At 39.9% G+C, this 115,343-nt stretch carries 96 protein-coding genes (1 of these 96 running past the window's edge); 34 read left to right on the plus strand and 62 right to left on the minus strand.

Features of this window, described 5'->3' with window-relative positions:
* Positions 1-234 precede the first annotated feature (234 nt).
* The gene (locus L3V38_RS06250; RefSeq protein ID WP_130152007.1) at positions 235-1,836 is read right to left on the minus strand and encodes an isocitrate lyase; all 1,602 of its coding nucleotides are present in this window, start codon (positions 1,834-1,836) and stop codon (positions 235-237) included.
* 226 nt (positions 1,837-2,062) lie between these two features.
* Here L3V38_RS06250 and L3V38_RS06255 point away from each other — a divergent pair, with 226 nt between their 5' ends.
* A complete protein-coding gene (locus L3V38_RS06255; protein ID WP_237119318.1) occupies positions 2,063-4,240 on the plus strand; it encodes a malate synthase G in 2,178 nt (725 codons plus the stop codon).
* Between the two features lie 175 nt (positions 4,241-4,415).
* On the opposite strand, the gene L3V38_RS06260 is transcribed toward L3V38_RS06255, so the two are convergent.
* The 4 genes from L3V38_RS06260 to L3V38_RS06275 all read right to left on the minus strand — a co-directional run bounded on the left by L3V38_RS06260 (position 4,416) and on the right by L3V38_RS06275 (position 8,955).
* Positions 4,416-5,141 (minus strand): YebC/PmpR family DNA-binding transcriptional regulator, encoded by a 726-nt coding sequence (locus tag L3V38_RS06260; RefSeq protein ID WP_054553380.1) that lies wholly within the window; start codon positions 5,139-5,141, stop codon positions 4,416-4,418.
* Between the two features lie 132 nt (positions 5,142-5,273).
* Entirely contained in the window at positions 5,274-5,891 is a 618-nt protein-coding gene (locus tag L3V38_RS06265) for an HAD family hydrolase (RefSeq protein ID WP_237118775.1), read from the minus strand.
* A 122-nt stretch (positions 5,892-6,013) separates the two neighbouring features.
* A complete protein-coding gene (locus tag L3V38_RS06270) occupies positions 6,014-6,517 on the minus strand; it encodes a DUF6702 family protein (protein ID WP_130152011.1) in 504 nt (167 codons plus the stop codon).
* A complete protein-coding gene (locus L3V38_RS06275; RefSeq protein WP_237118776.1) occupies positions 6,517-8,955 on the minus strand; it encodes a M1 family metallopeptidase in 2,439 nt (812 codons plus the stop codon). The genes L3V38_RS06270 and L3V38_RS06275 overlap by 1 nt, the downstream gene beginning before the upstream one ends.
* A gap of 272 nt (positions 8,956-9,227) precedes the next feature.
* On the opposite strand from L3V38_RS06275, the gene L3V38_RS06280 reads away from it, so the two are divergent.
* The 5 genes from L3V38_RS06280 to L3V38_RS06300 all read left to right on the plus strand — a co-directional run bounded on the left by L3V38_RS06280 (position 9,228) and on the right by L3V38_RS06300 (position 15,459).
* On the plus strand, positions 9,228-9,464 hold the full coding sequence (locus L3V38_RS06280; protein ID WP_130152013.1) for a hypothetical protein: 237 nt from the start codon (positions 9,228-9,230) through the stop codon (positions 9,462-9,464).
* Between the two features lie 134 nt (positions 9,465-9,598).
* Positions 9,599-9,835 carry a hypothetical protein gene (locus L3V38_RS06285; protein ID WP_062567824.1) on the plus strand — a complete coding sequence of 79 codons (237 nt, stop codon included), beginning with the start codon at positions 9,599-9,601 and terminating at the stop codon, positions 9,833-9,835.
* Between the two features lie 69 nt (positions 9,836-9,904).
* Positions 9,905-11,137: an exonuclease SbcCD subunit D C-terminal domain-containing protein gene (locus L3V38_RS06290; RefSeq protein ID WP_237118777.1), complete on the plus strand. Its 1,233-nt coding sequence runs from the start codon at positions 9,905-9,907 to the stop codon at positions 11,135-11,137.
* The gene (locus tag L3V38_RS06295) at positions 11,134-14,787 is read left to right on the plus strand and encodes an AAA family ATPase (RefSeq protein ID WP_237118778.1); all 3,654 of its coding nucleotides are present in this window, start codon (positions 11,134-11,136) and stop codon (positions 14,785-14,787) included. Before L3V38_RS06290 ends, L3V38_RS06295 begins: the two co-directional genes overlap by 4 nt.
* 9 nt (positions 14,788-14,796) lie before the next feature.
* The gene (locus tag L3V38_RS06300; protein WP_237118779.1) at positions 14,797-15,459 is read left to right on the plus strand and encodes a class I SAM-dependent methyltransferase; all 663 of its coding nucleotides are present in this window, start codon (positions 14,797-14,799) and stop codon (positions 15,457-15,459) included.
* Positions 15,460-15,851: 392 nt separating this feature from the next.
* Here the strand turns inward: L3V38_RS06300 and L3V38_RS06305 are convergent, their stop codons facing one another.
* The 9 genes from L3V38_RS06305 to L3V38_RS06345 all read right to left on the minus strand — a co-directional run bounded on the left by L3V38_RS06305 (position 15,852) and on the right by L3V38_RS06345 (position 22,634).
* On the minus strand, positions 15,852-16,607 hold the full coding sequence (locus L3V38_RS06305; RefSeq protein WP_237118780.1) for a hypothetical protein: 756 nt from the start codon (positions 16,605-16,607) through the stop codon (positions 15,852-15,854).
* A 128-nt stretch (positions 16,608-16,735) separates the two neighbouring features.
* On the minus strand, positions 16,736-17,086 hold the full coding sequence (locus tag L3V38_RS06310) for a hypothetical protein (RefSeq protein WP_237118781.1): 351 nt from the start codon (positions 17,084-17,086) through the stop codon (positions 16,736-16,738).
* Positions 17,087-17,197: 111 nt separating this feature from the next.
* Complete coding sequence (locus L3V38_RS06315; RefSeq protein ID WP_237118782.1) at positions 17,198-17,539, minus strand: hypothetical protein; 342 nt, start codon at positions 17,537-17,539, stop codon at positions 17,198-17,200.
* 112 nt (positions 17,540-17,651) lie between these two features.
* Positions 17,652-17,996, minus strand: a complete 345-nt coding sequence (locus L3V38_RS06320) for a hypothetical protein (RefSeq protein WP_237118783.1) — start codon at positions 17,994-17,996, stop codon at positions 17,652-17,654.
* A gap of 542 nt (positions 17,997-18,538) precedes the next feature.
* A complete protein-coding gene (ggt, locus tag L3V38_RS06325) occupies positions 18,539-20,236 on the minus strand; it encodes a gamma-glutamyltransferase (RefSeq protein WP_237118784.1) in 1,698 nt (565 codons plus the stop codon).
* A 134-nt stretch (positions 20,237-20,370) separates the two neighbouring features.
* The gene (locus L3V38_RS06330) at positions 20,371-21,186 is read right to left on the minus strand and encodes a transporter substrate-binding domain-containing protein (protein WP_237118785.1); all 816 of its coding nucleotides are present in this window, start codon (positions 21,184-21,186) and stop codon (positions 20,371-20,373) included.
* A gap of 27 nt (positions 21,187-21,213) precedes the next feature.
* Complete coding sequence (locus tag L3V38_RS06335) at positions 21,214-21,582, minus strand: response regulator (RefSeq protein WP_237118786.1); 369 nt, start codon at positions 21,580-21,582, stop codon at positions 21,214-21,216.
* Positions 21,583-21,648: 66 nt separating this feature from the next.
* On the minus strand, positions 21,649-22,185 hold the full coding sequence (locus tag L3V38_RS06340; RefSeq protein ID WP_237119319.1) for a hypothetical protein: 537 nt from the start codon (positions 22,183-22,185) through the stop codon (positions 21,649-21,651).
* Positions 22,185-22,634 carry a YaiI/YqxD family protein gene (locus tag L3V38_RS06345; RefSeq protein ID WP_130152019.1) on the minus strand — a complete coding sequence of 150 codons (450 nt, stop codon included), beginning with the start codon at positions 22,632-22,634 and terminating at the stop codon, positions 22,185-22,187. Before L3V38_RS06345 ends, L3V38_RS06340 begins: the two co-directional genes overlap by 1 nt.
* A 102-nt stretch (positions 22,635-22,736) precedes the next feature.
* Here L3V38_RS06345 and L3V38_RS06350 point away from each other — a divergent pair, with 102 nt between their 5' ends.
* Positions 22,737-23,270 (plus strand): lipocalin family protein, encoded by a 534-nt coding sequence (locus tag L3V38_RS06350; RefSeq protein WP_237118787.1) that lies wholly within the window; start codon positions 22,737-22,739, stop codon positions 23,268-23,270.
* Between the two features lie 174 nt (positions 23,271-23,444).
* Here L3V38_RS06350 and L3V38_RS06355 read toward each other — a convergent pair whose 3' ends face one another.
* Genes L3V38_RS06355 through L3V38_RS06365 form a run of 3 tightly spaced genes read right to left on the minus strand, consistent with a single transcriptional unit; the run spans position 23,445 to position 25,719 of the window.
* On the minus strand, positions 23,445-23,780 hold the full coding sequence (locus L3V38_RS06355; RefSeq protein WP_237118788.1) for a DUF3325 domain-containing protein: 336 nt from the start codon (positions 23,778-23,780) through the stop codon (positions 23,445-23,447).
* Positions 23,777-25,378 (minus strand): PepSY-associated TM helix domain-containing protein, encoded by a 1,602-nt coding sequence (locus tag L3V38_RS06360; RefSeq protein ID WP_237118789.1) that lies wholly within the window; start codon positions 25,376-25,378, stop codon positions 23,777-23,779. The genes L3V38_RS06355 and L3V38_RS06360 overlap by 4 nt, the downstream gene beginning before the upstream one ends.
* Positions 25,375-25,719: a hypothetical protein gene (locus L3V38_RS06365; protein ID WP_237118790.1), complete on the minus strand. Its 345-nt coding sequence runs from the start codon at positions 25,717-25,719 to the stop codon at positions 25,375-25,377. The genes L3V38_RS06360 and L3V38_RS06365 overlap by 4 nt, the downstream gene beginning before the upstream one ends.
* 197 nt (positions 25,720-25,916) lie before the next feature.
* Between L3V38_RS06365 and L3V38_RS06370 the strand changes: the two genes are divergently transcribed.
* From L3V38_RS06370 to L3V38_RS06385, 4 genes are read left to right on the plus strand one after another with little or no spacing between them, the layout of a single operon-like run.
* Positions 25,917-26,615, plus strand: a complete 699-nt coding sequence (locus L3V38_RS06370) for an aspartate/glutamate racemase family protein (RefSeq protein ID WP_237118791.1) — start codon at positions 25,917-25,919, stop codon at positions 26,613-26,615.
* Positions 26,616-26,618: 3 nt separating this feature from the next.
* The gene (locus tag L3V38_RS06375) at positions 26,619-26,981 is read left to right on the plus strand and encodes a VOC family protein (protein ID WP_237118792.1); all 363 of its coding nucleotides are present in this window, start codon (positions 26,619-26,621) and stop codon (positions 26,979-26,981) included.
* Positions 26,982-27,000: 19 nt separating this feature from the next.
* A complete protein-coding gene (locus L3V38_RS06380; protein ID WP_237118793.1) occupies positions 27,001-27,582 on the plus strand; it encodes a uracil-DNA glycosylase family protein in 582 nt (193 codons plus the stop codon).
* A gap of 2 nt (positions 27,583-27,584) precedes the next feature.
* Positions 27,585-28,337: a phytanoyl-CoA dioxygenase family protein gene (locus L3V38_RS06385; RefSeq protein WP_130152025.1), complete on the plus strand. Its 753-nt coding sequence runs from the start codon at positions 27,585-27,587 to the stop codon at positions 28,335-28,337.
* Positions 28,338-28,364: 27 nt separating this feature from the next.
* On the opposite strand, the gene L3V38_RS06390 is transcribed toward L3V38_RS06385, so the two are convergent.
* Positions 28,365-28,913, minus strand: a complete 549-nt coding sequence (locus tag L3V38_RS06390; RefSeq protein ID WP_237118794.1) for a short-chain dehydrogenase — start codon at positions 28,911-28,913, stop codon at positions 28,365-28,367.
* 110 nt (positions 28,914-29,023) lie between these two features.
* Between L3V38_RS06390 and arfB the strand changes: the two genes are divergently transcribed.
* Complete coding sequence (gene arfB / locus L3V38_RS06395) at positions 29,024-29,437, plus strand: alternative ribosome rescue aminoacyl-tRNA hydrolase ArfB (RefSeq protein ID WP_237118795.1); 414 nt, start codon at positions 29,024-29,026, stop codon at positions 29,435-29,437.
* A gap of 132 nt (positions 29,438-29,569) precedes the next feature.
* A complete protein-coding gene (locus L3V38_RS06400; protein ID WP_130152028.1) occupies positions 29,570-29,887 on the plus strand; it encodes a hypothetical protein in 318 nt (105 codons plus the stop codon).
* A gap of 12 nt (positions 29,888-29,899) precedes the next feature.
* Here the strand turns inward: L3V38_RS06400 and L3V38_RS06405 are convergent, their stop codons facing one another.
* From L3V38_RS06405 to L3V38_RS06425, 5 genes are all read right to left on the minus strand, one after another.
* Positions 29,900-30,934, minus strand: a complete 1,035-nt coding sequence (locus L3V38_RS06405) for a DUF2955 domain-containing protein (protein ID WP_237118796.1) — start codon at positions 30,932-30,934, stop codon at positions 29,900-29,902.
* Positions 30,935-30,947: 13 nt separating this feature from the next.
* A complete protein-coding gene (locus tag L3V38_RS06410) occupies positions 30,948-32,009 on the minus strand; it encodes an HlyD family secretion protein (RefSeq protein ID WP_237118797.1) in 1,062 nt (353 codons plus the stop codon).
* A 4-nt stretch (positions 32,010-32,013) separates the two neighbouring features.
* Entirely contained in the window at positions 32,014-32,490 is a 477-nt protein-coding gene (locus L3V38_RS06415) for a MarR family transcriptional regulator (RefSeq protein WP_237118798.1), read from the minus strand.
* A 265-nt stretch (positions 32,491-32,755) separates the two neighbouring features.
* Positions 32,756-33,646 carry a fused MFS/spermidine synthase gene (locus L3V38_RS06420; protein ID WP_237118799.1) on the minus strand — a complete coding sequence of 297 codons (891 nt, stop codon included), beginning with the start codon at positions 33,644-33,646 and terminating at the stop codon, positions 32,756-32,758.
* Positions 33,631-34,257, minus strand: a complete 627-nt coding sequence (locus L3V38_RS06425) for a fused MFS/spermidine synthase (RefSeq protein WP_130152033.1) — start codon at positions 34,255-34,257, stop codon at positions 33,631-33,633. The genes L3V38_RS06420 and L3V38_RS06425 overlap by 16 nt, the downstream gene beginning before the upstream one ends.
* Positions 34,258-34,445: 188 nt before the next feature.
* Here L3V38_RS06425 and L3V38_RS06430 point away from each other — a divergent pair, with 188 nt between their 5' ends.
* Positions 34,446-34,904, plus strand: a complete 459-nt coding sequence (locus tag L3V38_RS06430; RefSeq protein WP_237118800.1) for a GyrI-like domain-containing protein — start codon at positions 34,446-34,448, stop codon at positions 34,902-34,904.
* Positions 34,905-34,957: 53 nt separating this feature from the next.
* On the opposite strand, the gene dgcA is transcribed toward L3V38_RS06430, so the two are convergent.
* The 8 genes from dgcA to L3V38_RS06470 all read right to left on the minus strand — a co-directional run bounded on the left by dgcA (position 34,958) and on the right by L3V38_RS06470 (position 47,988).
* A complete protein-coding gene (gene dgcA / locus L3V38_RS06435; protein ID WP_237118801.1) occupies positions 34,958-36,037 on the minus strand; it encodes an L-Ala-D/L-Glu epimerase DgcA in 1,080 nt (359 codons plus the stop codon).
* Positions 36,031-37,029, minus strand: coding sequence for an N-acetyltransferase DgcN (gene dgcN, locus L3V38_RS06440; RefSeq protein ID WP_237118802.1), 999 nt, complete (start codon positions 37,027-37,029; stop codon positions 36,031-36,033). Before dgcN ends, dgcA begins: the two co-directional genes overlap by 7 nt.
* Positions 37,030-37,150: 121 nt before the next feature.
* Complete coding sequence (gene dgcR, locus L3V38_RS06445; RefSeq protein WP_062567850.1) at positions 37,151-38,026, minus strand: LysR family transcriptional regulator DgcR; 876 nt, start codon at positions 38,024-38,026, stop codon at positions 37,151-37,153.
* 16 nt (positions 38,027-38,042) lie between these two features.
* Complete coding sequence (locus tag L3V38_RS06450; RefSeq protein ID WP_237118803.1) at positions 38,043-39,767, minus strand: Na+/H+ antiporter NhaC family protein; 1,725 nt, start codon at positions 39,765-39,767, stop codon at positions 38,043-38,045.
* A gap of 78 nt (positions 39,768-39,845) precedes the next feature.
* Complete coding sequence (locus tag L3V38_RS06455) at positions 39,846-42,395, minus strand: M14 family zinc carboxypeptidase (protein ID WP_237118804.1); 2,550 nt, start codon at positions 42,393-42,395, stop codon at positions 39,846-39,848.
* A gap of 5 nt (positions 42,396-42,400) precedes the next feature.
* Positions 42,401-43,972, minus strand: a complete 1,572-nt coding sequence (locus L3V38_RS06460) for an amidohydrolase family protein (RefSeq protein WP_237118805.1) — start codon at positions 43,970-43,972, stop codon at positions 42,401-42,403.
* A gap of 58 nt (positions 43,973-44,030) precedes the next feature.
* A complete protein-coding gene (locus tag L3V38_RS06465) occupies positions 44,031-47,000 on the minus strand; it encodes a TonB-dependent receptor (protein WP_237118806.1) in 2,970 nt (989 codons plus the stop codon).
* Positions 47,001-47,325: 325 nt separating this feature from the next.
* A complete protein-coding gene (locus L3V38_RS06470) occupies positions 47,326-47,988 on the minus strand; it encodes an NAD(P)H-dependent oxidoreductase (RefSeq protein WP_237118807.1) in 663 nt (220 codons plus the stop codon).
* A 119-nt stretch (positions 47,989-48,107) separates the two neighbouring features.
* On the opposite strand from L3V38_RS06470, the gene L3V38_RS06475 reads away from it, so the two are divergent.
* Positions 48,108-48,956, plus strand: a complete 849-nt coding sequence (locus L3V38_RS06475) for a LysR family transcriptional regulator (RefSeq protein ID WP_237118808.1) — start codon at positions 48,108-48,110, stop codon at positions 48,954-48,956.
* A gap of 183 nt (positions 48,957-49,139) precedes the next feature.
* On the opposite strand, the gene L3V38_RS06480 is transcribed toward L3V38_RS06475, so the two are convergent.
* The 4 genes from L3V38_RS06480 to L3V38_RS06495 all read right to left on the minus strand — a co-directional run bounded on the left by L3V38_RS06480 (position 49,140) and on the right by L3V38_RS06495 (position 53,609).
* The gene (locus tag L3V38_RS06480) at positions 49,140-51,470 is read right to left on the minus strand and encodes a DPP IV N-terminal domain-containing protein (protein ID WP_237118809.1); all 2,331 of its coding nucleotides are present in this window, start codon (positions 51,468-51,470) and stop codon (positions 49,140-49,142) included.
* Positions 51,471-51,565: 95 nt separating this feature from the next.
* On the minus strand, positions 51,566-52,366 hold the full coding sequence (locus L3V38_RS06485) for a class III extradiol ring-cleavage dioxygenase (RefSeq protein ID WP_130152044.1): 801 nt from the start codon (positions 52,364-52,366) through the stop codon (positions 51,566-51,568).
* Positions 52,367-52,478: 112 nt separating this feature from the next.
* Entirely contained in the window at positions 52,479-53,111 is a 633-nt protein-coding gene (tmpT, locus tag L3V38_RS06490) for a thiopurine S-methyltransferase (RefSeq protein ID WP_237118810.1), read from the minus strand.
* Between the two features lie 9 nt (positions 53,112-53,120).
* Positions 53,121-53,609, minus strand: coding sequence for a DUF2938 domain-containing protein (locus tag L3V38_RS06495; RefSeq protein ID WP_237118811.1), 489 nt, complete (start codon positions 53,607-53,609; stop codon positions 53,121-53,123).
* Positions 53,610-53,709: 100 nt separating this feature from the next.
* On the opposite strand from L3V38_RS06495, the gene L3V38_RS06500 reads away from it, so the two are divergent.
* On the plus strand, positions 53,710-54,591 hold the full coding sequence (locus L3V38_RS06500) for a LysR family transcriptional regulator (RefSeq protein WP_237118812.1): 882 nt from the start codon (positions 53,710-53,712) through the stop codon (positions 54,589-54,591).
* Here L3V38_RS06500 and L3V38_RS06505 read toward each other — a convergent pair.
* Positions 54,586-55,161, minus strand: a complete 576-nt coding sequence (locus L3V38_RS06505; RefSeq protein ID WP_237118813.1) for a DJ-1/PfpI family protein — start codon at positions 55,159-55,161, stop codon at positions 54,586-54,588. The two genes, L3V38_RS06500 and L3V38_RS06505, sit on opposite strands and share 6 nt — an antisense overlap.
* 126 nt (positions 55,162-55,287) lie before the next feature.
* Here L3V38_RS06505 and L3V38_RS06510 point away from each other — a divergent pair, with 126 nt between their 5' ends.
* Positions 55,288-55,992 carry a hypothetical protein gene (locus L3V38_RS06510; protein ID WP_237118814.1) on the plus strand — a complete coding sequence of 235 codons (705 nt, stop codon included), beginning with the start codon at positions 55,288-55,290 and terminating at the stop codon, positions 55,990-55,992.
* 35 nt (positions 55,993-56,027) lie between these two features.
* On the opposite strand, the gene rmuC is transcribed toward L3V38_RS06510, so the two are convergent.
* The 4 genes from rmuC to L3V38_RS06530 form a co-directional block, all read right to left on the minus strand.
* A complete protein-coding gene (gene rmuC / locus L3V38_RS06515) occupies positions 56,028-57,494 on the minus strand; it encodes a DNA recombination protein RmuC (RefSeq protein ID WP_237118815.1) in 1,467 nt (488 codons plus the stop codon).
* Between the two features lie 229 nt (positions 57,495-57,723).
* A complete protein-coding gene (locus tag L3V38_RS06520; RefSeq protein ID WP_237118816.1) occupies positions 57,724-60,867 on the minus strand; it encodes a DEAD/DEAH box helicase in 3,144 nt (1,047 codons plus the stop codon).
* Between the two features lie 415 nt (positions 60,868-61,282).
* Positions 61,283-62,245 (minus strand): transcriptional regulator, encoded by a 963-nt coding sequence (locus L3V38_RS06525; protein ID WP_130152052.1) that lies wholly within the window; start codon positions 62,243-62,245, stop codon positions 61,283-61,285.
* A gap of 14 nt (positions 62,246-62,259) precedes the next feature.
* Positions 62,260-63,498 carry an AAA family ATPase gene (locus L3V38_RS06530; protein ID WP_130152053.1) on the minus strand — a complete coding sequence of 413 codons (1,239 nt, stop codon included), beginning with the start codon at positions 63,496-63,498 and terminating at the stop codon, positions 62,260-62,262.
* A gap of 769 nt (positions 63,499-64,267) precedes the next feature.
* Between L3V38_RS06530 and L3V38_RS06535 the strand changes: the two genes are divergently transcribed.
* Complete coding sequence (locus L3V38_RS06535) at positions 64,268-65,482, plus strand: hypothetical protein (protein ID WP_054553336.1); 1,215 nt, start codon at positions 64,268-64,270, stop codon at positions 65,480-65,482.
* Between the two features lie 58 nt (positions 65,483-65,540).
* Here the strand turns inward: L3V38_RS06535 and L3V38_RS06540 are convergent, their stop codons facing one another.
* Positions 65,541-66,416, minus strand: a complete 876-nt coding sequence (locus L3V38_RS06540) for a DNA replication terminus site-binding protein (protein WP_237118817.1) — start codon at positions 66,414-66,416, stop codon at positions 65,541-65,543.
* Positions 66,417-66,852: 436 nt separating this feature from the next.
* Between L3V38_RS06540 and L3V38_RS06545 the strand changes: the two genes are divergently transcribed.
* Complete coding sequence (locus L3V38_RS06545) at positions 66,853-68,202, plus strand: 3-deoxy-7-phosphoheptulonate synthase class II (RefSeq protein WP_054563102.1); 1,350 nt, start codon at positions 66,853-66,855, stop codon at positions 68,200-68,202.
* A 64-nt stretch (positions 68,203-68,266) separates the two neighbouring features.
* On the opposite strand, the gene L3V38_RS06550 is transcribed toward L3V38_RS06545, so the two are convergent.
* The gene (locus L3V38_RS06550) at positions 68,267-69,076 is read right to left on the minus strand and encodes a pyruvate, water dikinase regulatory protein (RefSeq protein ID WP_237118818.1); all 810 of its coding nucleotides are present in this window, start codon (positions 69,074-69,076) and stop codon (positions 68,267-68,269) included.
* Between the two features lie 153 nt (positions 69,077-69,229).
* On the opposite strand from L3V38_RS06550, the gene ppsA reads away from it, so the two are divergent.
* Positions 69,230-71,605: a phosphoenolpyruvate synthase gene (ppsA, locus tag L3V38_RS06555; RefSeq protein ID WP_237118819.1), complete on the plus strand. Its 2,376-nt coding sequence runs from the start codon at positions 69,230-69,232 to the stop codon at positions 71,603-71,605.
* 93 nt (positions 71,606-71,698) lie between these two features.
* Here ppsA and L3V38_RS06560 read toward each other — a convergent pair whose 3' ends face one another.
* The gene (locus L3V38_RS06560; RefSeq protein ID WP_054553331.1) at positions 71,699-71,908 is read right to left on the minus strand and encodes a PGPGW domain-containing protein; all 210 of its coding nucleotides are present in this window, start codon (positions 71,906-71,908) and stop codon (positions 71,699-71,701) included.
* Positions 71,909-72,055: 147 nt separating this feature from the next.
* On the opposite strand from L3V38_RS06560, the gene L3V38_RS06565 reads away from it, so the two are divergent.
* The gene (locus L3V38_RS06565) at positions 72,056-75,100 is read left to right on the plus strand and encodes an FAD-binding and (Fe-S)-binding domain-containing protein (protein ID WP_237118820.1); all 3,045 of its coding nucleotides are present in this window, start codon (positions 72,056-72,058) and stop codon (positions 75,098-75,100) included.
* A gap of 32 nt (positions 75,101-75,132) precedes the next feature.
* On the opposite strand, the gene L3V38_RS06570 is transcribed toward L3V38_RS06565, so the two are convergent.
* Both L3V38_RS06570 and L3V38_RS06575 read right to left on the minus strand, forming a co-directional pair.
* Complete coding sequence (locus L3V38_RS06570) at positions 75,133-76,323, minus strand: cation:proton antiporter (RefSeq protein ID WP_237118821.1); 1,191 nt, start codon at positions 76,321-76,323, stop codon at positions 75,133-75,135.
* A complete protein-coding gene (locus L3V38_RS06575) occupies positions 76,323-77,534 on the minus strand; it encodes a tyrosine-type recombinase/integrase (RefSeq protein WP_237118822.1) in 1,212 nt (403 codons plus the stop codon). The genes L3V38_RS06570 and L3V38_RS06575 overlap by 1 nt, the downstream gene beginning before the upstream one ends.
* Before the next feature lie 138 nt (positions 77,535-77,672).
* On the opposite strand from L3V38_RS06575, the gene L3V38_RS06580 reads away from it, so the two are divergent.
* Positions 77,673-78,236, plus strand: coding sequence for a YSC84-related protein (locus tag L3V38_RS06580; RefSeq protein ID WP_130152062.1), 564 nt, complete (start codon positions 77,673-77,675; stop codon positions 78,234-78,236).
* A 358-nt stretch (positions 78,237-78,594) separates the two neighbouring features.
* Here L3V38_RS06580 and L3V38_RS06585 read toward each other — a convergent pair whose 3' ends face one another.
* The 5 genes from L3V38_RS06585 to L3V38_RS06605 all read right to left on the minus strand — a co-directional run bounded on the left by L3V38_RS06585 (position 78,595) and on the right by L3V38_RS06605 (position 84,344).
* The gene (locus L3V38_RS06585; RefSeq protein ID WP_237118823.1) at positions 78,595-79,656 is read right to left on the minus strand and encodes a patatin-like phospholipase family protein; all 1,062 of its coding nucleotides are present in this window, start codon (positions 79,654-79,656) and stop codon (positions 78,595-78,597) included.
* A gap of 27 nt (positions 79,657-79,683) precedes the next feature.
* Entirely contained in the window at positions 79,684-81,093 is a 1,410-nt protein-coding gene (locus L3V38_RS06590; RefSeq protein WP_237118824.1) for an alanine/glycine:cation symporter family protein, read from the minus strand.
* Positions 81,094-81,376: 283 nt separating this feature from the next.
* Positions 81,377-82,333, minus strand: coding sequence for a patatin family protein (locus tag L3V38_RS06595; protein WP_237118825.1), 957 nt, complete (start codon positions 82,331-82,333; stop codon positions 81,377-81,379).
* 174 nt (positions 82,334-82,507) lie between these two features.
* Positions 82,508-83,503 carry an LLM class flavin-dependent oxidoreductase gene (locus L3V38_RS06600; protein WP_237118826.1) on the minus strand — a complete coding sequence of 332 codons (996 nt, stop codon included), beginning with the start codon at positions 83,501-83,503 and terminating at the stop codon, positions 82,508-82,510.
* A gap of 67 nt (positions 83,504-83,570) precedes the next feature.
* The gene (locus tag L3V38_RS06605) at positions 83,571-84,344 is read right to left on the minus strand and encodes a siderophore-interacting protein (RefSeq protein ID WP_237118827.1); all 774 of its coding nucleotides are present in this window, start codon (positions 84,342-84,344) and stop codon (positions 83,571-83,573) included.
* Positions 84,345-84,446: 102 nt separating this feature from the next.
* On the opposite strand from L3V38_RS06605, the gene L3V38_RS06610 reads away from it, so the two are divergent.
* Complete coding sequence (locus L3V38_RS06610) at positions 84,447-84,872, plus strand: MarR family winged helix-turn-helix transcriptional regulator (protein ID WP_237118828.1); 426 nt, start codon at positions 84,447-84,449, stop codon at positions 84,870-84,872.
* 13 nt (positions 84,873-84,885) lie between these two features.
* Here L3V38_RS06610 and ybaK read toward each other — a convergent pair whose 3' ends face one another.
* The 3 genes from ybaK to dnaK form a co-directional block, all read right to left on the minus strand.
* Positions 84,886-85,347 (minus strand): Cys-tRNA(Pro) deacylase, encoded by a 462-nt coding sequence (ybaK, locus tag L3V38_RS06615; protein WP_237118829.1) that lies wholly within the window; start codon positions 85,345-85,347, stop codon positions 84,886-84,888.
* 452 nt (positions 85,348-85,799) lie between these two features.
* The gene (gene dnaJ / locus L3V38_RS06620; protein ID WP_237118830.1) at positions 85,800-86,936 is read right to left on the minus strand and encodes a molecular chaperone DnaJ; all 1,137 of its coding nucleotides are present in this window, start codon (positions 86,934-86,936) and stop codon (positions 85,800-85,802) included.
* Positions 86,937-87,116: 180 nt separating this feature from the next.
* Complete coding sequence (dnaK, locus tag L3V38_RS06625; RefSeq protein ID WP_237118831.1) at positions 87,117-89,036, minus strand: molecular chaperone DnaK; 1,920 nt, start codon at positions 89,034-89,036, stop codon at positions 87,117-87,119.
* 239 nt (positions 89,037-89,275) lie between these two features.
* Between dnaK and L3V38_RS06630 the strand changes: the two genes are divergently transcribed.
* On the plus strand, positions 89,276-90,076 hold the full coding sequence (locus L3V38_RS06630; RefSeq protein ID WP_237118832.1) for a thioesterase family protein: 801 nt from the start codon (positions 89,276-89,278) through the stop codon (positions 90,074-90,076).
* On the opposite strand, the gene L3V38_RS06635 is transcribed toward L3V38_RS06630, so the two are convergent.
* Positions 90,065-90,787, minus strand: a complete 723-nt coding sequence (locus L3V38_RS06635) for a transporter substrate-binding domain-containing protein (RefSeq protein WP_237118833.1) — start codon at positions 90,785-90,787, stop codon at positions 90,065-90,067. The two genes, L3V38_RS06630 and L3V38_RS06635, sit on opposite strands and share 12 nt — an antisense overlap.
* Before the next feature lie 193 nt (positions 90,788-90,980).
* On the opposite strand from L3V38_RS06635, the gene L3V38_RS06640 reads away from it, so the two are divergent.
* The 3 genes from L3V38_RS06640 to L3V38_RS06650 are packed head-to-tail and all read left to right on the plus strand — an operon-like array spanning position 90,981 to position 94,482.
* Complete coding sequence (locus L3V38_RS06640; protein ID WP_130152073.1) at positions 90,981-92,219, plus strand: PqiA/YebS family transporter subunit; 1,239 nt, start codon at positions 90,981-90,983, stop codon at positions 92,217-92,219.
* Positions 92,216-93,871, plus strand: a complete 1,656-nt coding sequence (gene pqiB, locus L3V38_RS06645) for an intermembrane transport protein PqiB (RefSeq protein WP_237118834.1) — start codon at positions 92,216-92,218, stop codon at positions 93,869-93,871. The genes L3V38_RS06640 and pqiB overlap by 4 nt, the downstream gene beginning before the upstream one ends.
* On the plus strand, positions 93,871-94,482 hold the full coding sequence (locus L3V38_RS06650; protein WP_237118835.1) for a PqiC family protein: 612 nt from the start codon (positions 93,871-93,873) through the stop codon (positions 94,480-94,482). Before pqiB ends, L3V38_RS06650 begins: the two co-directional genes overlap by 1 nt.
* Here L3V38_RS06650 and L3V38_RS06655 read toward each other — a convergent pair.
* Positions 94,465-94,956 (minus strand): GNAT family N-acetyltransferase, encoded by a 492-nt coding sequence (locus L3V38_RS06655; protein WP_237118836.1) that lies wholly within the window; start codon positions 94,954-94,956, stop codon positions 94,465-94,467. The two genes, L3V38_RS06650 and L3V38_RS06655, sit on opposite strands and share 18 nt — an antisense overlap.
* A 9-nt stretch (positions 94,957-94,965) precedes the next feature.
* Positions 94,966-95,370, minus strand: coding sequence for an NUDIX domain-containing protein (locus tag L3V38_RS06660; RefSeq protein ID WP_237118837.1), 405 nt, complete (start codon positions 95,368-95,370; stop codon positions 94,966-94,968).
* A 287-nt stretch (positions 95,371-95,657) separates the two neighbouring features.
* On the opposite strand from L3V38_RS06660, the gene L3V38_RS06665 reads away from it, so the two are divergent.
* Positions 95,658-97,040 (plus strand): Na+/H+ antiporter NhaC family protein, encoded by a 1,383-nt coding sequence (locus tag L3V38_RS06665; RefSeq protein ID WP_237118838.1) that lies wholly within the window; start codon positions 95,658-95,660, stop codon positions 97,038-97,040.
* 51 nt (positions 97,041-97,091) lie between these two features.
* Here the strand turns inward: L3V38_RS06665 and L3V38_RS06670 are convergent, their stop codons facing one another.
* Positions 97,092-99,968 (minus strand): insulinase family protein, encoded by a 2,877-nt coding sequence (locus L3V38_RS06670; protein WP_237118839.1) that lies wholly within the window; start codon positions 99,966-99,968, stop codon positions 97,092-97,094.
* Positions 99,969-100,135: 167 nt separating this feature from the next.
* Between L3V38_RS06670 and L3V38_RS06675 the strand changes: the two genes are divergently transcribed.
* Positions 100,136-100,549 (plus strand): MAPEG family protein, encoded by a 414-nt coding sequence (locus L3V38_RS06675; protein WP_237118840.1) that lies wholly within the window; start codon positions 100,136-100,138, stop codon positions 100,547-100,549.
* A gap of 43 nt (positions 100,550-100,592) precedes the next feature.
* Here L3V38_RS06675 and L3V38_RS06680 read toward each other — a convergent pair whose 3' ends face one another.
* Positions 100,593-101,336: a peptidylprolyl isomerase gene (locus tag L3V38_RS06680; protein WP_237118841.1), complete on the minus strand. Its 744-nt coding sequence runs from the start codon at positions 101,334-101,336 to the stop codon at positions 100,593-100,595.
* Positions 101,337-101,577: 241 nt separating this feature from the next.
* On the opposite strand from L3V38_RS06680, the gene L3V38_RS06685 reads away from it, so the two are divergent.
* Together L3V38_RS06685 and ushA are read left to right on the plus strand one after the other, a co-directional pair.
* Entirely contained in the window at positions 101,578-101,775 is a 198-nt protein-coding gene (locus tag L3V38_RS06685) for a hypothetical protein (protein WP_237118842.1), read from the plus strand.
* A gap of 75 nt (positions 101,776-101,850) precedes the next feature.
* Positions 101,851-103,458 carry a bifunctional UDP-sugar hydrolase/5'-nucleotidase UshA gene (gene ushA / locus L3V38_RS06690; protein ID WP_237118843.1) on the plus strand — a complete coding sequence of 536 codons (1,608 nt, stop codon included), beginning with the start codon at positions 101,851-101,853 and terminating at the stop codon, positions 103,456-103,458.
* A 22-nt stretch (positions 103,459-103,480) separates the two neighbouring features.
* On the opposite strand, the gene L3V38_RS06695 is transcribed toward ushA, so the two are convergent.
* The gene (locus tag L3V38_RS06695) at positions 103,481-104,275 is read right to left on the minus strand and encodes a hypothetical protein (protein WP_237118844.1); all 795 of its coding nucleotides are present in this window, start codon (positions 104,273-104,275) and stop codon (positions 103,481-103,483) included.
* A gap of 139 nt (positions 104,276-104,414) precedes the next feature.
* Positions 104,415-105,317 (minus strand): hypothetical protein, encoded by a 903-nt coding sequence (locus L3V38_RS06700; protein ID WP_237118845.1) that lies wholly within the window; start codon positions 105,315-105,317, stop codon positions 104,415-104,417.
* A 217-nt stretch (positions 105,318-105,534) separates the two neighbouring features.
* On the opposite strand from L3V38_RS06700, the gene L3V38_RS06705 reads away from it, so the two are divergent.
* The 3 genes from L3V38_RS06705 (at position 105,535) to L3V38_RS06715 (ending at position 112,856) form a co-directional block, all read left to right on the plus strand.
* Positions 105,535-106,398: a S1/P1 nuclease gene (locus L3V38_RS06705; RefSeq protein WP_237118846.1), complete on the plus strand. Its 864-nt coding sequence runs from the start codon at positions 105,535-105,537 to the stop codon at positions 106,396-106,398.
* A gap of 32 nt (positions 106,399-106,430) precedes the next feature.
* Positions 106,431-109,637, plus strand: coding sequence for a TonB-dependent receptor (locus L3V38_RS06710; RefSeq protein ID WP_235377378.1), 3,207 nt, complete (start codon positions 106,431-106,433; stop codon positions 109,635-109,637).
* A gap of 129 nt (positions 109,638-109,766) precedes the next feature.
* Positions 109,767-112,856 (plus strand): TonB-dependent receptor, encoded by a 3,090-nt coding sequence (locus L3V38_RS06715; RefSeq protein ID WP_237118847.1) that lies wholly within the window; start codon positions 109,767-109,769, stop codon positions 112,854-112,856.
* A 50-nt stretch (positions 112,857-112,906) separates the two neighbouring features.
* Here the strand turns inward: L3V38_RS06715 and L3V38_RS06720 are convergent, their stop codons facing one another.
* Both L3V38_RS06720 and L3V38_RS06725 read right to left on the minus strand, forming a co-directional pair.
* Complete coding sequence (locus L3V38_RS06720; protein WP_237118848.1) at positions 112,907-113,917, minus strand: ABC transporter ATP-binding protein; 1,011 nt, start codon at positions 113,915-113,917, stop codon at positions 112,907-112,909.
* 12 nt (positions 113,918-113,929) lie between these two features.
* On the minus strand, positions 113,930-115,343 hold the 3' portion of the coding sequence (locus tag L3V38_RS06725) for an iron ABC transporter permease (RefSeq protein WP_130152090.1). 86 nt of this gene lie beyond the right edge of the window; the window shows 1,414 of its 1,500 coding nt (coding positions 87-1,500); its start codon lies off the right edge, out of view; the stop codon is at positions 113,930-113,932.

The following is a 115,343-nucleotide window of genomic DNA, read 5'->3' on the forward strand; positions in this document are numbered from 1 at the left end:
TGCTAAATCAATAGCAATTAAATTAGACTGTGTCATGTATGGGCTCCTTAATTGGTAAAAGATTTTCTGCAATTTCTTTATACCGCACTCTCCCGTTTATGGGGAGGAGTCCATACATCTGCTACAAATAGGCGTGAAACGAGTCTGAAAGCTGATAGCTAAAAAGCGAAAAAGGGCCCGAAGGCCCCTAACAACATTATTGAATAGCTATAAAGGTATTACATCATTACTTGGTTAGAACTGGTTCATGGTATTTGCTTCACCACCGGCTTTAAGCGCATTTTCACCAGAGAAGTACTCTTTATGAGTATCACCAATGTTTGAACCTGCTAGGTCTTGGTGTTTCACTGATGCTTGCTCACGGCGAATTTCTTGACGTTGTACGTCACGAACATACGCCAGCATACCTAGGTCGCCGAAATAGCCTTCTGATAGAATATCAGTGCTTAGCGCCGCTGTATGGTAAGTTGGTAGCGTGATTAGGTGGTGGAAGATACCCGCTTCACGTGCACCATCTTTTTGGAAATTTTGCACAAGTACGTCTGCTGCCGCTGCAAGCTCTGTGTCATCCATTTCTGGAGCCATTAATGCCTTGTTGTCATCGATGCTTGGGTAAGCAGATAGGTCTTTACCTTGTTCTTGCCACTCAGCATATACTTGCTCACGGAATTTAAGTGTCCAGTTGAACGACGGTGAGTTGTTATATACCAGCTTAGCATTGGGTACTTGCTCTTTAACGCGGTTAACAAGCTCAGCGATTTGTTTAACGTTTGGCTTTTCTGTTTCAATCCACAGTAAGTCTGCGCCTGATTGTAAGCTAGTTACACAGTCTAGAACTACGCGGTCTTTCTCTGTGCCTTCGCGGAACTGGTATAAACCATTGTCTAAACGTGTTGGCTTGCAAAGCTGACCATTAAGCTTCATCGCTGTGTCGCCTTCGTTTAAGTCATCCACACTGTTTACTGGTGTTGTTTCAAGGAACGATGTGTATTGGCTAGCAAGGTCGCCAGGTGTTTTAGATACCGGCACTTTTTGAGTAAGGCTTGCACCTAATGAGTCAGTACGCGCAACGATAATACCGTTATCAATACCAAGCTCTAAGAATGCGTAACGAACTGCGTTAATTTTTGCTAAGAAATCTTCATGCGGTACAGTTACTTTACCAGCTTGGTGACCACATTGTTTTGCGTCAGATACTTGGTTCTCGATTTGGATAGCACATGCCCCCGCTTCAATCATCTTTTTAGCAAGTAGGTAAGTTGCTTCTTCGTTACCGAAACCCGCATCGATATCAGCAATAATTGGCACAACATGGCTTTCGAAGTTATCGATTTTATTTAGCACGGCTTGAACATCACCGCCGTTTGCTTTCGCTGCGTCTAGGTCTTTGTAAAGGTGGTCAAGTTCACGTGCATCAGCTTGCTTTAAGAAAGTGTAGATTTCTTCGATTAGCGCTGGAACAGACGTTTTTTCATGCATACTTTGGTCGGGTAATGGACCAAACTCAGAGCGAAGTGCCGCAACCATCCAGCCACTTAGGTATACATAGCTGCGTTTAGTTGTTTTGTTATGACGTTTAATTGCCATCATCATTTGCTGTGCAGTGAAACCATGCCAACAACCTAATGATTGTGTATATTGGCTGTGGTCGGCATCGTAGGCAGCCATGTCAGCACGCATAATGTCTGCAGTGTATTGAGCAATGTCTAGACCCGTACGAAAACGGTTTTGTAAGCGCATACGGCTTGCGTATTCTGGGTTGATTGACTGCCACGTTTTGCCTTGTGCTTGACATAAAGTAGCTAGGTTATCGGTTTCGCGTTGATATGTTGTCATAATAAAATCCTTCGAACGGGTTATCTATTTTTTGTTAGTGAGAGTGGCTACTTGGCGTTTGCTTCATAGCGCTTAATTCAACATTAGGCGGATTTTTTGGATTTAGTAAATTTATAGTTGTTATTGCCACTATATTTTTAGTGAATGGCAAATAGCCTGCTTATTAGCCTTTTTTACGATATGGTTGAACCATGAATGATCAAATTAAGCTCGTTTAAAGGACATTATTATGACCACTCTCTCACTTAACGGTTTAAGCGTTGATCAACAACTTGCACAGTTTGTTGAGCAGCAACTTTTACCAGGAACAGGCATCAGCACAGACACCTTTTGGCAAGGTTTTGCTGATATCGTCAACGAATTAACGCCAATCAATCGTGCGCTTTTAGAAAAACGCGAACAACTGCAAGCTAAGATTGATGGCTACCATAAGCAGCAACCAGTGTGGGATGCAGCGAATTATCAAGCATTCCTTGAAGAGATTGGCTACCTCGTTCCTGAACCCGCTAGTTTCAGCATAGAAACAGAGCAAGTTGAGCCTGAAATCGCAAGCACAGCGGGGCCGCAGCTTGTTGTGCCAGTGAGCAATGCACGCTTTGCCTTAAACGCTGCGAATGCTCGCTGGGGCTCTTTGTATGATGCGCTATACGGCACTGATGTATTAAGCGATGATGACGGTGCTGAGAAAGGCTCTACATACAACCCTGTACGTGGCTTTAAAGTGATGGCTTATGCCCGCCAGTTCCTTGATAAAGCATTGCCTTTAGCAAATGGCTCGCACATCGAAAGCACCAGCTATTCAGTGGTTAACAATGAGCTTTTAATCACATTACGTGACAGCAGCCAGGTTCGCCTAGCTAACCCTGAACAACTTATTGGTTACCAAGGTGAAGCGCAAAATCCAAGCGCTATCTTATTGAAAAATAATGGCTTACATATTGAATTGCAAATCGACCATCACCACCCTATAGGCCAAGCAGATAAAGCTGGCCTTAAAGATGTACTACTAGAAGCAGCCCTTACAACAATTATGGACTGTGAAGATTCCGTTGCTGCCGTTGATGCCGAAGACAAAGTAAACGTCTATCAAAACTGGCTTGGCTTAATGCAAGGAAACCTTGTAGAAGCATTTAATAAAGGCGGCAAAACCGTTGAACGTCGTTTAGCACAAGACCGCCAATACCAAGCTTTAAGTGGTGAAACACTAACGCTAAAAGGCCGTAGCATGATGTTTGTACGTAATGTTGGCCACTTAATGACAAACCCGGCTATCCAAGATAGTGAAGGCAATGACGTGTTTGAAGGCATTATGGATGCCATTATCACTAGCACTGCAGCACTTCATGACTTAAAAGGCACAGGCAGCCTTAAAAATTCAACGGCCAATAGCATTAATATTGTTAAACCCAAAATGCATGGTCCAGAAGAAGTGGCCTTCACTAATACCCTATTTACTCGTGTTGAGCAGCTATTAGGCTTACCAGCAAACACCATTAAAATGGGGATTATGGATGAAGAACGCCGCACTTCAGCTAACTTAAAAGCGTGTATTTTCGAGGCTAAAAAGCGTGTTGTATTCATTAATACAGGTTTCTTAGACCGTACCGGTGACGAAATTCATACTTCAATGCAAGCAGGTGTAGTACTGCCAAAAGGCGCAATTAAACTTGAACCTTGGATCAGCGCATACGAAGACCGCAACGTAGATATTGGTCTTGCAACTGGCCTCAGTGGTAAAGCACAGATTGGTAAAGGTATGTGGCCAATGCCAGATAAAATGGCGTTAATGATGGAACAAAAAAGTGGTCACCCAAAAAGTGGGGCAAATACCGCGTGGGTGCCCTCTCCTACTGCTGCAACTCTGCATGCAATGCATTATCACGATATTGATGTATTTGCTTGTCAAAAAGCGCTTATGGACCGCAAAGAAGCAAGCCTTACCAGCTTACTCACTCCGCCGCTTATGAAAGATGCCAGCAGCTTAAGCAAAGAAGATATTCAAGCCGAACTTGATAACAATGCACAGGGTATTTTAGGTTATGTTGTGCGTTGGATAGACCAAGGTATTGGTTGCTCAAAAGTACCAGACATCAACCATGTAGGCTTAATGGAAGACCGTGCCACACTGCGTATTTCAAGCCAACACATGGCTAATTGGCTGTATCATGGTGTTTGTTCTGAAGAGCAAATTAAAAAAACCATGGCGCGAATGGCAAAGGTTGTTGATGGTCAAAATGAAGGGGATCCGGCCTACAATAACATGGCTGATTCAGCCGAAACCTTAGCACAAAGCGTTGCTTATCAAGCAGCTTTAGCCCTTGTATTAGAGGGAGTTAAACAACCTAGTGGCTATACTGAACCATTATTGCATGCGTTCCGTATAAAGTATAAGTCATTAAATTAAGCACAATTTAACTCCCTTCGAGTTTGATGTGTCGTTCCTAGCAGCCTTTGGCTGCTTTTTTTTAACTAAACTCATAACTACAGTGAATAACCACCATTCATGGCATAATAAAAATCTATTAAAAAAGGGGCATTTGTTACCAAATGCCCCTTTTTACGTACTAATTTTTTAAAAATTAGTTTTTGACAATCGCATTGTGATAAACGTTTTGAACGTCATCACAGTCATCAAGCATAGAAATAAACTTTTCAAAATTTGCTATGTCATCTGGATCAGTGATGTCAGTATGAACTTGTGGAACAAACGTGATTTCGTCTACTTCAAAGTTAATACCTTCAAATGCTTCTTCAAGAGCCGTTTTTGCTTTGTAGTACTCAGTATGTGGAGCGAAAACTGACACTTTGCCATCTTCTACTTCTACATCAGTTACGTCTACATCAGCCATCATTAGCGCTTCAAGTACAACTTCGTCGTCATCACCTTCAAAGCCTAAAACAGCTAAGTGGTCGAACATATGCGCTACACAGCCCGGTGTACCAATTTTTGAATCTGTTTTTGTAAACGGTAAACGTACATCTTTGATAGTACGGTTAGGGTTATCAGTTAAACAGTCAACAATAACCATACAGTTACCTGGGCCGTAGCCTTCGTAACGTGCAGGAGAATAGTCTTCCCCTGCTCCACCGGCTGCTTTTTTGATAGCATTATCGATTACGTGTGCTGGAACTTGGTCTTTTTTTGCACGCTCAATAATACGTTTTAGCGCTTGGTTAACTTCTGGATCTGGTTCGCCATTTTTAGCAACAACGTAGATTTCTTTACCGTACTTAGAATTTACTTTAGTTTTTGCATTGGCTGTTTTAGCCATGGCGTTTTTGCGGACTTCAAATGCTCTGCCCATCTTATGCCTCTATGAATACATTTGATAATTGCCGATATTTTAGCAACTCATGACGGCTTGGGCTAGTACTAGGACATTTTGAAAAATAAAAAACTAACAATTAATATCAGGAAAAATAAAAAACAAGGCTATTTAACATAACACCTTACTTTCTTGGAATGAATCAACCAAAATTGGCAATTCTGAAAAATGATGCAGTACATAATCAGCTTGATTTGCATATTCAGGAATTTCATGTGGTGCGTATAAACAAGCTCGCATGTTAGCGTTGTGGGCTGCTTGTATATCAAATAAATAATCACCGACATACAGCAACTCAGATTGGTCAAGCTCCCACAGTGTGGCAATCGCATTTAATGCACTTGGATCGGGTTTAGCAGGTGCATCAGAGCGAGTCAAAACAGTTTCTATTGGCAGTGGATTATTTTTTAACTTAATGGCAGCTGCACGGTCGTAATTACGAGTCACAATAGCCATTGGAATATTACTTTCTTTTAGTTTGGTAATCGCATCAGCCACACCAGGCAATAAATGTGAGTGCTGCGCATCAATAAGCTCATGTTGATGGACAATATTCATCGCCTCTTCGCGCATGTAAGGCGAGGGAAGAGTGGCAATATACGCCAACAAATCCTCCTCAAGAGGACAACCCACTTGTGCTTTGATCAGTGAGAAATCCAGCTCTGATGACACCAAAGTGCCGTCTAAGTCAAAAATCACACCACGAATATTGTTATCATAAATACTCATATAAATCCTTGTATATGGCGATTGGGAAATGTTCATACCCACTAATAAGATAGTGTACGATATAGCTTTATTAAAGGATCAAAGGATTAAAAAGCCAAGTTTTTTAATCCTTTTGTATAAGACTAATGAGGTTCTAACGCCTCAAACTTAGCTTCAAGCCAGGTATCATCTTGGCTAAAGGTCAGTGTTTTTACTTTCCCTTTACCCTCAATATTTACCATATTCACTTGTGCAGGCCAAAGGTCGCGAAGTGCTCCGTTGCTCATACGAATGCCATGAATTCCCTCTGGGATCGTGACTTCCTGATAAACCCAAAAGAATTTACCATCAACTTGCGCACCGACTTCTTTCAGCTCAAGTGGCTTACCATCTAAAGTTTGCAGAGCAATATGTGACTCAACATAATCAGCAAAACGCTTTTGGTCGTCTTTATTACTTAAGATATCGGCATTGCCATCAAACAAGTGTTCAACAGCATGCTCAGTATCATGCAAATAAAAACGATGCATTAGTTCTATGTTGTTGGTGCGTTTGTTAAACAGCACCGTTGTCACAGATGCTTTTAACTGGTGCGCCATGGTTGGCGCACTCAGTAATAAAACAAAAACAATGGCTGCGAAGCGCATTATTGTTGCTCCTGGGCGTCTTTCTCATCACCTTTTTTCAGCTCAGTTTTAATATCTTGCATGATATCGCGACTGACTTTCGCTTTACTCTTCTCACGCTTATACACTTCAATACGCGATGGAATAATACGACGCGGGTAGTTGTTGTTTTCTACATCTACATCCGCTGTTTCCCAGCGTGGATCCACTGTAACTGACACTAGATTTTTACCCTTTTCTGTGACAATTAGCTTTTGAACATGCTTGTGGTTACGACGCCAAATTTCAGCCGGAATGTACTGCTCTTCTTTGCTACCATCTTCATAAGTAAGCTCAAGTAAGATAGGCATGACTAAGCCACCTAAGTTTGAGAACTCAAGTACGTAGTAATTTTTATCTTCTTTGATTGCACGCTCAAACGTTTTACGCTCCCAAGGCTCTAAACCTTTAAGAAATTTGTTATACGCGTTGCGCTCTTTGTTAGTTACCGTAAAGCGGTCATTTTCGTCATAGAAGTCAGTTACATCTGGGTTTTCTTCAACCCACAGCTTTTTACCTTCTTCTTTATTACGTTTTACGAATAATGGCATTGGCTTATCAGCTTCGATATCACGTAAACGATTAAAGTCAATATCAGGGTTTTTGGTATCTAAACGAAGTTGGTAAACCTTGTCTAGCGAGATATCAACGTGATCTGTGGTATAGAACCAGCCACGCCAGAACCAATCTAGGTCAACACCTGACGCCTCTTCCATAGTACGGAAAAAATCAGCAGGAGTAGGGCGCTTGTACTTCCAACGCTGTGCATACTCTTTAAATGCAAAGTCGAATAGCTCACGACCAAGGATCACTTCACGTAATATGTTAAGTGCGGCAGCAGGCTTAGTATAAGCATTAGGGCCTAAACGTAATACGCTGTCTGATTGCGTCATAACCGGCACTTGGTTTTCTGACTTCATGTATTCAACAATGTCGCGAGGCTCAACCCCCCAAGGAATTGTGTGGTCCCATTCACGACCAGCAACACCATCTAAGAAGCTGTTAAGACCTTCATCCATCCACGTCCATTGACGCTCATCAGAGTTAACCACCATAGGGAAGTAAATGTGACCTACTTCATGGATAACAACGCCGATTAAGAAACGTTTTTCTGCTTGTGAGTAAGTACGTGTACCGTCGTCTTGTAGATCAGTACGCGGGCCATTGAAGGTGATCATGGGGTATTCCATACCACCTACAGGGCCATTTACAGACTGAGCCACAGGGTAAGGGTAGTCAAACGAGAAGCGCGAATACACTTCCATCGTATGCACGACAGCTTCAGTAGAGTACTTCTTCCAAAGGTCGCCACCTTCTTTCGGGTAGAAAGACATCGCCATCACTAACGGCTGATCTTTACCACCTTGATGATAGCCTTTTGCATCCCACATAAATTTACGTGAAGACGCCCACGCAAAGTCACGTACGTTTTCAGCTTTAAAGTGCCATGTCTTGGTTTTGTCTGTGCCTTCTTTCTCGTTTTCTAACGCTTCTTCTTCAGTCACGATGAAAACAGGGCGTTTAGCATCTTCAGCTTGCTCAAGGCGCTTACGCTGTGTGCTCGTCAAAACGCTGCTTGGGTTATCAAGTTTACCCGTTGCCGATACGATGTGGTCAGCAGGAACGGTTAATTCAACGTCGTAGTTACCAAATTCAAGGGTAAATTCACCACTACCTAAGAAAGCTTTGTTCGTCCACGCTTCATAGTCAGTGTATGCAGCAAGGCGAGGGAACCACTGCGCTAATAAGAAGATATCGTTGCCATCTTCTTCAAAGTGCTCATAACCAGAGCGGGCGCCAACGGCATCTTCTTCAACAATGTTAAAGGCGAAGTCCATGCTGAACTCAACGTCTTTACCCGGTTTAAGCGGCTCGTTTAAGTCAATACGCATTAAAGTATCAACGACTGTAACTTTAAGCTCTTTTCCGTCTTCGTCTTTAACATTGGCGATTTGATAACCCAGCTCGTTGTCGGCCATAAATTGCTGACGACGTAACTGACCTAAGCTCAATTTGGTTGATTTTGGCTGAGGGTCACCTTGCAATGTTTTACCATTGAAAGTTGATGTCATTTCAGCAATTGAGTCAGATTTAAAGATATTTTGGTCAAGCTGTAGCCAAAGGTACTTTAAGGTGTGAGGTGAGTTGTTTTTGTATTCAATTGTCTGGCTTGCTGTTAAGCGACGTTTCTTTTCATCAAGCTTAGCATCAATATCGTAATTTACTTGTTGCTGCCAGTAGTTTTCAGCAGGGGCACCCGCAGCACTTCTATATACGTTTGGAGTTGGGAGTGCTTCATCAAGTTGACGAAACTTATCAACAAACGAGCCTTTAGTTTGCTCTACCGATGACGCCATGACTGCTGAAGACACTGCCAAAGGCAATACCAAAGCACTCAAATGGAGAACTGCTTTTTTCATTGTTAATCCTGTAAATTAAGTGTAAGCCTACCATCTCAAACAGCTAACAAGGTTGCAATAAAATCACGATAAAATGCTAGTTTTTTAGGTTAGTATTCGTCTTTATGCAATGAATCGTTTATGGAGCCATATGCCTCTACTTTTGGGTTGTGTAAAGGGGGTTTACAAACAGATTGGTTGTTTTTAGTTCAGCACTAATTCATTGCAAAGTATTACAGTTAGTATTAAGCCAACTTGGTTAAATTTTGTTTAACAGTAATAAAGGTGATTAGATGAAGTTTTATATTGTAAAAAAAGACTCTCGTTTAGCCGCTATTCCTGCGCAAGAATCGATTTTAAACGAGTATAAAGAACGTGGCTTTGAATATGTCGAAGTGATCAATGCATGTGATAAAGACGATGCATTAGCACGCACATCTCCCTGTTCAAAATGGACTAAAAAAGGGCTGTTTTTAGGCTCATCTTTAGTGATTTTGACTCTAATCTTCATTATTTTCGCAATAAATTAATTTTTGCGACATTTTCTATTGAAATTTACTGCCATTTGTATTTAAAATCGCCCACTTTTTTGATTTTGGGTCAATACAGAAGCTGTATTTGTCCCAAAAATGTGTCGGTAAACAGCTTAGAATTCGGTGGGCTTATGGATTTCTATATCCTAAAAAAACAACAAGAACTAATTGCAATTCCAGCGGACGAACAAAATTGTAAACAGTACCTAGATTCAGGGTATTTTTATATTGATAAAGTAGCGGCATGTAATGAAACGAATGCCCTTAAAATTCTACAAGCAAAACAAACCAAAGCGCTTAAAGTTCCATTGATTATGGCGTTGTTAGCTCTACCTATGGTGGTTTTTGCTTGGTATAGCTTAAGTTAACAAACCAAGCTGGGCATCTTGGCTCAGCTTAGGTATATTGACGCTCTTAATAAATAATAAGAGCGTTTAATGAAAGTCCTTCATACATCTGATTGGCATTTAGGCCAGCAATTCTACGAGCACTCCCGATTCGATGAGCATCAAGCATTTCTAGCTTGGTTAACCGATACGCTTGTCTCAGAACAGATCGACTTATTACTGGTTGCGGGTGACATTTATCATACGGCAACGCCACCTGCCAGTGCAGAAAACCAACTCTATCAATTTATTAAAACCACTAAGCAGCATTGCCCTGACTTACACATAGTGATTATTGCAGGTAATCACGATTCAGCAAATCGTATTATGGCGGCAAAACCTTTATTAGCTCAGTTTGATACCCATGTTGTTGGCCGCTTTGATAGCAACGCTCCTCATGAAGTGGTCCTGCCAATCAGCACTAAAAACGGCGATGTTAATGTCGTCGCTATGCCATTTTTACGTAGTAGTGATTTAAGCAGTTATAATCGCCAACAAGAGCAACCATTAACATACAATCAAGCAGTAGCACTTGCCTACAAAGATGCATTACAAGCAGCAAGTGAATTACCAAGCGCGCCATTAATTGCTATGGGCCACCTGCATGCAAAAGGCGGAGATATCTCATCTGATTCTGAACGTAACTTAGTGATTGGTGGTGAAGATGCGATATCGGCAAGCATATTTACTGATCAACCTGATTATGTGGCGCTAGGGCATCTTCATAAAGCACAAACCGTCGCGAAGAAAGAGACCATTCGCTACAGTGGCACGCCAATGCCGATGTCATTTTCTGAAAGACGCTATCAGCATCAAGTTGTGCTAGTCGAGATTAGTGACTCAGGTACTTCTGTAAACCCCCTTTACATCCCTAGTTTTTGTAAAGTCATGTTGCTACCGGAAAAAGACTGTGTGCCACTCAACGAACTCTGTGAGCTTATAAAACAGTTCGATTTAACAGATGAAGATCTAGCACCATACCTGCGGGTTAAATTGAGCGCCCATGACACTGACACCACTTTCAGAGAGCAAATAGAACAAGCCCTTGAAGGGAAGCAGGTTAAGTTCTGCGGCATTGAAAGGGTGCGTCAGCAGAACAGCCAGCAAGACGATGAACAAACTCTATTTGAAGATGTCTCACAAATTGAAGCGCTGAACCCACATTCACTTTTAGAGCAAGCATTTGCAAACAATAAAGATATGGCAGGGCAGGCTGTACCAAAAGAGCTAGAGGGCTTATTAAGCCAAGTGATCGATGAGTTGAATGCAGAGGACCTACTATGAAAATTTTAGCGATTCGTGTTCATCAACTCGCCTCTATCTTAGACGCCGAAGTCGACTTTAGCGCTTCACCTTTAAAAGAAGCAGGGTTGTTTGCCATCACCGGTGATACCGGGGCCGGTAAAAGCACTTTGCTCGACGCCATTTGCTTAGCGCTTTATAACAAAACCGCAAGGTTACGCGGCGATACAGGCAATAAAATTGACTTTAATGGCGACAATATCAAACTCAATGACTCGCGAAACTTACTACGACGCGGGGCAGGGCAGGGCTATGCCGAAGTCGACTTTATTGGCCAAGATAAACAACAGTACCGAGCAAGGTTAAGCTTTAGCCGAGCGCGTAATAAAGCCGATGGCAAATTACAACCCGCACAACATAGCCTTTATTCATTACCTGATGAAACCCTAATTGCTGATAGAAGCGCAGCAGATAAAGAAATCGAGCGCATTATTGGTTTGAGCTTTGAGCAGTTCTCACGAGCTGTACTACTTGCGCAACATGAATTTGCTGCGTTTTTAAAAGCAACAGGGGATGAGCGTGCGCAACTACTTGAATGCTTAACAGGCACCGATAAGTTTAGCCTTATCGGTAAGCGAATCTATAAGCGCCACGATGAGCAATTGCAGATATTAGAGCAGTTAAAGTTAAGTTTAAGTACCTATCAGGTTTTAAGCCCTGAACAGGTCGAAACTAAACAAGCAGAACAAAAAGCGCTTGAGGCTAAACTTGCTGAGTTGCAAAAACAAATAAAACAATTTGAACAGTACCAAGCGTGGTATAAGCAAGCATCTCAGCAGCAGCAACAGCTAAACCAAGCTGAGCAAGCAAAGCAAGAGTTACAGCAACAAATGCACGCGCTTGCTGAAAAAGCCACTGAAGCGAAACAAGCTCAGCAATGCCTAGAAATAAAAGATAACCGTGAACGCGTAGCTACTATTACAGCTCAACATGGGCAACTTATTAAAAACCGTGAGCAGCTTTTAAACGTTGACCATAAAACACTGATCAAAGACGCTGAGCAAACGCTTGAAAAGCAAACCGCGCAACTAAACCAAGCTAAACAAGCACAAAAAGACGCACAACCTATTATTAGCCAGGCCCGTGAGTTAGATAAGCAACTTGCCGTATTAAACCAGCAAGTAGCGGCGCAAAAAGTACAAGCAGAGAAAGCGAAGCACCATCATCAAGAGCTGACTAATACACTAAATAGCCATAAAGCAGAGCAGCAAAAACAGCTAGAGCAACAAGCACAAATAAATAGCTATTTAGAAACACACGCACAATGGCAACCATTAGCGAAAGACTGGTCATTCTATAAAAGTGAGTTAACCCGCTTTAGCCAGCAACAACATACAATGAGCCACTCACAGCAAAACATAAAAGCTCTTCAACCTAAGATTGATGAGCAGCAAGCAGCCGCGCAGCAGTGTAAAACTCAATACCAAGCCCTTGAGCAAGAAATTAAGCGCTTAAATGAGCAAGATACCGCCTTTAAATCGAGTTTAAACACCCAATCAATGGCGGATATTGATGCGGGGCTTGAGGCGATTAAACACCTGATTGAAAAGCGCCAAGTATGGCAAACTAATCATCAGCAGTTAAAAAGTTGGCAAACCCAGCTAAACACATTAAGCCAAACTGAGCAGCAACTGCAAACAGCACTAAAAGATGCGCAGCAAGGGGCAGAGCAAGCACAGCAACAAGTTTCGCTTTGTGAGCAAAACTTACAGCAAGTGCAGTTAAGAGCCAGTGAAGGGGTCAGCCAGTTACGTGCCACCTTAAAAGCAGGGGAGCCGTGCGCAGTATGTGGCTCAAAAGAACATCCCTTTATGCATGAAGAAGTGGTTAATGAGCAATTTAGTCAACTTATTAACGACTTTACCGGCCAGCTAACTAACGCCAAACAGCATTTAAATACTCTACACGCATTACAGCAAACTAAAAGTAATGAACTGGCGGCATGCAGCCAACAGATAAGCTCGTTAAACGGGCAAATCTCAGAACTGAGCACTCAACAACAGAGCCTCAAAGAAACCATGGCGGCAAGCCGTACTGAGCTAAATGATTTAACCGAAGATCAGTTGAACGAGCGTCAACAACAGCTCAGCCTGCAAAAACAGCAATACTACAAAACCCTCGAGCAGCAACAACAGCTGCAAAACACGCTTGCGGCTAAGCAAGCTGAGTATAATCAGCAGGGGCAAGCGCTACATAGCAAAGAGCAGCAATTAAATGAATTGCAGCAACAGCTAAATAATCTGCAAACTCGTTTAAATGAGCTCAATGATGAGCATCAGCAGCTCTCTACGACACTAAATCAACAATTCACCAATACACCTTGGTGGCAGGCACTCAATACACAAAGCATTTCTTTAGAGGTTATTGCTGAGCACGTTGAGGCTTATCAAGCTTCGCTGCAAACGGCGGATGAACTTAAAACGAGTTTAAAAGCCATTGAGCAGCACCTTGCGCATGTAACGCCGCAGCTTAACGAAGCACATGCCTCTTTAACTCAGTACAACGAGCAACTAAGCCAAACTCAAACAGAATTAACGCAGATACAATCAAAGCGCGAGGGGTTATTTAGTAACCCAGCGATATCGGTAGATGAGTTTATAGCAGAGCTTGAAAAGGCGATAGATTCAGCGCAGCAAGCACTGCAACTTGCCCAGACAACCCATAGTAACGCGGTAAAGGCGCGTGATGAACAAGCCATTCAAATCGCCAATTTTGACGAGCGTGAAAACGAGCTAAACGCTGAGCAAGCGGCGCTTAATGAGCGCTTTAGTCTGTGGTTTAACGATTTTAAAGCGCAGCACCCAAGCTTGGATGAGCAAGCAGTTAGTCAGCTATTAACGATAAGTCCCGCTGAAATTAAACAAACTCTGGCAGATTACTACACCAGCGAAAGTAGCTTAAAAGACGCTGAGGCGCTTTTAAAACAACGACAACAGGCTTTGGCTCAGCATCAAAATGATAAGCCAGCTCTCGGTGAAGATGAGCTGCAATTACAGCTTAATCAAGTCACAGAGCAACAAGTACAAGCGAATAACGCATTATTGCAAGTTGCGACTGAGCTTAAAACCCATCAACAAAATAGCCAAGCGCTTGAAGATAAACAAAAGCAATTAGTGAAGCAGCAAAAAAGCTATGAGCACTGGCATTTACTCAATAAGGTACTCGGTGATGCCAGCGGCAAAACCATGCGTAATTTAGCGCAAACGCAAACCTTAAAAATACTGCTGCATTATGCGAATAGTCACTTACAAACACTAAATAAGCGCTACAAATTAACAGCCATAGGGCAAACGCTCGATATCGCTATTATCGATAAAGACATGGCCGATGAGCAGCGCTCTGTTAATACATTATCGGGCGGTGAGTCATTTTTAGTGTCGTTAGCACTGGCGCTAGGGCTTGCTTCGTTGTCGTCGAATAAAGTGCAAATAAACTCTTTGTTTATCGACGAAGGGTTTGGTACGTTGGACAGTGAAACGTTAAGCATCGCGATGGATGCTCTTGATTCTCTACAAGCACAAGGCCGCAAAGTGGGGGTTATTTCGCACGTATCAGAAATGACCGAACGCGTTGCCACGCAAGTGCATGTAGCGAAAAAACCAGGTGGTTATTCGACCATCTCTGTTATTTAAAGGATTAGCATGCCAACTTTTAATCATGAAGAAGCAAGTCACTACGACGAACGTATTTTGCGACTAGTTCCAGGTTATGAGCTATTACATCAAGCAACCGCAGCCCAATTAGCAACAACGCTGAACGATGATGCGTGCATTTTAGTGGTTGGTGCCGGAACAGGTAAAGAAATCATTGAATTAGCGGCGTTAAAACCAGGCTGGCAGTTTATTGCTCAAGACATTTCACAAGACATGCTCGATATTGCCGAGCAACAGTTTGGCCAGCATAACATTAGCGACCGCGTGACAGTACACTGCGGTGATATCAACGACATCGACACTCAATGTGACGCCGCACTGTGTCTTCTAGTAATGCACTTTGTTGAAGATAACGGCGATAAAAAAGCGCTGTTAAAAGCGATTCACAGCAAACTTAAAAAATCGAGCAACTTATACATTGCCGATTTAATGCGCCCTGAAACCGCTTTTGAGCGCGAATCTCAACTACAGCTGTGTACGCAGTTAGGTTTGACCGAAGTCGGCGTAGAACGCATGCGCCACAACCTTGAGCACGAGTTTTACCCATTAGACCGAATTCGTTTTTCTGAATTAGTAAATGAAACTGGATTCAGCACCCCAAAACAGTATTTTAAAGTGCTTGGTTTTGCAGGGTATGTGGTTGGGAGTTAGCTACGTTCTAGAACTGTCAGCTCGTAGGTTGGGTAGAGCGCAGCGAAACCCAACAAGTTAGCGAGTTTCAAGGGGAAAGAATAAAGTTACATCGCGTAGGCGTGAAATTTATTTCGCGCGATTTATGTTATTTAATTTAACTCTTTTAACTTGCTAACTTTACTTGGTAGTAGTGTTGAATCTTAGCGTGAATAACAGTTTTGTACCTTGAGTCAATCAACTTATTTCTAGACAAAGGCATGTTAGCTCGTCGGTTGTATTAGGTGAATTTCTCATAAAACTTTCTATGCACTAACGCCGCAATATGGGGCGGTTAAATATAGTGGCGATGGGTTGAAACATGCGAAAATCGCCTCGTAGTTTTGGTGTCCAACGGCGACTTGTTAAGTTTGTTATGTTTCTGCATGCTCAAGCCGATGTTGAATTTTCATGAACACATTGAGACACTCTTCAACTATATTTTGCTTAGGGTTTTGAACAACAAACAAATATATAATATGTATCAAGAAGGTAGCTCCTAGGTGCCTTTCTAAAAGCTCACCGATACTTCGAACGCATGGGATTGCTGTGTCAGATGCGTAAAGCATCTTATTACGAATATTGGCAACTTCCTTAATATGCTCGAAGATTGACGAAATCCCTTTATCCTGAGCCACTTTTTTCACATCTCTTAGATAGTCTTTAGCTTTCCCTGAAGGATCTACCGAGACTAAATTTAATGGTGGGTCAGGATAAATATATGTATCGATCCCATTGACCCCTCCAATAAACATTCGAGTTTTTATTAATTCGTTATTTTCATCACTTGGAATCTCAAATGTTATCTCGATTGGTAGCTCATGCTTCAATATGTTGAGCGTTTCTCCCACTAACATAAGGAATGGATATACACCTCCCTTGTGTTTGTGATCGTTTTTCTTCAACGCTTTTGATGCTGTGTATTTTTTGTTCTTTAGGGCTTGAAATAGAGCTGTAGATGCCTCTTCCTCAGCGGTGATAGCTAAGAATGCAGATATTTCTGGCATTGAATCAGCCAGTTCAAAAGCTCTGTGAAGATGTTGGATGCTCGACTTTGCAGCATAGCCAGCAGGGCCTTTAGTTTTAGATGACACTTCTAAAACCTTCTTCTGAAACTCAGTTAACACCATAAGCTCCCTAAAAACCTACGCCCGCAACAACGGTAAATTACAGTGAGGTATTTTTGTGTAAAATGGCGAAGCCAACAAAAAATGCCTAACGGAGATTTGTCCGCGGCTTGCGTTTATTGTATGCAAACTTACCTGAAAAGCTCTAAGATTTCTTCACTGTTATAATTAACACTTAGATGATTACAACTTTCAGATGTTATTTGAACATCGACAAATGAATCTTCAGCTGCACTATACATTTTTGCATCCCAATTTGCTGAAGTTAAACTAGACTTAAGGTCTTTTAAAACTACTAACCCGACTGCTTTAGCATTGTTATCATGAGACTGAACAGAGATTTCGCCTTTTCTTAAGTCGACTAGTAATTTTGCTGGCTTGGTTGAATGCCTCCAAATACCAGAGATATCGCAGTCAGCTTGAACCTCTGTGGAATAAATTGAGGTTACTAAAAGAGAACTTAAAACTAAGAATCTGAGCATGAATATCCTTTGCATGTAACACCCGATTTGCGGGTGAAAATATGGGCTAAAATTAGTGACAAACGAGCGCAAGCCAAGCGTTCGTACCTATTTCAAGCTTCTTGTTAGGCGCTACTTTGAAAACACACCTTTTAGTAACTTACCATCAGCTAGATCTATTGTGCATGTATAGCCTGCAAAATTATTTACGACAACCTGATTACCGTTTAGATCTATACTTGTAAAGTTAACATAAGCATCTGAACTCTGAGTTGTAGGGTTTTCTGCTACCCATAAAACAGAGCCATCTAGATTTATACATTGGAAATTTCGTGCTACGGAATTTTGAGAAAACTCCATGTAGTCGAAAATAACTAAAATGCTCTGGTCTAATTCCTTGGCTTCCAAAATTGAGTATGGCAATTCAACAATATTTCCATTTATCTCGATTCTATTTTTATTAACCTGAATCATAGAGTATGTCTACTCCCCCATAAAGGGAGAAGGTGCTGCGCTATAATTGCGAGGCAGCGCCGTGTTTTTGTCCGAGTGGCCGAAGGTAACGAATTCATACGTTTGTTATAAGTCACTTAATCCTGATCAGATTTCCATCATCAAACCCGACAGTAACAACAGGAACATGATTAAGAATGTTATCAACGTTGTCAGCAATAATTTCAGAAATGGACTTTGAAACTAAATCTAATAAAGTTTCCCAACCAAGTTCGCTTGTACCGGGTAGCTCAAGATACCTATATTCTGGTATATAATCTTCACTACATGCCCAATCATCATCTTCTGGATCGTATTCAAAAGAACCGATCAAATATGCTTGATAAACACTTCCAGCTTGAAACAATCCTATGTTTATTGCCTTAACCTCGGGACGATCACTTATCTGCTTAATCCATGCTTCAACTTCAGACTTCACTGCGATTCCTATGTGACTTTAATAGCGCGCGCATCGCACATCTTTCTTCCGGTATCACGCTCATATATTTAATAATTCTATTATTAACAAATAACGTAATGCATTGCTAACTATAAATTTTTTATTGATGCTAAAGATATTCAGAAAAAAAATGGCTCAGCGCTGATTTTTATCATATTTGCAGGGTATGTGGTTGGAAGTTAGCGAGCCATGAAGCATCGCGCGAAATAAATTTCATGCCTACGCGATGTAAAATCGCTGCTACATCAAAGCTCGCTAACTTTACTCTTGAAACTCGCTAACTTGTTGGGTTTCGCTGCGCTCTAGCCACCCTACGAACGATAGATTTTTATCGGTACTAAAGATGCTCAGAAAGAAAAATGGCTCAACGCTGACTTTCATCATATTTGCAGGGTATGTGGTTGGGAGTTAGCGAGTAATGAACCATCGCGCGAAATAAATTTCACGCCTACGCGATGTAAAATCGCTGCTACATCAAGGCTCGCTAACTTTACTCTTGAAACTCGTTAACTACCGAGAGCCTAATACCCCGCAGCCTGGCCGTCTTTACGGGTTTCAGATGCGCCGTAATAAATACCGGTTTTTGGGTCTTTCAATATAGCTTGATAACCACCGTATGGGCCCACGGCCTCTTGTAAGGTGTGGCCTTTTTTCATTAACTCGCGGCGGGTTTCCATTGAAAAACCTGACTCTAAGCTAACAAAACCACCGTCTTCCATAATCTCACCTGTTGGCTGCGATGAACCTGTGTGCAGAATACGTGGTGCATCACCGGCTTCTTGGAGATTCATGCCAAAATCAATCATGTTGATAAGTATTTGAGCGTGCATTTGTGGCTGTGTTGCGCCGCCCATTACGCCATAACTCATATATGGCTTACCATCTTTGGTGACAAACGCAGGAATGATTGTATGAAATGGTCGTTTGCCTGGTTCATATTGGTTCATGTGGCCTTTTTTAAGGGCGAACATTTCGCCACGGTTTTGCAATACAAAACCCAATTTTGCCGGTGTCATACCTGAGCCCATGCCACGGTAATTACTTTGAATAAGTGAAACCATGTTGCCGTCTTTATCCGCGGTCGTCATATAAATGGTATCGCCTTCTACAGGGCCTGCATGGTCGCGTTTTGCGGCTTTGTTAGGGTTTATCAGTTTGCGTCTTTGATCAGCATATTGCTGCGAAATAAGTGTTTGTACGGGAATGGTGTTAAACGCTGGATCGGCGTAATACTTTGCACGATCTGCAAACGCGAGTTTTTTCGCTTCAACAAAGGTGTGTACGTATTCAGGGCTATCAAAACCCATTGCTTTGATATCGTAACCTTCAAGAATATTAAGAATTTGCTGTGCGGCAATACCTTGACCATTTGGTGGCAACTCCCAAAGCGTATACCCTCTATAATCGGCGCTCACAGGCTTAACCCATTCACTATGGTGGGCAGCTAAATCTTCATAGGATAAGTAACCGCCGTTTTCTTTCATGTAGCGACCAATTTCTTTGGCAATATCGCCTTTATAAAACGCATCGCGGCCGCCTTTGGCAATTTTACGATAGGTGTTTGCAAGGGCAGGGTTCTTAAAGATTTCACCTTTTTCAGGCATTGCCCCATCAGCCATATATACATCTTTAAAGCCTGGGTATTTACCTCGTGCAGCCACACTTTTTTGCATGTAATAAGCAATCAGTTCAGACACAGGGAAGCCATTTTCAGCGTAGTCGATAGCAGGTTGGAGTAAGGCTTTCATTGGTGTTTTGCCAAACTTTTTATGTAACTCAAACCAACCATCTACTGCACCAGGTACCGACACAGGCAAGGGCCCATAAGCAGGAATATAGTCACCTTGTGCTTTTAAAGTATCAAAAGACAAGCTTTGAGGTGAACGACCAGAGGCATTTAAGCCGTATAGTTGCTTAGTTTTGTTATCCCAGACAATGGCAAATAAATCGCCACCAATTCCACACCCTGTCGGCTCAACGAGCCCCAGTACTGCATTAGCAGCAATCGCCGCATCAATGGCATTACCACCGTCTTTTAGTACTTGTAAGCCAACCTGCGTAGCTAATGGCTGTGATGTGGCAACCATACCTGATTGTGCGATGACTTCAGAACGACTGGCAAAATTATGGCCAGTGATGCGATCGTAAGCTTGAGTAGCACCTGTTGTACCTAAGCATACCGCTAGTACTAAGCTTTTTATATGTGAAGCTGGTTTCATCGTTATTGCCCTTTTTTATTGTTTTATTTACTATAAAAAGCAATTTAAAGCTAAGCAAAAGCTTTGCGTCCGAAGACCAAAAAATACGACTATTGCCAGAAACCGAGCTACATTAGACTCTCGTCACGAGAAAACTAATAAATAGCGGTACCGGTAAAACACTCTTTTAACATAGCGGATGCATAAGGATGGCTTTGCTGAGCTGAAGGTATAAACTGACTAACAATATCGCCAACTTGGTTGGTTGCTTTTAACTGCTTTAAATGACTTTGTAACTCTTTTACGGTTTCAATTGATGTGCTTTTATTCAGAGCTAAGTAGTTTCCAGCCAGTGCTGGGTGGTTAAGCGCAAATACAGGAGCTAACTGTTCGGGACTTAGCCCCACTTTTTCTAATTGAGAAGCCAGTGTTAAAGCCGAGCCAATTAATAAGTCGTGCTCGCCTCTTTTAAACATTTTTAGCTCCTCAAATTTTTTAGAGTAAGTTAAAAAATGCTGACCTTCTTCCAGATTTAAATCCATTAAAACGGAGTGATATACATCTCCCCGTGCCACACCTACGGTGTAATTTTGTAAAGACGCCATACTATTCACAGTTATATCTGAGCGAGTCGCTAACTTATAAAAACATGTTTGGCCAGAAGCTAATGGACCAACCCAATAAAACTTAGATTCTCTTTGTACTGTGCGTGAAGTTGAAAAGATGCCAGTATCTGCTCTCGTAGAGACGAGTTGCATCGCTCTTTTCCAGGGGTATAAATCAATAGTGCAATGTAAACTTGCTTTTTCGCAAAGAAGCCGAATGATCTCTGTGTTAATTCCTGTAATTTGGTCTTCTTTTTCGAAATTATAGGGAGGGAAAGACTCTGTATAAAGTGCCAGTGTTTTTTGCTTAGCAAACACATCCCCTACAAATATAAAAAACAACACGCTTAGAAGACGTATTAACATAGTCAACTCCAAACAAGATCTAACACTCTAGTCATGTTTAACAATGCGGCTCAGCTGTTTATTTAGGGTATTCAAGCAAAATGGCTTAATAATAAAACCATTCACTTTGGCGCTAATCATATCTGTAACGGTCTGTTTACTGTCTTCGCATGTAACCATTAAAACAGGGATGTTATGAAAATCAGGGCTATCACGCATTTGCATAAGTAAGCATTTGCCATCCATTTTTGGCATATGCAAATCAGTAATGACTAGGTCAAAATGTTGTTTCCCTAATAATTCGATAGCTTGATTGCCATCAGTCGCTTCTGTAATGTCATCATAGTTTAGACGGCGCAGCATGTTTATTAGAACATGGCGCATCAAAGGCATATCATCGACGACAAGAATTTTCATACTAAGCACACTAGCTTTTATAATATCTTAAGCTTAGTTTGCATATTCAATAACGCAATGAAGTATTTAAGCCAAAACATCAGCCACTAATTGGCTTAGTCGAGCAATCTTGATATTACTCAATTGCCGATAATCGAAGTAAGGGCATACGATAACCTTGTCACTCTTGCTAATGGCAAATTCATCATCTAACCAAGTTAGTGGTGAATTAAGCAGCCCTGATTGAATCAGTTTTTTAGCATGGGTACGACCTGCAATAATATGCAATTGGTTACCTTCATCTAAAAGTGGCGGACTAAACAAAAGCGCAGTGCGGCTGTTAGTTTGTAGTAATAAATCATCTCGGAAGGTTTGCCAGTCACACGCTTGCTTTGCAAATTTAAAATGTTCACTAGGCAGAGCAAATAATACCTTGGCGTATACGTTAAAAACTTTTCTCCAGCCATTACCGCAAGCTTTATTTATGCTATTAATTTCGCCTGCTTGCATTGCATGCAAAAAGTTGAGTGTTTGCCACGGCACCATGGGTGGGCGCTTTTCAATATATACCGCTACAGTGAATTTGCTGTCTCCAAAACCCTGTAGCTGCTTCTTTGTGTCCATCATAGTTTTTTAGCTAGAATGCGATCTAAATTATTAGCAAAGTTTTGCCTGTCGGCTTGGCTTAGAGGCGGTGGTCCTCCAGACATTTCAACTCCACTAGAACGCATTGTTTCCATAAAATCTCGTACGTTTAATCTAGAGCGAATATTCTCCGTGGTATAAAGCTCTCCACGAGGATTTAGCGCTTGTGCATTTTTTTCTATTACTTCTGCGGCAAGTGGAATATCCCCTGTGATAACGAGATCACCCGCTTCAACGCGTTTCACAATCTCGTTATCAGCAATATCAAACCCTGATGAAACTTGTATACGCGAAATAAACTTTGAGGGTGGCACACGCATCGCATGATTAGCAACCAGCGTTGTAACTGTTTGCGTGCGCTCTGCTGCGCGAAATAATATCTCTTTGATAACGGTAGGACAGGCGTCCGCATCAACCCAAATTTTCATAGCACTCTCGACAGAATTTTTAAGTGTGAGATAGTTTACCGTAATTGAACTTATTTACCGCTATTAACGTATTAAAATATTTGATATTAAAAGGAGCTTTACGTGCGCAACTTCCATAAACTTCTCATTATAGCAATTACCTCTACGGTACTCTCTGCGTGTACTGGCACTCCAGAGAATATAAAACCGGTTGAAAACTTTGAACTCAATAAATACACAGGTACCTGGTATGAAATTGCGCGGCTAGACCACTCTTTTGAGCGTGGCTTAGAAGGAATAACAGCTCAATATTCAGTTAATCCGGATGGCAGTGTAAAAGTAATTAACAAGGGCTACAATCTTGAGGAACAGGCATGGGAGCAAGCCCAAGGCAAAGCTAAATTTGCGAGCAAACCTAACATAGGTCATTTAGAGGTTTCTTTCTTTGGCCCATTCTACAGCTCGTATGTCATTTTTGAATTAGATAAAGAAAATTATCAATATGCATATATCACTGGCTACGACAAAGAATATTTATGGTTTTTATCAAGAACACCCAAGGTGAGCGAAGCACAATTAAAAGACTTTAAAGACACAGCTAAAAAATATGGCTTTAAAACCGAAGAATTAATCTTCGTTAAGCATGACGAACTGTAAAGGGGATTTACAGATTGTCTTTAAAACATCATGAATGCGTAACACAACTGTCATTGAACCAAGGCAAACTCTGCTTTATTAAATTGAAGCAACATGTGATCCCCCCAATTTAATTCCCTGCTCGGGTAGGCTATGCCTACCCATTTTTTTCAGATCAGCTTTTTACTAACTAAGCTAGAAAATCATTACCGAAAAGCAACTCAACAGTAAAATTGATAAATTGAGTATACTTATATGCTTTACCCATGAAACGGTAAAACTATATAAAATCATGAGCATAAGTACACTTAGCGCCATATAACCGCAAAATAATAATGCACCATATCCACCTTCGCTCAATACAGATAACACTAAACTTAGTAAAATAGTGATCCAGCCTGTAGTTAAAAAGCTATGTCGCTGTTTATCAGTTAGCTTCTTTTTAAAAACTTCACGAAAATGGTTAAACTTTGCTAAAGCAAAACAATTAAATGCCATAAAGCACAAACTAAACTGCATTAATTCCATCATCCTTGTTGCTCCTTAAGCTCCTTGGGCTTTTGAAAACGGCGAGTACTTACTTTTTTGCTAGCAGTACGTAATTTTTTGCCCTGTAAAATAAACAGGCTTCCCGCAATAATGAAACCAAAATCAACGCAAAACAGCGCCCAGTTTTGAGTTAGTAAATAACTGATCCAATTACCCTCTGTTGTCATAGCATTTACTAAAGGAACAGCAAAACATACCAATGCGTTAAGCCACGCTGCTAATTGCCATTGACGTTTGGAGCTACTTATTATTGCCAGCACAGTCATTGCTAACCATGCGAGGAAGAACACGAGTATTTCTTTATCGGCACGCGCTACCATCTCTAAAGGTAATAATCGATTAGCAATAAAAAATGATGCCGTAGCAAATGGTAACCCCATCAGGGTAGCTAGATTTAACGTTTCTACTAATTTCAAGCCAACACCAGCTTGCTGCTGCGGCTTTAAACGCTCTCTTAAACGTTTAGCCCACATAATGCAGCCTGTAGCAATCATTGCGCAGCCAGCGATACCACATAAGAAATATAGCCAGCGTAATAATGGGCTAGCTAGTCGCCCTGCATGTAATGCTGTCATCGAATCATAAAAGCGTGCTGATGCCGACCAGTCCTTACCTTGCTCAGCGAGTAATTCGCCAGTACTACCTGAAAATAAAAATGCCGCCCCATTATCCACAACTTCTTTACCTGTGTTCAAATACACACTCACGCGTGATGACTCTTTGTTTGCATCGCGAATAAAGAAAAAGCCAATATCAGCATCAGGTGACCTAGTATAAACCTGATCTAGAATAGTATTCATGCTCACCAGTGGCGCAGGAACATCACTCGATTCGACACGAGCCCTGATAGGACTTGCCTCGTTAAACATTTGTTGTAGCCCCTTCTCATACACCGTTTGAGCAGGGTAGGGGAAAACCATAAATATTAACGTTATCAAGCCTGTATACGTAATCATAATATGAAATGGTAAGGCTAATACCGATGATACATTATGAGCATCAAGCCAACTGCGACTTCCTTTGTTTTTTCTAAAGCTAAACATATCTTTAAAAATACGCTTGTGAATAACAACACCAGTAATCAAAGCAATCAGCATAAATAATGATGCTAGACACACTAGCCAACGTGCAGTTCTGACATCGATGTAATGTAAATCAAAATGCAGTCGATAGAAAAAATACCCGCCTTTGGTCTCTCTAGGCGGCGCAATTTCCTCATTTGTAGCAGGGTCTAAATAAGTCTCAGTAAATTTAGCGCGTCGTTGCTCTGGCTGCTTAGGCTCAGCATAACTATAGGTATATAAAGGGTTACGAGGCTCAGGTAAATAAATACGCCATGATGATGAGTCTGCGGCTTTATTTTGCAACTGCTCTACGGCATAGTTAATTTGCTGTCTTTGCTTATCTAGGCGGTTATCTTGATGGGTAATAGTGTGCGTTTCTGGTTCAGACCAATAAGTAATCTCATCTTTAAAAAAACTGATTGTGCCAGCAAAAAAAATTAAAAATAATAACCAACATACTAACAAACCAACCCAAGTATGTAGCCAGGTCATTGAGCGAAAAAAGTTCTCTTTCATAACCAACCCTTAATCAACGAAAGAATTACAAACTGAACACCTGTAGTTAGTAAAATAGTGATCCAGACACGCTTTAATGACTTAATTGCAAACACCCAAATAAAGACACAACTATAAAAAAATACCGACAAAGTGGTGGTTAATAACACACTGTCTAGCTGATTTAAGGGAAGCAAGATGGCTAGTAAAGAGATAAGTACACTGGTAAACACATAGCCCCCAAAGATGGCAGCAACAAACCGAAAGAATACCGATATTCGATAAGAGATGCTCACAGAGCGCTTTTTAGACACATTTTTAGGACGCTGCGAAGGCACTGCATCAATGGATTGTGAATGCATGATAATCCTTTAAATAAACACGAATAGAAAACGCACTATTATAAACCGACAAAATAAAAAAGATAGTGATTATCATTTGCGTAACCATGAAGAAAAAGTAAATTTATCGAGTACTCTCTAGTTAGTAAAATAATGATCTACTAGCTTTGCGAAGCCTAATATCATAAGGTGATATAAAAATCGGATAGGGGGCTAGGATGCGAACAATAGGATTAATTGGCGGTATGAGCTGGGAGTCAACGCAAAGTTATTACCAGCTTTTAAATCAAGGTGTTAAAGAAAGCCTCGGTGGACTTCATAGTGCACAAATAGTACTGGTAAGCTTGGATTTTGCCGAAATAGCAAGATTACAACAGCAACAAGATTGGCCACAGATGGCAGAGATACTGATCAAAGCAGCCAAGCAAGTTGAGGCTGCAGGTGCGGATTATTTATTAATTTGTACCAATACAATGCACAAATTAGCTGAGCAAGTACAAGCTGCGATTTCAATTCCTTTATTACACATTGCTGATGCAGTTGGTGAAAACCTGATCCAAAATAATCATAAAAAGGTCGCTTTACTTGGAACCCAGTTCACTATGGAACAGGATTTCTATAAACAACGACTAGCAGATAAATTTTCTATTGATGTGTTAATCCCAGCAGCACAGGAGCGAGCCATCATTCATAATGTTATTTATAATGAATTATGCAAAGGGATTATAAAATCAGAGTCTAAAGCTGCGTACTTAGCAATTATTGATAAACTAAAACAGCAAGGAGCAGAGGCTGTTATTCTAGGTTGTACAGAAATCGCATTACTAGTACAGCAAGCTGATACTTCAATGCCGCTGCTTGATAGCACTGCGCTACATTGTGAAATGGCCCTTGAGCATAGCCTTAATAAGGAATAAATAATGTCAAACCATCATACTTTAAATTACGTTGAATTTGCTGCGAGCGATTTAACAGCAACTAAAGCTTTCTTTCAGCACGTTTTTAAATGGCAGTTTACTGACTATGGACCTCAATACACCGCATTTAGCTGTGAATCAGCAGGCCTTGACGGGGGCTTTTATCAAGCACCATTAAAATGTCTATCAACGAATGGAGGGGCGTTGTTAGTGCTTTACTCAAACAACATTAAGGAAACTCAATCACAGGTTGAGAGCCATGGCGGTAAAATAATAAAATCTCTTTTTAATTTTCCGGGTGGTTATCGCTTTCATTTCACAGAGCCAAGCGGTAATGAGCTGGCAGTTTGGTCAAAACAAGCCTAGATCATATTTTTACTAACTCATGAATACAAAAATTTTAATAGAACAAGTTAGTAAATGCGTGATCTGTGAACCTCATTTACCACTTGGCGCACACCCTGTTATCCAGTTTAACAGTAACGCTCGTATTTTAATTGCAGGCCAAGCGCCCGGAGTTAAAGTTCATCAAACAGGTAAGCCGTTCAATGATGCAAGTGGCGATAGGCTTCGAGAGTGGCTTAATGTAAGTACTGATGAATTCTACGATGAACAGAGTTTTGCTATTTTACCTATGGGTTTTTGTTATCCAGGAAAAGGCAAATCAGGTGATTTACCGCCAAGAAAAGAATGCGCTATTGCATGGCGTGAGAAGCTTCTGGCGCAGTTAAATAATATTCAGCTGACTATTGTTCTTGGCAAGTATGCGCAAGCTTATCATTTACCACAAACAAAGAAGCAGCCATTAACAGAGTTAGTAAAATCATGGCGTGACTACTGGCCAAGCCATCTTCCGTTACCTCACCCTAGCCCCCGCAACAATATATGGCTAAAGAAAAATCCTTGGTTTGAACAACAAGTACTGCCCGAGCTTGGAACAAAAGTACGCTCCATACTTAAAGGCTAATAATGCAAAACCGCTATTATGAAGAATATGGCTATTACCATGTAAAGGGCCTTTACAATGATAAGAGCCTATCAAAGGTTCGCCCAATTCTAGATAAGTTTCATGATAACTGGTTACAGGAAAACCAACATTTTTACAAAACTAAAGGCATCAATAGTTCAGGACTGACCGCAGCACGATGTTTAACGGATGACGAAAAATTAATTTTATTTAAGTTCATTAATTCAAATACTTTGCTCAACCACGTAAGACCAATTATTGCTGCACCGTGCTTTATGAATACCCAGCTTTTCTTTAACCCTTACAAAAAAGAACAGCGTAATTATTGGCACAGAGATATGCAGTACCATTTAAACCTAACCGAGCAAAAAAAAGCCCTTAAGGGCCCAGAGGTTTTGCATTGTCGAGTGGCTTTTGAGGATGAACTTGGTATTGAAGTCATTCCTGCAAGCCATAAACACTGGGACTCAAAAGAGGAATTAACAGTGCGGCTAGAGAAACAGGGGGCTTCAAATAGTAATGCACTAAAGAGCGGAAAAACGATTGCTCTGGAAAAAGGGGACTTACTTATTTTTTCTGCAAATATGATTCATAGAGGCCTATATGGTTTAAATCGGTTTGCTTTTGATATTTTATACTTTGAACGTCATCCCAGTATTGAGCAATTTTTACAAACCGATTTTTTACCAACTGAAAATCAAAAGCTGCAACTCGACAACCCAGATGCCTTTATTTGGCCACAAAAAAACGGCTAGTTAGCCGTTTTTTATTGAATGACAAGATTACTGTAACATTGCAAATAGTTGTTTTAGTTGTGGCATATATTCCTTAACCAAACTCACATTGCCTTCGTTCACGTTGGTGCTTGATTTTGCCCCTTCTAATGCACCTGCCAATGATCGTGTGCCCGAATTAGCCGAAGAAGCGCCGAAACTTTGTAAGCCTGTTACAGCTTGATCAACACGCTTTTGATTCTCACTGGACAAGCTACCTTTTAAATTAGCTAAATAGGCCATTGATACTTCAGAGCCAACGGCAATTAACTGTTCTGGCGTAAAACCATATTGCTCAGTTAAGCCCGCAAACTCAGTATATAGCTCGTGTTGTTTTATTTGATCAAGAAACCCCATCATTGATGATGTATTCGTTGCCTCAGAACCACTTAACATACTTCCTAAGTCAACGTTTTTAAGCTCAGGCTGATTCTGCGACCAATTAGCCACTGCAGGTAACGCTTTAATATAACTTTGAAGTTGGTTTTCCGTAATATCTTCTGCGAAGCTTGAAAAACTCATTACGAGTAAACTCATTGATATAAGTAACGCTTTCATCAGATTCTCCTTGTGTACAATTTTTAGCCGCCAGTTAGTTTTAACGGGTTATTATGATCAGCTAATTACAAATGTTAGAATATAGTTTTTATCACAGCTAACTGAACCTAATGTTAATTATTTCCAATACTGTAACAATCGATGAATGGGAGCTCGATATAAGCGCTATTCGTTCTCAAGGAGCGGGTGGGCAAAATGTGAACAAAGTGGCGAGTGCTATCCATTTACGCTTTGATATTAATCGCTCCAAACTTCCTGACTTTTACAAACAACGACTGTTAAATTTAAATGATTCTCGAATCACAAAAGAGGGCGTTGTTGTAATAAAGTCGCAAAACCACCGTACTCAAGAACTTAATAAAGAAGATGCACTTAACCGCTTAAAAGAACTTATTATAAGTGCGACACAGGTTCAAAAGGAACGCAGACCAACCAAACCAAGTAAAAACTCTCAACGAAAGAGGATGGACAGCAAAACCAAAAGAGGACAAACAAAAGAACTAAGAAAAAACATAAAATTATAACTTTATAACTACACCCTAGTATCAAAAATAAGCAGAACTGTAAAGAAGTGTAACTTGTTAACAAAGTTAATTGATGGTTAATCTAGCAAATACTATAATAATCATACTATCTCACTTTTGAAGGAACCATGCATGGACTACAAAACACACCATTTTGCAATTGCAATGATAACGCTGTCAGTTTTGCCTATGTCTAGTTTCGCGCTTGACTCTTGGCAAGCCGGTAGTGCATATCCGCAAGGAAGTGAAACCTGCTACAACGAGATTTTATACAAGGCTCGATGGTGGGCCACCCCAGGTGAGGAACCTGGTAGCTCGCAGTGGGGAGCATGGGTTGCAGATGTTGTTTCAAAAACGTGTGTGCACAATGTGGTGAAACAAGATGAATTATTAAAATCATTGCCCACAATTTTTGAAGCAAATAATAAAAAAGGGAGTTCATCAGAGTAACTCCCTTTTTTATTAATCAAATGTATGATGCCGTGTTACAGCGAAACGATTGAGTATATGGTGCATAATATACACAGCACATAAACTGACTAGAATCGCCACAGATACTGACGAGAACCGATACAAAGCACTGTAAACCAAGTCCTGTCCTGGTCCTAACGATTGACCAAACAAAATACCAAACGTAGTAATAATACCAAAACCGACGCCAGGAATGCCGCCAGAAATTATATGGTATCGACTAAAGATAAACGTCAAAATCCATAAGATAAGCGCAGGAAAAATCAATATATCAGTGTGATTGTATAAAAAGAGCTGCGCAACTAACGCTAAATTACAGCCAATTAATGTGCCAATTGCACGCTGCCACGCCGCCATACCGGCCGCTTTCCAGCACAATGAAAATAAGATCAATACCGATGCCGCTTGCGCGGAGATTGAGTCTTGTAAATCAAACACCTGAAATACCACAAACGACAAGGTTGCCACTGTTGAGCAAAGTAAAACTTCATGGCGTATACTTTCTTTCGCTTTTTCTGGCATTACACGAGCTTGACGCGGTGCAACATCAGGAAACAAACCATGCATAAGCATCGAAAAAATAACAGTGACTACAACAGCAACAGCGTTACTAATAATAAGCGGATAAATACTGACTCCTCCACCTGTGTAAGTCGAAAAGTGTAATTGAATCGACAAACTTACAACCGTTGTAGCACCAAATAAAAAGTTAGCGCCACGGCTCATTTGATAAAACAAAAAAGCGAATGCGACAAAACTCATCATCGTCATAACAACAGGTAAGTGGGAAAATAATCCTTGCACAACAAGCACAAACAACGCACTGAATACAGCACCAGCGTAAAACTGACGAATGATATGCATATTAAGTACAGGGACTAAGCCGAGCAATAACATAGGGTAGACAGTAAAAAAGATGCCATTAGGCCAATTCATCAATTTTGCCAGTGCGAACCCTAATGCTGAACCCGTGGCAATGCGCAGCGCTTGGCGCAAGCCATTACCATCAAGTTGCAATACTGACATAACTTACCTTGCCTTAGTAAATGAAGTGCAGAACACTGATAAAACGAATTTGCATGCTCGCAAACCAACTTCCAACGCTTGAGTCAGGCAGAAGCTGAACTGTAGCACGGGCACCACTTGGAAATTTAGCTAACATTTGGTGCTCATCTAATTGAATATGAATACGTTGACGTTGTGCATCTCGTACCCAACGATTGCTGCTTTCAGTGGCACTGAGTAAACCGTTTGCATTGAGTTGACCATCACTCACCCCCGCTTCAAAACTAATAATTTTACCAGTAAACACTTTCCCAGGTAGCGCATCAAAGCTTACTTTAGCAGTACTGCCAATTTGCACGTGCACCAAGGACTTTTCGCGAAAATCAGCCACAAGGTCAGCCTTGTTAGCAACAATCGCCATTAAAGGTTGGCCTTTATTGGCATATGTACCCGCTGTCACTTGTAAGTTGGCAGTTTTACCATCGGTATCAGCCGTTACTGTTGTATAAGACAAGTTGAGTTTAGCCTGTTCAAGCTGATTCAGGGCATGACGTAATGCTAAGTTATCATCACCTATTTTACCGCGAGCAAGTTTAGCTTCGCTAAGCTGAGCTTCAATTGCCGCTACATTTGCCTTACTTGATTGGTAATTTGCATTGATTGTTTCGTATTCTTGCTCTGAAATAGAGCGTTTTTTCAATAACGACTCACCGCGCTCGAACAGTAATGTTTGTTCATGCAGCTTAGCTTTCGCTGCCGCGAGCTGCGCTTCAGTTGCTTTCACACTGCTATCTAAACGTTGGTTTTGAAGTTTAGCATCGTCATAAGCAAGCTCAGCCTGTTGAACAGCCAACTCAAACGGTTCATCATTAATCTTAAACAATGCTTGGCGCTTTTCGACTGCTTGATTATTGGTTACTAAAACCTCCGTCACGCGGCCACTTACCTGTGGTGTCACTTGCACAACAGGGTGGTATACACGGGCCTGTGGCGTCACTGGCATATAAAGATCAGCAATTACAAAATACAAAAATAAAACAATGAAGCCCACTAAGGAGATTTTTACATAACGGGCAAATTTTTGATCCGGTGTCATAAAGTTATTTATCTCCTGAGTAGTGATTAATACACTGACGAGCATTCTTTTCCATCTGAACAAGGCCATATGCCATAGTGTCGAGCTGTTTTGTTGTTAAATCTGCATAAAGGTTTTGTTTTACATCTGCAATGATCACACGCAAGGTCTCCAGTAAGTTTAGACCTTGTTCAGTAAAATACAGTCGCTTACTGCGTTTATCCTCTGCATCAGCTTTACGTACAATAATCTGTTGTTGTTCAAGCTGCTTGATAGTGCGTGTTAAAGACGGCATTTCAATACCCAAGCTATGCGCCAACTCTTGCTGGGTACAACCCTGATTTAAGTGAAACAAATGAATCATAACAGTCCAACGAGACTGAGTTAGACCAAGAGGTTCCACAGCGAGCGTGACGGCATCACGACACAAACGATGTACACGACCCATGCTCCCGCAGAGGGTTAAATCTAACGTTTCATGAAAGGGGATAGTCGAAGACATAATGCACTCCAATTACTTAGCATGCTAACTATTATATTTTACTTAGCATGCTAAGTAAATATTAATGCATTTTATAAAACAAATAGGATCAATCGAAAAAAACGAAAAGTTGCGAAACTTATGCACAACCAAACGATTTGAAGCAATACCCTTTCAGTTCTCGCCCTTTTTCAATTAGTTTAGCCCTGTCAAAAACGGGGCAGGCAGGAATCATTGCTCTGCCAACAGCAGAGCAACTAAATCAGTCTCATTAAAGAACATGTATTTATTGATAATTTAACAGATTTGCTGGCGAATATTGATCCGTCAGTACTTTAGTATCTTCAGGCCAATCCTGATTATCTCTGGTATAAAACAAATGCTCGCTCAAAGAATGTATATCTACATCATATGGCGCTAACTTAACCGCTAATTGTTTTACGCGCTTTGCTATTTGCGGCTCACTTGGCATCGCACTTAACCCCGCCAAGATTATGCGGTTTGAGTTTTTATCTGTCACAACATTTACAAAGTCACCAAACACATCATAATATGTAGCGGACTCATGCTGATAAAGCTTACTTGACGAAAAAGTATTAGCAGCAACAATGCCTCCCTCAGCAAGCACACTTTTTACCTCAGCAAAAAACTCCTTAATCAGTAAGTGCTCAGGAATGTAGTCACCATTAAAAGCATCAAGAATAATCCAATCGTACTTCTGCTTTTTTAATGCCGCTCGTTTAATAAAAATACGCCCATCTTGTACTTTTGAAGTCACTTTATCGGTTTCTATAAATTGAAAATAATCACGCGCAACTTTAATAACAGCGGGGTCTATCTCAACATTTTCTATACTTGCGTTAGGATAAAGCTCGTGGATAGTATTGGATAATGTCCCACCGCCTAAACCGATAATAAGCACATTTTGGGGGTTATCGATAAAAAGTAAACTCGCAAATGTCATTTTTGTATAGTTGAACACCAGCTTTTTGGGCTTACTTTTATACATGCAACTTTGCGTACTTTTGCGGGTTTTTTCATTAAATTTTAAACACAGTAAATCACCGGACTCTTCAACTAATATATTGCGATATAACGAGCGTTCCTTATGTATTACCTCACTGTAGACACCGAACGACAATATCAAAATTACACACCCTATCAAGACTCTAAACATACTGTACGCTCCTTAGTACGTGTTTGACTGACGACAATAGCAAGTAGGCCTAACGCACCGAGTACTGATGCAAATGTTTTAATAATATCGTTTACATCAAAAGCTAACACCATGTAGAAAGATGTGATGATAGTCCCAAGAGCACTACCTAAAGTGCTAACAAAATATAAACCACCGGCAACCTGACCGCTTTTTTCGTGATCGGTAACCAATAACCGCACTGAATAAGGCGAAATCATTCCGAGAATAGTCGTTGGAATAAAAAACAATGCTGTTGAGGCTAATAAAGAACCGTAACGGCTGTCTTCAATATGGCTAAAAATAAAAGCCATAATAGGCTCAGCAAATAAAACAATGGGTACGACCATAATACTGGCAATAAAAAAGATAGCGCCATATTTAGTTAAGGAAGGGTTACGTGTAGAAAGCTTTCCGCCTAGTAGATAGCCAATTGATAAGCTCAGCATAAACACAGTAATTATACTGCCCCAAATATGTACACTGCTACCAAAATAAGGGGCTAAAATTCGCCCTCCTAAAAGCTCAATCCCCATGATACAAAAGCCACTACTAAATGCGAGAAAGTAGATGAGAGCATTGATTTTATTCATAAAAACACCTGCTAATTTTATTTTAATTTAAATTCATCTTAACCTGATGGTGATTGCGATACTATGACTATTTTTTAGCCTGTTAGATATATCCATAAAGCTCAAGACTAAAATTTTCCAAAAAAGCTATATATCTAATCCAAAACTCTGATATTTTATAGGTACAAAATACACAAGGAAAAAGCGCTATGGATCAGCAAAAAACACATATCACTATCGATAACTCCACAACACTATTTGGTTTAAAAGTTCGCACTTGTAACAGTAATGAAATGAGTGGCCAAGGCGCTAAAATAGCGAGATTATGGCAAGAGTTTTATGCCAATGTTGCGCCAAAATTATCTCCTAAAAGCCAAGTTTATGGTGTATACACACATTACGAGTCAGATGTTACGGGTGACTTTGATGTCTATGCTTGTACCAATACCCCTGTACAATCAGCCAATACAGAATCAATAGACCTTGCAACGGGAAAATATCTTCGCTTTAGCGGTCAAGGAGCCATGCCTCAAACAGTTGTAGATGTATGGGGGCAAGTATGGCAATACTTTAGTAATGAGCACTGCGCATATATTCGCGCTTATAAAACTGACTATGAGTTTTACAAGAATAGTGAAGAGGTCGAGGTGTTTATTTCTGTAGAATAAATATCTCTAAGCTCCCTGCTATGACAAGCTTCTGGGAGCTTAATTGAAAAGCATTACTGTAGCTGTAAGCAATCAACGAAAAAGCGCTCACTATTATGCGCACCTCCCCATAGACAACTTTGAAGAGGGCTCATTTGACCATCAGCATAAGTAAAGTGATGCTTTCGATCTTTTAACACTAACAGTGGCCCATCCAAATCGACATAACGAGCTTGTGATGCAAGTAATGAGGCTGGCGCCATCGCTAGAGAACTGCCCACCATACAACCAAGCATTATATCAAACCCCATCTCTTGGGCTTTGCTGGCTAACGAACAGGCTTGAGTTAATCCTCCTGTTTTATCGAGTTTAATATTGACAACTTGATATCGTCCCTGCAAATAAGGAAGATCATTTTCAGTATGGCATGATTCATCAGCACAAAGAGGGATTGGCGATGTAAAGTTAATCAGTTGCTCATCCTCACCAGCGGGTAGAGGTTGCTCAATTAGTACAACATTAAGTGCTTTTAGCGCCTCTACATTCTCTTCTAAATCACGAAAGCACCAATCTTCGTTTGCATCTACGATAAACTGACTATGAGGCGCTGCGTTTGCAATAGCCGTCATCCTAGCAATGATGTCTTGTTTATCTAGTTTTACTTTCACTAAAGGAGGGGAATTCATCGCCAATACAGCCTCTTGCATGGCTTTTGGTGTATCAATGCTAAGTGTATGCGCGCAAATACTCGTTATACTGGTTTTACTCAATATTTCTGCAACTGGTCGTGCACTTTGTTTGGCCTGAAGATCCCACATAGCACAATCTAGTGCATTACGGGCAGCACCAGCGGGAAGTGTATTAATCAACTCGGAAAGTTCCATTTTGCGAGTGAAGGAACGATCACAAAACAATGCTTTAATTTGTTTTGTCGATGTATTTATTGATTCATCATAACGCGCATAGGGGACCGATTCAGCCCAGCCGTAAAATTCTTTGTCTGCAATCACAACCACAATCACATCAGCGCTCTTTTTTGTTCCTCTAGAAATTTTAAAGTCTGATTTCAATGGTATTGATTGATGAAAAACAGAGACAGTGTAGACGCTCGACAACGTTTCTAAGGATATATTGAACAATCTTTCTGTTAGCATAAGTTGGCCACTATTGAATCGACGCCATCACGTAAGGGATCAACACATGGCACACCAAATGTCTGACTCAGACGCTCACAAATTTCACTTCCTTGTTCAATACTAACACTGGATGTATTAACGGAAATACCGACTACCTGAACATCAGGGTTCGTTAATTTTGCCGCAGCAATATTTAACTCTATCGTCGTTTCAATACTAGGAAAAGAAGTATGGGGTAAGCCACGCATATGGGTTCTATTTAAAGCATGACATATCACTAACGCATCAGGCTGAGAACCATGTAACAATCCCAAGCTAACGCCAGCAAAAGCAGGGTGTGACAGCGAACCTTGCCCTTCGATAATATCCCAATGGGTTTCCTCTGCATCAGGACTTAATGATTCCGCAGCACCGGAAATAAAATCAGCAATAACGCAATCTATCGCTACACCACTGCCTGAGATTAAAATTCCGCATTGTCCCGTAGCCCTAAAGTCGACATCTATATTTTGTTCTTTCATCGCTTTCTCTAGGCTTAAGCTTGTATACATTTTACCTACAGAGCAATCTGTTCCCACAGTAAGTAATCGCTTACCTTTGCGTTTATATCCCTTGCCTGTTGCAAATGCTGTACTTGGATGACGAATATCCAATAAGTTTGTATTGTGCTTTTGCGAAAGACTGACCAGCTCATCAAAGTTAGTGAGCTTATCGTGAAGCCCACTTACGATGTTCATTCCGTGCTCTATTGCCTCACTAATAATTGGCAACCACTTTTTGTCTAACACACCACCACTATTAGCAAAACCTAGAACGAATGTTTTTGCGCCTAACTTAGCAGCTTCACAGATGCTACATTGATTGAGGCCAGTACTGACTGTACAACCGTTAACGCTCAGCTCGCCTACACAAAGTTCAGCGCGCCAATCAGCTAAACTTTGTGCCATTTTAATTGAGAGTTTATCGGTCGCATCACCGATAAATAGTAAATAAGGAGGCTTAATTTGCATAATATATCTCTAATTTAGAAAGAAAAATTGACTAAACAGAGCATATTATTTTTTAAAATTTAGAAAAGAATGAAGAATTATTGCACCTATAACCTATGTTTATAGTCAGACAAAATACCCTTTAAATACAATTAGATAACTCATTTAAAAAGGCATCTAAAACATGTGATAAAACTTTATTTTCTAAATGAAGAGCACTCACGTTGAAAAATAAAGGAGGACTGAATGAGGCGATAGCAATGTCATCTGACAAGTTTCCCATAGCAGTATACTTATCAACGATACATACACCCACTCCCTGTGCTACCAAGCGTGCAGCAATAAAGTAAGTTTGCACTTTAATTGTAGAGTCCAGTACGATATTTTCCTCAAGCATGCGCTTCCACAACAGGTGCCCTAAAGGTCCACTATCACTTATATCAATAAATTCTGCCCCTTCAAGTTCCTGAAAAGTCAGCTGAGCAGGTATAGATGGAAATAAACGTTTAGGAAATACCGCAACCAGCTCTGACTGTGCAATTTTAATAGCTTTAACGCCTGGCATCGCACTCGGCGAAAAAACAACAGCCAAATCGCACTTATGCTCAAGTAATGCTTGCAATGCTTCATTGTTATGAATCGTCTGCACATTAAAGTTAACTTTTGGATACGCGTGATGATACTTTGCTATTGCACAGGGAAGTGCATCGAAACCTAAGGCAGGTGTAACACTTAAATTTATATTGCCAAACTCAGCTTTTTTTATATTTTCAGCTGTGTTTTTAATCGACCGCATTTGCTGATAAATTTTGTCAACTTCGTTGAATAGCATCGACGCCTCCTCCGTTGGAATGAGACGTCCCTTTACCCGCTCAAATAACTTAAAACCTAATTGCATCTCCGCATGCGATAAAACTTTACTAACCGAGGGTTGTGATACATGTAAAGCTTTAGCGGCATTCGTTATTGAACCCGTTGTATAGATTGCATGGAACACTTCAATATGTCGCAGTCGCATTTATTAACTCCCAAAGTTAGGCAAAAAAGTAAACAGTCAAAGTCCAAAGTAAACCTGCCAGACCAGCTGCGATTGATGCAGGAACAAGCTGCGACTTAACATGATCCATCAGATCACACCCAGTGGTCATAGCGCTTAAAATCGTTGTATCTGAGATAGGTGAGCACTGATCACCAAATACGCTCCCATTTAAAACCGCAGCAAAGCATACAGCCATAAATAACTCTGGATGTGCGAGTTCTTGTGATTGACTAATAGCCCAAGCGAGTGGCATTGCTAAAGGAAATGCGACAGCATAGGTTCCCCAACTTGTGCCTGTTGAAAAAGCTATTGCGAGCGTGATCAGCTGTAGAAGTATTGGCAGCAACCAAAAGGGCAAACCATCCCCAAGTAAAGATACAAGATACAAACCTCCACCTATTTGTTTACTAATGGTTCCTATAATAACCGCAAGCATTAAAATAACAGAGGCAACAACAACCCCCTTTAGGCCTGTTGCAAACCCATCCATCAGGTCGCTTAACGACATACCTTTACACAACGCAATAAACGCAGACATTAACAACGCAACCCCAAATGCCCAGTTAACTTCAGGCGTACCACTGTATAAAAAAGTAATTATGGCGATACTAATCAAACTTATCAAAGGCAATAAAAACTCTAATACATGTGGCGAGTAATGAGAAGGGACATGGGTTTGCTGTAACTCTTTTGCACTCAATGGTGTTGCATCTGGGGCATCAAGCTGTCCTGTTGATAATGCGCGTTGATGAGCATCTCTAATCCGCTTGCCAGAAAAACGCGTAATATTCATGCTCAACAAAAATGTGCCTAAAACGGCGAAAAAACTATAAAAACTAAATGGAATACTTGAGAAGAAAAATTTAATTCGCTCTGATTCTGTGGCAAGAAAAGAAACCCCAGGTACAAAAATTAGCGCTTGAATATAAGCAGGCCATGCATTAAATGCGAGGATTGATGCAATAGGGGAGGCTGTTGAATCAACAATATAGCTCATTTCTTCATGGCTCACTTTTGCTTTATCAGCAAGGGGGCGCACTGTGGTGCCAACTAAGGTTGTACTCATGGTACCACCTTGAAAGAAAATAATGCCTAAAAACCATGAAATCAACTTGGCTGAGCGCTGCCCTTTCACAAAGTGCTTGGTCATAAAGTTTGCAAACGCTTGAGCCGCCCCAGTTCGAGACCAGATACCAATCAACCCGCCTAATAACCACAAGTAAAGTAATAACAAAGCGGCGCTACTTTCAGTTGCTAAATTCACAATGATAACGTCATTGGTTAAGTCGTAGTGACCAAGTAATAAAGCCCCAACAACAATGCCACTAAATAGAGACGTAAGTGGCTCTTTGGTAATCAAGCACAATAAAATGGTGACAAATGCAGGCAGTAGTGACCATAAGCCATAATGAAAGGCAGGTTTTAGCAGGCGTACCTCGCCATCATCAGTCATAACCCATTGCTCTTTTAAACTCGGCGTTTGTTTACTCGCATCTAAAGAGGCTTGATTTAAAGGTGAGTCTTGATATGCCACAACTGAGTTTATAGTGACTTCTTTTCCTTTATAAATATAAGCATACTGACTATGCTCAGTTTGATATGTATCATATAAATAAGATTGCTCTAACCATGTTGGAGTGACAAAAAAGTTCACATACAGTGCACTTGCAATGGCACTTAAAAGGATCAGAAAGGGTAAAAGTTTATTGTTGCTTATCATTTTATTGTCTTTTTTTGAAATGCAAATGAACACCCAAATTGAGCCCGAAGTCGAACGCTTGGGGCTCAAAAATGCACACTATCTGGGCGATACGAATAACTTTGAAAAGAATAAGCTATTTAAAAATAGCTTCTCTGTTCCATAAAAGTAGCCTCTAAAGTTTGGATCATCGGCAAATAAAATAACACTTCCTTTTCCTAACCTTTGTGCAACTAAACTTGTTTTTCCTGCTAGTTGCTGTTGATTTTCAGCTGAAGCAAACCCTGTTAATAACGGTTTTTGAGCTATCTGTACAATAGACGCGTAAGGGTTTTTTGGCATTTCAAACGCCAGTAAGCCACTACGGTGAGTGGCAATCTCTCTTCTTACATAACCGTATCCAAGCGGGTGGGTAATGTCTAAGTCTCCTAACATGACTGCACCACCAATAATATCTTGCGCTTCAAGGTGTGACTTCTGGCCATAATTGATTCTTTCTCGCTGATTCTCAATACCCGCGCTAATCTCGACCGTAACAAGGTCTAGCAACTCTTTGCTGGCCCATTTGGCACCGTCAGCTATACCAATAAATGTCCCTCCCGAGCGGGTCCAAGTTAATAACTTATTGGTGGTTTTCTTATTAATATTTGCGTGTTGACCGTCAACAAGCACAATGTGGCTGTAGTTATTTAGATCTAACTTTTCTAACTGTGATTTAGTCACTAAAACACTAGGAATATTCATGCGCTTATCAAGTAGATGCCAAACTTCTCCAGCTTGATACTGTGAAATTGAAGGCCCAATAACAAGTAATACGTGAGGCTGTTCAATTGCTTCGATGTTATTACTACCCAAATCCATGCCAATACTCTGAGTATGCGATGATTGCAATGCGTAGCTAGCTATCGCATCTTGCTCCGCAGCCTGGCTCATTAATGAATGTAATTTGCTTTTATCTTGATTCGATACAGGCACCACCACTGTACCGCGCATAAATGTTTTTTGCCCTTGGTCTGTTTCTGCTTGAAAGCCATTATTAGCAACACGGGGACGAAAACCTTCTTGCAGTAATTGATACATCAATTTAGGGGCGTAATAATTGCTCCATTCAAATGCATAAGCAACCTGAGCCTCGCTTGGGGAAGGTTGGCGAGGAAAAGTAACCGCAAGCACTTCACCTACTTGGTAATTACTTTGTTTGAGCTCTTCATATTCAATGCCAAAAGCTAACGGCATCGTCCAGCCAGATACATCATAAAATGTATTATTTTCAAAGCGCGTTACTTTTGAGAACAATCCCTTGAGCATGGGATAACTCGCTTGAGCTGATTCAACAACGTATGCTTGATTTGCAAAAAATGATTTACCGTTAACGGTCATGTCTTTTGTTAGGGGCTTAACGTCTATTTTATTGCGGCTAAGTAGCTGTAAGAAATGAAAGATCTTTGCAGGGTCTTCTGGTGCTGAAAATACATACCCTTTAACACTATCGTTCTTCGCGGTTTCTTTAGTCTCTTTAGAAAACTGATACTGGTAATTAAGTAAGGCCTGTTTTTTGTCTACAGCATTATTAAGAAGCGCTAGGCCTACATGATAATACATTTTAATATTTTCTCGAAATGACAACAGCCCTCTTGGTGTTTCCAAAACCCCAGCAGAACTGGCCTGTTCAAATAGAATACCTAAACTGCCGTATAAATGTGGATAAGTCGCTCCTTTACCAAGGTAGAAATTATCATAGGCCTCTTCATTAAAAAACAAAGTAGCGGCGCTATCTAGATACGCGCGAGGTTGCTCAACAACATCCGATAACAACCCCATAGCCTGCTTATTGATTAATGGATGAACCCTATCAGGTGCGCCTGGGTGAAAATAAAACGACTTATAAGAGCGCATTTCATGAAAATCAGCCACGATGTTTGGTCGCCAGTCATGGAACTTTTTCACCCAACTCACGGGCTCTGGGTGTTGCTGCAACATCCACTGCCGATTTAAATCAAACCAATAATGATTGGTTCTCCCTGACGGCCATGGAGAACCATGTAAAGCATGCGCAGGGTCGCTAATAGCTACCTCTGATTGATAACGTAAATTCCAAGAGGCTTCACGACTATTGCCATCAGGGTTCATACTAGCTGTTAACAAAATAACGCTATTTTCTAATAGCTTTTCTGTTTCTTTACCTTGTGCAGCTGCAAGGTGGTAGGCAATAGGTATCGCAGAGTCTGTTGAGCTTACCTCACTGCCATGAACACCAAAGTTAATCCAACTTATCACTGGCATATTTGAAGTATTTAATGCATTACCTTGCTGTAAAAGCATATGCTTTTGCTGGATTTCAGGCAGCTTTTTTAGGTTTGCTGGCGAGCTAATTGTCAAAGTAATTATTGGCCTGCGCTCGTGACTATAGCCAATTACTTCAAAACTAACGCGTTCTGATTGTTCCGATAACATCTTAAAGTAAGCAACTAACTGATCATTGCGAACCATTTGCTCACCTATTTGATGACCCAAGAAGTTCTCTGGGGAAATTATATCTGCATTAAAATTCGTTGCTGGACTATAAAAGTTGCTCGCGGCGCTAGAGAACACATAAAAAGAAGAAAACATGATGAGACAACAGAAAAGCGCCTTAAAAAACATTTTCATAATGACTACCTTAGTGATTGATTTTGTCGAATAGTTTGGCCTGCCAATACATTTAACACTTTGCCATTATCAATAGCTAACTGGCCGTTTATCAGCATCCATTGCACACCAGAACTTAGCTTTTCTGGGTTTAAATAATCTGCATTAGCAGCAAATTTTTCTTTATCAAAAATAACAATATCAGCGACATTTCCCACAACTAATTTTCCTCGATTAGTTAAACCAAATGTCTCTGCGGTTAGCGTGCTGCTTTTATGTATAAACTCAGCTAGATTTAGCCATTTTTTTTGATAAACATATTCATGATATTTTTTTGGGAAAGAGGCGTACTTTCTTGGGTGACCAGGGCTGCCATCGGATGAAGTCATCACCCATGGAGCTTGCATATACGCTTTAATATCGTCCTCAGACATATTAAAACTGGCAACCCGCGCATTACCTGAAATAATTATTTTTTTTGCTGCGTCAATTGCATCCAACTGCCAGTCTTCAGCGATTTGAGCCAGTGTCTTGCCACGTATATCAGGGCGCGTAGGGTCACTTATCAATAAAGAATCAGCGCCGCCTCTTCGCCTTAAGTTTTCTAACATGGCTGTACGAATTGCAGGCCATTGCGAAGCGTCTTGTAATCTCGCTAAATACTCTTCTTTGCTACCGGCAAGCACTTCACGTGGTACTAAACTACCCGCAACACTGGTTCCTGAGGCTCGCCAAGGATACTGATCAGCAGACACCTTAATTCCCCGCGCTCTCGCATTATCTATAAGTTTAATAACTTGCTCACTTTCTCCCCACACGTCGGTTCCTAACGCCTTAATGTGAGCGATGTGAACGGGCAACCTTGCTTCTTCACCAATTGTTATAACTTCTTCAATAGCGCCTATAAGACCAATACTGTAAGAGCTTTCATCACGAATATGGCTATCATAAACACCACCATGCTCTGCTGCGACTTTAGCCAGCTCAATAACCTCCTCGGTTGTCGCATAGTTACCAGGCACATAATAAAGCCCTGTTGATAAACCCAATGCTCCCGCGTTCATTGCCTCTTTTACAAGCTCTCTCATTTGCTCAAGCTCACTGTTGCTTGGCGCGCGATTTACGCGTCCCATTACCGCCTTACGGACTGAACCATGACCAACATAAAGCCCAACATTGGTGCCAATACCTTGCTGCTGGTAATCTTGCAATGTTCCCGCAACATTAACATCGCCATCGCCATCGACGTTACAGAATACGGTGCTGACACCTTGCGTTAAGTAGTTTGCATTTAGATTTGTCAGCCCACCTTTAAAATCGTTACACGCATGTGTATGAGGGTCAATAAAACCAGGTGCGATGATAAAATCTTGCGCGTTAATTGTCTTTTTTGCTTTGATATCAGTAGGTAGATGTTTTTGAACGAAGACTATTTTGCCTTTATCAATACCAATCACACCAGAAAACGGAGTTTCAGATGCTCCGCTATAAATAACCTCTCCAATAATAATTGTGTCGATAGATTGCGGGGTTCCCTTAGTACAACCCGCCAGTAAAATAACACTCGCGATGATGCTTGTTAGTTTATTAATTCGCATTTTTTATCCCATAAAGCAGATGAGAAGCACACAACCTCTCATCTAATTGAATGATTATTTATTCAAAACTAAAACTAAAGTTAGCGTATAAATAACGTCCCTCTGCATTGTGCAAGCTTGCGTTATAACCGTATGTTTCATCTGCTAGAGGTGGCTCTCTATCAAACATATTTCGCATACCTAAACGAACGCGAGTACCAGAATCAAACGTGTATTGACCATACACGTTAAAAGTACTCCAACTACTTACATGCCAATATTCACCGGTTTCATCATGAACGGCGCTCGTATCATAAAAATCACCAACATATTTACCATACAAGCCTGCTCCCCAATTGTTATAGCGCCAAGTTAAAGTACCGGTTGCTTGCCACTGAGGACGGCCATCCATTTGAATTAAATCGCCCACATCTTCAAGAGGTAAACCTAATGCAGCTAACTTTGCCGATTCACTATCAACACTTTGATATGCTTTTAGTAATTTTGCCGCGTTAAGTTTTATATCAAAATCACCAAAGTCAGTATCAGCTAAGCGATAGTTGATGCTTAAATCGAGGCCCTCAGTAACACGAGAGTCTAAGTTTTCATATAAACCAACAACTTCAACCATGTCGCCTACCGCTGCCAAACCAGAACCGTCAAAAAAAGCGATATCATCAGCAGTTGCCTGTGAGCGAATAACATTTGGGTTAGCTGCGCCATTTAAACGGTAGAAATAATCTAAGTCAGCGATATTTTGATAGGAGCGTATACCGATCAGGTCTTCTTGTTCTATACGCCAAAAGTCGGCTGTAAGCGTTAGGTTGTCAATAAATTCGGGTGTATAAACTAGGCCTAATCCATAGTTGTAATCATTTTCTGGTTTTAGTTTTGTGTTCCCTAAGCGAATATTAGAGACGCTGTCGCTGCCATTACATTCACTTAAGTTGCTCAACTCCCCTTTATTTATTCGCGCTTGGCATCGATAGTAATCTGTTGGGTAATTAACACGAGTTGTACTGGCGGTATGAAGTTGCTCAAGATTAGGAGCTCTAAAACCTTCTGAGTAAGAGCCTCGTACTTGTAAACTAGAGGTAGGATACCAGCTGAGTACTGCTTTTGGCTTAAATACACTTCCTACGTCATTGTACTGCTCAAAGCGACCAGCAAGCTGAAAGTTAAGCTTCTCGACTAGAGGGACTTCCATTTCAGGACTTATCAGCGCTCCTGCAAACTCAACGAACGCCGACGCTACATTACGTGAACCATCAGCATTTGGTTGACCACTAGAGCCCATAACATCAGAAGCATAATTACTCCCCGTTACGGTATCTGTGTAGGTTATAGTGCCATTTAATCTGTCATCATAAGTGTTTGCGAAACTTTCATAACGCCACTCAGCTCCCATTGCTATACCAACATCACCAGCAGGTAGTGAAAATAAAGCAGGATTCGACACTTTAAAATCGACTAATGCGAGTTCTGTTTCACCCTCACGACTGATATCGATTAAAAAGCTATCAATCGTCTCTTGAGAGTTACAAGATGCATTACAAAAAGGGTTATATGCAGAGCTGTCTTGACGGTTTACACTGTCTTGAAAGAGACTTAAACTTATACGGTTATTCGTTTTATCAACTGTTTTAGCTTTGGAATAAAGTACCGCACTGTCCCAACTCCATGCATCAAGATCACCTCGGGCACCCGCTAAAGCACGATAAGATTTATTGTCCACATTAATCCCTCTAGCACCAGCATCAACAACACGGTAAGCATCAATAGTGACATCGAGTCCTTGTGCGGGAATCCCAAAACCAGACACTTGATTAATACCACTCCCTAGCGGGTTCCAATATGCATCACTTGAGATTGTCACCGGTGCAGAGGTTAACGTAGCGGTTTCACCTCGCTGTGAGTTTGACTCGGCTTGGTAATAACCTAGTTCACTGTATAACTCGGTACCTGAGCTTAGTTCATGATTAATAAAAACAAATGAATTTAACCGTTCAGTTTCAGGAATAAGCGTACGGCTACTATTGGTGTTATAACCTTGAGTGTCACTTGAAATGCTGCCACTATCAATGCACAAGCCATTGCTTAATATACATCGCTGATTTGAATCACTGGCATCCACATCTTCGATATGAAACCGTCCGGCTGAACTTGTCAGGCCGTCGACTGCTTGACTCGCATCAAAACGTCCCCAAGGAGTTGTTGTTGAGTTATTTCTAAAGTTAGAATCTCCCTCCCAACGCGTGCCCTCTAAGAATGGTCTTAAATCATTATTGCGTGAAAACTTCGTTTCTGAAGCCATAACCTCAGAACCATGATAGTAATTAACTGAGGCTGTTATATTGGTTGAACCATCATTAACATCCCAGCCAGCTAACGCATTTAAATTGAGCTTTTCACGACTCGTATTTTCAGCCTGGCCATACTGCATATCAAAACGGTAACCGCTAAAATCCTTTTTCATTTGCGTATTAACGACCCCTGCAACCGCATCGGAGCCATAAATAGCAGCAGCGCCATCATGTAAAACTTCAACAGCATCAATCCCCATTACTGGAATCGAATTCATATTAACGGTCGTTACTGGCACTGAGTTTTCTGTTTGCGAGCCTGGGTGTTGTACCAAACGTCGCCCATTCAATAATACAAGTGTGTTACCCGTACCAATACTACGTAAGTTAATTGATGCTACATCCCCTCGTGACGCATACACACCACTCACTACATCGTTACCATTAAAACTTACTGTTCCATTACTAGGTATCGATGCAAACAACTCACTTCCTGAAGTCGCGCCAATTGCGTCAACATCATCAGAATCAATAACAGACACAGGGAGCGCCCCTTCAATATTAGCCCCTTTGATCATTGAGCCAACAACACTGATAATCTCTAATTCTTCATTTTCAGGTGTCTTAACCTGTTTCTTGTCAGCTTGCTGTGCTGCAACCTCAGATATATGGAGTAGATTAAGAGCAATTAATAAGGATAAACTGACTTTATTTAATGGGTATTTTGTTATCTTTTGCGAAGGCATTTTCTTCATCCTGTTTTATATTTTTAATTATTCCATTCATTACCTTGCACAATTAACTTAACCTAAACAATTGACAAAAAAGCTTTAAATCATAGCCTTGGGTTATAGGCTGAAACTATTGGATAAATGTTCTAACTTTAAGCTGTTCTAAAGAAGATCTAATGAGGTAAAGCAAAATCTTTGAATAGTGATTTGTTACCAAGATGAACAAGTAAAAACTAAAAAGTGAGAAGGCGTTAAGAAAGCGGTGATATGAATTTTAACTCTCGTCGTATCTGTAAACCCCCATTACAAAAACTAAATAAGCCGCATCAAGCGGCTTTCTTTATTTATATTGAGTGAATGCTAATTGCTCAGCTTTCGCGTAAGCATTGGTAAGTGAACGCTGATGTCTATCATCTTTAAACTCTTGGTATTCACAGGCAATTTCGTCAATTTTATCGACTCCTAAATACCGACTTAAGGTGCGAAGGTGAGGCACCAAATGACTCATATGTTCACGTATTCCACCTTGTTCAAAACCAAACTCTCCAGTGGAGGTAATGATCACTAATCGTTTACCTTTAAGCAGCGGTTTTAGAGGGAAATCTCCACGCTCTAAGTCAAAATCAAAGGTTTCGTTAATTCTTACAATTTGATCAAACCATGCTTTTAATTGTGCTGGCATGCCGTAGTTATACATAGGCGTTGATATCACAATAGTGTCGGCTTTTGCCACTTCACCAATCAGCTCGTCAGATTCAGCTAGCAGTGTCTGCTGCTGTATAGTCCGTTTTTGAACAGGGGTGAACACAGCCTCTATCCAAGATTGAGTAATAAAAGAGGGAGGGTGTATCCCTACATCACGATAGATATACTCAGCTATAGCATTATTTTTTTGTAAGGTATCAATATAATATTTAGCAATATTTTTAGAAATAGAGTTATGATTTGGATTATCATTTTTCACTTCACGTACACTAGCATCAATGTGTAAAAGAGTAGTCATAATTAAAACCTTATTAGTTAATGTATAGATATCATCAACAAATTGAGACGTTTTAGCAAACGAGTTAAAATTCATTATAAATAAGTTTTACTCAGCTATAAATATAAGTGAGTTTAGTTATGCATATATCATTACAAGCTTTAAAAGCCTTTGAATCAGCAGCCCGCCTTGGAAGCTTTAAAGCTGCGGCAACTGAACTTGCCATTACGCCCACAGCGGTTTCACACCACATCGCAAATCTAGAAAGCCGGTTAAATACTGATTTATTTCATCGCGAAGTGAGAAAAATTACCCTAACTCACACGGGTAAGTTCTTAAGCCTCAACGCATCAAAAGCCTTTAAACTTATTCATGATACAATAGAGGAGCTAAACAGCTCGCATAACCAAATTCACATAAGCACAACTTCATCGCTTGCAGCGCTGAGACTCATACCTGCATTACATGAATTAAATACAGAACATCCTCACCTAAACGTGGATATATCAACCAGTGAATCTCTGGATAAACAATTACATACTTTACCCGTTAGGTTAGGAGAAAAAGGGAAAGTTAATAAAAATGATATTATAAATAGTGAAGTATTTAATGTATTTGCTCCAACCACACTACGAACAGCTCCTTGGCTGAATAATCAAGTAACGCTATACACTTGCCACTGGAAAAACAACAACTTACCTGAACCACCTTTTGCTGACTGGCTCACTAAAAATAACTTAGGTTCAAAGCAGTTTAAAATTAAGACGTTTGATCAAGAACTATTCGGCATTCAACAAGCCTTAGCAAATAACGGTATAGTATTTTGTTCAAACACATTAGTAAAACCTTACATCGAGGCAGGTTTATTAACGCAATTTAACAGCCAAGCGATTGAATCTGAGCTGTGTTATTACATTCCAGATAAATCTCGATTTGCAACAAACACATATAAAACCATAATTGAGTGGCTTAAAAAGATAATCAATTAACCCTTATACCTGATCAAAAATCGAATAGCCTAATAGCTATTTTGACGTGATAAATACTATTACTTCTCAACTGAGTAATTTAGAAACGAGTATCTTCTACCAGCTTTCTGTAACGGGGGTTTACAGTTTGCATAAAAAACCGCAGCTTAAGTGCATAAGCTGCGGTTTATTACTGAAGCATATTTACTTGTTAAGTAAATGCTTTTCGAAGAAGTTAGCCATCATAGTGTGGTAGTGCAGGGTAGTGCCTTCACCTTCACGTAGGCTGTGAGAACGGTTCGGGTAAGAGAAAAAATCGAACTGTTTATTGTGCTTAACTAATTCGTTAATTAAACGCTCTGAACCTTGGTAGTGTACATTATCATCTCCGGTACCGTGGATCAGTAGCAACTTACCTTGCAGGTCTTTTGCAAAGGTGATCGGAGACGTGTTGTCGTAACTTTCAGGATCGGTATTTGGGTTACCCGCATAGCGCTCTTGGTAGATAGTATCGTACAAGCGAATATCAGGCACTGGGGCAGAGGCAATCCCAACTTTATATTTATCACCATGGCGGAATAACAAATTAAGCGTTGAACTACCACCACCTGAGTGACCCCATACACCAACACGGTCGGTATCAATGACATCCCAACGTTTTGCCATTGCATCAAGAGCGTCAACTTGGTCTCGTACGGTAATAGAGCCTATTTTTTTGTAGATAGACTTACGCCAATCTCTGCCTTTTGGTGCGCGTGTGCCGCGGTTATCAACAGAGGCAACAATAAAGCCTTGCTGAGTTAGATACGACTTGTATAAGTAACTGTCGCCTTCCCAGCGGTCTTGAACTGTTGAACCCCATGGCTCACCATAGACATAGAAAACGATTGGGTATTTTTTGCTTTTATCCATATTCGCAGGGAACATGATGTAGCCATCAAGCTCAACACCATCGCGCGCATTAACCGTAAAGAACTCGTGAGTCGGTAATTGCTCAGTCGCTAATTTCTCTTTTAATGCTGTGTTCTCAACTAAGGTTTTCACATTGCTGTGATCGCTTACTTTGATGATCTCTTTCATTGGTGGAGTGCCAAACTTAGAGAAGGTATGCATTGCCCAAGAGGTGTCTTTAGACATGTAATAGCTGTTTGAACCATCAAATGACGCTGGCGTTACGCGCACCGGTTTAGAGCTGCCATCTAGCGAGGTACGGAATAAATAACGCTGGCCTGGATCATCCGGTGATGCAGTAAAGTACATAACGTTTTTATCTTCGTTAAGCGCTAACATATCAATGATGTCGTACTCGCCCGGCGTTAAATCAACAACCGTTTTGCCATCACGAGATACACGGTACAAATGACGCCAACCATCACGCTCACTGTGCCAAATAAAGAACTTACCGTCTTTTGACCAGTTTGCTTTATAAAACCACTCAATAAAGGCATCGTCTTTATCTTCAAGAATTTTAGTTAGCTGTTGTTTTTGCCAGTCGAATAACCAAACTTTATTGTGGCTTTGCGGGCGGTTAAGATCTTGGATCATCAATGATTCACCAGTGCCTGCCCAGCTAATACGTGGAATATAACGATCGCGATTATCGCCACCTAGTTCAGCCCAACGGGTTTTCTTGTCATTAAGACTTACCACACCCACTTTAACCGCAGAGTTCATTTCGCCAGCTTTTGGATACGGAAATTCTTTAAGGGTAGGGTAGAGATCATCGGTGTTATTGATCATCGTGAAGTATTTCACGCCACTGGTATCAAGCTGCCAATAGGCAATTGATTTGTTGTCTGGACTCCAGCGGAAACCATCACGAATGGTAAATTCTTCTTCGTATACCCAGTCAAAATTACCATTAACAAGGGTGTCGTTACCGTCAGTGGTTAAAGCAGTCACTGCTTTGCTGCCCACTTTTTCCATATAGATGTTGTTATCACGCACGTAAGCGACTTTTGAGCTATCTGGTGAGAACTTAGCAAACATTAGCTTTTTCGCTTCGATGTTTTCGCCACCTAACTGATATAGCGAATCGGTTTCGAGGTTTAAAAGCCAAAAATCACCGCGGCTACGTGAGCGCCACACTTGCTCGCCATTGGTAAAAACCATCAGCCATTTACCATCTTTAGACCATTGGTAGCTTTCAACGGTGAGTGGCTCTTTATCACCTTTGGGAATTAATTTTTCGTAGCTAACAAGTACCTTACGACCCGTGCCATCGGCGTTATAAAACACAATATCATTGCCTTTTACGCCGTGCTCATCGTCTTTAGCTTTGTCGTCTTGGTTGTTTTTATCGCTTTCGCGCTCTTCAAGTACCGTATAACCAGTACCATCATCGAGCCACGTAAAATAGGTGCTACGCTCAGCTTTAAAGTCTTTTTCTTTATAAATTTGTTCAAGCGAGAGCGGATTAGCCGTTGCGTTCACTGTTGCTGATGGCGTGTTCGCTTGCTCTGTACTAGAGCATGCTTGCAAACCTAAACCCGCAACCACAGCAAACGCAAGGGTCGATGTTTTTATTAAGTTCATTTTTGTTATCCCTTGGTTTTAACCAATCAAGCGTAACAAATTAACTTAATAAAATCTTAACATTTATCGTGAAAACAATGTGTTTAAACTTAAAATCACGCGTTCCACAAGAACATACTGGCTTGCTTGTTAGCAATACTTAGTTCGTAAATATCACTACAAGGGCGCATCGCCGCACCATAGCAAACATGTAATGGCAATAAGTGTTCTTCACGAGGATGACTAAACCGCGCCGCGGGGGCCATTTGCCATTCTAATAACTTAGCTTGTCGCTGTTGTTCACTCAGCTCAGTATTGCCACATACATCAACTAGCCATTGCTCAAAAGCCATATTTTGCGCTTTAATTTCAGCGGTTTCAGGGGTGAAAAATGCGCGCATATTATGAAAAGTAAAGCCAGACCCAATGATCAATAAATTATCGTAATCAAGCTGTTGTAAAGCCTCACCTATTGCCAAGTGTAAGCTTGGCTCAAGGCTTGGATGTAACGACAATTGCACACAAGGTATATCTGCTTCTGGATACATAATCTTCAAAGGCACATACATACCGTGATCAAAGCCACGAGATGGGTTTAATGTGCTATCGACATTAGCCTTTGCCAATGCCTGATGCACTTTTTCGGCAAGGACAGGTTCGCCAGGACTTGGGTACTCAATACTGTAAGCAGGCTCAGGAAAACCATAGTAATCATAAATTAGCTCAGGAGCAGCGCTCGAAGTGATGCTAATAGGGTTCGCTTCCCAGTGTGCACTCACCATCAAAATAGCTGACGGCTTTTTAATTTTTGCTGCAATAGACTGCAAACACGTAACCATATCGGCATGACTTGGATCGCCAAGTAAAGGCATAGGACCGCCGCCATGAGAAACAAATAAAACGCGTGGCTTTTGCATAAATGTGCTCCTTAAATACGCTTATCACTATAGTGCACGCACAGAGATACAATAACCAGCCACAAAAACGCACAACTAGGGTGTGAATTTACACACTATGAGTTTGTAAGTACTAACTAAGACCCCAAGCAACGTTCATGGCGGGGATTTGCCCTCTCAAGCCACCTTCGAGAGGCTCTTTGCACAGTAATGTTAGTTGATAAAAAGCATCATAGTGCTGATGTAGCTCATCGGCGACCACACTAAACGGCGGACCCGAAAACTCATTTTGCTGATACTCAAAGACCACCACTAATTGTTTAGCTCTATTGGTCAACTCTAGTAAATGCTGGGTATAGCGAATGCGCATGGGCTTTGGCAGCGCAACTAAGGCGGCACGGTCATAAACCGCGTTGATAGTGCCAAGTTCATTCGCGGTCAGTGCAAAGATATCACCTACCCAAACGGTTAGATTTGCGCCTTGGTAACGTAATAGCTCGCCGTGTTGGCTGATTTCGGGTTCTAGTTTTAACTCATCAAATAATTGCTTAATGGCAATCTCACTAAGCTCAGCCCCAACAACACGCATACCTTGCGCGAGCAAATAATGAATGTCGTGAGTTTTGCCACACAGTGGCACAAAAACAGTATCGCCTTGCTGTAAATTCAAGTTAGTAAAATACTGATCTAGATAACGGTTAACGTCTCCTTCATGAAAACCTATTTCGTTATTTTCCCAACGTTGATGCCAATGCTTTGCGTCCATTACTTACTCCTAAATAAATTGAATGAATTGAGCTGATAAATATATTCCGACACCAAAAAGTAGGTGAGTTACAGCACTTTTTAAGCGGGCTTGAAGTGGGTTTGCTGTTTTCGTAGCCATTATCCCCATCCCTAAAGCGGGCTGCATAACAAAAAATGGCATAGATACGCTAGCTAATCCAAATATACATGCAGCGATTAAGGTGGGCTGTTCAAGCCAAGCAATACCGACCAATAATATAAATAGAAACGAAAATAAAACACCAATAAAGTAGTGTAAACACCAGCCAAACACGCACTCAAACTGCTTAACTGGACTAGTTGCTATATTCAGGTGCTTAAACTTTCCATCTAATAACCCCAAGCCCCAACGGCCAACTAAACAAAAGTTTAATGAAGATACCTTAAACACTTTAGCCAGTAAAAAAGCATAAAGATCAATGAACAAAGTCGCCGCTATACCTACAAAAGTTATCACATAAATATCATTAACACTCATAATTAGATGCTCTTAAATGATTTAATAAAAGGCATGATATCTAATTGCAAAAGTGCTAAAAATAGTAAGATAAACAAACTATGATTGCATTAATGAGAACATGATTGACGATATCGCTCTATTCATACAGATTGTTAAACAAGGCGGCCTAAGTAATGCGGCTAAGAACTTGTCGCTGCCTACCGCAACAGTGTCGAGACGCTTACAACGACTTGAGCAACGCTTAGGTGAGCAGCTATTAAATCGCTCAGCAAGGCAATGCACGTTAACGCAAGCAGGGGAGGTATACTTTCAAAGTTATGTTGAATTAATTGAGCAATTTGAACAAACTCATCGCCAGCTTAATGAGCAAAAAGCACAATTGTCAGGAAAGCTTAAAGTGTTAGCACCTCTGAATATTAGTCATGGTTTCTTAAAGCCAATGTGGCTCGCATTTACTAAACAGTTCCCTGATATTCAACTTGAGCTACTGCTTAATAATCAACTTGAAGATCTCAGTAAAAGCCAAGCTGATATAGCAATACGAATAGGGCCGCAAGCTGATTCTATGCTCCATCAGAAAAAGTTAGGCAGTGTTGATACTTTATTTGTAAGCACTAAAGCATACCTTGATTCGGCACCTGCCTTAGAAGAGCCAGCTGATTTAAAACAGCATAGGTTAATTGGCACCACACTAAGAAATAAATGGCAGCTAACCAATGCACAAACGAATGCAACTTATACTCACATGTGCCGATTTGCTTCTACTTTTAACGATACTGGATTTGTAAAATACTTAGTTTGTGATGAGCAAGGTATCGCTTTGTTACCTCGGTTCGAAGTTATAGATGAATTAAAATCTCAGCAGCTAGTTCAAGTACTGCCACACTGGCGAGGGGAAAACCGCGACATTTATGCTATCTGGCCAAGCGCACGTTTACTGAGTAAAAAGGCTGCCTGTTTAAAACAGTTTATAACCGACTATATTGCTGAACAATTATAAAGTCTGCCATTGATATTCCATCTGTTTGGCAGTCAGTAGGGCGTGTTCGTAACTAATAAACTCAGCGACTAACGCTAGGCTCATATCAATGCCAGCAGAAATTCCCCCAGAGCTGGTAAACTTACCATCGGTGATCCAACGAGTATCTGCAATCACATTGAGATCAGAAAACATAGCAGCCAGCTCAGGTTGATCTTGCCAATGAGTCGTGACATTTTTACCGTTTAAAAGCCCAGTTTTAGCAAGCAAAAATGCCCCCGTACAAACACTCGCAACACGCTTGGTGTTAGTGGCTGTGTGTTTTAACCAAGTAATAACCTCTGCTTTTTCGAGCTCTCGTGTATGGTCGCCACCAACCACAACAAGGAGATCAAGCAATGGGCTGTCAGCAAAGCTGTAATGGGGGTTTACACTATAACCACCACGGGCAATTACAGGCCTATCACTTTCAGCAATTAAAGCTACTTGCCAGTCATTATTCGCTAGACGCTTGGCAGTACTAAACACCTCAAACGGACCTGAGAAATCGAGTACTTCGGCATCATCATAGATGTAAATTCCAATATTCATACAATTGTTCCTATTATGTGGATTTATTTCTCAAGTAAAAAAACGTACTATGCCATTTTTGCAGTTCGTTAATGACATATTATTAAATTGCGCACTGTATACAAACAAAACTTCAAGGCATTGTTAATGCGTTTTTTATTCTTATTGAGCGTGCTGCTGGTTGGTTGCAAAACAACACAGCAAAGCGTTGCTGAAATTAGTGAAGTATCGCCGGGCACGATTTATTTTCAGGGCGAAACATCAAAGCAAAATGTTGAAAAGTTCGAACAGTTATTAGTAAATAGCGATCAGCAAATCAACACCTTAATTATTAATAGCGAAGGTGGTGATGTGATGGCAGGTCTCCACTTCGGAGGCTTAGTTCATGAGTATCAACTCGATATTGTGGTACGCGAGCTTTGTGCATCGTCGTGTGCCAACTATGTACTTACCGCCAGTCCACATGTACTTGTTGAGGAACAAGCCGTTATAGGCTGGCATGGCGGCTCATTACAGCCATTATACGTGCCAATGGATCAGCCACCCGAGGTCGCTAGCTATATAGCAAAATGGCAAACCGCAGAGCGACAATTTTTCGATATCATTAATGTAGAACAGGCGGTTACTATCATAGGTATGATGCCTGGTATTACCGAGAAACGTGATTCTGCTATTTATAGTTACGACGCGCAAACCCTAAAGCGTTTAGGGTTACATATCGAGTTTGCAGGTGCGCAAACTGGAATGTCAGCAAGTGGCGAAAAACTAGCGCAGGTATTCGAACTTGAAGAGTCAGTACTTAACCACTTTTTGATGCTCAACGATATCGTGTCAGCTGAACTTATTAATTAATAAGTTCAGCTGACGTTAGCTTTTTTGTATCGCATTTAATCTAACTCTAAGTGGGCTTTTTCAACAGTTTCCGCGGGTAGCTCTTTTTGAACAGAAACCCCCAGTTCTTTGAACTCAGAGGCCTGCTTAATTAAGTTTCCTTTACCACGATACAGCTGAGAAAACGCTTTGTCGTAGCTTTCTTTGGCGCGATCTAATTGCTTACCGACCCCTTCCATACTGGTTAGGAAACCATTTAGTTTGTTGTAAAAACGCTCTGCACGAACGGCAAGCTCTTTTGAATATTTAGTTTGCTCTTCAAAGCGCCACAGTTGTTTTACGATATTCAAGCTAGTCAATAAGGTCGTTGGAGTAGCAACTAAAATGTTTTTTTCGATAGCTTGTTGATATATATCACTTTGATATTTAAGCGCTTCAACAAAAGCCGACTCTATCGGTACAAACATGATCACCACTTCAGGAGAGTTAATACCAGGGAGTCTGTCGTAGGCTTTGCTTGCTAACTCGTTTATACGTGATTGCACCGCCATAACATGCTCTTTGAGCGCTTGCTGCGCCTCAAGCTCTGTGTCGGCATTTACATAGCGTGTATACGCGTTTAATGAGGTTTTAGCATCGATAACTAAATGACGTTGCTGAGGTAAATACACCACTACATCAGGGCGTAAACGACCGCCTTCGGTGTTAAACGACAATTCACGTTGATAATCTATACCTGCACGTAACCCAGCGCTGTCGAGTACATTTTCAAGCATTAACTCACCCCAATTACCTTGGGTTTTCTTTTGCCCTTGTAATGCGGTGCTAAGCCTATCGGCTTGTTCAGTGATAGCTTGGCTTTTAGCCTGTAAATGCAATAACTCAGTTTTTAGCGCTGCACGCTGCTTAAGATCTTCAACGTGGATCAATTCCATCTTATCGCGAAAGCCTTTTAGCTCACCTTGAACCGGTTTTAGTAGCTGCTCAATACTCTCTTGGTTTAAGGTTTTAAAACGTTGCGATTTTTCTTCAAGGATTTGATTAGCGAGATTTTCAAACTCTTTTTTGAGTTGCTCTTTGCTTTCTTTGATATGACTAAGCTGCTCTTTAAAATGCAGTTCTTTTTGCTCTACTGTGCTTCGTAAGGTACTTAAATCAACATCCCGCTGATTAAGTGCAGCTTTTGTATCAGCAAGCTCAGCTTCAACTTGACGCCAAAATTGGTTGTATTGTTGTGCTTGTTTTTCTTGTTCTACGAAACGGGTTTTAAAGTGTTGAGACTCATCACGTTGTTCAGCGTAATCTTGCTGTAGCTGCGAAAGGGTAAGCTGGGTTTCTTGCAATTGCAGCTGCTTTTGTTCTAAATGATTTTGCAGGATTTGCTGACTATTTTGCAGTTCGGTTAACTGATTTTTTAAGCGACTTTTTTGTAAGGCAAAAATAACACCACTTGCAACAGCACCTACAGCAGCACCAAGCAATACACTTTGCCAATTAATCTGTGCAATCAGCTCTGTAATCATAACGAAAACTCAATAACTTAAAGACACATCATCATAACGAATTAGTGCTCAGCAGAGTAGTGGGTTTAGGCATAAAAAAAGCCAGCTCAAGGTGAGCTGGCTCTAACATTACTAAAATTTAGTAACCAAATGGGAAATCAACATAATGCTTATGTAAACTGCAATTTAACAACAAGCATAATAATAGACGCCCCAAAATTTGATTAGTTCAAAAAAACTTTAAAAAAATTTAATTTTTTATCAGAGCAAGCATTTGCTCTTCATCAAACTGAGTGAAACTCATTGATTTTTCAGTAAATAATGCATCAACAAGGGCTTGCTTATGCTGCTGCATTTTAAATACTTTTTGTTCAATTGAGTTAGCCATAATCAATTTATAAACAAAAACAGGGTTAGTTTGGCCAATACGGTAGGCACGATCTGTCGCTTGTTTCTCAACAGCAGGGTTCCACCAAGGATCAAAATGAATCACAGTATCAGCTTGAGTTAGGTTTAGACCTGTACCACCGGCTTTAAGGCTAATTAAGAATACGGATGTATCACCTTGAGTAAACTCTTCGATAACACGGTCACGGTGTCGTGTTTGCCCGGTAAGCATACTAAAGCGAATGCCAAGCTCATTTAATCGCTCAGCTATCACATCAAGTGCCATGGTGAATTGACTAAATATAATCACCTTACGACCTTCGCTAAGCATGATAGGCAAATGCTTAGATAACCACTCAAGCTTAGCACTGCCAGCCTGTGAACTAGGGTCGATCAATTTTGGATGACAGCAAATCTGTCTGAGCTTTAATAATGCATCTAAAAAAGCTAGCTTACTTTTTTGCACACCTTGCTGGGCAAATAGGTCGACTAATTTCTGTTCTAAAGATTCAGTTATACCGGTGTAAATTTCTTTTTGTTTGCTTTCAAATTCAAACTCTTTAACTAGTTCAGTCTTCTCTGGGAGTTCTTGCGTTACCTGTACTTTAGTACGACGCAAAATAAATGGCATGATTAACGATTTAAGTTCATCTGCACGGGCAACGTCGTTATCACGCTCAATAGGCGTTTGAAAATAGCTCTTAAAATGTGCTTGCGAACCAAGTAAAGAAGGCATTGCAAAATCGAGTAAGGATTTAAGCTCAAATAAGTTATTTTCAATAGGCGTGCCGCTTAAGCACAGTTTGAAGTCAGCATTCAGACGCTTGACCAAGCGTGAAACCTGCGCAGCATCGTTTTTGATATATTGCGCTTCATCAAGAATGATGTTTTCAAAATACAGCGGCGAATAAAAGGCAATGTCACGCTTCAACAGTGGGTAAGTTGTTAAGATACAATCTGCTTGCGACAGCTGTTGTAATTGGTCGCTGCGCGCAGCCCCGAAGACGGTAGTGATTTTTAAGTTGCTCGCAAACTTATTGATTTCGCTTTGCCAGTTACCGACCAAGCTGGTTGGACAAACAATTAACGTAGGGCCTGCTTGTGGTGATTGCTTGGCATTAGCTAAAAAGGCAATAACTTGTAGGGTCTTACCTAGCCCCATGTCATCTGCCAAAATACCACCAAGTTGATGACGTTTTAAAAAGTTAAGCCAATCAACTCCGTGTTGTTGATACTCACGCAATTGCACACCTTGGTTTAAGCCTTGAATATCGGACTTTTTAATAAGCTGTTGTGAGCTATTTAATTCAGATAAGTAAGCATCTAGAGCGTCGTCAACAATATTAATCTTAATTGCTTTTTGCTCGATAAGCTTAGGCAAAAACGATAAAGGCATTAAGATTTCGTCACGGGTTTTAATGTACTCAAATCGCTTGCGATAGTCATTTAATTGTGTGATTGCATTTTTTTCTACTACAGCAAAACGTTTTCCCACATTGAAGTAATAAAACAGTTCACTTTGTCTATTGAGAGATTGGAAGTCGGAATTCTCTGTAGTAAATAGTTGTAGTGTTTTGACTCCCGAGATCACGATTTTACTAACGATTTGATGACCTTTACCACGCTGGACTTGGAGTGATACTTGCTTCAAGCCTTTGCTGACGCTTAGCTTATCGTCTATTTTCCAACCACGTTTCAATAAGTTAGGAACTATTTCATACTTAAGCCAGTGCCCGTGAATCGCCGAATTTCTATTAAAAATGAGCTCGGTTTGTAAAGCCCCTTTACAGAGTTCAAAACCGAGATTTGTTAGCTCATTTACAACCGTATTCTCAAGCGACTTGTTCAGTATATCAGCAGGTGCCTGACCTAAATCATACAGCGAATTATGATAATTAAACTTTAAAGAGAGTGTAATTACGTTCTCATCACTATTGATACTAATCACAGGAAAAACTGTACGGGAGTTATTTTTCTTACTTTGTTTAAAAGCGTGAGGGATAACACCTTCACCAAAGTTATCATTGAGTTGTTGATAAACGCGGTCAAAGTTCTCTGTGTGAATAGCTGGCATATTGGCAAGTAAAGCAATCTCATCTGCCGTTAACGGAGTACGGATACGACCTACCTTTAGTTTTTCAGGGTCAAGATAAGTAGGGGGGGTTGTTTTTAGCAATAACCAATTATCTTGGCCAGCAAGCGTCATGCTCAATGACGTTAAGTCTTTGCGTTGTTTCCAATCAAACTCTAGTGCTTGCATGCTATCAGCTCTAATAGCTTGGCGAGAGCGACCTAAAAATAAACGCTGGGTGGCAATTAACTGCTGCAGTGCTGCAAAGCCCCATTGGCCTTTAAGTTCTAATTTACCAAGGGCATTTTGAGAACGGATCCAGCTATATAAACGAAAATCCGATTCTAATAAATCAGTAGGAGTCACAAAGCTATTTAATTGCTGCTCAGTTAGGTTTCGACCTAATGTATAGTCGTGTTCTGAGTCATAATTAGCAATTTTTGGAGTGAGGGTTACAACAGACTTCTCTACATCGAGGACAAATAATAGAACCTGTTTAGCAGTATTACTGGTATTTTGTTTTAGCGTTTTTAGTTCACTAAACCAATCATTAATGATGTAGTCTTCGCCATAGTCACCTGAATGTTCAATTTTTAGCTTAAGAAGCACAGCTGCGACATGACGACATTTAGTTTTAGAGCCACAAGTACAATGCGAATCAACCGAAAAACCACTTGGTAATTTACTGATCTCAATATGCTGAGTAAAGGTATTTCCTTCGTTACCAAACATTGATGCATCGATAATACTAAAGTCACTGTTATGCTCTAACCAGTTGATTTGACCGTTCTGATGATATTCTTTTGCTTTACTTAACACATGTGGCTTAAATAGCTGTTTAATGAAGCGCTCGGATAGAGGAAACTGAGTTTCTTGCTCTTGTTTAATTTCTTCAAAGATAGCTAGCAAGTCACTTTTAGATAAGTTAGCAGACATAACGTTTTTGGCAGTAAAAACAAAAAATAATTCTGCCAGTATATGATCTATCGGCCCAGAGCTAAAGCACTATTGGGCAATATTGGACTGGTTGGAGCTGATAACTTGGTAAAAATCTGTTTTAAAATAAAATCAAAGCTGAAAACTGACATGCTGAGCATTTAACAAACAACAATCGCACAAGATACAAACAGGTTAATAACAAGGCAGGGGCTTTACAGATCAATTTTTTACTAAGCAATCTAATTATGAGAGTAAAAAGCCTGTAAAGGGGTGATTAGTTGGTAAAAAACTGATCTAAGAGTGTAATAAATACCAATTTTGCCCGTCATAGATCATTATTTTACTAACAAAAGAGAGGAATAGATCACGCTTTTACTAACAGTAAAAGCGTGAGGGATCATTCTTTTACTAACTAATTAAAACTATTTAAAAGCTTAGTTAACTGCTCTAAGCGTTTGTCTGTCATCACTTTATTATCGATTTTAACAGATAAATCGCCGCTTTTAATGTTACGCTGTACGCTGACAAACTCACTGTCGATAAGCGCTTCACGGCGGCTTGGCGCTGCAGGCTCGGCAGTCAATAACTTAGTAATTGCTAACGCACGTTTATCATCACTACTAATTTGCGCTATTTCGCTATCTCTGCTGACATCGTTTACTAGTTTGGTAAACAATTGTTCATCACGCTCTTTGGCACTTATAAGCTTTTTCGCTACTTCACGGCCAACATGGTTTGCTGTTGGGTAAAGGCTTAAAACCGTTGAAGGTAGGTTCTCATAAGCTTTGATAGCATCAGCAATGGCTGTGTGTGATACTCCCTCAATCGCAGCAATCTCACGATAAGAGCCCTTTTTACCTTCAGCAATAAGCTCATCACGGGTCTGTTGATATGCTTGACCAAGCTCCCATAGGCTTGGAGCAATATATTGATCAGATGATACAGCAAGTATTTTAGCATCTTGATCTGTGAAATCTTTAGAGCTTAAAACTAAGTAATCAGAGTTACTTAAGATACATGCTTTACGACGACGAGAGCCGGCTAAAACAAGCATTTCGTCACCTTTATCCCAGCATAGGGCAGGGTGTTGGTTACGACCGTCTTCGGCAATCGCTGGAAGAATATCGGCAACTGATTTTTCATTTAATAATGATTGTACACGACGATTTTTACCATATACCTTTGTTTTAGCTTCAATTTCAGAGCTAGGGATAACCTTACACACTAAGGTAATTAAGCGAGTAGGATCGCTAGGCGAAGGCATACTCACTACATCTCCAGCTGTTGCTTGTTCCAGTAACGCATCTAAGCTACTGCTTTCAATTGACGTTGAAAATGGATCTAAGCTGGTATCATTCTTACGTTTTTTAGCCATTTTTATTATTAACCTTACTTAGCTGGATTGAGAGATGATTGGGTTGATTGCCAATTAGAACGAATCAACATTTCTAGTTCATCAACGACATCTTTGATATTTTCTTGAGCACGAAGGAGTGACTCTCGGCTAGCTAAGCTATCAGATGTTTTTTGATCAAAAATAGTATTGAAAGATGATGAACTAGCAGTAATAGCTGAGCTATGATTAATCGGATAGCTCATAACTTGGCGACCAAATGCACTACGTACATCTTTGACAATGTCACGCTGCGAGTGATTTCCTTTCACATAATTAGTTACCAAGAATTGCATAAAATCCCAGCCTTGGTGGCCTAGTGCTGCAACAGTATGATAAATCTCACCCAATCGTTTTAAGTATTTATTATTTGCATCAAAATCTACAGCTTCTGGATGAACAGGGATAAGCATGGATGTTGAAGCCATTAACGCGTTGTAAAACATAAAGTTAAGGGAAGGTGCGGTATCTATTAAGATAAGATCAAATTGATCTTTCACGGGTTCAATGACTTTCTCAAGTAACTTATGATAATGACGTGTTTTATCGTAACTAGAGCTATCTTTTAATAGAGTTGCAGTTTCATGCTCAAAGTAAAAATCATCCATACCAGAAGGCAAAATACGAATATTTGGGATATGAGTTGGTAGAAAAGAATTAGTAACCAATTCATCCCAGGTTTCGTTTTCTTCAAGTTCAATACAATCACGCATTAAGTCACCGACAGTGATCGGATCTGGCTCGCTAGGAGGAAAGAAACTTGATGAAGAACCTTGCGGATCGAGGTCGATAATACCAATTCGGTAACGCTTGATATTTGTAGTAGCAAGTGCCGCAGCGATATTCACCATGCTAGTTGTTTTACCACAGCCACCTTTTAATGAATTGATAACAATAACTTGCAATTTGTCATCTACAGTACGGTGATCAGGCTTAATATCCATGATGTCAGCCATAGCAAAGATATTGACTAACGTGTAAGCATAGTGACCATTAGCTCCACGTTTGATGTTAAGTTCATCAAAATCACCATTGTCGTGGCGTCTTTTTAACGTACGATTATTACAGCCTAATAGATCTGCGGCTGCTTTTTGAGTGTAAGTTCGAAGTTCTTTTTCTTCAGACTTAAGATGAGCACGATAATGTTGAATACGTCCTTCTAGCGATTTTTCAGCAACTTCTGCTGTCGCTTTTAGTAACCTATAAGTGGCTAGCGCATTATTATTGATAGACATACTTTCTTCCTCAAAGTTATGTTTTAAGTATAATGTCCATTCAAATTGCTGTAAACAACTATTTAAGGCGACATACCTTTTATTTATAAGACATTTAATAAAAATTTGTAACTTTACTAATGCTAAGTATAAATAAGTAAGTTTAATATCGGTTAAGTATATAGGTATATAAGGTTAAGATGCTAAAATAGTGAAATATATAGCTGATTTCATTGAATATTTACTAAAAAGCCAGATCGTGTTTTTACTTGGTAAAGATCAGATCTTTAATGACTCGCAGATCAACCAATTACTAAGCAAAAGATGAGCTTTCGACTTATACACAGTTTAGTCACTGCTTTACTCACAAAAATAGTGGTATAGATCAATTTTTTACTAACTAAATTATAAAGTTATACACCGAGAGCATGACTAAAATGCGCAATAAGTTGGTATGGATCTGATCTATAGTTGGTACAGATCAGATCTATGCTAACTAAAGGGCTGTTTATCCACATGCTGTTTTAAAAAAGCAATTTATGTCGTGTTAATTTGCTTTAAAAAGGTGATAAGCAGGACATAATTTGAACTGAGTTAGTAAAATTGCGACCTATCAACTATAACTTAGTAAAAATCTGATCTGAAAATCAGCAATTACAAAACAGTTAGTATAAAACTGATCCGAAGAAATAAATTATGATCGGATCAAGTTTATACTAACTTAAACATTTAACTTTTGAAGTTTTATGTGTTGTTATTAACTGTCGAAGAAAAATTGGAAATAAGAACAATGAGCCGAAAGGTCAACATCTCGGTAGATAACTTACCCGATACCTTACGCGGGCAGATCCACGGGGTGGAAAGTGCAATCGATAATGAAAGTCTTGCACTATTTACAGACAACAAAGATGTGCGTGTTTCAATTGAAAATGCTGCACATGGTTTGAGAGCTTACTCAAATACATTTAATCATTATGATTTATGGGGACGTTTTGTCCGTTCTGGTCATAAGAAGCTTCCGGTTGAAGAAGCACCAAAGAAAACCATCGTTACACGAAGAATTTCTGAAAAAGTAGACGGCATTCTTTATGATGGCGAAATCAAAATTACACCTGCGGTAGTAAGCACAAGAAAAGATGGTGAAGATGTTGAATATCTTGTTTGGCCATCTGACCGAGAAGAAAAAGTCGAACGTGCCTTAATTCGTTTAGCCTCTAAAGGTAAAATTGTAAAAATCAATTTTAAGTCAGGCATTCAATACGCAGTTGTTTTTTCAATGAATGAATTAGCGCAAGAGCTGAAAGCGGTTGGCCAGTCGATGCCTTATCCGCAAATCAAAGAATCATTGGAAGCATTACAAGGTTCTAAGCTTTCTTTTAAATATTCAGCGACAGATACGCGTAACTCAGATATTGATGACTCATTTTACGAATCGAACATGAACTTTTTATCGTCACTTCATTTTAGCGGCAAAAAAGGTCAGGGTGGTAACGTAAAATGTGTAGCTTGTTTGAATGCTTTTGTTCATAACATGATCGATAACCTTGAATACAAAGGTTACTACTTTAATAGTGCTCAAGAATTAAAACGTGGTTTATCTCGTTGGATGATGCTTCGTTTATATCATTTATGGCGTTATGCGGCACCGGGTAAGACCTACCATTTTCGACTATTATCAATCATGGAAAAATATGGCTCTATTTATTCAACAGACGAAATTACCGAGAATAAATTAAAAGCGTTACGTCGTGATATGACAACGACAATGAAAGACTTAATTGAGAAAGGTGCAATCTCAGAATATAACATTACCAATGTTAAAGACGATAAAACGGGTAATATTATTGATTACACTTACGAGATGCATCCATCTGATCAATTTTGCGATGAGATTCTTACACTAAATAAGCATAACAAACGAATCGAAATTCAAGGTGGCAAACGCATTGTTGAAAATGCTGTTTTAATCGATGAAGACAAAATTGAAGAAATAGTCGAAGACTAAATTTTTAGATACTGCTAACTATAATGAAAAGGCCACATATGTGGCCTTTTTAACATAATCAATCTGTTACTTGTTCTAAGTACAGTCTATCAACTAAGAAATCATATTCTCTTTTTCGAGGATGACTTTCTGGTTTTTGATAATCAGATAATGTACCAAGTTTTACATCTGGTTCTGGGTTTATCAAAATAAAAGGTAAAGCAGCACTCACATGATATCGGTTTTGAGCCGTATATCTTACATTAACTTGTGGGCTTACTCTGGTTGGCCTACGAATTCGTAACTTTTCTTTATCACCTAAACTTGCAACACGACTTTGCTCCTGTGCAACTAGTGCTTGCCAAGAGTGTTGGTCTATCATTCTTGGATTAGAATAACTAGCCGATTTATCCAACATTGCTAAGGCCATTTTTTTTGTGAGCGTTTTAGTTGCGTGTTTGTGCATCCAAGTAAAACGAACAGAGTAGGGCGATTCAGTTTCAAAATGGATTTTTCGATAAGCAGATAAGGTAATGAGATTCGGCACAGCATTATGAACTGCTTCAAAGCGCGCATCATTATTATCGATAGCTATTACACTATTTTTAAAATCAGCTTTGGCTTTATTTAATTGATTTATCCTTGCAATGAAATGTTGCTTATCGACGTCTTTTAAAACTAATAAGCCTGGGTGTCTTTTTAATACTCGACTACTTAATCCTGTCTTTTTATAAAAATCACCAAAGGAATTTAGAATTAATTTATGAGCATCATCGCCTTCAATTTTTTGCACACTAATTGAAGAAGGAACCTTCTTTTCGTCGTTTATATCGATATCTGGCAATTGATAATATGATGCCTTATGAAAACCCACTTCTTTTAATTCTTCACAAAATAAATGAGTTAATTCACTTACTAAATCAAACTGACTACGTATTTCTAACTTGGAACTCATAGGAACACATCTTACTTAAATTTAATTCAATTCTAACCTTATCACTTGATTATTTAAAGTTAATTTCTCTTCATTGCTGACCTTATATTTAAGCCAGTTGATGTATGATGTGTTCTTTTATGGTGTTTGCAAGTACAACTTTTTAATTTGATCAATGTAGACTTAAAAAAGGATGTTTTATACATGTAAAGCTGAGGTTACACTATGGCTTGATTGAAGTAAGATGTGTTCTTTTATGGTGCATCAACGAAAAATATCGTGAAACAGGTGTAACTAACTGGTATAGAACAATAAAATCTTGGAGTTCTAATTGTTAATATCAAAACTGTTTATCAAATAACGAAATAATCGTAAATAGCTGAATATTGTCCTTGAACTTAGTACGTGCAATAAGTTAGTTTTCGTTAACGGTCTATGTTAGGAATGAGGAAAGAACATGCAATCGTGGAACCCAGATAGCTGGAGAAAACTGCCGATACTTCAGCAGCCAGAGTACCCAGATCAAGAAGCCCTTAAATCTGTTGAAGGGCAATTAAAAAGCGCACCACCTTTGGTATTTGCTGAAGAGACGCGTAGCTTATACAAACAACTAGAAGCTGTATGTGAAGGCAGAGCCTTTTTATTACAGGGTGGTGATTGTGCAGAGTCATTCAGTGACTTTAATGCAGCAAATATCCGCGATACATTTAAAACACTTTTACAAATGGCCGTTGTTCTAACTTATGGCGGTAAATGCCCTGTCGTTAAAATTGCACGTATGGCTGGTCAGTACGCTAAGCCTCGCTCATCAGATTACGAAACTATCGACGGTGTTTCATTACCTTCGTACCGTGGTGATATCATCAATAATTTCGAGTTCACAGAGCAAGCACGTGTACCCGATCCACAGCGTTTGATGACGGCATATCATCACAGTGCAGCAACGCTGAATTTATTACGCGCGTTCGCGCAAGGTGGTTTAGCCGATTTACATCAAGTAAACCGTTGGAACATGGGTTTTGTTGCAGCAAATCCACTTAAAGAGAAATACCAACAGCTAGCCGATAGAATTCAAGATGCGCTTGAGTTCATGGAAGTGTGTGGTATTGACTCAACAGTTGCACCGAGCTTAAAAGAAACAGACTTATTTACATCACACGAAGCGTTATTATTGGGCTACGAAGAAGCACTAACACGCCGTGACCACTTATCAGGTGATTGGTACGATTGTTCTGCACACTTTGTGTGGATCGGTGAGCGTACACGTCAGCTTGATCATGCCCACATCGAATTCTTCAAAGGGATTAAAAACCCTATCGGTGTGAAAGTTGGCCCAGGTATGGACCCAGACGAGCTAATAAAACTTATCGATGCAGTTAACCCAGATAACATTCCAGGTCGCTTAACGCTAATTACACGAATGGGTGCTGATGTACTGCCTGAGAAACTACCGGCACTAGTACGTAAAGTACAACAAGAAGGCCGTAAAGTTATTTGGAGCTCAGATCCAATGCATGGCAATACTGAGAAAGCGAGCTCAGGTTATAAAACACGTAGCTTTAATAATATTCTTCGTGAAATTAGCCAGTTCTTCGCAGTTCATAAAGCGGAAGGTTCTTACCCAGGTGGTGTTCACCTTGAGATGACAGGCCAGCATGTGACTGAATGTACGGGTGGTGCTTATGGTTTATCTGATGAAGATTTAGCTCAGCGTTACCGCACACAGTGCGACCCACGTTTAAATGCAGATCAAGTTTTAGAACTTGGTTTCTTAGTTGCTGATTTATTAAAAGACGCACGTAAGTAATAAGCCAAGTGCTTCAAAAAAGGCTGCAGTTCGCAGCCTTTTTAATGTCCGATACTAAAATAAGTTAGTACTTACGTCTTTCAAGTCCAGTATCAGATATAATCTTTGCAGAAATTTCTTCTACTGAATGATGAGTCGAATTTAAAAATTGAATCTTTTGCTTTTTATAAAGCATTTCTACTTCACGCACTTCAATACGACACTGCTTTAAAGATGCATATTTTGAATTTGCCATACGACGCTGGCGAATATCGGCAAGGCGAACAGGGTCAATCGTTAAACCAAATAGTTTATGTTTGTAAGCTTTTAAACACTCAGGCAGGGTGCCCCTTTCTAAATCATCTTCTGTAAGCGGGTAATTGGCCGCTTTAATACCATATTGTAATGCCAGGTATAAACTAGTCGGTGTTTTACCGCTTCTGCTAACACCCACTAAAATAATGTCGGCTTCAGAGTAGTTTTTAATATTAGCGCCATCATCATTGGTCAACGCATAGTTAACCGCATCAATACGAAAATCATAACTTTTCTCGTGCATCGAATGCGTTCTATGAACCTTCGGTACCGGCGCAACTTTTAACTCTTGAGAAATTTTATCACTGTATTGTGATAAAAAGTCATAACAAACCGCGCAAGACGATTTAATAATTTCACTTAGCTCGTGGTTAACAAAAGTGAAGAACACGAGTGGCTGCTCACCATCACGCTGAGCAGTTGAATTAATTAAGTTCTTAACTTCAATTGCTTTTTTTTCTGTTTCAACAAATGGGATTGTTTTGTGGTTGAAGTCAACTGGAAACATAGACAATGTTGCGTGGCCAAATACTTCAGAGGTGATAGCTGTTCCGTCAGAAATATAGAATGCAGTTCTCATAATTAACCTTTTTATTACCTTTATCTGCAAAATAGGGGCTTCACGGTTTACGTGAGGTCTGTTGCCAGTGTAGAATGAAGCTGACCTTTTTAGAAGGTTTTCTTTCTTAACTCTCACAGTTAGTACTACAATTTGTTTTATGGAGAAAGATCCGTGCAAGAATACGTTCTCTGGTATCAAGAGCTTGGTATGCAAGATGTTCCACGTGTTGGCGGTAAAAACGCTTCACTGGGTGAAATGATCTCAAACCTAGCTAACGCTGGTGTTCAAGTGCCAGGTGGTTTTGCTACAACCGCTGATGCATTCAACGAGTTCCTTGAACAATCAGGGCTAAACTCAAAAATCCACGATATTTTAGACACATTGGATGTGGATGATGTAAATACACTCGCTAAAGTCGGTGCCGAAATCCGCCAATGGATTATCGATACACCATTCCAACCTAACCTAGACCAAGCCATCCGCGACGCATATAGCCAATTACATGGCGACGCATCACAAGATGTTTCATTTGCAGTTCGCTCGTCTGCTACAGCAGAAGACATGCCAGATGCTTCATTCGCAGGACAACAAGAAACGTTTTTAAACGTACGTGGTATAGATTCAGTAATGACTGCAATCAAACACGTGTTTGCCTCACTATTTAATGACCGCGCAATTTCTTACCGTGTTCACCAAGGTTATGATCACCGTGGTGTTGCATTATCAGCTGGTATCCAACGCATGGTACGTTCAGATAAAGCTTCTTCAGGTGTTATGTTCAGTATTGATACTGAATCTGGCTTTGAGGATGTTGTATTTGTAACTTCAAGCTATGGTCTTGGTGAAATGGTTGTACAGGGTGCTGTAAACCCAGATGAATTTTATGTTCACAAACCAACACTTGCTAACGGTAAACCAGCAGTAGTTCGCCGTAATATTGGCTCAAAAGCAATTCAAATGATTTACTCTGCGGATGAGTCACATGGTAAGCAAGTTGAAATCGTTGATGTAGATTCGTCACTTTCAAACAAATTCTCAATTACAGATGCTGAAGTTCAAGAACTTGCTAAGCAAGCTGTGATCATTGAAAAACACTACGGTCGTCCAATGGACATCGAGTGGGCAAAAGACGGTAACGACGGTAAACTGTATATCGTTCAAGCACGTCCAGAAACAGTTCGTTCAAACGAAGACGCTAACGTGATGGAGCGTTTCCAATTAAACGGTACAAGTACAGTTGTTGCTGAAGGCCGTGCAATTGGTCACAAAATTGGTTCAGGTACAGTACGTGTACTCGATTCAATTGATGAAATGGACAAAGTACAACAAGGTGACATTCTAGTTACTGACATGACTGACCCTGATTGGGAACCAATCATGAAACGTGCTGCTGCGATTGTTACAAACCGCGGTGGCCGTACTTGTCATGCGGCAATCATTGCACGTGAATTAGGTATTCCTGCAGTTGTTGGTTGTGGTAACGCAACTGATTTAATTAAAGCAGGCCAAGATGTAACAGTATCGTGCGCCGAAGGTGACACAGGTTACATCTACGAAGGTATTTTAGATTACGAAGTACTTACTTCACGTGTTGATGAAATGCCTGAATTACCAATGAAAGTTATGATGAACGTGGGTAACCCTGATCGTGCATTTGACTTTGCACGCTTACCCCATGCAGGTGTAGGTCTAGCGCGTGTTGAATTCGTAATCAACCGTATGATTGGTGTTCACCCTAAGGCACTTCTTAACTTTGATGCTCAATCTGACGAGCTAAAAGCTGAAATCTCAGAAATGATGGCAGGTTATGAATCACCTGTAGAATTCTATATTTCTAAGCTTGTTGAAGGTATTGCAACATTAGGTTGTGCGTTTGCACCTGAACGTGTCATTGTTCGTATGTCTGACTTTAAGTCAAACGAATATGCAAACCTTGTAGGCGGCCAGCAATATGAGCCGGAAGAAGAAAACCCAATGATTGGTTTCCGTGGTGCAGCACGTTATATTTCTGAAGATTTCCGTGACTGTTTCGCGTTAGAGTGTGAAGCGATTAAACGTGTTCGCAACGAAATGGGTATGACTAATATCGAAATCATGATCCCATTTGTTCGTACGCTTGAAGAAGGTAAGCGCGTTATTGAATTACTTGAAGAACATGGCCTTAAACGTGGAGAAAATGGTCTGAAAGTAATCATGATGTGTGAATTACCATCAAACGCTTTACTAGCAGATGAGTTCTTAGAGTATTTCGATGGTTTCTCTATCGGTTCAAATGACTTAACTCAGTTAACATTAGGTCTTGACCGTGATTCAGGTTTAATTGCCCATCTATTTGATGAGCGTAACCCTGCAATCAAGAAACTATTATCAATGGCTATTCAAACAGCTAAAGCAAAAGGCAAATACGTAGGTATTTGTGGTCAAGGTCCTTCAGATCATGAAGACTTTGCAGCTTGGTTAGTTGAGCAGGGCATTGATTCTGTTTCTCTAAACCCAGATACAGTATTAGAAACGTGGTTATATCTTGCTAAAAAATTAGCCGACTAAGTACTTTATTTAACTAAAATAAAGAACCTAATATAAAAATGCCAGCACTTAGCTGGCATTTTTGTTACTTCGAAGGGCAACACGCCCTTTAAATCAGCGAGCAAGTTTTTTATCAATATAGGCACATGACTTAGTAAGTGCCTTTTGGCACAAGGTTAAATAATCACGCGCTTTAGGATAATAAAAAGATAAACAGAAAAGCCCTGCAATAAAGAAGATCAGCGAGGGCCCCGGAATAATGACAAAAACTAAACCCAATAACATGCACAAGGCACCTAAACTGATTAATGCAATTTTTTTCATCTGGCTATCTCATTTGCTGCTTTAATACACAGTATAAAAGTATTGCACCCTAAATCGATAAAAAGAGTGTTACAAACTGTAAAATCTTCAATTTATCTTAGCTATTAGCATGATATAATTTGCAAAATGCCTTAATTTATCACCGTCATGATAGCAACAATAAGCCAACAACAAGCCGCCACAGAACTCGTTTCTAATTACTTAGAAACAATTAAAAAACAAGGTTTTAGTGGTGATACCGATGCAAGCTTTTCTACACGTTTAAGTTTATCGACCGATAACAGCGTTTACCAACAAGTACCTCAAGGTGTCATCTTTCCAAAGTCTGCAAAAGACATACAACTTGCTATGCAAATTGCTTCACGTGATCCGTTTTTATCACTGACTTTTGGTCCGCGTGGTGGCGGTACAGGTACTAATGGCCAATCGCTAACACCCGGTATAGTTGTTGATTTATCTCGTTTTATGCGTGAAATCTTAGAAATCAATGTCGAAGAAAACTGGGTACGCGTGCAGACAGGTGTAATCAAAGATCAATTAAATGACTTTTTACGCCCTTATGGTTTTTTCTTTGCGCCCGATTTATCAACAAGTAACCGAGCAACAATCGGTGGCATGATAAATACAGATGCCTCTGGTCAAGGCTCTTTGGTTTATGGCAAAACCAGTGATCACGTTTTAGGCCTTACTACTTATCTTGTTGATGGCACTGAAATGTCAACAACCCCTATGCCTATTGAAAAAGCAAAAGTAATTGCTGAACAAAACACGACTGTAGGTAAATTATATAAAACAGTTATCGATATTGGCCTTGAAAACCGTGATGCTATTTTAGAAAAATTCCCACGTTTAAACCGTTTTCTTACCGGTTACGATTTAGAACATATTTTTTCTGATGATTTACAAACCTTTGATATGAGCCGATTAATTACTGGCTCCGAAGGTTCTTTAGGTATTGTTACAGAAGCGAAACTTAACATTACGCCAATTGCAGAATTTAAGACTTTAATTAACATTAAATACGATAGCTTTGATTCTGCACTTCGTCATTCACCCTTTCTAGTCGCAGCAAATGCAACTTCGGTAGAAACAGTCGACAGTAAAGTGCTTAACCTTGCTCGAGAAGATATCATTTGGCATTCAGTATCGGACTTAATAACCGATGTTGAAAACAAAGATATGCAAGGGCTCAACATGGTTGAGTTTAATGCGGTTTCACCAGAAGACATAAAAGACAAAGTAGACACTCTTTGTAAGTTACTTGATGAATGTGTTGCAAAGCAAACTAATGGCGTGATCGGTTATCAGTTAACCAATGACAAGGCTGATATTTTAAAAATTTATGCAATGCGTAAAAAGTCAGTGGGTCTTTTAGGGAATGTAAAAGGCAATCAAAAACCATTAGCTTTTGCTGAAGATACTGCAGTACCTCCAGAAAACTTAGCAGATTTCATTGTCGAGTTTCGCGAACTTCTCGATAACCACAATCTTCAATATGGTATGTTTGGCCATGTTGATGCGGGTGTTTTACACGTACGACCTGCTTTAGATATGTGTGACCCTGAGCAAGAAAAATTGCTTCGTCATATTTCTGATGAAGTCGTTAAATTGACTGCCAAATATGGCGGCTTAATGTGGGGTGAGCACGGCAAAGGATATCGAAGTGAATATGGCCCTGAATTTTTTGGCGAGCATTTATTTACACAACTTCGAAAAATTAAAGCGGCATTTGATCCAAATAACAGAGTAAACCCTGGTAAAATCTGTACGCCAATTGAAAGTAAAGACTCACTCGTTTCTGTTGACGATCAAAAGCGAGCCTGGTTCGACAAAGAAATTTCTATCGATGTTAAAACAGAATTTAATAACGCGATGACCTGTAATGGTAATGGTCTGTGTTTTAACTACGATGAAAAATCACCAATGTGTCCGTCTTATAAAGTAACAGGTGACCGCCGATATTCACCAAAAGGTCGCGCGAGTTTAATGCGCGAATGGTTACGACTTCAAGAGTCTGAAAATATTGATTTACTCAATGTTGAAAAAGAATTGATCAATGGTGAAGTAATCACTTGGTGGGAGCGCTATCAACATAGTCGCGATAAGAAAAAAGGCGTTTATGATTTCTCTCATGAAGTGAAAGAATCAATGGACGAATGTTTAGCTTGTAAAGCATGTACAACTGCATGCCCAATTAAAGTTGACGTACCAACATTCCGTTCACGCTTTTTAAATTTCTACCATAGTTTTTATGCACGCCCAGCAAAAGATTACTTAGTGGCAGGTATCGAACAAACTGCGCCGGTGATGGCAAAATTTGCTAAAGTGGTAAACCCAATAGTAAATACAAAACTTGTTTCAAGTTTAATTAAAAATACTATTGGTTATGTTGATACACCAAGTTTAAGCGTACCGCAACTTTCAAAACGTATTTCTAAAGATCAACAATTCAATTTTGAATTACTTAACTCGCTTTCCAAAGAACAACAAGCTGAATATGTATTGATAGTTCAAGATCCATTTACAAGTTTTTATGAAGCCGAATTAGTTGAAAGCTTTATTAAAGTCATTAAAGCGTTAGGCAAAAAAGTAATGCTATTACCATTTAAACCTAATGGTAAAGCACAGCATGTAAAAGGGTTTTTAAATGAATTTAAAACAACAGCAAAAAATGCAGCTGAGTTTTTAAATTCACTCAGTGAAATCAATGCACCTTTAGTTGGGCTCGATGCATCTTTGGTTATGTGTTACCGAGATGAATATGTGTCAATTTTAAAAGAGAACCGTGGAGATTTTAAAGTTGAACTTGCGCATGAATGGCTTCAAACGCAAAACTTTAAACAGGTTACTCTTGCCACAAAATCGAATTCGCCATTTAAATTGTTAAGTCATTGTACTGAAACAACAGCTATGCCAAATGCATCTAAAGTTTGGCAAACTATTTTTGCTGATTTAAATTTACAACTAGATACGACTAGTACAGGTTGTTGTGGTATGGCAGGAACCTATGGCCATGAAAAACAAAACCAAGAAAATTCACGCGCACTTTATGAAATGAGTTGGCAACCAATTATTTCTAATAATGAGCCTGAAACTATTTTAGCAACTGGGTTTTCTTGTCGTAGCCAAGTGAAACGCTATGAAAAATTTAAACCAAAGCATCCACTGCAATTAATTGCAGAGCTACTTTAATTTTTAAAATAAATAAGGCGCGTTACGCGCCTTTATTTTTGGTAGCTTTTTGCAATTGGCTTGGTACTCATGCCATGAATAAAAACACTAAATAAAATGGTTGTTAATGTTACGGTGGCAATTTGTTCTTTGTTTGCAATTGCTGTGTCCATCACCATTAAAGTAAAAACAATAGACGCTAAACCTCGTGGACCAAACCAAGCAAAAGTAAATTTTTCTTTGAAATTTAGATTAGTAAATATGAGTGAAAGTAGTACCGGCACAATTCTAAAAACCGTCACACTTAATAGCGCATAAAAAACAATTGGCCAGGTAATATCATTCACAATTAAGTGACCACACACAAAACCGAATAAACACCAAATTATTAGCGCAACAAATTCAGCGATATGTTCAGAATCTTTAACTAATGTAAAACGTATTTTTCTAGGAGCTAAATAGTCGAATAAAAGCCCCGCGACGAAAACGGCAATAAAACCACTACCATGGAAATTTTGTGTTAAAGAGAAAATGGCCATCACTAAACCAATCAATAAAAATGGACTGCTATTATTGGCAAAGTAATGACGTGCTAATGCAATTTTTAGAAGTGGAATAAACACTGCCATAGACACGCCTGCAATAACAAGTGCAACACCTAACTCTCTTGTAAAAACAAGTAAAGTATCAATTGTCGTTACAGCACTCTCTGGGTTTTGAACTAATAAAAGTAAAACTAAAAAAATGGGAACGCAAAGGCCGTCGTTCAAACCACTTTCCGTATTTATTCCTTCTCGAACTTTTTCTGGTACTGATGTACATTCTAAAATTCCCTTACTAAGCGCGGCATCAGTTGGCGTTAAAATAATCGCGATCAATGCAGATTGAAAAAGTGATAACTCAGAAAAGAAAAATAAAGCACCGGCAACACCTAACATTAATGTCATAGGTAAAGCGACAAAAAGTAACAGGCTAGGGTACTGATAACTATGTTTTAAAACTGTTAGTTTTGATTTTGCTGCATCGGTAAATAAAAAAATGCTTAAGGTTAATTCAACCAAAGGTAAAATGTCACTGAGTCCTGCTTCGCCTAGCTTAAACTCACTCGGCAAAAAGTAAGACATTGCAATTCCTACTAACACAAAAAACATTGGCCCAGTAATTTCTGTTCGCTCTAACTGACGGATTGTCAGTGAGTAAAATAAAAGAGCTAAGCCAACTAATGCTAGTATTGTATATTCCATTAAACTTTCCTTTTTATTCCAGACTTTGCACGTTCTTTTATATTTGTTTGAATATAAATTTGATCTGTTGTGGCAATTTTTGCATGACCCAAATCTTCAGATAAATGTTTAAGCGGCCTTGTTTGAGCATCATGCGTTGCTCCGGTATGTCTTAGCCAGTGAGCCGTGGCCGCTTCAAGTTGTTCCGCATCATCTTTAAAGCCGTCATCTAATAATGATTGTTTTGCTAAATCAAAACTTTGCTGTACTAAACGGCGAATTTGTCGAACAGTCATTCCCCCTTTACCACGAATTTTGTGAACAAGCGGTTCAGCTTCATCAACGCGGGGCAGGGCAGGTAGACCACGGTAAAGTCTGTAACGTTTTAGATACGTGATAAAATCTTCGCTTAAAGTAACATCACGTAATTTATTACCTTTGCCCATAATTCTTAAAAACCAAAAACCATCATTATCTTGCCAAAAATGTGACATAACCGGCGACCACTGAGGTCGCTCTGATAACTCGGAAATTCGTAAATATAATCCTTTTAGGCAAGCGAGAGTAAATAAATTTCTCTCTAAATCAGGTTGTTGCTCGCATAAATCTCGTGTAACACCAAATACATACTCCCATTGAATATCACTCAGTGTGTCAGGGATTTTAATTTGCGATTGTACAACTAAATAAGGGCTATTCTTTTTGACAACCGGTACAAAATTGGCAAAGGTTTTTTCTTCTAGAATAGCAAACTTATAAAACACATTGAGTGCTGTAAACATTGCTGCTAGTGTTTGTTGGCTTGCTATGTTTTCTTTATTAATGAAAGGGCGCCAATTTGTATTTAGTCGTCTTATCCCTTGTTCATCTTTATAACGCCATTGAACTGAATTTGATAACCAGACTGAATCTGGTTCAACCATAAAATCAACATAGGCTTCAATATCGTCACGCTTTAGTTCAAAAACTGATTTTTCAGCAATTAACCATGCCCATAAGCAGAATCGCTCAAGTTCATTTCGAAAGCGATTAAATGTTGCTTCTGATTTTCGGCCGTAAACATACAAGAATTGATATAGAAAAGTTAAGTCATTTCTTGATTCAGCAACAGTCAATCCAACTTGATGTATAAAGTTATCAAGTTCAGGATATTCTGTAGCAAGAGTATCATCTTCAAGATGGGCAATTTGATAGCGCAGTTGTTTAAGTGTATCGACGAGAGCAACGAGCATAATGATTAAATATCTTGTAAAATAACAAGTTATAAGACTAACACAAAGTCCGATACTGTCTAGTATTGGACTTTAAATATTATCTTTTTAGTCTATATTTATCATAACCATTGCCATACAAATATTCGAGGAATATGTATGAAAAAGTTTTTTACTATAAGTTTAATTTTAGTTACAGCCATCCTAACTGGTTGTGCTACTACAGGAAGCGCTTCTCCCGATGAAAAACGTGCTCTAGTACAAAGCATGAAAAATAATACACTAAGTGAGCTTTACGCACAAAAACCCGATGTAAAACAGCAAATTGCTAACTCGGCAGGTTACGCGGTTTTTGATAATGCCAACGTCAATGTTGTTTTAGCCAGTTTTGGTGGTGGTTATGGTGTAGTAAAAAATAACTTAACCGGTAAATCAACTTACATGAATATGGGTGAAGCAGGTTTAGGCCTAGGTTTAGGTGTTAAAGACTTTAATGTTGTTATGGTTTTTCATAATCAAGCAGCAGTAAATCGCTTTATTGAACACGGTTGGGCATTCGGTGGTAACGCAGATGCAGCTGCTAAATATGAAAATAATGGTGGCGCTTTAGTTGCCGAAGCAATTGCCGACCAAGTAACAGTTTATTCTTTAACCGAAAATGGCCTTGCGTTACAAGCAGTACTTAAAGGCACTAAATTTTGGGTAGATTCTGAGCTAAATTAAGTTATTTAAAACCCTTCTGAAAGTGGGCTAGTTAGCAACCTAACTCCCACTTTTAATTATTTAACTGAATTTAACATAACGTAATTTATGGGCTATCTTCGATACCGCAAAGATTGGATCACCTCTTTACGAATCAAGTTACCAAATACTATACTAGCTTTTTAAAATTCTAAGTTGCATTACCAATGCTTTAGTTGGTAAGGATGCTATGTTTGGCGTTAATTAACTAGGTTTTCTTGAAATAGTCTAATTTAGAAACTGTATTTCTAGTCCTGCTAAACTGAATAAGTATGCACATCTATATAAGGTGTTACAAATATTAAACTCTACCATTTTATAAATACATAAAGGGACACTCTCAGACAGAATCTTTAGTAATATTTTTTATCATTAATGGCTTTTTATGCCTGCAAATTTCATCAAAAGAATTAGCAAGTCGCTCAGTTTCATCAAGCACTTGCTGCCAATATTTAATTCGTGTATCGGCATCAAGCTCAGTAAAGTCTTTACGATCAGGGATTTTGCCATAAGGTAATGAAGCAACAAAGTTAGCTGATGGAGTGATCATCACCACATTATCATAGTTCCTAGGGGTAATACCGCGCTTTAAACTTTTATCAAACCACCCTGCTTTAGGGTTGTTATTAAAATGCGGATATAAAATAAGCCCGTCATTATGAATAGTTAAGTCAAAGTGATAATCAATGATACCGCCATCACGATACATACCAGGCGGTGTTCCTGTTATGTTTTTAATGCCTTGCATGACTAATGGAATAGAGCCTGAAGCAAGTAACGCATCGGCTAAATTATCTTCGCTAAGCTCAATAGTATGGGTATTGAAGATGTTGTTATCTGAAAACGATAACTGACTATCTGCAGGCTGAAATACATAACGCTCATATTGCTTACTCAGAAAACGCCTATTCATTCTATTGGCTAAGTAACTTTTAGATAACCCCATTAACTGCATTACTTTGTTTTCTGATGCTGTAAAGCCATTCGATTTTGCAACGATAAAGTGGGCTTTAAAAATAGGGTTGTTAATAATTTCTTGAATACCATTTTCAGCAAACACAGTGCATAATAACTCTCGTGCTTTTGTGGTTATTTCTTCTGGTTTTGCTTTATTCGATGAATAACGTGTTTCAGAGTAAGACTTTGCTAATCGCGATATAGCAGCAACAGGGTCGTTTTGTGCAAAACAGGCCGCTCTAAATGCCCCTGCACTTGACCCTAATAAGTTTAAAGGTGCGGTACGGTTTTTAAAAAATTCACCAAATAGGTATTTATCCAAACCAAATAATGTAAACCATTTGGGGCCGCCGCTTGCTCCTAAAAAGGTATTAAACAAATCGGCAGACAGGCCTTGCTCTTTTATTACTTTTGCAGCACTTGGCCCTGCGTAAATATCTATCATGGTTACTTTTCTCGTTATTGTTTTAGATTACTTTCGCCAAATCCCTTGTTCTGTTTGACCTTGAACCTGTACTTTTTCAGAATCAAAACTGGGTTCTTGCCCTGCTTCACGTTGACTATGGTAGTCCTTTGTCACAGATAAGATAGTTGGCGTTAAGCGTATGATAGCGATAACGTTCACCACTGTCATTAAACCTAAAGCAATGTCTGCAAGATCCCACACTTGTTTAATTGTGGCCGATGCGCCCCAAATCATCATGGATAAATATAAACAGGTATAAATACCACGGCCGAGTTTATTATCTAGTTTAAATAAATGAAGGTTACTTTCTGCATAGGCATAGTTTGCAACCACAGAAGTAAACGCAAATAAACAAATTGCAGCTGCTACAAAGTAAATGCCACCAGCGGCCATATGCGCTGTCATTGCAGATTGAGTTAAGCGTATTCCTTCCATTTCGCCACTAATATCAATATCAGCTAGTAAAATAATCACCGCAGTACAACTACACAGCACAATAGTATCGAAAAACACTCCTAGCATTTGAATGTAACCTTGAGTGACCGGGTGGTTTGGTACTGGTGATGCACAGCCTGATGCATGGGGTACACTACCCGCACCTGCTTCATTGGAATAAAGCCCTCGCTGAATACCATTTTTAATTGCTGCGCCCATTGCTCCTACGCCGGCCTCTTGTAAGCCAAAGGCTGAAAGTAAAATATCTTCAATCATCGAAGGCACTTTACCGATATTCAGTAAAGTAATTATGATAGCGGCGAGTACAAATAAAATGCCCATGACTGGCACAATGCGTTCAGCAAAGCGGGCGATTGCTTTAAAGCCACCTAAAATAATAGAGCCTGCCAGTATTGTGATCACAATACCTGAATAGAGTGTTGGAATTTCGAATGCGTAATTGAGGGCATCGGTAATGGTATTCGTTTGCATGGCACTAAACGTAAATCCATAACCAAGAAACAAGCAAAAAGCAAAACACACCGCAAGTGCTCTGCTGCCTAATCCTTGTTGAATATAATAAGCTGGCCCGCCTCTAAACTCGCCGTTGGCATCCCTAACCTTATAGACTTGCCCAAGTACGCTTTCGGCAAAGCCAGTGGCCATGCCCAAAATGGCAATCACCCACATCCAAAATATTGCACCGCTGCCCCCTAACGAAATAGCAACGGCAACCCCTGCAAGATTACCTGTTCCTACACGTGCTGAAAGACCTGTACATAAAGCTTGAAATGAGCTAATTGAGTTTTTATCTGTGTTGCTACTCGACTTTAACAAGCTAAACATATGGCGAAACTTAACCAGTTGGATTGCTTTTAGCCTTACTGAAAACCAGATCCCAGTAAACAGAAGAATATAAATAAGAATTTGGCCTTCTCCCCAAAGAAGACCATTGATTGTCGATACAGCACTATTAAACATGGCAAGCCTTTATTGTTCTTATAGATTAATACCAACCTGCAGTAATACTTAATCATTTTGAGGGATTAAACCTGTCACTAACTGCGTTAAAAATCTCTCATTTAAAAAACTAAATAACGACATTTTTGCCTTGTTATCAACAAGGTTTTATTGCCTCAAAACTGCTCTGTTAATTAAGCGGATTGGTATAAAAAATCACAAAAAGTGAATAGCTAACCACTTTAACTTTATTTACAAATATCTCAAGTAGGCAGTGAGATTAATTACCCGAGCCTGCTCTCGACTAATTTAGCAGTTGTTGCTGTAGGAATGCACGACCTGCCGCTAAGCCTAATTTGTGATCATAACGAAGATCTGAATCTGTACTACCCAGCAGCTTACTGCGTAATTTATCACCTGCAAAAATTTGTGTGATACGGACATCACTTGGCGGGTTTGCAATGAAATCTAATTCATCTTGATATGCTTGTTCGTGCTGAACTAGGTAATCAAATGTTTTGGGGCAATAGCCTGATACGCGAACGAGTGTCTTTAGCTTATTAACCCATTCCGATTGCACTTGAAAGTTTTCATCAACAGTACGAATAACCACAATATCGCGGGCACCACGGTTATAAGCTTCTTTCACGGGTAAAGGTGCAGCTAGGCCACCATCTAAATACATATCATGGACTAAATCAGTATTAGAGCTTTGAATAATTGCATCATTTGCGGCCTTGGTAGTAAGCCAAGGAGTTAAGTTAACACCATCTTTATATAAAAAGGGTAATGCGCTTGATGCTTTTAACAGGGCCAACCATTGCGTATCTTCACCATTCGGGCTCAAGTAATACGGTTTACGGTCAGCCGCGTTAGTGGTTGTAATCAACAGTTCGCGATTACCTAGGCTTTGTGTTGCTGTTTTAAAATCTAAGGCACGGTTTACTTCTTTGGTTTTGTCAAAATACCAATCAAGATCGACAATGCTTTTACCAAACAGTCCGCGGCCAAGTTGAAAAAAACGTTTATGGCGCGAAAGCCCTCTGATAAGACGTTTTGCATAGCCTTTTTGACGCGCTAAATAACTTGTTAAGTTTTGTGAGCCTGCCGACGTGCCAATGAATAAATCGAATGGATCGTAATTATTTTCTAACCACGCATCGAGTACACCTGCGGTAAAAATCCCTCGTTGCCCACCACCCTCAGCGATTAATGCTGTTTTTGTTTGTGGTTCTACTGCGGCAATTGTTTGAGATTTCACGGTGCACCTTCCTAGGGTAATGGTTAATAAATGTATTGTATAAAGTAAAATTCAATCCTTAAAACGGAATAATTAAATTAAATCAATCTATAAAACCGTTTAATAAGAGAGTGTCAGGGCTTAAGTAATGCGCATAAAAAACTCATCACACGCATTACTATTTACCAAACCGTATTAGTGCATGATGCTTGCTAATATTTCCAGCGCATGTTGTCTGTCACTCAATTCATACAGGTCATTTGTAAAAATAAACTCATCAACCTGTAGCGTTTGTTTAATCATACTCAGCTTATGCTTAACGCTCGCTTGACCGCCAACAACAGAAAGTCCTAAAAAGTTTTCTACTTGCATTTTTTCTTGTGCTGTCCACAAGCCTTCCATTGTTGCAACAGGCTCTTTAAGCCAAAGTGGCTTGCCGCGCATAAGTGCTAAGATACGTTGTTTCGCTGTGGTTGCTAAAAACTGTGCTTGTTCGTCGGTGTCAGCTGCAACAATAGGTAAGCCAAGCATGACGTATGGCTTATCTAATACCTCAGATGGTTGAAATTCTCTGCGATACAATGCAATGGCATCTTCAACAAAGCGCGGCGCAAAATGACCTGCAAATGCGTATGGCAAACCTTTTTTTGCCGCAAGTCCAGCACTATAAAGGCTTGAGCCCAGTAACCAGATTGGCACATTAGTGTCTTCACCTGGAATTGCGCGTACTGGAGAGTCACCTTTATATGGGCCAAGTAAAGCTTGCAGCTCCGTTACTTCATCATTGAAGTGTTCAGCGCGTTGTTCGTCACGGCGCAAAGCACGGCTGGTAATTGGGTCACTACCTGGTGCTCGGCCTAAACCTAAATCAATGCGACCGGGGTATAAACTCTCTAGGGTGCCAAATTGCTCAGCAACAACCAGCGGTGGATGGTTAGGTAACATCACTCCACCCGCACCTACGCGAATATTCTCGGTTTTACCTGCGATATGACCTATCAGTACTGAAGTTGCGGCACACACGATACCGCGCATATTATGATGCTCTGCCATCCAAAACCGATTAAAACCCAGTTTGTCGGCTGTTTGTGCATAGGTAACGCTGTTAGCTAGTGTTTGCGAAACGGTTTCGTGCTCTTTCATTGGGCTCAATTCAAGCAATGAAAAAGGTGTGTTGCTAAGATCTGACATTCGCTCTCCAAAATTTAACTCTTTATAATTAGTTAATGAGAGCGAATGGCTATTTTTCAAATGCTAATTAGGCACGGCTTTGTTGCTGTTTTTCCACCTTTAGGCCATCGGCATCAATACCACGCTTCCAATAGGCCGATGCTACAATGTGTTCACGGTCAATTTTAAAGCTACTTGTCACTAAGCGGCGAATTGCCTTAACCAAGTTTGCTTCTAATGCCATAAACACCATAGGTTGCGTGTTATAACCTGCACATAAGCGTGTTACTTGGTCGAGCAGATCTGTTTCTGGCTCATCTGTAACTAACCATTCAACACTATGTTGGCTGTGTGCTTTAATTTGCTCAAGCTCAATGATATCGGCTTTATCAGCGACATGAATAATGGCATCAACTGTGGCGTCTTGTGGCAGGGCTTGTAAATAACCATTGATTGCATTTACAGAGGTTAAATCTGCCAGCATTAAGTAATGTGTTTGCGTAAAATCAGTGAGTTTTTTAGAACCAGGGCCAGCAATACCTACCTCGTCGCCTACTACCGCACTTTGTGCCCAGTTGGTGGCAACACCTTGATGTTGGTTAACCACAAAGTCGAGGGTAATAGCGCCGTTCACAGGGTTAATATCACGAATAGTGTAAGAGCGCATTAATGCAGGATGCTCAGCGTGTAAATCAAGTTCAACCTTAGATTCACCGGCATGCGGGAGTAATACCTTTACGTACGCACCTTTTGCATCTTGTGGAAAATCGGCAAACTCCTCTGAGCCAACGACAATTCTTTGTAGATGCGGGGAAATACGTGTAGTACTTAATACGTTTGCACGACGAACTTTTCTAGCCATGTCAGTCTCCTAGCTGGTTAAATTGCACAACGCCCCAATAGTTGATATAGTCAACTATACGCTTTTGATTGACTTTGTCAACTAATCATAACTAGGTGAACCATGCCACAAACTTCGCTTTCTTCTGCTTTATTTACTCTGGCACAAAGCTACCGTGTTACTGTACGTGAAGCCATTAACGCCAACGAGCTTGGCCTTAACGCATTACATGTACGCTGCTTGCACATTATTGCTGAAACAAAGCACTGCACAGCGAACGATATAGTTGCGACAACGGGGCGTGATAAGGCGCAGATAGCACGCTTAGTGAAAGATCTCATCAAGCTTGACTTGGTGTCTAAATGTGCCGACGAAAATGATAAGCGCTGTTTGATTTTGTCGTTTACTGAGCAAGGTAAAACCCTGCTCTCGCGCTTAGAAGTTGCAGAGCAACAGGTTGATTCTAGGCTTTGTGAAGGGTTAACTGAAACTCAGATAACTGAATTCATATCAACAGCGACAACAATGATCAACAATATTAAAAGCTAGATTAAATTATTACTTAAAAATTTACGTATTGACCGCGCGTTAAAGTCATAAGATCTTTTGGATTTAAGGCAATCTCTAGCCCACGTTTACCTGCGGATACATAAATGCATTCAAAGCTTTTTGCGCTAGTATGAATATAAGTTTTTAGTTGTTTTTTTTGTCCAAGCGGGCTTACTCCACCCAGAATGTAGCCAGTGGATTTTTCAACAGCTTGTTGGGGAGCCATCTCTATTTTTTTTACCCCCGCAAACTTAGCTAACATTTTTAGGTTAAGCTGCTGGCTCACAGGCACCACGGCAACGAATAAGTTCTGAGTATTGTCTTCGACAACCAGGGTCTTGAAAACCTGTGCTGCGGGTAAATTTAATTTTTCAACGGCTTCTAGCCCAAACTGCTTTTGATTTGGCTCATGCTCATAAGAAAGGACATCAAATTTAATTCCTTTTTTCTTCAACAAATTGATTGCTGGTGTCATTAATTCTAATCCAAGTTACTCTATAATCATTTTGTTCAACATAACATAAAATTCTTAATAAAGAACGAATCGTACTAGGGTATGAATTTTATAATCAACTAGACTAATAGAACCAATCTTTTTTGGACAATTGTCATGTTGAAATCACATACTCTGTATTGGTTAAAGCAAATATTCATTCTTTTAACTTGTTTCTTCGCTATTAACTTTGTGTGCAATGAATATATACGGTGGAATGCTTTTGTGGATTGTCAGAATAAATGTCAGTTACTCGGAATTGAAAAAGGCAGAATACAAAAAACTCAATATAATGACGACGTCACACTTTGCAGGTGCTTAGCTAATAGCGATTACTACGTGGTTCTAAATTAGATATTTTAAACGACTAGAGTAATTTTTTAGTAATAAAAAAGGCGCTTATCAGTAAGCGCCTTTTTATTAACTAACCAAATTTATTTAGTTAAATCATCGAAAAACTTCTTCACACCATCAAAGAAACCTTTCTCTTTAGGTCGGTTTTTCGATCCATCTTTACCCATGCTTTGCTCAAGCTCTTCAAGCAATTCACGTTGACGGTCGTTTAGATTAACCGGTGTTTCAATGACCACTTTACAGATCAAGTCACCTTGTGCACCGCTGCGAACCGATTTCACACCTTTACCGCGCATACGGAACATTTTGCCCGTTTGGCTTTCTGATGGGATCTTAAGTTTTGCTCGACCATCCAGTGTTGGTACCTCGATTTCGCCACCTAAAGCAGCCGTAGTGAAACCGATAGGAACTTCGCAATACAGGTTATTACCATCACGTTGGAAAATCGGGTGTTCACTAACAGAGACCTGAACATACAAATCACCTGCTGGGGCTCCATGCATACCTGCTTCACCTTCACCAGATAAACGAATACGGTCGCCCGTATCTACACCCGCTGGGATCTTAACAGATAAAGTTTTCGTTTTCTCAACGCGACCTTGACCATGACAGCTATCACATGGATCAGAAATAATCTGACCTGTGCCCTGACACGTCGGACAAGTTTGCTGCACAGCAAAGAAGCCCTGGCGCATTTGGACTTGACCAGCACCATGACAGGTAGTACAGGTTTTTGGTTTAGAACCTGCTTTTGCACCACTGCCATCACATGGTTTACAGCTAACCCAAGTAGGAACTTTAATCTCTACATCTTTACCACGAACTGCCTCTTCAAGGGTCAAGTCCATGTTGTAACGTAGGTCAGCGCCACGTTGTTGGCGAGATTGACGACGGCCACCGCCACCAAAAATATCACCAAACACATCACCAAAAATATCACCAAAGTCACCGTGACCGCCACCAAAGCCACCATGCCCGCCACCGCCGTTTTGATCAAAGGCGGCGTGACCGTATTGATCATACATTTGGCGTTTTTGCGGATCAGTCAGTACTTCGTAAGCTTCTTTTACTTCTTTGAACTTCGACTCAAGTTCTTTATCGCCCGCAGTACGGTCCGGATGATATTTCATCGCTAAGCGCTTATACGCTTTTTTGATGTCTCGTTCGCTTGCATCTTTGCTTACGCCGAGAACTTCATAATAATCGCTTTTTGACATATGTATCACACTACTCTTTTTAATGCAGTTTTACTGCATGATGCTAAACGTTTGTTTACCATCTATATACATGCAAAAGGCGCGTCAAGCGAATTCGCTGGCGCGCCTCAATGATTCATCCTAACTTAAATAGCACAACAAAGCAGCTAGTTTTAAATTAGGCAGAAGCGTTACGAGCAATTACTTGTCGTCTTTCACTTCTTCGAATTCTGCATCAACAACGTCATCATCTTGCTTAGCAGATGATTGTTGCTCACCAGCATCTGCACCACCTTGCTGTTGCGCTTTAGCTTGTGCAATTTCCATTAGCTTTTGTGATTTTTCAGCAAGAGCTTGAGTTTTAGCTTCAATCTCTTCTTTATTATCACCTTTAATCGCCGTTTCTAGCTCTGTAAGCGCAGCTTCGATTGCTTCTTTATCTTCTGCTGGTAATGCGTCACCTGCTTCTTCGATTTGCTTGCGTGTACCGTGAACCATTGCATCAGCTTGGTTACGAGTCGCTACTAGCTCTTCGAATTTTTTATCTTCTTCAGCGTGCGCTTCAGCATCACGTACCATTTTTTCTACTTCTTCATCGCTTAGACCTGAAGAAGCTTGGATTGTGATCTTCTGCTCTTTACCTGTATCTTTGTCTTTAGCAGATACATGTAAGATACCGTCCGCATCTACGTCGAATGTTACTTCGATTTGAGGTGTACCACGTTGTGCTGGGCGGATACCTTCTAGGTTAAATTGACCTAGAGATTTATTGTCGCTTGCACGCTTACGCTCACCTTGTAGTACGTGAATCGTTACCGCTGATTGATTGTCTTCAGCTGTTGAGAAAACTTGTGATTTCTTAGTAGGAATCGTCGTGTTTTTCTCAATTAATGCTGTCATTACTTGACCCATAGTCTCGATACCTAGTGATAACGGAGATACGTCAAGTAGTAGTACGTCTTTAACGTCACCAGCTAGTACACCACCTTGAATCGCAGCACCTACAGCAACAGCTTCATCAGGGTTAACATCTTTACGTGGCTCTTTACCAAAGAACTCAGCAACTGTTTTTTGTACTAAAGGCATACGTGTTTGACCACCAACAAGGATGATGTCATTTACGTCGCTTACTGATAAATCAGCATCAGCGAGTGCACGCTTAAGCGGCTCGATTGACTTAGTGACTAAGTCTTCAACAAGTGACTCAAGTTTTGCACGAGTAACTTTAACGTTCATGTGCTTAGGACCAGTTGCGTCAGCAGTCACGTACGGTAAGTTAACTTCTGTTTGCTGTGCAGAAGAAAGTTCAATCTTCGCTTTTTCAGCAGCTTCTTTAACACGTTGCATTGCAAGCGGGTCATTTTTAAGGTCAATACCTTGGTCTTTCTTGAACTCTTCAACTAAGTAGTTGATAACACGGTTATCGAAGTCTTCACCACCTAGGTGAGTGTCACCGTTAGTTGCTAGCACTTCAAATGTGTGCTCGCCTTCAACTTCGTCAATTTCGATGATAGAGATATCGAAAGTACCACCACCTAAGTCGTATACCGCAACAACGTTTTCACCTTTATTTTTGTCCATGCCGTATGCAAGAGCAGCGGCTGTTGGCTCATTGATGATACGTTTAACTTCAAGACCCGCGATACGGCCAGCATCTTTAGTTGCTTGACGTTGTGAATCGTTAAAGTATGCAGGTACAGTGATTACTGCTTCAGTAACCGCTTCACCTAAGAAGTCTTCTGCTGTTTTCTTCATTTTTTTCAGCACTTCTGCTGAAATTTGTGGTGCAGCACGTTTCTCGCCACGTGCTTCAACCCATGCATCACCGTTATCAGCTTTTACAATTTTAAAAGGCATGATACCGATATCGCGTTGTACTTCTTCGTCTTCAAAACGACGACCAATTAGACGCTTGATTGCAAATAATGTGTTAGTTGGGTTAGTTACTGCTTGGCGTTTTGCAGGTTGACCAACTAATGTTTCACCGTCTTGCGTGTATGCAATGATCGATGGTGTTGTACGATCGCCTTCCGCGTTTTCGATAACGCGTGCTTTATCACCGTCTAGTACTGCTACACAAGAGTTAGTAGTACCTAAATCGATTCCAATAATTCTACCCATGAATCTTCTCCAACTTCAAAATTCGTTAAAACGTTCGATGACTAGTAAATAGGGGTGCAACAAACTGAATTCAACTATTAAAATGAAAAAAATTTACTTTTTTTTGAAATATTTTCCAAATGGGCATTTTTTCTTCAAAAAGAGGTGTTTTCTTAGCTTCATTGCAGGGTAAGTGAACTGGTCTGATCACTTTTGCTATGCTATAACCAACAATATAATACTAAATGTTAAGGAAAGTTATGCATTTTGAACAATTACTCGCCAAAGCGAGTGAACTAGGCTGCGACAAAACGAAAGTGATGCAGTTCCCAGAAAACTGGTGTCAGGGTCGTACAGCCTTTGGCGGGTTATCAGCCGCTTTGTTGTATCAAGCAATTCGTCAACATATTGATAGCTCTCGTCGTTTACTATCTTTAAGTACCAACTTTGTGGGGCCTTTAATTGCTGATACTGATTTTTCCATTGATGTTGAAGTATTACGTGAAGGTAAAAACAGCGCTCAAGTGCTTGCTAAAGTGGTTCAAAACGGCGCTGTCTGTGTTATTACTCAAGCCTGCTTTGGGGCACAGCGCCAATCAACTGTACGTGTTGATGTCACTAAAGTAATGCAACTTAAACCTGTTGATGAGCGTTTTACGCTACCTTATAAGGAAGGAGTAATGCCGGCATTTTTTCAACATGTAGCACTGTGCTTGCAAGATGGTCAAATGCCCTTTTCAGGTGCTGATACCTCTCATTTAGGTGGCTGGATGAAATTTAAACATACCCCGAAGCAAATGAGTGAGGCACATATTATTGCCCTAACAGATTCATGGCCACCAACGCTTTTGCAAATGTATAAGCAACCTGCACCAGCAAGTAGCATGTCGTGGTACCTTGAGTTTGTTGAGGAACCTAACATTGCATCGGATGCATGGATAGGCTATGAAGCAATCACTCACCACAGTAAAGATGGTTATGGCCTTGAAGATGGCTGTATTTGGAGTGAAGACGGCAAATTAATCGCACTTAGTCGTCAAACTGTTGCGCTATTCGCGTAATTCTCCTGTTGATAGCTGCGCATATTCAGTGCCATCTAGGCGAATAATTGCTTGATATTCGCCTGATTCAATAATCTTACCTAAACCAAGGTTAAAGCTATCTTTAAGTGCTTTATTAGAAAAGTACGCAGGTCTTGGCGCTTCTTTGAATATAGGGTGAACAACAAAAGGAAGTACTTTGCTAGATTGTTTATATTTTTCTAAATAAAAAAGAAATACACGACGCTCTATTATTATAACATCTACCCAGCCCTTCATTAGATGGTCAACTTGTGCTTCTTGATTAACGACTTCGTCGTAGGAGGCCAAATTTTCTGAAACAGACTTAAATGGTTGCTCTATAAAATTTATTGCATTTTGAAATGCTAAAACACTCTTACCAGCAAGATCAAACACTGAATTAATAGCAAACTCGTTTGTTGCCAAGCTAATTGCCACATTCTGATACATTACAAGTGGCTCACTTTTATAAATGTCTGCTATGGCAGTCGGAGGAAAGTTCAGAACGATATCGACTTTACCCTGCAATAACTGCTGCTCAGCTCGTTTATTAGACATGTAGTGTATAGTAGGGTCAGCAATACCTTGTGCTTGTAACGCTGCTTTTAAAATTTCAATTTGAATACCGCTGTTTGATTGCTTAACTATATAAGGTGGTAAAAAAGAGCTTGCAGCCACAACAAGCTGCATTTCGTGGCTCTGCTTAGACACGCACTCGCCTTTAAAAGAAAACATAAATAACAAAAGTATTAATGTACGACTCACATTCCACCTTAAAGTTTTGGGCCGAAATATTTTCACTGACACTATGCTCAATATTAGTCCAGAACTTGAGTGCTTGCATTTGTATTTAGCGGTTAATTGGTGCAAAATTAACTAAGTTCTTGTTTAAGAGTACCAAAGTTTGCAAACAGCATGTCCTAGTTGTGATCTTGTCATCGAGATACCGCACCTTAGTGCAAAACAAATGGCTGTATGCCCTCACTGCAATACTAAACTGTCGGTTTCAAAAGCCAATCAAGACAGTAGTGTTGTCGCGCTTAGCTTAAGTGCTATCTTTATGCTGCTTAGCAGTATGTTCTATCCATTTTTATCATTCAGTAGTAGCGGCATAACCCAAACGATTACCCTCCCAGACGCAGCTCGCATTTTATTTAACTACGACAATGACTTTTTAGGCCTCTTTATTGATACAAGTATCATCGGGCTGCCTATGTTACTTTTGGTTTTGATCATTCCCTTACACTTAGGTTTACTTAAAGCTTTACCTTATGAATGGGGAAAACGCTTGTTAAAGGTTACCTTTGCACTTGAACCTTGGATAATGTCAGAGATATTTTTGATAGGTGTTATGGTCAGCATGGTGAAGATCATGTCCATGGCAGATATCACGTTTGGCGTTAGTTTCTGGTCTTATGTTGCCTTTGTTGTCTGCTACGTGGCCGCAACAACGCGCTTAAACAAACAACGTTTATGGCAACAACTAAGAGAACCTATTTATATAGAGCAAACGCTACCCAATACAAGAGCAATTGATCAAGGCCTTAAAGCCTGCCATGTATGTGGTCAATTATGTAATACAGAGGTGTGTTCACGCTGTGAAACTAAAACCTTTAGCCGCAATCCCAATAGCATTCAAAAAGCGGCTGCTTGGTTAATTACGTCGGTTGCGTGTTATATCCCTGCTAATGTCTACCCTATCATGTATACAACCAGCCTTGGTGACGAAACGCCATCAACTTTAATCGGTGGTGTTATGATTTTATGGGCGAGTGGCTCATACCCCATTGCTATGATTATCTTTCTAGCAAGCGTTGTGGTGCCTTTGGCAAAAGCACTGGTACTGAGCTTTCTATGCTTTATGGTTACACGTCCTGCTAATAGGCAAACCAAAAGTTACACACGAGTTTATCAATTAACTGAATTTATAGGTAAATGGTCAATGATTGATGTCTTTGTGGTAGCAATTTTAGTAGCCTTGGTGCAACTGGGGAATTTGATGTCTGTGACACCTGGAATAGGTACCGTCTTTTTTACAACTATGGTTATTTGCCAAATGCTTGCAGCCCATGCATTTGATCCTAGATTATTATGGGATAGCCCTGCTAATTTAAAAACCGCTAAACAAGAGAACTTGGCATGAGCGAAACAGCTAAAATAAAAACAGCGCCAAATATTTCCGCTATTTGGATTATTCCATTAGTGGCATTACTGATAGGCGCCTGGATGCTATATCAATATCAGGCAAATCAAGGCACCACAATTTTTATAAGAATGCCTCACGCTGAAGGGATTGTCGCTGGCAAAACAGAAATTAAAGTTCGAAGTGTAAAAATAGGTCAAATTGACCATGTTAGACTATCTGACAAACAAAATAGCGTCATTGCACGTGCCCAGATAGATAAACATTATGAAGACTTACTCACCGATGATGCAAAAATATGGGTGGTAAAGCCACGAATTGATGACACAGGTATCAGTGGCATGAGCACGCTATTATCGGGCGTATATTTAGAGTTTTCGCCTGGTGAAAGCAAAAAGCTGGCGGATAAGTTTAAGCTTCAAGATGAACCTGCTTTGATTGCAAATGACGTTAAAGGAGGGCGTTTTACCTTATTGAGTTATAACGCTGAAGTGCTAGACGTTAGCACAGGAATATACTTTAAAGACTACAAAATAGGCCAAATAGAAACCGCGACTTTCGATTGGAAAAACCAGGCAATGAAGTATGGTATTTTTATTAATGAGCCTTATCAAAACTTAATCACATTGAATTCTATTTTTTGGGTTAACTCTGGTATTGAAATTGACCTCTCTGCGGATGGAATTAATGTCAATACGGGTTCATTAAGCAAACTTCTAAAAGGCGGAATATCTGTAGGTATACCAGAGCAACAAACACCGGGCGAAATTGCAACTAATGGCCATAGCTTTTCATTAAGTAACAGTTATAAAGCAGCCCTTGAAGAACGTTTTTATGACTTTGACTACTATTTAATTGAGTTTGAACAATCGATTCGAGGCTTAAGAGCAGGTGCCCCCGTTGAGTACAGAGGAATGAGAATTGGAACCGTTGTTGAAGCACCTGCAAGCGTTATTATCAATGGGAAACCTGCACACTTTAGAACAGATAACACCGCTGTTCCTGCGCTTATAAAGGTTGAATATGGTCGCTTATATCACGACAGTACAGCAGCACGTGAGTTTTGGCATTCAAGTTTAGATGGCTGGGTAAAAAGTGGCCTTAGAGCCTCTTTAAAACCAGGTAACCTTTTAACAGGTGCAGTTTATGTCGACTTAGATATTTACAATAACGCCGAGCCGGCCAGTTTATCAAAAGTTGCTGAATATACTGTATTCCCAAGTATATCCAGCGGTATTACTGTTATTGCCGATCAAGTTTCAGATGTTTTAAATAAAGTAAATAATTTAAAAATAGAAGACAGCTTAGCGCAAATGCAAACCACATTCTCAGAATATCAAGCGCTTGCGCATGACATGCGTGATTTGCTCAATAAGCAAGATACGCAAGACTTACCGGGTGATATTAATAGAAACTTTGCAGAAATGACCAAAAGTATGCAGCAGTTTGATAAAACCATGAAACAGTTCGAAAAAACCATGGCAAGCTATCAACAAGGGTCAGCGTTTCACCAACAATTGCAGACTACTCTTTCTGAGTTTAAACGCTTAAGTGAAGAGCTACAGCCCCTAACGCGTGGCCTAAATCAGCAACCAAATATGTTGATTTTCGATAAAGACCTTCCTGCTGATCCGACACCAAGGAAACAATAATGAACTATAAACTAATTGCTTTTGTAAGCTCGCTATTCGTACTATCTGCATGTAGTCAAACGTCATTTTCAACAATGCAGTATTACCAATTCTCGCAGCCTATAACTGCGATGAAACGTTTAAGTGACGAAACCCAAGCTCAACTAAGAGTTAATACGGTACAACTACGAGGTTCATTAAATAACCGGGGTATTGCGATGGTGCTCGATAATAACCGCATAAATGCAGCTAATTATCACCTTTGGAATGAGTCACCGGATTTAATGCTTACGGCAAGTGCGCATCAAACTCTCTATACAAAGCTAGAAAACTGGATGGTAATTAAAGGCTTACCTGTCATTACAGATATAGACCAGCAAACTTATTATGAATTAGAGTACGAGCTACACCACTTTAATGGTGATCAAAATGGTAATGCGAATATAGCTGGATTATGGCGCTTATATTACACAACACCTGAGTCGGGTAGACAGCTAAAAGCGATAAACTACTTTAACGAAATTACGCCTCTTGACGAAGATGGTTATGAAGGTCTTGTTATAACGTTAGAATCAACATGGCTTGAAATTAATCAAGAAGTCGGTGCAGAGTTATCAAAACTTACTCTTTAAAAGAACTTTCAGAGGTTGGTGATCATCGTTGATAATAAGGTCACCAATATCTTCAAACCCTAATTTCATTAGCACTTTTTGCGATGCTACATTTTGTAATGATGTCATAGCAGCTAACAAGTCAATATTTCTCACGTACTCTTTTGCAAACAATAAAGATGCCGCTTTTGTTGTAATTCCCCGCCCCTCATACTCAGCTAAAAGGGCAAAACCTAAATCAGGAATTGCCAATGCATCTCTTTGAAAAAGCCCAATCATTCCAACGGGTGTTTCGTCAGCGAGGCAAACGATATAACAGCCCAAGCCATTTTGCTGGTGGCTATTGATAAAAGTTTGTTGTATGTAATGCTGAGCTTGAGCATGCGTTTTGATACCTTTATCGCCAATATGCTTTAAAAACGATGTCTGATTTAACAGTTTTAGAATAAAACTATCATCACTTGGGTACCCGGCACGTAAAAAAATATCGCTCATAACACGCTCCTAAAATACTTTACTAACAACATCTGAGGTAAAATTGAGACAATCAAGGACACGTTCCTTTTGAACATCAGAAAGCTCATCAAGGTTAAAATACCCATAGTCAGTATGCTCGTCGCTTAGGGTTATTTTTGCATGTTCAGGCAAAAAAGCTCTAAATATAAATGCATGCGAATTAAACGCTGTGTGGTAATAAACACCACTTAAGTAGGCAATCTGTACATCACAATCTAGTTCTTCATCGCATTCACGTATGAGTGCTTGATGAATGGTTTCGCCCTTATCTAAAGCGCCACCAGGTAGCCCCCAGCTTTTTTGTCCGTAATTAGCTTTCAGCAATAACACCTGACCTTGTGAATTAGTGATTACCGCATGACTACTTAATCTGTATGTATCTGAAAAAGCCATAAAAACCCCCGTTAAACTAATTGATAGCCTAACATAAATACTGCAATTAAATTAATTTGGATAAGATAAAAATTCTTATTGACTAAATTAAAATTCAGGATTATTTTTCGTGCGATGTTTTGGGCAAAACAAAAGCAGTATACCCTCTATACTGTCTGGCGCCAGCCAACGCAGGCACTTTCCCTTATGGGTCCATAAAAGTGTGTTCGCGTAAAGCAGTTACTTGAGTCGAAAGACTTTTGATTTCTGTAAGCAATCTCGCATTGCTTAACTGTGTGAAAAATATAATGCAAGAACCTTCTGCGTTAAGTTTACTACCTCCTGTATTAGTGGTGGTTTTGGCCGTATTTTTACGCCGCCCTATATTATCTTTACTTATTGGTGCTTTGTTTGGTTTAGCCATGCTAGGCCCTACCGCTGTATTGGCTAATTTTGCTGAAATCTCATTAAAAGTAATGCAAGACGAAACCATTGCTTGGCTTATATTAGTGTGCGGTGGTTTCGGTGCTCTCATCGCTTTATTAGTGCGCACAGGCGGCGCAAGTGCATTTGCCGAATTAGCATTAAAATTTGCTAAAGGACAACGTTCATCACTCGTTATGACATTTGTGTTAGGCGTGATTATTTTTATAGACGATTACCTTAATGCGTTAACGGTTGGTGAAACAATGAAACGTATTACCGATAAGTTTAAAATCAGCCGTGAAATGCTTGCCTATGTGGTCGACTCAACTGCCGCGCCTATCTGTGTACTAGTCCCGCTATCAACGTGGGCAGTTTTTTTTGGTGGTTTATTAGTTGATAACAATGTAGCACCTGAAGGCCAAGGCATTGCTGTGTATATTCAAGCAATTCCATACATGCTTTACGCGTGGTTTGCTGTACTCGTTGTATTACTTGTGAGCGTCAACATCATCCCAGCCTTTGGCCCGATGAAAAAAGCGCAGCTACGTGCCATGAATCATCAAATCGAGATATCAAACAGTCAATACACCGATATCCAGACAGCTGATGAATATGCAGTAAAAGCGGCCGAAGAGAACTTTGAGACTGCCGCAAGTAATGGCAAACTTTACAACTTTTTAGTGCCCATTATTTTGCTGGTGGCATTCACTGTCTACTTTGAGATTGATGTATTTAAAGGGCTGCTCGCAACTTTTGCCATTGTATTACCCTTTTATATGCTGCAAAAGCTAATGACGTTGTCAGAGCTAGTAGAACGCATGCTCGATGGATTTAAAAGTATGATTCCGGCAATTGGCACTGTAGTCGCTGCATTTATTTTCAAGGATGTGTGTGACCAATTAATGCTACCACAATATGTTATTAATACACTAAGCCCCTACATGACGGCACAATACCTGCCTGCCGTGGTATTTTTAGCTATGGCAGTGCTTGCCTTTGCAACGGGTTCAAGCTGGGGTATTTTCGCGGTCACTATCCCAATAGTTATGCCTCTTGCTTACGCAATTGATGCGAATATTCCTTTGGTGATTGGCGCATTGCTGTCAGCTTCTTCTTTTGGCAGCCAAGCGTGCTTTTATTCTGATTCAACGGTACTGGCTGCACAAGGCTCTGGTTGCGATTTAGTGAGCCATGCTATTACTCAACTACCCTATACCATATTGGCAGCAACAGCTGCATTTATTGGTTTTTTACTTATTGCATAAGAACAAAAGCCCAAGCATATGCTTGGGCTTTGATTTATTGAAATATAAATCCTATTTTTGGAATTGAATTCCTTTGTAATAGGTTTCTAAGTTATCAACTTTAATCTGATTTTCCAGATCAGCGAATGGCTTATCCGCAAATTTACTACCACGCAGTTGAATGTTCAAACGCGGTGCTTGAGCATTTAACATCGTTTTCTTATAGTAATCTTTAAGATCAGCTAAGGTCACTTTTTCAACCTCAGCAATCAGTTTATCTTTAGAATCAAAGTTAAAGTTTTCGCGATACCAATCAGAAATTAAAGGGGCCATTTCATCGCCAAGATTTTTAGGCTGCTCTTTTAAAGACACAAGGGTAGCGTTCTTAAGCTGCATAAAGGTGTCTTCTGTCATATTATCAAGCTCAACTGCGTATTGCTTTTTAAAGTCATCAAAGCGAGCTTGCATTTCTTTTGGACCTTTAACTGGCGTTTGGATATAAAGCCCAAGTGCTGAGTAATCTTCAATTGGGCGAGCAAGTGCACCAACCGCATAAGCAAGTTGTTCTTCAGTACGTAGTTTATCAAAAGCAACTGTTCTAAAGTGGTTTTGTAATACTTGAGCTTGTGCTTGCTGCTTATATCCTGGGGTCGGATGAACAACCATATCGATAACTGCAACGTCAGCGACAATAATATCTTTTTGTAACACAATGCGCTCACCTAGCTTAGGTAACCAAGCTTTGCTACGAGCAAACTTCGAGATTTTGTGCGTCTTAGGCAAGATAGCTATCAATTGATTGGCAATCGAGTTTACATCGTCTTGATTATAATTGCCGAAGGTAAATACACGTAGGTCATTAGCTGCCAAGGTCGACTGCTTAATTGCAGTAAAATCAGCGAGCGTTAAAGCATTGGCTGCTGCAATGAGTGCCTCGGTGTCAAATTTACCACTGCGTGTTAATTTCGAGTATTCCCCAAACGCTTGATAGAAAGGAAACTGTTGCTGTTGGTTCAATAAGTCGCGCTTATAGCGGTCAATTGCTTGTTCAAAGCCTTCTTTTGATACTTCTAACTGTAAGTTTTCAAGTGCTTGTGCCAATAAAACGTCTTGTTTATCAGTAAAGCCGCTTAATGATAAAACCAGACCATTACTAGGCTGTAGCCCTAAACTCATACCTGCAACGGCTGCTTCTGTGCTTAATTTACTTTGCTGTAAGTTATAGATATCCGCCCAAACCGAGTAAAGAACTTTCGCCTTTGCATCAACCAGTGCGTCAGGTGTATTGATATAAACCTCAACAAGCCCTTTTGGCTGCCCTGCAAATTGTTGACTTGCTTGACGCCATACCTTCACTCCTTGTTCATCAAACACCAGCTCTGGATGAGCTTGTTGCTTAAATTCAGCGGTTTTGATTGCAAAACTTTCAGGTAGCAAGCGGTTTACAGTCGGTAGAGCTAATTCGTACTGACTCTGCTTATTCCAACTGGCAATTTCTTCTTCACTGATATCTTCAATACGGTATTTGCCATCATAAAAATGCAACTGTGAATCAGTCTCTTCTTGTTTTGATATGTACCAAATGCGAAGAGTATCTTCATTTAATTGCGACAGCACATTTTGCACAGCGTCAGCATCAAATTTTGCATAATAATAAGGCGCATTGATTGCATTATTTACAGGGAATTTCTGCATACTATCGGTTAAGTTACTGACATAACCAAACTCGTCACCTTTTTCTAAAAATTGGAATTCATTATTTAAAGACGTTCGAATTTCATTGAAGTATTTACTATCAACACCCTGCTCTTTGATTAATGCAATGTACTGCATGATAGTCGCAACTATTTCTTCACGGTTTTCCATGCCAGAATCGGTCAACTCAATACTAACTTTAAGAGTGCCATAGTTGCCATATTGAGTCGGCGCATCGCTTGCAGATAAATGCGAAACCCAGCCTTTATCTCTAAGGATTTGTGCAGGGCTGCCTTGCATTTCATTACTAAGTAAATAAGACACAAAGCGATTAGGTTTAACAGCGAACTCAGCGCTGTTGTCTTTGATAGTAAACTCCAACTCTAATTGTTTAACATCTTCATTCGGAGAATAATAAACACGTTTACCACCTGCTTTACTAAAGTCGAGCTTATCAGTCACAGTTGGCTTTTCTATCTGCTTATTTTCAATGTCTGCAAAATACTGCTTCGCTTTTGCTTCCATTTCAGCTAGCGGACGATTTGAAATCATCGCTACTTTCATGATGTTAGACGAGTAATACTTGTTATAAAAAGCCACAGTTTCTTTATGAAGGTTACTGCCCTCTTTATCGCCTAATGTTTCCAAGTTACCAATTAAGAATCGGTTTGCTGGATGCTCCCCCATCATTTGTCGAGCAAGCTTAAACTGGCCAAAAAAGTCCATTTCACGACGCATAGACCATTCTGCATTTACGGCATTTTTTTCTTTATCAGTGTACTCAGGATAAAGCTTGGGCGATTTAAAGAAATCAGCAAAACGATCAAGCGCTTCGTCGTATGCGTCGTTGTTAACTTTAAACATGTAATTGGTAATATCTAACCAAGTATAGGCGTTATGTGCACCACCATTTTTAGTCATAAAATCACTATAGCCCTTGGTATCAGGGTATCTTTCTGTGCCAAGGAATAACATATGCTCTAAATAGTGAGCCATCCCCTGTTGACTCATAGGGTCGTGCAACAAACCAACCCCAACACTCAATGCAGCAGCTGATTTTTCGGCACTTGGGTCCGAGATTAAAATCACATCAATTTCATTGGCTAACTTGAGGGTTTTATATTCGCGAGTGTCATTAGGACTAACAATAAGCGATTCGGGAATTAAATTTGGGTTAGTTGTTTGATTTGGTGCTGAACTACACCCTGCTAAGACGGCAAATGCAATAGCACTCAAGCCCATTATTTTTTTCATTATTTCGTATCCATTAGAAATTGACTGTGTTTTTATTTATCATGTGCTCATATAGGCCGCAATTCAATGCTTATTAGGGTATAGACTCTAAAACTTTGTAACACATTGTGAAAAATAAGTACTTACGGCTCGAATAACAACTGAATAACTATAACAAAGGATGAGCTATGGAAAAGTGGCTAATTGCGGCAATGTTCACTCAGGTATTACTTACATTCTCTATCATGGTGATTATGGGAAGGCGCCGTTTCACAGCGGCAAGAAATAAAGTCATAAAAATGCAAGACTTTTTAACAATGGAACTAGATAAGGCTGGTTCTGAGGTTAGAGTCGCAGATCGAAACTTTATAAACCAGTTTGAAATGCCGATTTTGTTTTTCATTGCCTGTTTAACAGCTTTACAGGTTAACGCAGCTGGGTTTGTATTTGTAATTCTTGCATGGATTTATGTTGGACTAAGGTTATTACACAGTGTAATTCACTTAACAACAAACACACTAAAGCTACGTTATTATAGCTTTGTAATCAGTAGTTTCATCATGCTTATCATGTGGTTAATGATTTTAATAAGAATTTTCTAAGGCGCAAATTGCGCCTTACATTATTTTTCAAGGTATGAACCTTCTACTGTATAAACTTTCTACGGTAGAAAACGCTGGCAGCCAAAATCGACATCAACCAAGCCATTGAGCCACTGCTTGAACCAGAATCTCCACCCTTGCCATCATCGTCTATTAATGTATTTTCTACTGGTGACAAACCTGCTGATGAATCAGGATTTTCATCAATAACCACAACACTGTTAATAGTCACTAAATTTTCACCATTAAAGCCAGCGGTTGTTTCTGGGCATTGGTCTTCGTTTAAACCAACTACGGGGATTTCGCCACAATGTACAAGATCAGTGATTTTAGTCAGCACCTCAAAGCTTTCTTGTGTGATCTCACCAAATACTGTAAAGCCACCGTTTTGAACGTCTAAATTAGCGCTATTATCTTTTAAGTTGAAAAACCATTGGCTTGTGGCACTGTTTGCATTACCACTTTGTTTAGCCATAGCAATGGTTCCTTTTACATTAGATAGGACTGGTTCATTCGCAATGGCTGCTTTCTTTTCTATTGCTGTAAAATCTGTATCGAATGTGAAACCACCGCCTTGCACTACAAAATCGTCCACAGAACGATGAATAAGACTTCCATTATATGAGCCATCTGACACATATTCTAAAAAGTTTGCAACGGTCACAGGGGTATGTTGATCATAGAGATTGACTGTAACCGTGCCTTGATTCGTTTGCATTTCTACGATGGTTGCATTCGCTTGAAAACCTATTACGAGTAATGCAGACGCTAACAAATTTTTTTTCATTGTCTCTTCCTGATAGTTTTTATTTTGAGATGATGAGGTTAAATAAAAACTAACTGCTATTGAATAGAGGGAAAAGTTGTTACACAAAACAAATCAAGTTGATTACATATTAATTACACTTGTTTACACTGTATATTCATTAATGTTATAAAAACTTGATAAATTAAAGCCAAATCGTCTTATCAAATTAGCTGAGTTTGTTAGTATTCACACGACAACAATGAACACATAGGAATTAACCATGGCGAATAAAGAAAGCGCTATTTGCGATTTTGGCTTACACCAAGGTGAGCCTTACAATAAATTACCGGCCAGTTTTTTAAACTGGATGGTAGGTAATAATCATCAAAAATCACACTATGCTGAGCAAGAGCTTCAACGGCGTCAATTAGCCGCGACAGGTGAGTTAAATTTTGAAAATGACAATAAAAATTATTAAAAGTCATTTAATTTAAACCTAAGTCGTTTAAACTAAGCGCATAATTAACCTACTGCTTTAATATGGCAAACAATTATGCGTTTTATTATTTTATCGTCGCTGCTGTTTTCACTAACCGCTTGCAGCACCTTCCAAGAAAAAGATACCAATTCTCAGTACTTTACTCTTCTACATACTAATGATAATCACGGTCGTTTTTGGCATAACGAACAAGGTGAGTATGGTATGGCAGCCCGTAAAACACTGATAGACCAGCTAAGAGCTGAAGCAAAAGCTCAAGGCCATGCTGTTTTATTGCTTTCGGGTGGTGACATCAACACAGGTATTCCAGAGTCTGATCTTCAACATGCAGAACCTGATTTCAAAGGTATGTCACTCATCGGCTATGATGCAATGGCAATTGGTAATCATGAGTTCGATAATCCGCTCTCTGTACTTGATCAGCAACAAAAGTGGTCAAACTTTCCGTTTTTATCTGCCAATATTATTGATAAAGAAACAGGCAAAGCGCGCTATCAAGGCTACAAAATATTTGACAAAAATGGACTTAAAATTGCGGTAATTGGTTTAACAACGACTGACACAGCAAAAATAGGGAACCCGCAGTACATTGGTGGCCTTGATTTTAAAGATCCAACTCAAGTAACAGCAAATTTAGCGCCGACACTCAAAGCCCAATATCAGCCAGATATTACGATTGCTGTAACTCACATGGGCCATTATGTAGACGCTAACTTCGGTATCAATGCGCCTGGAGATGTAACGATGGCACGTAACCTCCCAAAGGGTACACTTGATATTATTGTTGGTGGTCATTCGCAAGAACCCGTTTGTATGTCAAGTGCGAACGTTGCCGATAAAAGCTTTGCGCCTGGTAAAGACTGTAAACCAGACCAACAAAATGGTACTTGGATTATGCAAGCTCATGAGTGGGGTAAGTATGTTGGTAAAGCGGAATTTAAATTAGAAAATGGGCAATTAACTCTACTAAATTATGAATTGATCCCTGTGAACTTGTATACCACAAATAAACAGGGCAATAAGCAGCTTGCTGGTGACTATATTGAACCAGATAAGACAGTCCAAGACGTACTTGCGGTTTATCAGAAAAAAGGGGCTGCTCAGATTGCGGGCAAGATTGGCTCAGTCGATGCTAAACTTGAAGGCGACCGCAGCAAAGCACGCTACGAACAAGTTAATCTAGCTCGTGTAATTATCGCCGCTCAAATGCAATCTGTTGGAGCTGATTTTGGCTTGATCAGTGGCGGTGGTATTCGAGATAGCATTCAAGCAGGTGATGTTAGCTATAAAGATATTTTGAAAGTTCACCCGTTCAAAAACCGCATTACTTACATTGATATAACAGGAAAAGAACTGTTCGATTATCTGTCAGTTGTGACCTCATTCCCACCCGACTCAGGCGCTTATTTACAGTACCATAAACTTAGTTTTAGTAGGCCAGATGGGCAGCTCAACGATGTGAAAATTAATGGTAAGGCACTCGATATGGACAAAACTTATCGTATGAGTATCAATAGCTACAACGCATCAGGGGGCGATGGTTACCCAACATTGACGAATAGGCAGGGATTCGTAAGTACAGATGACACGGATGCCCAAGCATTGAAGCGCTTCTTCGAAGAAAATAGTCCTTTAACAGCGGCTGATTACGCACCTGAATAAGTAAAGCATGGGAAGTAGTATGCTACTTCCCTATTACTTCGATATCATCACAGGAAATTGCTTTTAAACCATAGTGATGCAATCGAGATCGAGAACCTTCACCATATGCTTTAGGAGGGTAATATATTTCTTTAAGTTCAGGCTCATCCTGCCAAACTTCATCCAATGCAGCCCTAATTTCACTTAAGGTTTTCTCAAGACTATTGGTAAAGTTCGGGCGCTTTCTGATTGTATGACCAAGCTCTACTAAACGATAAAAATATTTATTAGCAAGGTTTAACAACTCATCTGGCACATCTTTATTTTGATTAAGCACAACATCTGGATATTGAATACAAAACTCAACCAATGCTAAATAAAAGCACAATGGCTTATTCGCTAGCGCAACTGACTTTTCTTCAAGTGCGCTTGATGAAAATGTTTTCGTGTTTAAATCGACAACAAGTTTAGGTGCTTCAGCAAGTATAGGTTCATCATCAGCTGTCGCTTCAATTGCACTATAAGATGACTGCCTGCTCTGGCTAACTAAATATGTAAATAATGACGCTATTAGAATCACAAAAATTAAAACGGCAATATCAGACTTTACTAATAGACTATTGTTAAAAGTAAAAGTAATCGACACACTTTTGTTCGGGGTTTGTAATTGAGTTGATAAATGCGCCCCTTGCACTGTTGAATTTGAAATTCCCTCTATAGAATAAACTGCTATCCCTGATTGATTAATTCGAGCATTTAGCTGAGTAATGTAATTTGAAACCATTTCTTTACTGCCTGAATGCTTCAAAAAATCATCGGGTAAGTTTAAGTAGTTCAAGTCCAACGCAATCCTGCTTTGCACCTTTGCAACAGACAATTCATTATTCATCTGCATTTTGTAAAATTTTGCACTATAGAAGCTTGCAACTAAGAGTGCAGTTGTAAACAAAAACACGATTGTATTAAAAAGCTTATCTTTATTTAGAAGCATTGATGACCTCTACTGAGTGCTTATTTGCATCGCTTTTACAATCCCAAAATGATTCAACATGATTAAAGTAGTGAGAACTTTGATTGCGAGCTAAATCCGTGAGGCGTGCCTGAACAGCACATAAAAGGTCAGTGTTTTCATCTTGCATTTTTAAATACCAGCGGCTGCCACTAATGTTATCTCTTATCGGTGTTATATAGTTAACTGAAAAACTAGCTTGATCACTGTCTTGCCAATAGGATGAAATTAAGTCAACTTTACCACTGGCGAGTAATTCCCTTAACTCTGTATGAGAACTCGCATAAGTAATATTTAAGTTTTCTAAATTTATATCTAATGTTTTAAAAAGTTGTTTGGGTAATATGTGGCCTGAACGGCTTGTTGGATAATCCAGTAACCCAATACGTTTGTCTAAAAAGTACGACTTTTCAATTCGTGGCTTTTCTTTACTTGAAATAAGGTAAGCGGTGTAATCAGGAAAACCGACAACAGCTTGATAGTTATAAGTGGATTGTGCCATGAATGCGTCAATTAAATTCTCTTTGGCGAGGATTAAGTCTGCAATCCCTTTGCCTAAAAACTCGATAGAATCCGATGTCTTATAGCCCCAGTAAGACGTAACTTTTCCATACTGTTTACTAATAGTTAAATCATCACACAAGGATGTTGCTACATCTTCAGCGAGTGTTTTTCCAGATACATAAACGACCAAATCATTTAAGTTGCTGTCTGACTTTGTACTGCAGGTAAACGAGGTTTCAATAAACGATTTTAAGTCAGGTGCAACTGCTCTTCCCTGTATGAAACCAATGCAGAAAAACAAAACAATAGACAGAAACAAAAATGTAACAATCGATGATTTTTTTATTAATATAGTTCTTAAACTCAATTTTACTAACCACTTGCTCGTGCTAGCCTCTATTTGAACAATTATTCTTACTTATTACAACAAGTAATTTTACTTAAACACTGTAAGGTAATGATTTTATTACTTTATGAACAAGAAATTATGAATCTTATTGAGTCCTTTCTATTTATCTCAAAATTCAGGAGAATTGGAACCAGAAAATTTGATTAAGCAAACATTCACTTTGGACGCTCAACCGATGTTACTAAAAACAATGAAGATGTTGCTGTTAACTACACCAGTAATTTCTGCTTTATCCGCCGCCCCTGCACATGCTTGGGGTCAAAATGGTCATCGAATTGTTGGTGAATTAGCAGCAATGCATATTACCGACACCACACGAGACGCTTTAGTTCCCTTACTAGATGGTGAATCGCTCCCTCAAATAGCTACATGGGCTGATGAAATGCGCTCTGCACCAGAAGAATTCTGGCAAAAAAAGTCATCGCGCTGGCACTACATAAACTTTTCTAAAGATGATGCAAAACCAAGTTATGATGCACACTCTCATCACAACAAAGAAACAGTCGCAGATATCCTAGAAGGTATCGAATATTCAATTTCAGTATTAAAAAACGAAAAAGCATCATTAGCTGAAAAGCAATTCGCATTACGCTTTTTAGTACACCTTGTTGGTGATAGCCATCAACCTTTCCATGCAGGTCACAGCGAAGACCGCGGTGGCAATCGCATTTCTGTCACATTCTTTGGGCAAGATACTAACTTACACAGCCTTTGGGACACTAAATTAATAGAAAACGAAAACTTATCTTACACAGAGTTTGCCAAGTTCGTTGATACATCAAACCAAACATTAATCTCAGATTACCTTGCAAGTTCGCCAAGTGATTGGTTGATTGAATCAAACAACATTGCTAATTCACTCTATAAAGAAAATGAAACAAATGTAAGTTACAGTTATATCTATAAAAATTTACCAATTGTAAAAACTCGTCTACAACAAGGCGGGATTAGATTAGCCGGTTTATTAAACTCATTATTTGATAAATCAGCAAAACCGTTAGTAAAGGCACTTAAGATGCCAGCTAACAGTGAACTATAAACCAACAAACCTCTAACACGGGAAATAACATAATGAATAAGTTACGCCTTTCGAAATTAACCGGAGCAGTTATATTAGCTCTTGGTGTTTCAACAAGTGCTATGGCTGCAGATACCTCATCTTCAATGAGAGGTAAAATCACAACACCTTCTGGTGAAGCAGCTGCAAATGTTAAAATAAAGGTTATTCACCAACCAACTGGCACAGTCAGTGAGTTAACTACAAATGAAAGCGGTACTTTCATCGCCAATGGTCTACGTGTTGGTGGCCCATACACTGTATTTATCGACTCAGATACACACAGTGACAGCATGGTAGAGAATATCTACTTAGAACTTGGTGATACTTACCGCTTACAAGAACAATTAAACTCGCTAGCAATGGAAAAAATTGAAGTTTCTGGCTATAAAATTGTTCAACAGTCTGGCGGTTCAAGCAGTGTTTTCGGTGAAGACACAATCAACAATATGCCAAGCTTTAACAAAGACATTAAAGATGTAGCGCGATTAAACCCACTTGCAAATATCAATGGTAGTGGTGAGCTTACATTTGCAGGTAACAACCCTCGTACAAACAGCCTGACTGTTGATGGTATCGGCCAAAACGATGACTTCGGTTTAAACTACGGCGGCTACCCTACTGCTCAACCACCAGTTGCACTTGATGCAATTGAGCAAATTTCTGTTGATGTATCACCTTTCTCAGCATCAAAAGGTAACTTTGGTGGTGGTACAATTAATGCCGTAACAAAATCTGGTACAAATGAGTTTAAGTTCTCAGGTTTCTACGAAACGTCAACACCTGATATGGCAGGTGATGTAGATAGCATTTCTGAAGTTTATGCTGATGGTCGCCCTGTTTTAGACGAAGATGGCCATAAAACATTTGAAATTAACAAAGTAGAACCAATTCAAACTGAAGAACGTTTTGGTTTTAACGTGGGCGGTCCATTAATCAAAGACACGCTTTTCTATTTTGTTAACTACAACAGCTGGAAGAGCGAACTTGATTTAGATTATGGTTTTGAGGGCTCTGGTGCAACGAACGAATACGATGTAACAGAAGAGCAACTAAATAACTTCTTATCTGTATTAGACAATGTATATGGTTTCCAAGACTCTTTAGGTGGCGATCCTGAAGATACAAATGAATCACTACTTGTAAAACTAAGCTGGAACATCAGCGATGCACATCGTCTAGATTTCACATATCAGTGGCAAGACGATCAAGAAGAGCGCAACTTCGGCACTGGCGGTGACACAGTATTACTTGCTTCAAGCCGTTATACTTATGCAACTAAATTCAACAATTTTTCGACAAAACTTTACTCAGATTGGAGCGATGTTTTCTCATCAGAGATTGGTATCGCGTATAAAGATGTCAGTTCAAACAGCTTAACAAACTCGAATATTGGTAGCGTAAAAGTTGAAGAATACTACCGTGGTCCAGCGTATGAGTTTGGTACAGACCAATACCGCCACGCGAATGAGTCTTCAACTGAAAACCTAACATTAACATTTGATGGTACTTACCTTCTTGATGAGCATGAGCTTAACTTTGGTATTCAGTATGAATCACTCAATCTGTATAACCTATTTGCTGCAAATTCATTAGGTTCATGGGAGTTTGATAGTCTGGCTGGTTTTGCAAACCGTGAAGTGGGTAACTTTAATGGTACTTATGACTTCTCTTACGCAAATGCTTATACAAACAATGCTGCAGACACAGCATATGATGCAACGCGTAGCCAATTAGCAATCTACCTAGAAGATACTTTTTATATTGGTGACGATTTAGAAGTAAATGCCGGTATTCGTTATGAGCGTTTAGCATCTGACGACAAGCCAACTCTAAATGAAAACTTCCTAGAGACTTACGGTTTTTCAAATCAAGAGAATCTTGATGGCGTCGATATCATCCTACCACGTGTTGGGTTTAAATATTACGCAACAGAAAACCTAACAATCAGTGGTGGTGTAGGTCGTTTCCAAGGTGGTATTCCTAACGTTTGGTACAACAACTCGTACCAAAAAGACGGTATTACACTTGTTGATGCACCACAATCAGTTATTAATGATTACTACGCAAATAACCCTGCAGATATCACATCTGTACCAGGTGCAATTCAAGATTCACTGGTAAAAGGTGCGGGTAGCACAAACTACATTGACCCTGACTTTAAATTACCTTCAAGCATCCGTAGCCAAATTGGTTTCGAGTATGACTTTGACTCTGAATTACTTGGTAATGGTTTCAAATGGCAAGCTGAAATCGCTTACCACAAGAAAGAAAACGAAGCAATTTGGCACAACACGGCTATCGTACCTGTGGGCGTTGCGGCTGATGGCGAGCGTTTAATCCAAGAAAGCATCTACTCAGGTGATTTAGCTGATAACTTCGATATCATGCTAACAAATTCATCTGATGATGGCCGTTCAGTTATCTTCTCAACAGCACTTGCAAAAGAATGGGATAACGGTTTATACATCTCAGCAAGCTATGCACACCAAGATATCACTGAAGCGTCTTCAGGTTCATCTTCACAAGCGCAAAGTAACTACCAGCACAGTGTTACTAAAAACCGTAACCAAGACTTAGCACAGCGTGGTGCCTATGAAGTAGAACATAGCTTCAAAGTGAATATCAGCTACCACACTGAATTCTTTAAAGGCTATAACACTAAGTTTGACCTTTACTTTGAGCGTCGTTCAGGTCGCCCTTACAGTCACACAATGGCTTCATACCAAGACGGTGCGCTAGGCGACTCGCGTGACTTCTACTCAAGCTCTGCATACTTAGCTTATATTCCAACTGGTGCAGATGACCCGAATGTAAACTGGGATGAATCGCAACTTACTTGGGGTGAGCTTGAAGCACTACTTGATAGAGCGGGTATTTCTGAGCGTGGTGAAATCTTAGACCGTAATACAGGTACTATGCCTTGGGTAACAACTATGGATATCAGCGTTAAGCAAGAAATCCCAGGTTTCGCTAAAGGTCATAGCGGTGAAGTGTATTTCATGATTGATAACTTTGCTAACTTACTTAATAGCGACTGGGGCATTGAAAAACGCCTTAGCTATCAAGACCAATCAGTTTATGACTTTGGTGGTTTAGATGACCAAGGCCGCTATATAATTGATGAAGCGTACAATGGTGCCGATGTAAGAAATTACACACTAATCGACCAAAGTGCTTCTGCATGGCAAGCTAAAATTGGTATTAGTTACAAGTTCTAATCTATACTGTTTAAAGCCCGTTTAATTACGGGCTTTTTTATATCTGTAATAAAAATGACACACATTGATTTTAAAAAAGGAAAGGTACTTACACCCAGTAAGTATCATAATTTAATAACGGGAAACCTCATGAAATCAACATTTAATAAAAGTACACTGGCAATCGCTGTTGCGACTTGTTTAACGTTCAGCCATGCTGCAATGGCCAATGAAACCTCCTCTTCTATCAAAGGACAAGTTACAGGCCCGAATGGCAACCCTGCTGCTGGCACACAAATAACAATAATCCATATCCCTTCAGGCTCAGTTAAAAAAACGACGGTAACAAATGAAGGTAATTTTTCAAGCCAAGGCCTTCGCGTCGGTGGCCCTTACAAAATTATCGTCGATTCTGATCAATATGAAGATCAACAACTTGATGGTATTTATTTGACTTTAGGTCAAGATTACCCTGTGACTGTTAGTTTACAAACACAGCAAATGGAACAAATCGTGGTATCTGGCGCACCGATAAGCGCACAAACTGGCAGCACAGGTCCTGCAAGTCATTTCTCACTTGAAGATCTAGAGTCTCGCCCTGCAATAAACCGTGATTTGAAAGACATTATTCGCGCCGACCCTCGCATCTTTATTGATGAAACAAATGCAAACTCAATTAATTGTGGCGGCGGTAATCCACGTTTCAACAGCTTGACTGTTGATGGTGTGCGCATGAATGATAACTTTGGTTTAAATTCGAGTGGCTACCCTACCGAACGCATGCCATTTTCATTCGATTCTATAGACCAAGTGGCTGTTGAACTTGCGCCATTCGACGTGCAATACGGTGGTTTTACATCATGTAATATTAATGCGGTAACAAAATCAGGTACCAATGAAATTCATGGTGGTTTATTTTACGACTATACTAATGACTCAATGTCAGGCGACTCTATCGAAGGTAAAAAGCTTGATACAGGAAACTACACTGAGAAACGTTATGGTTTTAACCTAGGTCTACCTTTAATTGAAGATAAGCTATTCTTTTTTACCTCTTATGAGAAACTAGAAGGCGCGCAAATCTTTGATTATATTCCATTTGCTGACAACCGTATTGATCAAGCAACGATCGACCGTATTACACAAATCTCCAAAGATAACTATAACTACGACCCAGGCAGCATGATTCCGAGCCTACCTGTCGAAGACGAAAAGATTTTAGTGAAGCTTGATTGGAACATTAACGATGCCCACCGTGCAAGCCTAGTGTATAACTACAATGATGGCTTCTCTCTAGCTCAATCTGATGCTGATTCTAACGAAATAGCTCTTTCAAACCACTTCTATGAGCGTGGCGCTAAATTAGAATCTTATGTTGCCTCTGTTTACTCTGATTGGACAGATAATTTTTCAACAGAAGTAAGAGTGGGTTATTCAAAACTCGATAACCGCCAACAATCATTAGATGCTGCATCTGGTTTTGGTGAATTCCGTATCGACACTGGTGATATTGATGTTTATATTGGTCCTGATGATTCTCGCCAATCAAATATCCTAAACTATGACAACCTATCACTTAAATTAGGTGGCACATACTATTTAGAAGATCATGAATTATCATTTGGATATGAGCGTGAAGAACTGGATGTATACAACTTATTTGTTCAGCACACAGAAGGCGAATACCGCTTTAGTTCAATAGAAGATTTTGAAAATGGTATTGCGCGTGTTTACTATGGCAACGCATCATCACAAAATCCAGACGATGCAGCAGGCGAATTTGCTTACGCTTTAAACACCGTTTACTTTCAAGATAAGTTTGAGCTAATTGACTACGATATCACGATTACAGCGGGTCTACGTTATGATTGGTATACAAGCAGCGATAAACCAACCCATAACCAAAACTTTGAAGACAGATATGGCTTTTCAAATAGCCAAAACCTCGATGGTATTGACCTTCTTCAACCGCGTTTAGGCATCAACTGGATTTATAACGATCAATTAGAGTTACGTGGTGGTTTTGGTCTATATTCTGGTGGTAATCCAAATGTTTGGGTTTCGAACAGCTACTCTAATGACGGTGTACGAAATATTCAGATTGACCAAAGAGGTTTACAAATTCTTGGTGATGATGCCATTGCATTTAATGGTGGCGGTATGCCAGGTTATGACATTCCTCAATCACTCTATGACGAGGTTGGACAAGGTGGTGCAGATGCAAGCGCAAATGTGACAGACCCTGACTTTGAAATTCCTTCAGAATGGAAGTTCTCTTTAGGTGGTACTTACATCACCAGCAATGATTATGTGTTCAATGTTGATTATCTCTACACAGATAAACAAGACTCAGCAATCATTCGCAACATCGCCAACGTACAAACAGACACAGCGCCAGATGGCCGCCCTGTTTACAACGATGTTTTACACCCACGTGTATCTGACTTTATGCTGACAAACGTAGAAGGCAGCGATGCTTATTCACATGTACTTTCTTTATCGATGAATAAAGCATTTGATAATGGCATAGATTTAGCGCTTTCTTATGCTTATACCGTGGCTAAAGATGTGAGCCCAATGACAAGCTCTGTAGCATTCTCTAATTACCACTTTATTGCGGTATCTGATTCAGAGAACCCAGGTGTTACAACTTCTAATTATGAGATACCTCATCGCTTTACATTATCTTTAGGTTATAGCCATGAAATTTTTGATGGCTACGAAACTAAGTTCAACCTATTTGGTCAAGCACAACAGACTAATCCATACTCGTATACCTTTGATAGAGATTCAGGTGGTTTAGGCTTTAATGATGCGAGTCGCCAACTTTTATATGTACCAGAAGTTGATGATGCAGCAGTTGTTTATGGACCTGACTTCGATCAAACCGCCTTTAATAACTGGATTGAAAGTGAAGGCTTAAAACGAGGTGAGATCCAAAAACGTAATAATATTGATGGCGACTGGTGGGTTACATTCGATCTAAAAGTTGAGCAAGAGTTCATGGGCTTCACGCCTGATCAAAAAGGCTCTGCTTATTTCGTAATTAAAAACATCGGTAATCTGTTAAACGATGATTGGGGTGTTTTAAAATCAGGTAGTTCGTTGCAAAGTGCAGTAACAGCTGACATTGTTGATGGTCAGTACGTTTATAGCTCTTTCAACAACCCTGCTGGTACGAGTGTACAAACTGAACCTTCTTTATGGGAGATGCGTATCGGGGTTCGTTATAGCTTCTAATAGTTAAAAGCAAATTATAAGCCCGCCTAATTAGGCGGGCTTTTTATTAGTTAGCGCGAATATACGGCCAGCGGATGGGTTGTGTTAATTGATACATGTACGTGGTCATTCGGCCGCACAACGACTTCATGGCTTACACGGCTTGTAACTGTTGTTTTGCAGGCAAGTTCTACAGCACATAAACGGCTACCACCTTCGTAGCGCACCCATGTAACCACACCATTTGACGATTGTGCATTTTGAATTAAATGAACATCATCAGGTCGCAATAGCACATCAACTGCGGCGGCATTGTGGTCAACTTTAATTGCAGGGGCATTACCTAAGTCTGTAGTAGCTATATCACCTTCACATTGACCTGCTATGAAACTCGCTTCACCTAAAAAACGAGCCACAAAGCGGTTTGTTGGTAAGCTAAAACAACGCTCAGGGGTATCGATTTGCTGAATTACCCCCTCTTTTAGTACACCAACACGGTCACCAATGGATAGGGCTTCTTCTTGGTCATGAGTGACCCATATAGCAGGGACGCCAGCATCTTTTAATGCATTACGAATATCCCATCGTAAAGTATCTTTAAGCGCTGCATCAAGATTAGATAAGGGCTCATCAAGCAGTACAAAATCAGGTTCATGAGCCAATGTACGCGCAAGGGCGACACGTTGCTTTTGGCCACCTGATAGTGTTGCAGGCTTCTTATTACGAAACGCCTCAAGACCCAGTAACTTTATCCAATGATCTGCTTTGGATGTATCGGTCAACCTAAAGCATATGTTCTGTTGCACCGTTAAATGCGGGAATAACGCAAAGTCTTGAAAAACCATACCTACTTTGCGTTTCTCAGGCGGCACTTTGAGCTTTGGAGTAGCTCGCCATGTGCCTAAATTAATTTCACCTTCGCTGATAGGAATAAGCCCTGCCAGAGCTTGCAAAATTGTACTTTTACCACAGCCAGTTGGACCAACTAGCATAAGGATCTCACTCTTTCCAAGTGATAAATTAAGATCACTCACCACACGATTGCTACCATAATCGATAGACAGCTTACTAACTGATAGCATTTATACTGATCCTTAATGTTCTAATTGACTGCGCTTTTCACCAGAGAGCATTATAGCCAAGCCACAAGCTGATATCACTACCAACAATAAGCCAGGTATTGCAGCACGGCCAAAATAGCCGGCTTCATAAACACGCCATAAATACGTTGAAAGGGTTTCAAACCCTGTCGGGCCTAATAAAAGTGTCGCTTCAAGCTCACGCATTGATTCTAAAAATACCAAAGCCGCACCAGCAATAATACCGCGCAGTGTTAAAGGCAAGGTGATACGCATAAATGCTTCCCGTGGACTTGCACCTAGTACGCGCGCTGATTTGATTAAGCTTGAATCTAAGTGTTCAGTACTAGTACGCACAGAACCAACAGCAAGCGGTAAAAACCGCAGTACATAAGCGATGACCAATAATGCCAATGTTTGATATAAAAGCGGTAATTGTAAGCCACCATAAACTAGGGCAGTTCCCATTACGATACCTGGAATACCAAAACCAAAATAGGTTACTCGTTCCATAAAGCGCCCTACTTTACCGCTTAGTGCGGCATGAGCAACTGGCACAGCAACAACCACAGCTGCAATTGCAGCAATCCCAGAAGCATAAGCCGAATTCCAAGCAATGCTGAAATCAAAATCAGCAATTCCGTCACGGGCAAGCCATAGGGTAAAAATTGCCAGTGGTAAACATATTGCCAATAACAATACTGGCAAAAATGTTACTAGCATTGCCAGTTTTTGCGCATTTGTTGGAAATAACATCAGAGCTCGACCATGACGCTCTGACGTGGTTTTAATTTGTGATTCGATGAACAATAAAAAGCCAACTATCACCATTAACTGCAGCGATAACATCGCAGCACGACTTAAACCAAATGCATTGTATTCCACATAGATAACACGGGTGAAGGTATCTAAGCGCATCATCGCCGGCGTACCAAAATCTGATAGTGTGTAAAGGGCAACCAGTAATGAGCCAGCGGCAATCCCATTAACTACACGCGGAAGAATAACTTTAAACACACTCATGCTCATCGACATACCTAAAGTACGCGCAGCATTTACCATACTCGCATCGAGGCTAAGTAAAGAAGAACGTGTTGTCAGCATAACAAACGGAAAAGTATACAAAGTCATTACAATGGCAGCACCAGGTAAGCCATACATAGCTGGAGTTTCAAACCCTAACAGCTGGTTTATTTCACCACCTGGGCCAAATGCCGCATAGAGTGTAAACGCACCAATATAGCTTGGAATTGCAAGTGGAGCTGCAAATAACACTAACCAAAGCTTTTTAAAAGGAAGTTGTACATAGGCACTAATAAACGCCAGAGGCACGCCAATTAAAATAGAGCCTAATACAGTTAACACCATAAGCGATAAGGTGTTACCAAGAATTTTTAAATTATGACTATCAAAAACAGCCGTCGCATCA

Source organism: Pseudoalteromonas sp. L1, from assembly GCF_021728095.1.
Classification (GTDB): Bacteria; Pseudomonadota; Gammaproteobacteria; order Enterobacterales; family Alteromonadaceae; genus Pseudoalteromonas.

Excerpts from the sequence above, each read along its gene's own strand:
- L3V38_RS06585 (WP_237118823.1), bottom strand. The coding sequence starts at position 79,656 with ATGATAGATATTTACGCAGGGCCAAGTGCTGCAAAAGTAATAAAAGAG.
- L3V38_RS06480 (WP_237118809.1), bottom strand. The coding sequence starts at position 51,470 with ATGAACTTAATAAAAACATCGACCCTTGCGTTTGCTGTGGTTGCGGGT.
- L3V38_RS06450 (WP_237118803.1), bottom strand. The coding sequence starts at position 39,767 with ATGATAAGCAACAATAAACTTTTACCCTTTCTGATCCTTTTAAGTGCC.
- L3V38_RS06675 (WP_237118840.1), top strand. The coding sequence starts at position 100,136 with ATGGAAAAGTGGCTAATTGCGGCAATGTTCACTCAGGTATTACTTACA.
- L3V38_RS06330 (WP_237118785.1), bottom strand. The coding sequence starts at position 21,186 with ATGTTAATACGTCTTCTAAGCGTGTTGTTTTTTATATTTGTAGGGGAT.
- L3V38_RS06500 (WP_237118812.1), top strand. The coding sequence starts at position 53,710 with ATGATTGACGATATCGCTCTATTCATACAGATTGTTAAACAAGGCGGC.
- L3V38_RS06630 (WP_237118832.1), top strand. The coding sequence starts at position 89,276 with ATGCATTTTGAACAATTACTCGCCAAAGCGAGTGAACTAGGCTGCGAC.
- L3V38_RS06580 (WP_130152062.1), top strand. The coding sequence starts at position 77,673 with ATGAAAAAGTTTTTTACTATAAGTTTAATTTTAGTTACAGCCATCCTA.
- L3V38_RS06345 (WP_130152019.1), bottom strand. The coding sequence starts at position 22,634 with ATGAAAATTTGGGTTGATGCGGACGCCTGTCCTACCGTTATCAAAGAG.
- L3V38_RS06260 (WP_054553380.1), bottom strand. The coding sequence starts at position 5,141 with ATGGGCAGAGCATTTGAAGTCCGCAAAAACGCCATGGCTAAAACAGCC.
- L3V38_RS06560 (WP_054553331.1), bottom strand. The coding sequence starts at position 71,908 with ATGAAAAAAATTGCATTAATCAGTTTAGGTGCCTTGTGCATGTTATTG.
- L3V38_RS06275 (WP_237118776.1), bottom strand. The coding sequence starts at position 8,955 with ATGAAAAAAGCAGTTCTCCATTTGAGTGCTTTGGTATTGCCTTTGGCA.
- L3V38_RS06385 (WP_130152025.1), top strand. The coding sequence starts at position 27,585 with ATGCAAAACCGCTATTATGAAGAATATGGCTATTACCATGTAAAGGGC.
- L3V38_RS06605 (WP_237118827.1), bottom strand. The coding sequence starts at position 84,344 with ATGGCTAGAAAAGTTCGTCGTGCAAACGTATTAAGTACTACACGTATT.
- L3V38_RS06705 (WP_237118846.1), top strand. The coding sequence starts at position 105,535 with ATGTTACTAAAAACAATGAAGATGTTGCTGTTAACTACACCAGTAATT.
- L3V38_RS06565 (WP_237118820.1), top strand. The coding sequence starts at position 72,056 with ATGATAGCAACAATAAGCCAACAACAAGCCGCCACAGAACTCGTTTCT.
- L3V38_RS06505 (WP_237118813.1), bottom strand. The coding sequence starts at position 55,161 with ATGAATATTGGAATTTACATCTATGATGATGCCGAAGTACTCGATTTC.
- L3V38_RS06485 (WP_130152044.1), bottom strand. The coding sequence starts at position 52,366 with ATGCAAAAGCCACGCGTTTTATTTGTTTCTCATGGCGGCGGTCCTATG.
- L3V38_RS06290 (WP_237118777.1), top strand. The coding sequence starts at position 9,905 with ATGAAAGTCCTTCATACATCTGATTGGCATTTAGGCCAGCAATTCTAC.
- L3V38_RS06655 (WP_237118836.1), bottom strand. The coding sequence starts at position 94,956 with ATGAGCGATATTTTTTTACGTGCCGGGTACCCAAGTGATGATAGTTTT.
- L3V38_RS06720 (WP_237118848.1), bottom strand. The coding sequence starts at position 113,917 with ATGCTATCAGTTAGTAAGCTGTCTATCGATTATGGTAGCAATCGTGTG.
- L3V38_RS06315 (WP_237118782.1), bottom strand. The coding sequence starts at position 17,539 with ATGATTCAGGTTAATAAAAATAGAATCGAGATAAATGGAAATATTGTT.
- L3V38_RS06300 (WP_237118779.1), top strand. The coding sequence starts at position 14,797 with ATGCCAACTTTTAATCATGAAGAAGCAAGTCACTACGACGAACGTATT.
- L3V38_RS06540 (WP_237118817.1), bottom strand. The coding sequence starts at position 66,416 with ATGAGTTCCAAGTTAGAAATACGTAGTCAGTTTGATTTAGTAAGTGAA.
- L3V38_RS06650 (WP_237118835.1), top strand. The coding sequence starts at position 93,871 with ATGAACTATAAACTAATTGCTTTTGTAAGCTCGCTATTCGTACTATCT.
- L3V38_RS06310 (WP_237118781.1), bottom strand. The coding sequence starts at position 17,086 with ATGCTCAGATTCTTAGTTTTAAGTTCTCTTTTAGTAACCTCAATTTAT.
- L3V38_RS06525 (WP_130152052.1), bottom strand. The coding sequence starts at position 62,245 with ATGGCTAAAAAACGTAAGAATGATACCAGCTTAGATCCATTTTCAACG.
- L3V38_RS06670 (WP_237118839.1), bottom strand. The coding sequence starts at position 99,968 with ATGAAAAAAATAATGGGCTTGAGTGCTATTGCATTTGCCGTCTTAGCA.
- L3V38_RS06520 (WP_237118816.1), bottom strand. The coding sequence starts at position 60,867 with ATGTCTGCTAACTTATCTAAAAGTGACTTGCTAGCTATCTTTGAAGAA.
- L3V38_RS06685 (WP_237118842.1), top strand. The coding sequence starts at position 101,578 with ATGGCGAATAAAGAAAGCGCTATTTGCGATTTTGGCTTACACCAAGGT.
- L3V38_RS06250 (WP_130152007.1), bottom strand. The coding sequence starts at position 1,836 with ATGACAACATATCAACGCGAAACCGATAACCTAGCTACTTTATGTCAA.
- L3V38_RS06460 (WP_237118805.1), bottom strand. The coding sequence starts at position 43,972 with ATGCGAATTAATAAACTAACAAGCATCATCGCGAGTGTTATTTTACTG.
- L3V38_RS06355 (WP_237118788.1), bottom strand. The coding sequence starts at position 23,780 with ATGATGGAATTAATGCAGTTTAGTTTGTGCTTTATGGCATTTAATTGT.
- L3V38_RS06715 (WP_237118847.1), top strand. The coding sequence starts at position 109,767 with ATGAAATCAACATTTAATAAAAGTACACTGGCAATCGCTGTTGCGACT.
- L3V38_RS06390 (WP_237118794.1), bottom strand. The coding sequence starts at position 28,913 with ATGAAAGCGTTACTTATATCAATGAGTTTACTCGTAATGAGTTTTTCA.
- L3V38_RS06475 (WP_237118808.1), top strand. The coding sequence starts at position 48,108 with ATGCATATATCATTACAAGCTTTAAAAGCCTTTGAATCAGCAGCCCGC.
- L3V38_RS06545 (WP_054563102.1), top strand. The coding sequence starts at position 66,853 with ATGCAATCGTGGAACCCAGATAGCTGGAGAAAACTGCCGATACTTCAG.
- dnaK (WP_237118831.1), bottom strand. The coding sequence starts at position 89,036 with ATGGGTAGAATTATTGGAATCGATTTAGGTACTACTAACTCTTGTGTA.
- pqiB (WP_237118834.1), top strand. The coding sequence starts at position 92,216 with ATGAGCGAAACAGCTAAAATAAAAACAGCGCCAAATATTTCCGCTATT.
- L3V38_RS06425 (WP_130152033.1), bottom strand. The coding sequence starts at position 34,257 with ATGAATAAAATCAATGCTCTCATCTACTTTCTCGCATTTAGTAGTGGC.
- L3V38_RS06360 (WP_237118789.1), bottom strand. The coding sequence starts at position 25,378 with ATGAAAGAGAACTTTTTTCGCTCAATGACCTGGCTACATACTTGGGTT.
- L3V38_RS06375 (WP_237118792.1), top strand. The coding sequence starts at position 26,619 with ATGTCAAACCATCATACTTTAAATTACGTTGAATTTGCTGCGAGCGAT.
- L3V38_RS06270 (WP_130152011.1), bottom strand. The coding sequence starts at position 6,517 with ATGCGCTTCGCAGCCATTGTTTTTGTTTTATTACTGAGTGCGCCAACC.
- L3V38_RS06665 (WP_237118838.1), top strand. The coding sequence starts at position 95,658 with ATGCAAGAACCTTCTGCGTTAAGTTTACTACCTCCTGTATTAGTGGTG.
- L3V38_RS06510 (WP_237118814.1), top strand. The coding sequence starts at position 55,288 with ATGCGTTTTTTATTCTTATTGAGCGTGCTGCTGGTTGGTTGCAAAACA.
- L3V38_RS06380 (WP_237118793.1), top strand. The coding sequence starts at position 27,001 with ATGAATACAAAAATTTTAATAGAACAAGTTAGTAAATGCGTGATCTGT.
- dnaJ (WP_237118830.1), bottom strand. The coding sequence starts at position 86,936 with ATGTCAAAAAGCGATTATTATGAAGTTCTCGGCGTAAGCAAAGATGCA.
- arfB (WP_237118795.1), top strand. The coding sequence starts at position 29,024 with ATGTTAATTATTTCCAATACTGTAACAATCGATGAATGGGAGCTCGAT.
- dgcR (WP_062567850.1), bottom strand. The coding sequence starts at position 38,026 with ATGCGACTGCGACATATTGAAGTGTTCCATGCAATCTATACAACGGGT.
- L3V38_RS06420 (WP_237118799.1), bottom strand. The coding sequence starts at position 33,646 with ATGTTTAGAGTCTTGATAGGGTGTGTAATTTTGATATTGTCGTTCGGT.
- dgcN (WP_237118802.1), bottom strand. The coding sequence starts at position 37,029 with ATGCAAATTAAGCCTCCTTATTTACTATTTATCGGTGATGCGACCGAT.
- L3V38_RS06365 (WP_237118790.1), bottom strand. The coding sequence starts at position 25,719 with ATGCATTCACAATCCATTGATGCAGTGCCTTCGCAGCGTCCTAAAAAT.
- L3V38_RS06470 (WP_237118807.1), bottom strand. The coding sequence starts at position 47,988 with ATGACTACTCTTTTACACATTGATGCTAGTGTACGTGAAGTGAAAAAT.
- L3V38_RS06295 (WP_237118778.1), top strand. The coding sequence starts at position 11,134 with ATGAAAATTTTAGCGATTCGTGTTCATCAACTCGCCTCTATCTTAGAC.
- L3V38_RS06535 (WP_054553336.1), top strand. The coding sequence starts at position 64,268 with ATGAGCCGAAAGGTCAACATCTCGGTAGATAACTTACCCGATACCTTA.
- dgcA (WP_237118801.1), bottom strand. The coding sequence starts at position 36,037 with ATGCTAACAGAAAGATTGTTCAATATATCCTTAGAAACGTTGTCGAGC.
- L3V38_RS06570 (WP_237118821.1), bottom strand. The coding sequence starts at position 76,323 with ATGGAATATACAATACTAGCATTAGTTGGCTTAGCTCTTTTATTTTAC.
- L3V38_RS06285 (WP_062567824.1), top strand. The coding sequence starts at position 9,599 with ATGGATTTCTATATCCTAAAAAAACAACAAGAACTAATTGCAATTCCA.
- L3V38_RS06370 (WP_237118791.1), top strand. The coding sequence starts at position 25,917 with ATGCGAACAATAGGATTAATTGGCGGTATGAGCTGGGAGTCAACGCAA.
- ybaK (WP_237118829.1), bottom strand. The coding sequence starts at position 85,347 with ATGACACCAGCAATCAATTTGTTGAAGAAAAAAGGAATTAAATTTGAT.
- L3V38_RS06530 (WP_130152053.1), bottom strand. The coding sequence starts at position 63,498 with ATGTCTATCAATAATAATGCGCTAGCCACTTATAGGTTACTAAAAGCG.
- L3V38_RS06400 (WP_130152028.1), top strand. The coding sequence starts at position 29,570 with ATGGACTACAAAACACACCATTTTGCAATTGCAATGATAACGCTGTCA.
- L3V38_RS06680 (WP_237118841.1), bottom strand. The coding sequence starts at position 101,336 with ATGAAAAAAAATTTGTTAGCGTCTGCATTACTCGTAATAGGTTTTCAA.
- L3V38_RS06575 (WP_237118822.1), bottom strand. The coding sequence starts at position 77,534 with ATGCTCGTTGCTCTCGTCGATACACTTAAACAACTGCGCTATCAAATT.
- rmuC (WP_237118815.1), bottom strand. The coding sequence starts at position 57,494 with ATGATTACAGAGCTGATTGCACAGATTAATTGGCAAAGTGTATTGCTT.
- L3V38_RS06495 (WP_237118811.1), bottom strand. The coding sequence starts at position 53,609 with ATGAGTGTTAATGATATTTATGTGATAACTTTTGTAGGTATAGCGGCG.
- tmpT (WP_237118810.1), bottom strand. The coding sequence starts at position 53,111 with ATGGACGCAAAGCATTGGCATCAACGTTGGGAAAATAACGAAATAGGT.
- L3V38_RS06410 (WP_237118797.1), bottom strand. The coding sequence starts at position 32,009 with ATGACACCGGATCAAAAATTTGCCCGTTATGTAAAAATCTCCTTAGTG.
- L3V38_RS06335 (WP_237118786.1), bottom strand. The coding sequence starts at position 21,582 with ATGAAAATTCTTGTCGTCGATGATATGCCTTTGATGCGCCATGTTCTA.
- L3V38_RS06660 (WP_237118837.1), bottom strand. The coding sequence starts at position 95,370 with ATGGCTTTTTCAGATACATACAGATTAAGTAGTCATGCGGTAATCACT.
- L3V38_RS06340 (WP_237119319.1), bottom strand. The coding sequence starts at position 22,185 with ATGGACACAAAGAAGCAGCTACAGGGTTTTGGAGACAGCAAATTCACT.
- L3V38_RS06305 (WP_237118780.1), bottom strand. The coding sequence starts at position 16,607 with ATGGTGTTAACTGAGTTTCAGAAGAAGGTTTTAGAAGTGTCATCTAAA.
- L3V38_RS06550 (WP_237118818.1), bottom strand. The coding sequence starts at position 69,076 with ATGAGAACTGCATTCTATATTTCTGACGGAACAGCTATCACCTCTGAA.
- L3V38_RS06430 (WP_237118800.1), top strand. The coding sequence starts at position 34,446 with ATGGATCAGCAAAAAACACATATCACTATCGATAACTCCACAACACTA.
- L3V38_RS06600 (WP_237118826.1), bottom strand. The coding sequence starts at position 83,503 with ATGTCAGATCTTAGCAACACACCTTTTTCATTGCTTGAATTGAGCCCA.
- L3V38_RS06465 (WP_237118806.1), bottom strand. The coding sequence starts at position 47,000 with ATGCCTTCGCAAAAGATAACAAAATACCCATTAAATAAAGTCAGTTTA.
- ushA (WP_237118843.1), top strand. The coding sequence starts at position 101,851 with ATGCGTTTTATTATTTTATCGTCGCTGCTGTTTTCACTAACCGCTTGC.
- L3V38_RS06590 (WP_237118824.1), bottom strand. The coding sequence starts at position 81,093 with ATGTTTAATAGTGCTGTATCGACAATCAATGGTCTTCTTTGGGGAGAA.
- L3V38_RS06610 (WP_237118828.1), top strand. The coding sequence starts at position 84,447 with ATGCCACAAACTTCGCTTTCTTCTGCTTTATTTACTCTGGCACAAAGC.
- ggt (WP_237118784.1), bottom strand. The coding sequence starts at position 20,236 with ATGAAACCAGCTTCACATATAAAAAGCTTAGTACTAGCGGTATGCTTA.
- L3V38_RS06405 (WP_237118796.1), bottom strand. The coding sequence starts at position 30,934 with ATGTCAGTATTGCAACTTGATGGTAATGGCTTGCGCCAAGCGCTGCGC.
- L3V38_RS06280 (WP_130152013.1), top strand. The coding sequence starts at position 9,228 with ATGAAGTTTTATATTGTAAAAAAAGACTCTCGTTTAGCCGCTATTCCT.
- L3V38_RS06265 (WP_237118775.1), bottom strand. The coding sequence starts at position 5,891 with ATGAGTATTTATGATAACAATATTCGTGGTGTGATTTTTGACTTAGAC.
- L3V38_RS06415 (WP_237118798.1), bottom strand. The coding sequence starts at position 32,490 with ATGTCTTCGACTATCCCCTTTCATGAAACGTTAGATTTAACCCTCTGC.
- L3V38_RS06710 (WP_235377378.1), top strand. The coding sequence starts at position 106,431 with ATGAATAAGTTACGCCTTTCGAAATTAACCGGAGCAGTTATATTAGCT.
- L3V38_RS06455 (WP_237118804.1), bottom strand. The coding sequence starts at position 42,395 with ATGAAAATGTTTTTTAAGGCGCTTTTCTGTTGTCTCATCATGTTTTCT.